Origin of the sequence: Streptomyces sp. NPDC086554, assembly GCF_040686095.1 — a bacterium.
In the GTDB taxonomy this organism is placed as follows: Bacteria; Actinomycetota; Actinomycetes; order Streptomycetales; family Streptomycetaceae; genus Streptomyces.
The window spans coordinates 1-83,508 of the sequence record NZ_JBFBJK010000034.1 but is presented as its reverse complement, the minus strand read 5'-3'; the positions used below and the strand labels follow the sequence as shown (position 1 = coordinate 83,508).

Genomic DNA, 83,508 nt, shown 5'->3' with positions numbered 1-83,508 from the left:
CCGCCTTGCAGCTGCACGCACCAGGGCCCGCTCGGCCCTGCTGAATCGGCACCCGGCGCGAAGACCGGCCTGACCCATCGGACAGGCCCTAGAGCCGGGGCCGCGGCGGACGGGTTGACCCTGACCCTGCGTCAGGGTTGGAGCCTGGTCGCATGACGAACAACAGCACTTCCTCCGTTCGGCTCGCCCCGCCGGTCGGAGGATTCCAGGAGATCGAAGGCCGCCGCATTTTCGTGCACCGGTCGGGCAGCGGCGGACCGGCCGTCGTGTTCCTGCCGGGCGCCGGCGCGGTGGGCCTGGACTATTTCGGTGTCCAGCAGGCGGTTTCGCAGTTCACCACCGCCGTTGTGTACGACCGCGGCGGCACGGGCTTCAGCGATCCCCTTCCGCTGCCGCGCCCCGCCACCGCGGTCGCCACGGAACTGCGCGAGCTGCTGCGCGCCCAGAACATCGCCGCCCCCTACGTTCTGGTGCCGCACTCCCTGGGCGGCTTCTACGCACATCGGTTCGCGCAGCTGTACCCGCAGGACGTGGCAGGCCTCGTCTGGTTGGACGCCTTCCACCGCGACTGGGACGACTTCATGCCTCCCGCGGCGTCTCTGTCCGCGGTCGAGCGGATGGGGCCTGGTCGGGAGCAGTTGGAACAGATGCGCCCGGCCCTGCGCGAGATGTACGCCGCGTTGCACGCGGACGATCCGGAGCACCTGCGGGAGGCGCTGGTCGATGCCAAGGTGAGTGACGCATGGACCGACGTGGGCATCGCCGAGCGCAGCAAGCTGGCCGAACTCGCCACCGAACTGCGGGCCGGGCCGGACATTCCCGACGTCCCGGTGGTCGCTCTCACCGTGGTCGGCACCGACCCCGGCCAGAAGGCGCTGACGTCGGAGCGGACGCTGCAAGAGATGCATGACGGCCGTACGAGAATGGACGCGGCCCTGGTGAGCGGGGTCTCGCACGGGGAACAACGCATCCTCTCCGACACCGCCCACCACCGACTCTGCTTCGACCGGCCCGATGCCGTGGCCCAGGCGATCCGCGACGTCATCGACCGGGCGGCTCACCTCTAGAATCGGCCCGATCACCTTTCACGTAGACCCGAGGAGGACGGTGCTCACGATCAGCCGGCTCGCGGCGACCGCCGGAGTGACCGTGCGCACCGTTCGCCACTACCACCACGTCGGCCTGCTGCCCGAGCCCGAGCGCGACGCCTCCGGCTACCGCCGGTACAGCGCGCAGGCGGCGGTGGACCTCATCCGGATCAGGACCCTCGCCGATGCGGGCGTGCCACTGGCCCGTATCGACGCGCTGCTCCACGCGCAGCCACCCGAATTCGCCGCAGCCGTCACCGACATCGACGCGGAACTGCGGCGCAAGATCGACCAGCTCACCGAGTACCGCCACCGGATCGCCCAACTGGACAGCGGCGAGAGGCTTGTCCTGCCCCCAGAGGTGGTCGCCGTCCTGGACCGGATGCGTGGTCTCGGGGTCAGCGAACAGAGGGTGCTGCTCGAGCGTGACGCGTGGATCCTGATGCAGGCACTGGACCCGCACGTCATGCCGCAGCGGGTACGGGACAAGAACGCGGCCTTCGACGACCCCGAGACGACGCGCCTCTATCTCGCCTGCGATCAATCAGTCGACTGGGATCCGTACGATCCACGCCTGGACCGGCTCATCGACGACCTGGACGCCTGGGAGATCAAACAGGAACGGGACGGCAGCCGGCCGGGGTACCTGAAGCTGGTCTCTTCCCGGATCTCCGAGGCGTCACCGGCATGGCAGCGCATCGTCGACGCGCTCGACCACCGCGCCGAGCAGCGCCGAACCGCCGGGCACGACAGCTGAAACCGGCAGTTCAGGACGGCAGGAATCCGGCCCTGAAGTGAGTGAACAGTGTGGTGTACGACGTCGCGTCGCCGTCCGCGAGACGGCCTGCCGCCCAGAGGTAGAAGTCGTCCGACTCCGCGTCGATCCAGTCGTACGTCGGGTCGAAGGGGCCCGAGTCCGGTGCGGGGTAGGGGAGTTCGAGGGCCGTGCCCTGGGCGTCCTCGACCGTGAAGAGGCGGGTGCCGTGCGCCTGGGTCGACTGATGGACCGTCACTGTGGCGCAGTCCCAGCGGTGTTGCCCGTGCTGCAGCCACAGGGTCTCCGTGTCGGCGTACAGCGCCGTCGCCGCGTCGGCGCCCACGTGGACGAATCCGTGGCAACGGCCGGACGCGGGGGAGAGGAGCCCCGTTCGGGGGTTCAGCTCCCACGTCCGGCCGTGGTGGTCGTAGTCCCGCAGGATCATGGAGGTCAGCCGCGCGGCGGGATGCCGAGTTCCTGGTCGACAGCGGCGCTGGAGCGGGTGGCCGCCTCGATCACCTTGGCCCAGCTGCCGTACTTGGCGTACTGCTGGTCGGCCGTCGGACCGAGCGGGTTGCCGTACTTCTCCATGTTCCGCTGCTCCAGGGCCTGTACCGCCTCGGGGGTCATCCCGGCGCGGGTGATGTCCTTGGCCTGGTTGCGCATGTCGACCAGGACGCGGGCGATCTCCTCGTCGCAGCGGCCCTCCTCGTGCATGTGGTCCGCCACGGACTCCATGGTGTCCAGGAGCTGGTGGTAGCGGAGCCGGGTCTCGCGGGCCCGCTCGCGCTCCTCCGGGCTCATCTGCCGGATGAGGCAGACCGCGGGGTCCTTCCTTGTGCACGGCTCGTCCGCGGTGGCAGGCGGGGCGAGCAGTGTGCTGACGGACGCCGCCTGCGGTACTCGGACGTCCGCGTGGGCGTGCGCCGGTGCGAGCAGGGCGGTGCTCAGCGTGGTCAGCAGGGGGAGGAGGAAGAGGGCGACGAGTCGGGGGAGGGCGGCACGGACGGGGGAAGCGGCCATGGGGCGGGCACGCACGTACGAACTCTCCTTCGCCTGGCGGCAGGGCAGTCGGGGCGAAGGGGGCGTTACGGCGAGACGGCGTCGCCGGGCGGCCGTCGCTGCCGCGCGTCCGGGTGATGGGGATGGCGTTCACCGTGACGTACTACGCCGCACGTCAGAGGCCATCGGGGGAACGTCAGGCGTCGGCCGGCCGCAGGCTCAACGCGTGCAGGGCCAGCTGCATCTCGAACTGCGCGGCCGGATCGTGCAGCCGGTCGCCGAACACCTCGTCCAGCTGCCGCAGTCGATAGCGGACCGTCTGCGGGTGGACGGCGAGCTGGGTCGCGACCTCGCTCGCGTTGTGTCCGCACCGGAGCCAGCACAGCAGCGTCTCCGCGAGGCGTTCGCGTTGCGGCGAGCGCACTTCCTGCAGGGGAAGCAGATGCCGCTGGGCCAGCGCGTCGATCAACGCCTCGTCGCGGAAGAGCAGCAGCGTCGCCAGATGGTCCGCGCAGTGCAGCAGGCCCGAGCGGGGCAGGATGCCGCGCCGGGAGAGCTCCAGGGCGTCGAGTGCCCAGCGCAGCGAGCGCGCCCCTTCGTGCAGCGCCACCGTGGGACCGACCACCGCGCGCAGCCCCTGCAGCGCGGCCGCGATCGTGCGGGCACGGCCGGGTCCTTCCGGGTCGGGTAAGACGAGACAGCCGCGCTGCTCGGAGAAGCGGGCGAGGAACTCCGGCGGCACGATGGGCCGCATGGTCTCCGACGTGAGGGCGTGGTCGATGACGACGACGGCCACCTCACGCGGGATGGGCCACTGCGCGGTCTGCGCGAGATCGGCGATGGCCTCGGCGGACGCCGGCGGATCGGCGGTGAGCAGATCGATGAGCCGGGCGCGGCGCTGCTGCAGTTCACCGGCCGCGTGCAGCCGGGCCTCGGTGTAGCCCGCGGTCGTCGCCGCGGCCATCTCGTCCAGGTGCAGGAAGAGCGCCTCGCCGAAGGCGGCGAGCACATGCCGGGGCAACAGGTCCGCGTCGACAAGGGCGTTGACCCTGCGCCACGTCACCCGCGCGCCGAGCCGCAGCGCCGACTGGAACGAGTCGAGGCTGCGCCCCTCGTCCGCCTCGCCCCTGCCGATGCTCTGATAGGTGGCCTTCACCGACTCCCAGTCGGTGTCAGGGTGGGCCATGCGGGCGAGAAATCCCTGCAGGGCCTGCTCCACACCGCGGTTCACGACGTGCATGTAGGTGTCGTCCGTCGGCCGGGCGTACTCCGCTATCTCCGTACGTATGGCCTGCACCACCTCCGCGGTGATGTCGTCCAGATATGGCCGCACATGATCGTGCAGCCCCGAGGGGAAGGCACTGAACGCGGCGTGCGACTTCTCCGCGGGGGCGCTCGGCGGTGCCGGAGTGCCGCCCGAGGCCATGCCCGCGGGCGGCATCGATCCGTTGACCATGAAGTGCTCCCTCTGCGCGCGGGGGACAAAGGTTCGGTGAAGATACCGCCGAAGGTGCGCGGCCGCCCGTCGGTGTTGAACAGACATGGTGCTGCCTCTGGCCACTCGGGTGACAAGAGGCCACGCTGGTGAACTCGGTCACGGCGGCGGGTAGTTGCCGAACTGGGATTGCCTTCGAAGCGGTCGCCGAGCCAGGCGAAGGCGTTTCGTCCTTGGCAGTTGATCGAGCGTCAGGTGCGCTCCGGGGCAGGTCTTTCATCGGGCGGTGATGCGCGCGGCTTAGCCCCCGGCCCAGGAGCGGGCCGGGGCAGCAACCGGGCGATCCGGCGATCGGATGGCTGCGTACCGGCGACATCGCCGTACGCGGGTCGGATGGCTATGTAACGGTCCTCGGCCCGGCGGAGGCACCCGGCTCGGAGGGCGCACCTGGCCCGGGGGACGCGCCCGGCCCGGGGGGCGCACTCGGCCCGGGGGAGGCGCCCGGCTCGGGGGATGTGCCCGGCTTGGAGGGTGCACGCCGCCCGGGGGACGTGCCCGGCTCGGAGGACGTGCCCGGCCCGGGGGATGTGCCCGGCTTGGAGGGTGCACGCGGCCCGGGGGAGGCGCCCGGCTCAGAGGACGTGCCTGGCCCGGGGGATGTGCCCGGCCCGGCGGGCGTGCCCGGCCCGGGGGACGCGCCCGGCTCGGAGGACGTACCCGGCCCGGCGGACGCGCCCGGCCCGGCGGGCGCACTCGGCCCGGCGGGCGCGCCCGGCTCGGGGGGCGCGCCTGGCTTGGGGGAGCGCCAGGCTCACACCCCGTCCAGGAACGCCCCCGTCCGTGACGCGCTCACGCGCGTGAGCTCCTTCGGGGTGCCCTCGGCCACGATTTCGCCGCCTGTCGCGCCGCCCTCGGGGCCCAGGTCGACGACCCAGTCGGCGGCGCGGATGACGTCGAGGTTGTGCTCGATGGTGATGACGCTGTTGCCGGAGTCGACGAGGCGTTGCAGCACGCCGAGCAGCCGTGCCGTGTCGGCGGCGTGCAGGCCGGTGCTCGGCTCGTCCAGGAGATACAGCGTGCGGCCGGTGGCGCGGCGGCCCAACTCCTTGGCGAGCTTGACGCGTTGGGCCTCGCCGCCGGACAGAGTGGTCGCGGGCTGCCCGAGCTGAAGATAGCCGAGGCCCACGTCGGACAGCCGCTGCAGCCGCGTGGCCGCGCCGGGCACGGCCTCGAAGACGGAGAGCGCCTCGTCGACGGTCATGTCAAGCACCTGCGCGATGTCATGACCGCCGTACCGCGCACCGAGCACCTCGGCCCGGAAGCGGCGGCCTCGGCAGGCAGGGCAGCGCACCTCCACGTCGGGCAGGAAGTGCATCTGCACCGTGAGCACCCCCGCACCCGCACAGCGCTCGCAGCGGCCCCCCGCCACATTGAACGAGAAGTGCCCGGCAGTCAGCCCCCGTTGCCGTGCGTCGGCGCTCGCGGCGAACGCCTCGCGGATCGGCGTGAACGCGTCCGAGTACGTCGCCGCGTTCGACCGCGGCACCCGACTGATCGCCTGCTGGTCGATGGTGACGACCTTGTCGATGTGCTCCCAGCCGTCGATCCCGTCGTGCGCGCCCGGCGCCTCGCTCGCACCGTGGAAACGCTGGCGCGCCGCACGGCCCAGGATGTCGAGCACCAGCGACGACTTGCCCGATCCCGAAGGGCCGCTCACCGCGATCAGCCGTCCCAGCGGGAGTCGCGCGGTGACGTTCCTGAGGTTGTGCGCTCGCGCCCCGCGGATCACCAACTCCTTGCCGGTGACCGGCCGGCGGTCCGCGGGCAGCGGCATCGCCAGGCGCCCCGACAGATAGTCGCCGGTGACTGATCCGGGGGTCGCCGCCACCTCCTGCGGCGACCCCGCGGCGACGATGCGCCCGCCGTCGCGGCCCGCGCCGGGCCCGACGTCGATGACATGGTCGGCCGCCCGCAGCACATCCAGATCGTGCTCGACGACCAGGACCGTGTTGCCCAGATCGCGCAGCCGGCGCAGGACGCCGACCAGCCGTGCGGTGTCCGCGGGATGCAACCCGATCGTCGGCTCGTCCAGGGCGTACAGCACCCCGGTGAGCCCGGAACCGAGCAGGGAGGAAAGGCGCAGGCGCTGGGCCTCGCCCGCGGAGAGGCTGGGGGTGGCGCGCTCCAGGGTCAGATAGCCGACGCCGACGTCGATCAGCCGCCGCACACGTTCCCGCAGATCGTCCACGATGGGCTCGGTGACCCGCCACCCCTCGTCGTCGGTGACGTGGCCGCGCAGTTCACCGATCCACTCGGCGAGCTCGTCGAGCGGCAGCCGCGCGGCCTCGACGATGGTGAGACCGGCGACGGTGACCCGTCGGCTCTCCGGGCGGAGCCGGGCGCCTTCGCAGTCCGGGCAGACGTCGTTGACGAGAAACTTCTCCGCCTTCTCGCGGTAGGCGGCGTCATCGATGCGTTCGGCGTACCGGCGCAGCACGGTCGTCACCACGCCCTCGAAACGTCCGCGTGCCACGGTGGCCGGTGGCTCGACGCCCGGGAAGTGGCCGCGGAACGCGTCGCTTTCGACGCCATGGAGCAGCAAGTCGCGTTGTACGTCGTCCAGTTCGCGTACGGGTGTGTCCGCGTCGAAGGTGAAGCCGTAGTGCTCACCGGCGGCCCGCAGGACCGGGACATTGCGCGTGGTCAGCACGGGCAGCCACCCGAGCACGGCCCCCGAGGCGACGCTCAGCCCGTCGTCGACGAGGCGCCGCACATTGGCCTGGAACACGGTGCCGATGCCGGTGCAGGTGGCACACGCGCCGGCGGGCTTGTTGAAGGAGAAGGTGCCCATCACCATGCCGGGGACGGCCGCCCCGCAGTGCGGGCACGGCAGCGCAGGGATTTCACCGTCACCGTCGGCGGACTCGCCCGTGGGTGGCTCGTCGCCCCGGAGCTCGTCGCCGTCGACGTGATAGGCGGGCGGGACGCCCTGCCCGCACGCCGGGCAGGGGCGGTGGCCGATGCGCGCCCACAGCAGACGCAGATAGGTGAAGACCTCGGTGACCGTGCCGACCGTCGACCGAGGGCTGCGGTTGGTCAGATGCTGGTCGACGCTGATCGACGGGGAGAGTCCGGCGATCGAGTCGACCGCCGGCTTGCTGACGAACGTGGTGACCAGGCCGAGCGACTCCAGGTACTGCCGCTGGCCCTCCCGGTGCAGGGTGTCGAACGCGATCGTGGACTTGCCGGAGCCGGAGAGCCCGGTCAGGACGACAAGCTTGTTCTTGGGGACGGCGAGCGACACGTTCTTGAGGTTGTGCAGGCGTGCGCCCTTGATACGGATCGAGTCGGCATGGGCAGTGCTGGCATCCATGCCTTCAAGTGTTCCATTGAAGTCCTAGTTGAGACTTTCTCGGATAGACCACCTGTACGGGCGAGAATCCATGCCGCTAACCTTCAACTCGGGGATGTGTCCACGTCGCGCGAAGGTCGTGCGGGAAGGAAGAGGGAGAGGCCAATCGATGAGCCGACCGGGAACGGCACTGCGCCCCGTCGACCTGGCGCGGGCGGCCGGAGTCTCCACCCAGCAGATCCGCAACTACGCCGACGCGGGCATCCTGCCGCCCACCCCGCGCACGCCCGCCGGATACCGCAGGTTCGACACGCGCCACCGCCGCGCCCTGCTCACCTACCGCGCGCTCGTGCCGGGCTACGGCCTGTACACCGCCCAGGCGATCATGCGGGCCGTGCACGCCGACGACCTCCCCCTGGCCCTCACCCTCGTCGACGCGGGCCATGTCGAACTGCACGAGCAGCGCCGCTCCCTCCAGGCGGCGGGCGAGGCGCTGGAAGCCGTCGCGAAGGAGACCCCCGACGACACACCGCAGGCCTCCGACGCACCGCGCCTGCGGATCGGCGAGGTCGCCGCCCGCCTGGGCGTGCGCACTTCGGCGCTGCGGGTGTGGGAAGCCGCGGGCCTGCTGCACCCGCAACGCGAACCGGGCACCCACTACCGCTGGTTCGGCCCCACCGACGTACGCGACGCCCGCATCGTCAGCATCCTCCGACAGGGCCACTACCCCCTGCCCCAGATCCAGTCCGTCCTCGACGGGCTGCGCGAGACGGGCAGTCCCGACGCCCTGCGCGCGGCCATCGCGCAACGCCTCGCGGCCCTGACCGCGCGGGGGACCGCCATGCTCGCGGCATCGGGCCGCCTGCACGCCTACGTCACCGCCGAACCCGAACCCGAACCCGATCACGATCAGGCATGATCGGGCGATGGACGTGACCACAGGCACCGAGATGATCGACATTCCGGCGGGACGGGTGACACTCTCCGACCGCCGGACGCGGCGCAGTTGGCCGGTCGACGTCGCGTCCTGTCGCATCGCGGCGTACCCGGTCACCCAGGCGCTGTACGCGCGGATCACCGGCCTCCGGCCCAGCGCCGCCGACGGGGACCGGCTGCCGGTCGAAGGGGTCTCCTGGTGGGACGCGGTCCGGTTCTGCAACGCGCTGTCCCAACACGACGGATTCGCACCCGCCTACCGCATCGACATCGACACCGACGGCGACGGCGAAGGCATCGAGTGGGACGCGTCGGCCGACGGCTACCGGCTGCCGACCGAGGCCGAGTGGGAGCACGCCTGCCGCGCCGGTACCGCAGGACCGCACTACGGGCCGCTCGACGAGATCGCCTGGTACCGCGGCAACTCGGACGAACGGATCCACGACGTGGGCGGCCTGCGGCCCAACCCATGGGGCCTGCACGACATGCTCGGCAATGTCTGGGACTGGTGCTGGGACGTCTACGACCCGGAGGTCTACGGCACCTACCGGGTGCTGCGCGGCGGAGGCTGGTTCGACGAGCACTGGAGCTGCCGGGCCTCCGCTCGGCGGCGCAGCCACCCCAGTTACCGGGTCGACGACGTGGGCTTCCGCCTCGCGCGTTCCCTGGGGCGCTGACCGCCGCGGCCGCACCTCAGCGGTGCGCGTCGAGCACCTGGCGCAGGGTCTTCGCAAAGGGCTCCGGTGCGCCCTGCTGGCCGAACTCGCCGCCCAGGAAGCCTCCGTGGTGGCTGGGGAACACCGCGAGCTCGCTGCCGAGACCCGCGGCGATCCGAGCCGCGGCACGGGCGGCGAACTCGCCGTCGGACTCCTGACCCGCCGCGATGACGATCTTCGTAGGCGCTCCGCGCAGAGCGGTGAAGTCGGGCTCGAAGCCGGTGCAGCCGATGATGTTCTGGCCGAGCAGCGGGTCGTCGCGCGAACCGTCGTCCTCGACTGGAAGGCCGAAGTCGGCGGGCGATGGCGTGGGTTCGTCCGCCCAGTTGTCCGGGAACGGCCCCTTCCGGCTCGTCACCGCGATGAACTTCGCCATCGCGGGACCGATCCCTTCGCGGAGGTAAGTGGCGTGGATGTCCGCGCAGACGGCGAGCGCCGCTTCCCGGTCCGGGAGCACCTGCGCCGAAGGCGGCTCGTGCGCGACCAGGGTGTGCACAAGATCTCCGTGCCGCTCGACCAGAGCCAGCGCGTTGACGGCACCGCCACTGCTCGCGAACACGTCCACGGCCCCCACGCCGAGCGCCTCTATCACCCGACGGAGATCGTCGGCATGCTCATCGGGCCGCGTCTGCGTCGCACCGTCGGTGCGCGGGCTGCGGCCCGTTCCCCGCGGGTCGTACGTGACGACGGTCCGGTCGGTGAAGTGCGAAGCCAGTGTGGCGAACCCGGTGGCGTCCATGGGCGAGCCGATCAGAAACAGAACACGGTCCCCCGTCGCGTCGCCGCCGATCACGCCGCCATGGATGTCGTAGGTAAGACCGTCCGGCCCGCCGGAAATCATCGCTCAGGCGCCGCCCCCGGCGAACGCGCCCTTGGCGGCGAAGGTCAGATCGGCGAAACGTTCGCCGATGCGGCGGTGGGTGGCCGCGTCCGGGTGGAGTGCGTCGGGCAGCGGCAGTTCGGCGTAGTCCGCAGCGCCGTAGAGGTCGCGGCCGTCGAGGTGGTGGATGTTCGGGTCATCGGCCGCCCGCTGTGCCACGATCCGCGCCAGCTCGTCCCGGATGACGGTCAGGGTCAGCTTTCCGCTCGCGGTCTCCGCCGGATCGCCCGTGGCCATGAACCGCAGTTGCCCGGTGCTCATCGCGCTGAAGTCCGGTGCGCAGGGGCCGGGTGTGTCCTCGTGGATGGGGCACAGGATGGCGGAGACGACAAGGAGCGGGGTGGTGGGGTGGCCCTCGCGGATGGTGTCGAGGAAGCCGTGGACCGCGGGCGTGAAGGCGCGCAGCCGCATCAGATCGGCGTTGACCACGTTGATGCCGATCTTGACGCTGATCAGGTCGGCTGGGGTGTCCCGCAGGGTGCGGGCGGTGAACGGGTCGAGCAGCGCGCTGCCGCCGAACCCCAGGTTGATCAGTTCGACACCGCCGAGCGAGGCGGCCAGTGCGGGCCATGTGGTGGTGGGGCTCGCGGCGTCGGAGCCGTGGCTGATCGAACTGCCGTGGTGCAGCCACACCCGGCGGCCCGGGTCCGTCGCGGGCTCGACGGGGGCATCCGTGCGCAGGGCGACGAGTTCGGTGGTCTCGTTGTGCGGCAGCCAGATCTCGACGTCCTTCATGCCGTCGCGCAGATCGGCGAAGGGCAGGGTGCCGGTCGCGCCGGGCTGCAACTCGGCGGTCCCCGCGGCCATGTCGATGGTCAGTGTGTTGCCGCCCGCCACACTGGCCTGACGGGCAATACGGCCGTCGACGAGCAGGTCGTACACGCCGTCCGGGCGGGGCGGCGCCCCCACGTAGACCCGCTTGGTGGGCAGGACTTCCAGCTCGACGGAGGTGGCGCGGGTACGGAACACCAGGCGTACGCCCGACGGCTGGGCCTCGGCCATGGCGAGCTGTCCGTCGGCGTACTGGGCGCGGGCCCAGGCGGGCAGCCGGTGCGGCAGTACGCCGTGCTCGGTGTGCTCCACATCGAGGGCGCCGCGCAGGAGTTCCGCGCTGATGGGCGTGGTGATCCGGTCCTGGGGGGTGTTCATGGCCTCAACCTGTTGATCAATGGGTCTGGGGTACGGAGGTCTGGGGTACGGGGCTTCCCGGCGCCGGCCAGTTCCGCAGCAGGGCGTCGAGGGCGTCGAGGATCCGGGGCCAGGTCTCCTCCGCGTCGGGGGTGCTGTGGCTGAACCCTCCGGCGAGCTCCAGGCTGACGTAGCCGTGGAAGACGCTGCCGAGGAGGCGGACCGCGTGCGTCTGGTCCGGTTCCGTCAGGTCGTAGCCGCGCAGGATCGCCCGCGTCATCTGCGAGTGCCTGCCTCCCGCGCTGGCGGCCGCCGCCTCCGGGGTGAGCCTCATCTGGCCGGCGGCATAGCGGCCGGGGTGTTCCCGGGCATAGTCGCGATAGACGTTCGCCAGGGCGGTCAACGCGTCCTTGCCGGCCCGTCCGGCCAGCGCGGCGGCGCCCCGGTCGGCGAGTTCCTCAAGGGCGAGCAGGGCGATCCGGGTCTTGAGGTCCTGGGAGTTCTTCACATGCGAGTACAGACTCGCGACCTTCACATCGAATTGTCTGGCGAGCGCCGAGACGGTCACCTGGTCGAACCCGACCTCGTCGGCCAGCTCCGCACCCGCCCGGGTGAGACGTTCCGTGGTCAGCCCTACGCGCACCATGACCTGCCCCTCTCTTGCCACAATAGATTATGCAGCTGCCTAATACCTTTAGGCAAATCTGCTCGTCTATTCGGCGAAGAGGGGCGGTCAGGTCGTCAGCGCACCGTCACATGGACGACGGGCGATACGGCGCCCCCGCCGACGATCCGCAGGGCGATGTGCCCCTTGGGGCCGAGCTTGACGCGCATGCCGTACGTCCCGTTGGGCTGAATGTTCACCGACACGGGCAGCGACACCCACCGCTCGCCCTGCTTCTCCTGCAGGGTGACGCGGGTCCCCGGCGCCATGTCCTGGCTGACGCCGTTGATGCGGAACAGCTGCCAGGCGCGCACACCGGCCACGCCGGCCTTCGCCGTCAGGGCCGGACGCGGGGCGGCGGCCTCGGCTGCCGATGTCTGCGGCGCCGTGTCGGACGGCGGCGGGTCACCCGCGGTGGCGGCCACCGCCGGGCCCGTCAGGACGGCCACCGCCGCGAGTCCCGCCAACGACGCGTACTTCAACCGATTCACGGTCAACTTCCTGTTCCCATCTCTCTGGTGCGATCCACTGATCTCTGGTGATCCCGTGGTGTGAGGTTGACGGCGAGACCGAACCCCTGGTCCCGGACTCCCACTATCTGTAGACCGCACGAAGGCGAATCAATCAGGGCAATCCATCACTTTCCCGGGATTTGACCCAGGCCGCTCGGTCGCGTCGGACCGTGCTCGATCTCGGAGATCAGCTGCTGGACCGGGACCGCGCCGAGCGGTCCGGCGACGGCGGTGACGCCCGCCAGCGCCTTGTGCGCGCGGCGCCAGGCGCGGCTGCGGCGGCCACGGAGATGCTCGACGAGGGCATGGGCGTACTGCGTCAGGGAGCGTGTCCACACGTCGTGCCGGGTCTGCGTACCGGCCGACGCGCGGCGGACGCTGCGCAACGCGTCGGACGGGCGGACCCGCGCCTGGGCCACGGCAAGCTCGGCCCAGCTGACCGCGGCCGGTGGACCGTGCTGCGTATAGGCGGGGATGGTGCGGGCGGCCTCCCGAAGGTGCTCGATGGCCCGTTCGGTGTCGCCGTTGCGCAGCGCAAGCATGCCGTGGGCGTGGGCGACACGGCCGACGGTGGCGTCGTCTCCCGCGAGGACGGCCACCCGCCAGGCCTGGCCGAGGAGTTCCTCCGCCTCCGGGCCGCCGGTACAGGCCGACAGCCACCCGGCGAGCCACAGCGCCTGCCCGCAGACGAGGGTGTCGGCACGGCCGAGGGGCAGCAGATGCCGCAGATGCTCCCGCCCTGCGGCGGCGTGACCGCATACCGCCCACCAGAACCACAGGTCCACGGCCATGCCCAGGGCGACCGCGCTCTGGTCGGCGGTGTACGGGCCCCGGGCGAGCGCGATGCGCAGGTTCGGCTCCTCGTCGCGGATCAGCAGGGTCGCCTGCTCGTGCCGTCCGGTGCTCCACAGGTGGTGGGCGGTCTGGGCGATGCCGCTGTACCAGTTCAGGTGCCGGGTGATCGCCGCGGCCGACTCGCCCACGGACTGCAGGCGTTCGGCGCCGAAGCCGCGGGCTGCCGCAGGCAGCCGGTAGCGGGGCTGCAGCACCCCGCCGGGATCGCGCACCGGCTCGAGCACCGACGCCAGGACGAGGCGCGCCAGACAGGAGGCCACCCGCGCCGGGGGCAGCCCGCCGCCCGCGCACACGAACACGGCGGCGTCCTCGTCGAACTCGCCCGCGAACACACTCAGCCGCGCCCATACGGAGCGCTCGGCCTGCCCGCACAACGCGTAACTCGCGCCGACGGCCGCCCGCAGCGACCGGTGCCGCCGTAACGGAGCCTCCGGGATGCCGAGCCAGCCTTGCGCGGGCTGCAGCATGCGGGCCAACTGGGCGGGTGAATGGTGCACGGTCTGCGCCGCGGCCAGTTCGACGGCCAGCGGCACACCCTCCAGCCGCGTACAGATGTCGCTCACGGCGCGCAGCTCGGCCTCTTCGCCCGCCGTTCCCCGGACATCACGCGATCGCTGCATGAACAGCCGTACCGCGGGCCCTGGTTCCTCCTCCGAGCCCGGCACGCCGACCGGGAGCGGGCCGAGGCGCAGCACCAACTCATCACCCAGGCCCAGCGGTTGGCGCCCGGCGGCGAGGACCCGCACTCCCGGCGCGCACAGCATCAGGGACTGCACCAGGCGTACGCACTCGTCGCGTACCGGATCGAAGTCGTCGAGGACGACAAGGACCCGGCGGGAGCGAAGACGCGTGAACAGCTCACGTTCCCCGGCGTCATCACCTCGCCCGTCACCCTTCACCTCCTGCTGGCCCTGCCCGCCCCCGAGTTCGGGTCCTTCGCCGTCGGCCGTCTCCCCGTCCATCGCCTCGACCACCGCGCGCGCCACGCTCCGTCCCCGCGCGCCGGCCCCGTCCCACCACCGCACGACGACCACCCCGTCGGTCAGCTGGCCGCCCATCGCCGCGGCGGCGTGCGCGGCGAGGCTGCTCTTGCCGACCCCGGGCCCGCCCGCCACCGTCACCAGCCTGCTCTGGGCCAGCAGGCGGCGGAGCCTGGCCAGCTCCTCCGCGCGGCCCACAAGTCCGCCCCCGTGAAGACGCACGCGCCCTGTCCTCCTCGTCACGCCGGACTCGCCCTGCAGAATCGTCACTGCGCCGAGCTCGACGGATCCTCTAACTCCGTGCCCCGATCTGAGTTACGGGCCAACTGTCCGCCCCGGTCAGGCGGATCACCCGTCCCGCGCGTCCTCTTCTGATGTGACCAAGGACATGGCAGCGAAGGACATGGCGAACGACATGGCGAAGGACGTGACCGACAACGAGCCGGAGAAGCCGGCACCGGAGCGGCTGTCCGCCGCTGAGACCTGGCGCGCGCTGTACGGCTACTTCCGCCCGCACCGCGCGGTCGTCGCGCTCGGCGCCCTGTGCACGCTGATCGGCGCCGCGACCGGCCTCGCCCAGCCGCTCGCCGCGAAGGCGCTCGTGGACCGGCTCGGCGGCGACGAGTCGATCGCGGGGATCCTCGTGGTCCTCACCGCCCTAGTGGTCCTCGGCACGGCGATCGAGTCCATCGGCGCGTACGTCCTTGAACGCACCGCCGAATCCGTGGTGCTCGCGGCCCGGCGCACCCTGATCGGGCGGCTGCTGCGGCTGCGCCTGCCCGAGGTGGAGCGGACCCAGCCGGGCGACCTGATGTCCCGGATCACGTCGGACACGACGCTGCTGCGCGCGGTCACCACGCAGTCCGTGGTGTCCGCGGTCGCGGGCGGACTCAGCTTCATCGCCACCATCGTGATGATGGGCCTGATGGACGCCGTGCTGCTCGGCGTCACGCTCGGCGTGATCGTGCTGATCGGCGGCGCGATGACGCTGGTGATGCCCAAGATCGCGCGGTCGACGGAGCGCGCCCAGGAAGCGGTCGGCACCATCTCGACCGCACTGGAGCGGGCGTTCGGCGCGTTCCGCACGCTCAAGGCCTCGGGCGCCGAGCAGCGGGAGACCGAGGTGGTGCAGGCGGCCGCGGAGGATGCCTGGCGGCACGGGGTGCGATCGGCGAAGTGGCAGGCGGTGGCGTGGAGTTCGGTCGGACTCGCGGTGCAGGTGTCGTTCCTCGCGGTGCTCGGCATCGGCGGCGCGCGGGTCGCGTCCGGAGCGATCTCGATCTCGACGCTCGTGGCCTTCCTGCTCTTCCTCTTCTATCTGATCGACCCCGTCTCCCGGCTTGTCGAGGGCGCCACGCAGTACCAGGTCGGCTCGGCGGCCATCGCCCGCATCGTGCGGGCCGAGCGCCTGGAGACCGAGGACGTCACCGGGCCCGTCGACGGGCCCGGCCAGGACGGCCCTGCCTCGGTCGCCTTCGAGGACGTGACCTTCCGCTACCGGGACGGCCTTCCGTACGTCCATCACGGCGTCAGCTTCGAGATACCAGGCCCCGGCATGACCGCGTTCGTCGGTCCTTCGGGCGCGGGCAAGACCACCGTGTTCGGCCTCATCGAGCGGTTCTACGAGGCGACCGGCGGCCGCGTCCTGGTCGACGGCCGCGATGTACGGGAGTGGCCGCTGGCCGAACTGCGTGCCGCCATCGGATACGTGGAGCAGGACGCGCCCGTCCTCGCGGGCACCCTGCGCGAGAACCTGCTCTTCGGGGCGCCCGAGGCGACCGCGACCGAGATCGAGGACGCTCTCGTACGCGCACGCCTCGACACCCTGGTGGAGCGGCTGCCTGACGGCCTGGACACCCTGGTCGGCCACCGCGGCTCACAGCTCTCGGGCGGCGAACGCCAGCGGGTGGCGATCGCCCGGGCGATGCTGCGCAAGCCGCGCCTGCTGCTCCTGGACGAGGCGACCTCGCAGCTCGACGCCGTCAACGAGCTGGCGCTGCGGGATGTCGTGGCCGAGGTGGCGCGGGAGGTGACGGTCCTCGTGGTGGCGCACCGGCTCTCCACGGTGACGCTGGCCGACCGCATCGTGGTGATGGACGCCGGGATGGTGCGTGCGTCAGGCACCCACGCGGACTTGGTGGCGGCCGATCCGCTGTACGGCGAGCTGGCGGCGACCCAGTTCCTGGCGGCGTCGGCGTGAACGGCCCTCGCCCGGCTGCCGGTTGGGGCACGCGAGTGCTGGATCCGAAGGTGATGTCCGGGATTGGATGGCAGGCATGACCAACGTACGCAGAAGAGCGGAAATGTTCGTCGAGGCCGAGCGGGACGGGCGGCTGAGCGCCCGCACCACCGGGGACGAGCGAGAGATGCTCGCAGACTTTCTGGCCGCGCAGCGCACGACGCTGGAGATGAAGTGCGCAGGGCTGCAGGCCGAGTTGTCCCGGCGGTCGGTCGCGCCGTCCACGCTGTCGCTGCTCGGCATCGTCCGGCATCTGGCCGAGGTGGAGCGCCGCTGGTTCCGGTGCGTCCTCGCGGGCGAGGACGCACCGCCGCTGTTCGTCTCGGAAGCCCGCCCCGACCACGACTTCGAGGGCGCGCTGCCCGACCCCGCGGTGATCGCGGAGGCTTGGGAGGCCTGGCGTGCGGAGGTCGAGTTCGCCGACCGCTTCGTCGCTGGTGCGCCCGATCTGGACATCGAGGGGGAGGACGGCTGGAAGGGGAAGGTGTCGCTGCGCTGGGTGCTGATCCACATGGTGGAGGAGTACGCGCGGCACAACGGCCACGCCGATCTGCTGCGGGAGCGGATCGACGGGGCGATCGGCGTGTGAGCGTGTGAGCGTGCGCGGGACGCTCAAGGAGCCGCTCCCGGCGTGACGTCGAGGACGGCCTTGCCGGAGATCCGCCGGTCGAGCAGGGCCTGCGCGGCATGTGAGACACCCTCCCAGGGGCTGCGCAGGGCGACCTCCGGGGAGAGCCGGCCCGCCGCGGTGAACGCGAGCAGCGTGGCGAGGTCGGGCCCCACCTCGTGGACGTCTCCGAACGTACTCATGGTCTTCGGAGCGCCGATGTGGAGGAGCGAGTAGGGGGCGAACACGGCGGGCTCGTCGGAGGCCCAGCCGATGTTCTGCACGGCTCCGCCGGAGGCGAGGAGCTCCCAGGCGGCGGCGAGTTGGGGTCCGCCCACGGTGTCGAGGACGAGATCGACGGGGGCGTCGATCCCCTCCAGGCCGACCACCACCTCGTGGGCGCCGAGTTCGGCGAGTCCCTTGCCGCGCTCCGGCGAGCCGACGGAGGCGACGACGTGCGCGCCGCCCAGCGCGGCCAGCTGCACGGCGTAGCGGCCCACGCCGCCTGCCGCCCCGGTGATCAGCACCCGGTGGCCCAGGATGGGCCGGGAGCGCAGCGTCCGCAGGGCCGTGATGCCCGCCATCGGCAGCGCCGCGGCGTCGGCGAGGCTTACCCCGGCGGGCACTTCGGCCACCGCGCCGGTGGCCACGGCCATGCGCTGCGCCCACGCCCCGGGGCCGAAGGCGGCGACGCGGCTGCCGACGCCGGGACCGGTGCCGTCGGCCGCGGCACGCACGACGATCCCGGCGGCGTCGTAGCCGTGCACGGTCCCGGGCGGCCGCTGCCCGGCGAAGGCGACTTCGCCGCGGTTGAGGGAGATGTGCCGTACGTCGAGCACCAACTGGCCTGCGTCAGGCCGGGGTTCGGGGGCCCCGCCCAGGCGCAGGGAGCCGGGGGCGGCGGGGTCGACGACGAGCGCGCGCATGGCCATTCAGTACTCCTCGGGGCAGGGCAGGACGGCATCCACCCATGCGGACTGTCGGTCCGCTTGGGTCGGGGGTAATCTATCCGGACCAACAGCCCGCTTTCAATGAGGAGTTGACGTCATGGCCGACGACCGGCGCGCCGCGGGCGGCGACCGCGGCCACCGCACGGAGCGTGCCGACGCGGCCCGCAACCGCAACGCGGTCCTGCGCGCCACCGAACGCCTCCTGGCCGAGGGTGACGGGGCGCCCGTCTCGCTGGACCGGGTAGCGGCCCTGGCCGGCGTCGGGAAGGGCACGGTCTTCCGCCGCTTCGGCAGTCGCGCCGGGCTGCTCCAGGCACTCCTCGAAGAACGCTCGCGCGAGCTGCGCCATGCCGTATCCCACGGACCCCCGCCGCTGGGTCCTGGCGCACCTGCCGGGCGGCGTCTGCACGCCTTCCTCGACGGCCTGGGTGCGATCGCCGAGACCAACGCCATCCTGTTCTCCGCCCATGAACAGGCATGCGCCGATGACAAGTACACCGACCCCAGCTTCCGCTTCTGGCATCAGCACATCGGCTCCCTGCTCGCCGCCGAACGCCCCGACCTGGATGCCGATTTCCTCGCCCACGGCCTGCTGGCCCTCTTCGACGGAGCACTGATCCGCCACGTGACCCCACCCGACGACCCGCGCTACTTCACCCGCTCCGTACAGCAGATGGCGACGGCCCTGCTCGCCCGCCCGGCAGGACGCCCGTGACCGCGCTCGACGACGCCCGAACCCGCTGTGGCTCCTGGAGAACCTGGCACGGGACCTCGATCTGCGCCCCGGGATGCGGGTGCTCGACCTCGGCTCGGGCAAGGGGGCGACATCGGTTTTCCTGGCCCGCGAGTACGGCGTACAGGTCGTCGCGGCCGACTGGTGGATCGGCGCCGATGAGGCCGGGGCCGTCTTCGCCGATGCCGGTGTCGGCGACCGGGTGGAGGCCGTGCACGCGGAGGCGCACGCCCTGCCGTTCGCCGAGGAGAGCTTCGATGCGGTCGTGAGCGTCGACGCCTTCGAGTACTTCGGAACGGCCGACAGCTACCTGCCCTACCTGCTGCGCTTCCTGCGTCCCGGCGGCCAGTTGGGCATGGCGACTCCCGCGATGACCCGGGAGGTCCGCGAACTCGGCGCGATACCGCCGCACAACAAGCGACTCGTCACCGTCACCTCCGCGCGACTCCAGCAAGGCGGCTGGCAGGACTGGCTCCTGTGGACCCGCGCCTGCGCCGAGCACCTGCCCGACGGAGAGTCAGCCAACGGGCCCGTGATCGACATGCTCACGGCCGACGGCGGGGAGTTCCTCACCTTCGCGCTGGTGACCGCGCGCAAGAACGGGCGCGGCCTGGGGGAGGGTTCGGTCCAGGTGAGCGACGGCTGACTTCGCCAGGGCGCGGACCGCCGGGTGCCAGGGGCGGGCGTGCGGCCCGGTCAGTACGAGACGGCGCGAGACATGGGGCCGCAGCGGCAGCAGGACCAGATCGGCGGGGATCAGCGAGCGGGAGACCTCGGACAGGACGGTCACGCCGAGCCCGGCCTGCACCATGCTGATCAGCGTGGCCAGGTCCCGCACCCGGTGCGCGGGGGCGAAGTCGAGCCCCGCAAGCTCGTGGATCGTACGGATACGGACTTCGCAGCCGTTGGGGGAGATGAGGAACGGATCGTCCTCCAGATCGCGGATGTCGACGGCCGGTTCGCCGGCCAGCGGATGGTCGCGCGGCAGCAGGGCGCGGTAGCCGTCAGTGGCGAGCGGGATACCGGTGCCGGGTGGTGGGTCGATGACGATGCCGGCATCGGCCGCGCCGCTCTCCAGCCAGGCCGCCACTTCGGCGCTGTCTCCCTCGAAGGCCCGCACGGTGAGCTGCGGCAGGTCCTGGCGCCAGTGCCGCAGCAGGCCGGGAACAAGACCCTGGCAGACGGTCGGTGTGGCGGCGAGCCGCACGGTGCCGGTCAGGGTCCGCGAGGCATCGGCCGCGATCCGTTCCACCGACCGGGCCGCCGACAGCGCGCCACGTGCGTGCGGCAGGACCCGCTCCCCGAGCGCGGTGGCCCGCACGGGCGTGGCGCGGACAAGGAGCGGGGCGGCCAACTCGCGTTCCAGGGAAGCGACGGCGTGCGACACCGCGGACTGGCTCATGCCCAGCTCGTCGGCGGCCGCGCTGAAGCCGCCCGCGTCGACGACGGCGATAAGCGCCCTCAGTTGGGGGATGTTCACGGTCATGCGTGCGCCTCATATGCCTATGACACCTATGCGTTGGATCCATGGTGCCAGGCCCACGAGGCTTGCTCCGCGCCGCCGAAACCGGCGGAACGCCGAGCACTCGCAAGGAGAGTCATGCCGTACTTCCGGGTCACCGTCACCGATCCCGACCTGCCCGCCGACGTCCAGAGCGCCATCGCCGAAGGGCTGACCCGCCTTGCCGTCACCGTCCTGGGCAAGTCGAGCGCGCGGACCGTCGTCCACGTCAACCTGGTCCCGGGCGCCGCCTACTTCATCGATGGCAAGCCCCTGGTCGGCGTACGCGACGCGCACGTGGAGGCCAGCATCACCGCGGGCACGAACAGCGGCGCGCAGAAGGCCGCCTTCATCGCCGAGGCCGGTGAATTCCTGTCGGAGCTGCTCGGCCCGCTGCCCCGGGCCGGGGTCGCCCTGCACGAACTGCACCCGGAGAGCTACGGCTACGACGGAGTGACCCAGTTCGACTTCTACCGCCGGGGCAGGGGCGCGCCCGCCGCGATCTGAGCGGCTTCAGGCCGTGAGGCGCGCCAGCGTTTCCTGGAAGGAGACGGCCTGCTCGGGCGGCCGGTTGTGGGGGAGCTTGGCGAGCAGGACGGCCATGCCGCACGTGTTCGTGACGCCGGAGAAGACAAGACCGGCGGCCACGGCTCCGGACAGCCAGTGCGCGGGCGGCCAGGCGAGGCCCGCCAGGAAGCCGAGCAGGACCAGTGATCCTGCGGCCAGCCTGACCTGCCGGTCCATCGGCCAGGTGGTGCGGGCCCCGCCAGGACGCTCCACCGGGTGGCCGTCCGCGGCCCAGGCACCGGTCCCGCCCGCCAGGGTGGCCGCTTCGACGCCGAGGTCGGCGAGCCGGGCGCAGCCCTTGGCGGAGCGGGCGCCGGAGGCGCAGACGACGAGCAGGGGCGTACGCACCGCCGCGGCCCGCAGGGCGTCCGCGGCCTCGTCGAGGCGGTCGAGCGGGATGTTGTGGGCGCCGGGCAGATGGCCGCCCGCGTACTCGCCGGGGGTGCGGACGTCGACGACGGTGAACTCGCCGAAACGCGCCGTGGCCTGGCCTGGCGTGAGGGTGCTGGGGTTGCTCACGGAACAATGCCTTTCGATGATTGGTTCCCCCTTCCAGGTAGGATACCCGTGGGGGTATGCGGAGGAGGACGTGTGGAACTCGACATGAGCGCCGACGAGCTGAAGTCGGCGCTGAACCGGCTGCGGCGGGCCCAGGGCCAGCTCGCTGGAGTGATCAGGATGATCGAGGAGGGCCGGGACTGCGAGGACGTCGTCACGCAGCTGGCCGCTGTCTCCCGGGCCCTGGACCGGGCCGGGTTCTCGATCATCGCGACGGGGCTGCAGCAGTGCATGACCAGCGAGGATCCCGAGGTGCGGGACTCCGCGCAGATGCGGGCCCGGCTTGAGAAGCTCTTCCTGTCGCTGGCCTGAGGCCCGCCGTCCCTGCCCGGCACAGGGGCAGTTCCCTGTGGCCCGTCACAGCAGGACGCCGATCCCCATCGCCGCGGCGACCACGAGCAACAGGCTGCCGAAGACGCGCTGCAGCGTGCCGGGGGAGACCTTCGTGCTCAACCGCCTGCCGTCCCAGGCGCCCAGGACCGCCGTCGCGATGAACGGCATGATCAGCGCCCAGTCCAGCGTGACGGCGGTGGTCGCCCTGGCGGCGAGGGCCACCAGGGCGTTGGCGATGATGACCAGCAGGCTGGTGCCCACGGCCGCACTCATCGGTACGGCGAGCGCGGCCACCAGGGCGGGCACGGCGAGGAAACCACCGCCGACCCCGAGGAACCCGGTCACCGCCCCGAGTCCGGCGCCCGCTCCCGCCGCACGGGGCACCGACACCGTCACGCCCTCCGCCGGCGTCCCTCGGCGCAGCATGCGCAGCGCGGCGAGCACCGCGAGGCCGGCGAAAGCCAGGGTGAGCGCGGTGGCGGGGATGCGCGCGGACAGAACTCCTGCCGCGGCGGCGGGCAGCAGCCCGGCCGCGGCGAACACCAGACCGGCCCGCCAGCGCACCGCTCCCGCCCGGGCATGGGCCACCAGCGCGGCGAGCGAGGTGACGATCACGATGACCAGGCTGGCGGTGGTGGCCTCGGCCGGGCTGAAGCCAAGCAGGTAGATCAGGGCCGGGACGGTCAGGATGCTGCCGCCCGCCCCGAGCGTTCCCAGGGCCAGACCGACCAGAGCCCCGGCGATCAGGGCGAGTATCGGGGCGGTCATATGACGGTGCCCGCAGCCCCGCGCGCGTCCTGACCGCCGGGCCCGCGCCCGGCCTCGTAACTGCGGGGTCCGCGCCCGACTTCGTACACCTCATGGGCATGGAGCGGCGTCCTCGTACATGTCCGCGTCGGGCGCTGCGCCCGCGCGGAAGGAGCGCGGCCGGGGCCGCGTGGGGAGATGGGCATGGTCGTGTTCCTCGGTAGCTCCTCATGTGCCGGGTCGCCGCCCGGCACACAAGGTTGTGCGGTCAGTTCCGGGCGGGCGTGACGAGGGTGAGGCCGGCGTCGGCGGCGGCCGCGTAGCCGTCGTCGACGGCCACCACCGCACGCCCGGCCGCGTCCAGGACGGAGGCGGCGATCGCGGCGCGCATGCCACCGGCGCAGTGCACCCACCGGGCCCCGGTGAGGCGGGTAAGCTCCCGACCTCCGGTCACGTAGTCGTTGTGCACATGCGTCTCGGCGACCACCCGGTCGATGTCGCGCGGCGGGTCCACCACGACCACCGACCGGGCCCCGCCCGCCAGATAGCTCCGGTTGCCCAGACCCTCGGTCTCCAGGACATCGGCAAAGAACACGGCACACTCCCTCGTCACACTTTTTACCCCCCGGGGTATCTCTCCTTCACGGTAACAGAAATACCCAGGGGGGTATTTTCGGCCAGGTCGTGTGCGCCGCACGCCACCCCTGTGACTCCCGCCCGGCCCCGACCCTTCGTATGTGAACTCCCTTGACTTCGCGCGCACTTCAACGCCGAGACTCCACCTCGACGCCCGGCGCGAGGGACGCGACGGGCACGGGAGGGGAACCCGCATGAAGTACCGCACCATCGGCAGCAACCCGGCGACCCGGCGCGAGGTCAGCGTCCTGAGCCTGGGTGCGATGCTGTTCGGCACGGCCACGGACGAGAAGACGGCGTTCGCGATCCTCGACCGATATGTCGAGGCGGGCGGCACGTTCATCGACACGTCCGACAACTACGCGTTCTGGTTCACGGGCAGCCGCGGCGGCGAGAGCGAGAACGTGCTCGGCAACTGGCGGCTCAGCCGCGGCGTCGGCGAGGAGATCGTCATCGCGACGAAGCTGGGCGCGAGCCCGCTCGCGCCCGGCACCGGCTACGTCGACAACCCCGAGGGGCTCTCCGCGGCCGCGATCCGGGCCGCCGTGGCGGGCAGCAAGCGGCGGCTCGGCGTCGACAAGCTCGATGTCCTGTACGCGCACATCGAGGACCCCGAGGTCGAACTGGCCGAAACGGTCGGGGAGTTCGGGGCCCTGGTGAACGAGGGCTCGGTCGGCCTGCTCGGCGTCTCCAACCACTGGGCCTGGAAGGTGGAACGGGCGCGCGCCATCGCGAAGGCGGCGGGGCTGCCCGCGTACGAGCTCCTCCAGTACCAGCACAGCTATCTGCGCCACCGCACCGACCTGCCGAGCCCGCTGTCGCCGGACGGTGACCTCGGCACGGCCGACGGCAACCTCCTCAGCCTGCTCCGCGCCGAGCGGGACGAGCTGACCCTGGTCGCGTACTCACCGCTCCTCGGCGGCGCCTACGTCCGCGACGACAAGCCCCTGGGAGCGGGTCACGACCACGGCAGCGCGGCGGCACGGCCCGCGGCGCTGCGCGAGGTGGCGAAGGACGCCGGGGCGACCGTCAACCAGGTCGTCCTCGCCTGGCTCATCGGCGCCGAGGTCCCGGTGATCCCTCTGGTCGGAGCGTCGTCGGTGGCGCAGCTCGACGAGAGCCTGGCTGCGGTGGACCTGGAGCTGACGCCGCAGCAGCGGGAGCGGCTGGATACGGCGCGCTGGAGCGGCGGTTGAGCCGGGGCGGCGTGAGCAGGGTCAGTGCGGCCGCGACGGCGGTGGCGGCGAAGGCCGTGGGGAGGCCCTGGTGATCGGCGAGTTGGCCGAGCAGGGCCGGGCCGGTGATGGTGCCGAGGCCGAGCGCGAGGACGGCGGCCGTGAAGCCGGGCGTTGGGCGGTCGGGAAAGACGCGGTAGCTCCACACGGCGAGGAGCCCGGAACCCGCCATGAAGCAGGACCCGTAGAGGAAGGCGGACAGGAGGGCCGCGGGCAGGGAGACGCCGGAGAAGTGCGTCGCGGTCAGCAGGGCCGCGGCCGCGGCGAGGCCCGCGAACAGGCCGCGGTGCACGCGGCGCAGTCCGAAGCGGGCGATGGCGGGCCCAGTCAGGACGCCGAGCGTGCCCGCCAGGCCGATCAGCGTCCAGAACAGAGGCGCGGTCGCCGCGGAGCTCGTGCCCACATGGTCGGAGACCGCCTCGGCGGCGAAGGCCCAGTAGACGGCGCCGACAAGACCGTAGGAGAAGGCGGTCGTGTAGAGGGGGAGTGCTGGGCGTCGGGCGAGCCAGCCGAGGCCCGGCCGCGCGGATGGCTGCCCCGCGGCGGCGTCGGCCCGGTCCGTCGCTGGGTGCGGGCGGCCGCCGTCGGGCAGGATGCGGGCGTTGGCGAGTGTGGCCAGGAGTGCCGCGGCGGCGAAGGCGAGCCAGATGTGGCGCCAGCGCCCGCCCTGGGCGGCCAGTGTCAGCGGTCCCGCCAGGGCCACGGCGAAGGCGGTGCCGGTGGCGATCGCCCCCATGGCCCGTTCGCGCTGGTCCGGGGCGAGGGTGCGGTCCACCGCGTCGGAGTACGGGGCCCACACCCACCCCGGGCTCGTCCCGGCCAGGACAAGACCGGCGGTCAGCGTGAGCGGCCCGTTGGCGCAGGCCACCAGCGCCATTCCGCCTGCCGCCGACAGACCGCCCGCGACGACCAAGGGGCGCGGCCCAAGCCGGGTGACCAGGGCGCCGACAAGCAGCAGGGCGGCGATGTAGCCGAGGTAACTGGCGCTGGCGATGAGTCCGACCAGGGAGAGGGGCAGGTCGAAGGCGCGCCGGAATTCCGGCAGGAAAAGACCGTAGCCGTAGCGGGCGAAGCCGAAGGTGACACCGACCGCGGCCATACCGGCCAGGCTGACCCGCCACTGCACGGGCATCCGCCCCGCCCGTTGCTCCTGCTTCATGACCTGCCGCCTCCCTGGCTGTCTGTGCTCGCAGTGATCAGCCTGCGGCGCGGCCCTCGCCCCAACCAGTGGCGTGAACGTCATGGTCCACTAGATTTACGACATGGCATCCGACCGGCAGGCACGCACCTCCCACCTCGCACACACCTCTCGCCCCGCACGCCCCTCCGCCCCTGCACTCCGCGTGGCCGTCGCCCTCCTCTCGCCGTCCTCCCTCTTCGAACTGGCCGTGCCCTGCGCGGTGTTCGGCCAGGACCGGGGAGAGATCCCGTCCCCGGGATACGACTTGGCGTTGTGCCAGACCGTGCCGGGCCCGCACCACGCCGCAGGCGGGCTGCGCCTCGAGAGCTCCCACGGCCTGGAGACCATGGCCGAGGCGGATCTGGTGATCGTCCCCGCGTGTGTGATGGGGGAGTACGAGCCACCGGCCCCGCTCCTCGACGCGCTGCGGGCGGCGCACGCGGGCGGGGCGCGCGTGGCATCGCTGTGCTCGGGGGTGTTCGTCCTGGCGGCAGCCGGTCTCCTGGAGGGCCGCGAGGTGGCCACCCACTGGATGTACGCCGACGAACTGCGCCGCCGTCACCCGGAGGTGAAGGTCAACGACCGGGCCCTGTACATCGACGACGGCGACATCCTGACCAGCGCGGGCACCGCCGCCGCGATCGACCTGTGCCTGCACATCGTGCGCCGTGACCACGGCGCGGCGGTCGCGGCGGAGGTGGGCCGGCGGATGGTGGTGGCCCCGCACCGCGAGGGCGGCCAGGCGCAGTACGCCCGCCCCAGGACCGCCGCCGCGACTCCGCCCGCTCCGGGTGCGGGACTCGCCCCGGTCCTGGACTGGGCGCTCGCCCGGCTGCACGAGCCCCTTGCCATCGCCGATCTCGCGGGCCGAGCGGGCATGAGCGTACGCACCTTCGAACGCCACTTCGCCCGCGAGGTGGGCACCACTCCGTTGCGGTGGCTCAACCAGCAGCGCGTCACCTACGCCCGCACCCTGCTCGAGACCACCGACCTGCCGGTCGACACCGTCGCCGAACGCAGCGGCCTCGGTACGGGGGACGGCCTGCGGCAGCACTTCCATCGTCTGATGGGCACAACCCCGGCCGCCTACCGGCGCACCTACCGGGGCACCCCCGGCTGACGGGCGTTCCGGCGCTCCTCTCCGCGGGCCGGGCCGCTCACCGCGTCGGTGATCGGGGCGACGGCCGTGTCGGCGGCCCGCACCCAGCGCGGCCCTTGCGGCCCGTACACGGCACGGGGCTCCGGGAACGCCGTGAGCAGGAGGAGGTGGACGATCGCCGCCACGGCCGCGCCCAGCGGCAGGCTGATGTCGGCGCCGTCCGTGAGGTCGCCGCCCGGCCCGACGAACTGGCCGGGGATGTTGGTGAACAGCACCCCGGTCACCGCGCCGGTCCACCAGGCCGACATGCCCCGCCAGTTCCAGCCACGCGTGAACCAGTAGCGCCCTCCGCGCTGGCGGCGGGTGAAGACCTGGAGCGCCTCGGGGTCGTACCAGCCGCGCCGGGTGACATAGCCGAGCATCATGACGATCATCCACGGCACCGTGCAGGTGATGATCATCGTGGCGAAGGTGGAGATCGCCTGGACGAGGTTGAAGCCGAATCGTCCTACGAAGATGAACGCGATGGACAGTACGCCGATCAGGACGGTGGCGCGGACCCGGCTGAGCCGCGGGAAGACCGAGGAGAAGTCGAGGCCGGTGCCGTACAGCGCGGTCGTCCCGGTCGACATGCCGCCGATCAGCGCGATCAGGCAGACCGGCAGGAAGTACCAGCCGGGCGCGATCGCCAGCAGCCCGCCGACGAAATTGGGGGCGGCCGGGTCCAGATACTTCGGGGCCCGCTCGGCGATGATCGCCGCGGTCGCCAGGCCGAAGCCGAACGGCAGCACCGTGGCGAGCTGTGAGAGGAACGCCGCGCCCATCACCTTGCGGCGCGGCGTCTCGGCCGGGATGTAGCGGGCCCAGTCGCCCAGGAAAGCTCCGAAGGAGACCGGGTTGGACAGCACGATCAGCGCGGCGCCGATGAAGGAGGGCCAGTACAGGTCCTGGGTGGCACGGTCGGCGTCCGGGGTGAAGATCCCGGCGTACGAAGGATCGAAGTCACCGGCGAAGGCGAAGAGGCCCAGGACGAACAGCAGGGTTGCGGCGATGACGGCGACCTTGTTGACGAGCAGCATGAAGCGGAACCCGTGGACGCACACGGCGAGCACAAGCACGGCGAAGACGGCGTACGCGCAGCCGTACGCGAGGTCGCTCTCCGGCACGCCGAGCAGCCGGTGCGCCCCGCCGATGAGCGCGTCGCCCGAACTCCACACCGACAGCGAGAAGAACGCCACGGCGGTGAGCAGGGAGAGGAAGGACCCGACGATCCTGCCGTGCACCCCCAGATGCGCCGACGAGGAGACGGCGTTGTTCGTGCCGTTGCGCGGCCCGAAGACCGCCATCGGGGCGAGCAGCAGGGCGCCGGTGAGCAGCCCGAGCAGCATCGCCGCCAGCCCCTGCCAGAAGGAGAGCCCGAACAGGATCGGGAACGCGCCGAGCACACACGTGGCGAAGGTGTTCGCGCCACCGAACGCAAGCCGGAACAGATCGAGCGGCCCGGCGCTGCGATCCGCGTCCGGGATGCGCTCGACCCCATGCGTCTCGACCTCGGTGACGGACGGCGGCGAATCCTTGGACACAGGCAGCTCCCTGGATGGCGGCAACACGGCGCGCGAGGTGCGGTGTTGGAATTCCAGGGAACGTAGACGCCGCAGGCCACACCGCACCAGTGCCGGATTCGCACTGCCCGGAGCGGCGCGACGGACGATTCGCACACTCACCGAGCGGGGTCATCGACCCGCGAAGCCGCCGCGCGGGCACGGCGCCGGGATCACCCGGCAGCAGCAGCGAGTTCGCGGACCACGCTCATGTCGTCGAAGGGCAGGAGCAGTTCACCGACGATCTGGTGGGGCTCGCTGCCCTTGCCCGCGACCAGGACGACATCGCCGGGACGCGCGGCGGACAGCGCGCACGCGATCGCCGCGCGGCGGTCGGCCACGCGGTGGAACGGCGTCGCGGTGGACATCAGGCCGGGGACGATCTGGTCCAGGATGCGCTCCGGGTCCTCGTCGCGCGGATTGTCCGTGGTGAGGACGCACAGGTCGGAGTGGCGGCCGGCGATCTCTCCCATCAGGGCACGTTTCGTGGTGTCACGGTCGCCGCCGCAGCCGAAGACGGTGATCACCGCCCCGGTGGCGAAACCGCGGATCGTGGCGAGGACCTTCTCCAACGAGTCGGGGGAGTGCGCGTAGTCGACGATCACACACACGCCCCGCGCGGTGGTGAAGCGCTCCAGCCGGCCCGGAGTCGGCGGCATCCGGTCCAAGGCCGCGACAAGCGCCGGGAGTTCATGCCCGAGAAGATGGCACACCGCGAGGGCGGCAAGCGCGTTGGACACCGAGAAACGGCCCGGGACCGGGATCGCGGCCGGATACTTGCGGCCGTCGTGATGGAGCGTGAAGCGGCTGCCCACCGCATCCACGACCAGATCGCTCGCCCGGTAGTCGGCCGGCGCGTCCAGGCCGTAGGTGGTCACCGCGCGCGGCATCAGGGCCAGGATCTCGGCACTGACGGGGTCGTCGGCGTTGACCACCGCACGGTCGCACAGCCCGCCGAACAGGCGCAGCTTGGCGTCCTTGTAGTGCGCCATGGTCCCGTGGTCGTCCAGGTGATCCTGGGTGAGATTGGTGAACACGCCGATGTCGACGGGCACATGGTCGAGGCGGCTCTGCACCAGACCCATGGACGTCGCCTCAAGGACCACGCTGCCCGTGTCCCGGTCACGCATGTGCCCGAGGAGGTAGTGGAGGTCCGGCGACTCCGGGGTGCTCAGCACCGACCGCGGCATCGGGATCCGCTCCTGACCGATCCGGCTGCCCGAGGTGCCGATCACCCCCACCTTCGCGCCCTCCGCGAGACGAAGAGCCGACTCGACCATGTACGAGACCGAGGTCTTGCCGTTCGTACCGGTGATCGCCACGACATCCATCGCACGCCCGGGCTCCCCGTAATAGCGGGAGGCGACGAGCGAGGCCGCGACCCGCGTGTCGGCCACCCGCACCACGCACGCCTGCCCGGCCGCCCAGCCCTCCGGCACCCCGCCCTCCGGCACCCCGCCCTCCGGCGCCCCGCCGTCCTCGACGAGAACCGCCACCGCTCCCCGCTCCAGGGCCCGCGTGATGCCCCCGGGCCCGCCCTCCTCGTGCCCGGGAACGGCGATGTACAGCGAGCCGGACCTGACCTGCCCGGCGTCGAAGGTCATTCCCTCGGTGACCGGCACTCCCGGGTCACCGTGCAGAACGTCGTGGTCGTGCCCATGGAGCAGTGCGCTGAGATTCATATGTGTCCCCTCGAAGGCGGCCGGCGGCACGCCGCGCAGGCCCGGCCGGACGGGCGAGGGCAAGGGCGACGGTGAACCGGAATCCGCGGTGTGACGCGTTGGGCGAGCGGGCCCCGCAGGGGGATATCTGCGTGCGGGCCGAGGGCCGGGACGGCCGAGGATCGCTACCTGTGTGCCGCACGGCCGGCCGGTCGCGTCGGACGGGATCCGGGCCGTGGAGGGCTGACCACAGGTGGCCGGGCGGAGCAGGGGCCTGCCCGACACCGCTTCAGTGTACGTCCGCCACGACTCGCCGCCGCCGCGTCGGAAACCCGCTGGTTCCGGGGCTCCCGACCTTCCTACGATCACGACCGGTTCATCCGCCGATGCCGCACATCACACCCCTGCCGTGCAGGGAAAGGACCGCAGTGACACAGACCGAGGACACCGTTCACCTGCTCCGCGAGACGTTCGGCGCGGACCTCGTAGGCGTCTATCTGTACGGCTCTGCCCGGCTCGGCGGATTGCGCCCGTACAGCGACGTCGATGTGTTCGCCGTCGTGGAGCGGCCGCTCTCGGCCCGGCAGCGGCGGCGGCTCGTCGAAGGGCTCCTTGACGTCTCCTCGTGGCCGCCGCGGGGCGAGACCGTGCGGCCCGTCGAGCTGACCGTCGTCGTGCGGCGCGAGGTCGGCCCGTGGAGGTACCCGCCGCGGTGCGAGTTCCAGTACGGGGAGTGGCTGCGCGAGGAGTACGAGCGCGGGCGGCTGCCGTCGCCGGTGCCGAGCCCCGATCTCGCACCCCTGATCACGATGGTGCTGATGGCCGCCACGCCCTTGGCCGGACCGCCGCCGGGTGAGGTGCTTGCCCCCGTCCCGCGTGCGGACCTCACGCGCGCGATGCTCGCCGGCGTACCGGACCTGCTCGCGGACATCGCGAACCTCGCGGACCTCGCGGCCGACACCCGCAACGTCGTCCTCACGCTGGCCCGGATCTGGCTGACCCTGGCGACCGGGACCATCACGTCCAAGGACGCCGCGGCGGACTGGGCCCTCGCCCGGCTCCCGGAGGAACACCGGCCCGTGCTCGCCCACGCACGCGCCGTGTACGTCACGGGGGAGAGGGAGCGCTGGGCGAACTACAGCCGCTGGTGGGCCCCTGGGCCGCATACATCACCGAAGTGATCGAGGAACTGGCCGCGGCGGGCAGCGAATGACATGCCTGGTAGTACATGTCTCTCAACTGCCGTTGTCCGCAGCCCTCTTGACGTGAATCCGTCACTCGGTATGGTCTAGTTCAACGGCGGCAGGGGTCATTCCGGATAGCCGCAGCTCCGGTGTGCCGGTGCGCTCCTGGCCGCTCAACCCCCACCCCACGGCAGACGGCCGTGCCCCCGGCATGCCCCGGTCCGCCCGATGAGTGATCGCTCATGCGTCCCCGTGTACTCGCCGCCACGCTGACCGCGACGGCGTCCGCCGCCGCCCTCACCCTGCTGACCATCGCCCCCAACGCCTCCGCGGAGAAGTCGGACGCGAAGGAGCGGGCCGCCGCCGAATTCATCGTCAGCGAGGCCCAGTTCAACCAGATGTTCCCGAACCGGAACTCCTTCTACACCTACAGCGGCCTCACGGACGCGCTCAGCGCCTATCCCGAGTTCACCGGGACCGGCAGCGACACCGTACGCAAGCAGGAGGCCGCGGCCTTCCTGGCGAACGTCAGTCACGAGACGGGCGGATGACAACGAGCCGACCGCTACGGGTTCGGCCACGGGCCCGGAGGAAACGACGCCATGAGGACGGCGACCGGCGATCTTCCGGACCACGCATCGCGCCATGCCAGTCACCGCGCAGAGCGCAAAGGCCGGACAACTGGAACAGTCCGCCCAGGAGCCGCCCGCGAGCGAAGTTCGTCGCGATCTCGACCCTCGAACATGACGCCGTGATAGGGGAGTTCGAAACGACGTGGCCCCCAGGCCCGGGGACCCGGTATCTTCCCCTCTCCGACCAGCCGTAATTCGAAAATTCGAACGGCAGCCGCCAACCCCCGGAGAGCGACCCCCTCATGACCACCCGGCAAGCAACGACGACCCTGTGGCGCCCGACGGGCCCCAAGGAGCTGGACCTGGTCCGCGAGCTGAACTGGCGCGCCTGGCCGCCCCGCCTGCCCGAGCAGCCGATCTTCTACCCGGTCCTCAACGAGGACTACGCGATCAGGATCGCGCGGGACTGGAACGTGAAGCACGACGGAGCCGGTTTCGTCACCCGCTTCGAGGTCGACACGGACTTCGTCAGCCGTTACCCCGTCCAGCGGGCCGGCGGCCGCACGATCCTCGAACTGTGGGTGCCGGCCGAAGAGCTCGACGACTTCAACGCCCATATCGTCGGCGAGATCCAGCTGATCCACGAGTTCCACTGAGGCCACCGACGTGACCTTGCTCGACGTCCTCGTCGACTTCGCCCGCACCGGCATCGGAATTCACCTGTGGCCCGGCTCGACCGCGAAACTCCCGCCGCTGGTCCTGCCGGACTCCGAGGCGTACGAGGCCACGACTCTGCGGGAGGAGCTGACCGCGGCGCTCGACGCCGCCGACTGCCGCCACGAGGCTGACAGCGCCCTCACGTTCGGGCGCCAGTCGAGCCTCGTCTTGCCCGAAGGCGAGCCACCTACGCCGGGTGCTCCTGGCCCTGGGCGTTCGGGCACCTCACCGCGAGGGCCGCGATGTCGTCGTCGAGCCTTCCGCCGCTGTAGTGAAGCAGGTCCCGGTGAAGCCGGTCGAGCAGCTCGCGGGGCTGCTCCGGGCCCTGCCGCCGCATCCAGTCCGGCAGCGGGAAGAACTCGCCGGTGCGGTCCCGGGTCTCCGATACGCCGTCGGTGTAGAGCAGCAGCTGGTCGCCTTGGGCGAAGGCCACGGTGTCGACGCAGTAGTAGTCACCAATGAGTGCTGCGAGGTTGAGAGGCGCCGAGGGGGTGGTGGGCTCCAGGACGCGGATCTTCCCGCGATGCGCAAGCAGTGGTGGAGGGTGCCCGCAGTTGAGAAGTCTGACGTGGCCGCCGCCGTGCGGGATCTCGGCGATGAGCGCGGTGGCAAAGTGCTCCGGCAGATCCGGGGCGAGAAACGCAGCGCTATGGCGGGCGATGCTGGTCTCCAGACGATGGACGATGCCCCTCAGGTCGGGCTCGTCGTACGCGGCCTCCCTGAAGCAACTGATCACCGCCGAGGCCGCCCCCACCGCGGACAGGCCCTTGCCCCGAACGTCGCCGATGAGCAGCCGGACCCCGTAGCGTGTGTCGGCCGCCTCATAGAAGTCGCCGCCGATCCGGGCCTGCTCTTGGGCCGCCAGATACAGCGACTCGATCTCGACGTCCTCGAAGCGGCGCGGCAGGGGGCGCAGCAGCACCTTCTGGGCTGCGTCGGCGACGAGCCGGACCTGGAAGAGTATTTCCTCCCGCTGGAGACGGACATGGCTTGCGTATGCGGCCGCCAGGGTGACTGCGACGATCGCGGCTGCCGTGTATTGCGTCCCCAGATCGGCGTAGAAGAAGCTGAGGCTGATCATGACCAACAGGCAGAACGCCCCCAGCAGGATCGTGGGAAGCACGGGCCACATGGCGGCGGCGAGGGCGGGGGCGGCGGGCAGAAGGCGACTGACGGCAATCTGCCTAGGTGTGGAGAACGCCAGGCCGGCGATGAGGACGGTAAGGATCACCGGTGACAGATGGGCAGCGTCCCACCTGTCGCCGTAGGGCGGACGACGGCGTCGCAGCCATCCGAACGTGATCACGAAATGCATCATATCGGTCGAAGTGGGCATTTATCCCTGCTGGGGTATGTACTCATGCGCGGCGATCGGCCGTCCAAGGTCCAGCCGGGTGGGGATCACTCCTCGGGCGGGCCCTGGCCGCTCCGGATCGCCAGTGTTAGAAAGGTTGCATGGCGAGTCTTTTCGCCCGTTTTCGTCGCCTATTGCTCAGGCCACTTGTCAGCAAGAGTCCGCGAAGCGTAGCCGGGCAGGTGTTCGTGCTCCAGGTGGCCGTCGTAGTGCTGCTCGTGGCCTGCGCCGTCATTGCCCTCGTCCTGCAGTCCGAGCGGGACACCAACGAGGAGGCCAAGCGCCGTTCCGTAGCCGTGGCGCAGACCTTCGCGCACTCTCCCGGTGTCCTGGCGGCACTGCGGAGCCCCGACCCGACCAAGATTCTCCAGCCGCTCACCGAGGTGGGGCGCAAGGCCGCCGGCGTCGACTTCATCGTGGTCATGGACACCAAGGGCATCCGCTACACCCACCCCCTGCCGGACCGCATCGGCAAGCGGTTCGTGGGCACCATCGGACCGTCGCTGGCAGGGAAGGTCTACACGGAAAGCGTCCACGGCCCGCTCGGCCGCGAGGTGCAGGCCATCGTCCCCGTCGAGAACGCCGACAGCAAGGTGGTGGCCCTCGTCTCCGCCGGGCTGAAGGTCAAGAATGTGACCAATCAGGTGGACCGGCAACTACCGATCATCTTGGGCGCCGGGGCCGGGGCGCTCGCGGTGGCCACCGGCGGGACGGCGCTGGTGGGCAGGCGGCTGCGACGGCAGACCCACAGCTTGGCCCCGGACGAGATGACCCGGATGTACGAGCATCACGACGCGGTACTGCATTCCGTGCGCGAAGGGGTGCTCATCGTCGCCGGCAACGGACGGCTGCTGCTGGCGAACGACGAGGCCAAACGGCTCCTTGAGCTGCCCCCGGACGTCGAGGGGCGACTCGTGTCGGAACTGTCGAGCCTCGACCCCGAGACAGTGGGTCTGCTCGTCTCCGGACGCGAGGTCACCGACGAGGTGCACTTCGCCGGAGAGCGGCTCCTTGCGGTCAACCAGCGGCCGACGGATCGCGGCGGAGGCCCCAAGGGAACGGTGGTGACGCTGCGCGACTCCACCGAGCTGCAGGCCGTGACCGGCAAGGCCGAGATCGCACGGGAACGGCTCAAGCTGCTGTACGACGCCGGACTCGGCATCGGCACCACCCTGGACGTGCGTGGCACCGCCGAGGAGCTGGCACAGGTCGCCGTCCCTCGCTTCGCCGACTTCGTCACCGTGGACCTGGCCGACGCCGTGCTGCAGGGCGAGGAGCCGGCCCCCGCCACACCGACCATGCGACGCACGGCCGTGTGCGGCATCCGGGACGACCATCCGCTCTATGAGAAGGGTCGGCTGATCGACTTTCTGCCCTCCACGCCCCAGGCGCGCGGCTACGGCAGCGGTCACTCCGAGCTGGTGGCCGACCTGTCGACCGCCACGGGCTGGCACGCACAGGACCCGGAGCGCACCAAGGAGATCATTGACTACGGCATCCGTTCCCTCATCGCCGCCCCGATCCAGGCCCGCGGCGTCGTCCTTGGCATGGCCAACTTCTGGCGCTCCGAGCAGCGCGAGCCCTTCGACGAGGAGGAACTGTCTCTGGCGGAGGAACTGGTGGCCCGTGCCGCGGTCGGCATCGACAACGCCCGCCGCTACACCCGCGAACACGCCGTGGCGGTCACCCTCCAGCGCAGCCTGCTGCCGCGGGCCCTGCCCGAGCAGAGCGCCCTCGACGTCGGCTACCGCTACCTCCCCGCCCAGTCGGGCGTGAGCGGAGACTGGTTCGATGTGATTCCCCTGCCGGGGAGCCGGGTGGCGCTGGTCGTCGGCGATGTGGTCGGCCACGGCCTCCACGCAGCCGCCACGATGGGGCGGCTGCGGACCGCGGTGCACAACTTCTCCACACTCGATCTGCCGCCCGACGAGCTGCTGAGCCACTTGGACGACCTGGTCGGCCGCATCGACCAGGACGAGGTGGGGACTGACAGTGCCGCGGGCGTCGTGGGGGCCACCTGCCTGTACGCGATCTACGACCCCGTGACGCGCCGCTGTGTCATGGCGCGTGCGGGGCACCTGGCGCCCGCACTCGTCCACCCCGACGGCACCGTCACCTTTGCGGACCTGCCGACCGGGCCTCCTCTCGGCCTCGGCGGCATGCCGTTCCGGACCGCCGAGCTGGAGCTCGCGGAGGGCGCCCAGCTCGTCCTCTACACCGACGGCCTCATCGAGGACCGCAGGCGCGACCTGGACGTGGGAATGGAACTGCTGCGTGATGCGCTGGCGGGCCACCCTGACCGGCCGCCCGAGGAGAGCTGCCAGGCCGTGCTGGCCGAGCTGCTGCCCGGGCGTCCCCAGGACGACGTCGCCCTGCTCATCGCCCGCACCCGGGGACTGCCGTCCGACCGGATCGCCGACTGGGATGTGCCGCTCGACCCGGCCGCCGTCGCGGGGATGCGCGACGCCGTGTCCCAAAAGCTCGACGAGTGGGGCCTGTCCGAGCTCGGCTTCAGCATGGAACTCGTCCTGAGTGAGCTCATCACCAACGCCATCCGCTATGGCTCCGAGCCGATCCACGTACGGCTGATCCACGACCGTACGCTGATCTGCGAGGTGGCCGACGGCAGCAGCACCTCACCGCATCTGCGGTACGCCGCGACGACGGACGAGGGAGGCCGGGGCCTGTTTCTGGTGTCCCAGATAGCCGAGCGCTGGGGGACCCGGTACACCCCCCAGGGCAAGGTGATCTGGGCCGAACAGACACTGCCGGGGGCCACGGCACATGGACAGTGAACGCGATCCTGTACCAGAACGAAGGTGATCCGACGCGGCCCATGGACTGGAAGACGCCCAACTTGCGGCAGGTTGGGCCGAACTCCATCGCACAGCCGAGCAGGCGCCGTGAGCGATCAGGCCGAGTTCGGCCATCAGCCGGGCGCCTGTGCCCGTACTGCCGGGTTCCGTTACCGGCAGCATCTCGTCGTCGTTCACGGCAACCTGCTGTTGCTCTCCGCAGAGGATTCACCTGGCCGTGGCCGACCTGATGGCCTGCCGCCTCATCGGCCGGGGCGTGAGTTCGTCTTCCTGGCACGGCGCCCGGAGAACGGCGCGAGCCGACCGCCGCGTGCCTGAACATCGCTACCGTGCAGGCGTGATCGGTTCCACGCTGCCTCTCCTCTTCCTCGACGTCGACGGCCCGCTCATTCCCTTCGGAGCGACCCGGCAACAGCTTCCCGACGGATACCCGACGTACGACAGCGGATTCGCGCCCGCGATGGCGGACGCGAACCCGCTGATCACCAGGATCGATCCGGCGCACGGCCGCCGCCTGCGGGCGCTGCCCTGCGAACTGGTGTGGGCCACGACATGGATGTCCGACGCCAACGACTGCGTCGCACCCTGGCTCGGCCTGCCCGAACTCCCCGTGGTGAGCTGGCCGGAGCCGTCCGACGATGACGAGGCGGGTGGGCTCCACTGGAAGACCCGCGCCTTGGTTGGCCGGGCGGCCGGGCGGCCCTTCGCCTGGGTGGACGACGAGATCACGGACGCCGACCGCGCGTGGGTGGAGGCGCACCACCCGCGGCCCGCCCTGCTGCATCGTGTCGATGCCCGAATCGGCCTCACCGACGCGGACTTCACTGTCCTCGACAAGTGGCTTCGCCTGCACGGAGGTTGAGGGGGTCCGTCACAGCGGCAGCGGGCGTTCCTGCACCACGTGCTTCATGACGAGCGTGGAGCTGAGCCGCATCACTCCGGGCAGGGTGGCCAGCTTCTCGTCGTACAGCCGCTGGAAGGCGGGCAGGTCGGGGCTGACGATGCGCAGCAGGAAGTCGGGGTCGCCGAAGAGCCGCTGGGCCTGCACCACGTAGGGGATGTCCGCGACGGCCGCCTCGAAGTCGGCGACGGTGTCCCGGTCCTCCTGGCGCATGGTGACGAAGACGAGCGCCTCGAACGTCAGACCCACCTGCTGGGTGTTGAGGATCGCGCGGTAGCCGCGGATGGCGCCGCTGCGCTCCAGCTCGCGCAGCCTGCGGTGGCAGGGCGAGAGGCTGAGCCGTACGCGGGCGGCGAGCTCGGTGACGGTCAACCGGCCGTCGTCCTGGAGCTCGGCAAGAATCTTCCGGTCCACATCATCCATGGGGGAGATTCTTCCACGACATACCGCCCTGGCGATCATACTTGGAAACATCTTTGGTCAAATCGGAACTAATCTTCTCTGTGCACCGCGACTCGATCGCACATCAATCGCGCTCATAGGAGAAGTGTTTCCGTGGCCATCAGCACCATCACCGCCTTCTGGGCGGTGTCCGTCCTCCTCATCCTGGTCCCGGGCGCGGACTGGGCGTACGCCATCACGGCCGGCCTGCGCGGAGGCTCGGTGGTGCCGGCCGTGAGCGGTCTGGTGCTCGGTTACGTGGCGTTGACCGCCGTGGTCGCGGGCGGGGTGGCCGCCGCGGTGGCGAGCAGCCCCGGCGTGCTCACGGCGCTGACCGTGACCGGCGCCGCGTACCTGATATGGCTGGGCGCCTCGGCCCTGGCCCGGCCCGGAACACCCGGTGAGGCGACGGACGCATCGGGGGTCCCGGAGGGCGCCACCGGCGGCGCGTCCCGGGCTGCCGGGATTCTCAAGGGGGCGGGCATCAGCGGTTTGAACCCCAAGGCCCTGCTGCTCTTCCTCGCGATACTCCCGCAGTTCACCACCCCTGCCGCAGACTGGCCGCTGGCCGCCCAGCTCGGCGCGCTCGGCATGGTGCACACACTCAGCTGCGCGGTGGTCTACCTCGGCGTGGGCGTCCTGGCCCGCACCGTCCTGCGGGCCCGTCCCGCCGCAGCCCGTGCCGTCACCCGCGCCTCGGGCGCGGCCATGATCCTGATCGGCGTGCTCTTGATGGCCGAACGCCTGGCCGCATAAGGGCCGAGCCCGCTGCCTTACGGTGCTGCCATGGCAGACATCTACGAAGTCGCGGTCGCTCTGGACCTGGGAGGCGACCTCTCCGAGGGGGAGATCGCGGAGCTCCAGTGGCACCTCGGGGCGGGGCCGGAGCCGGGGAGGCTGGGCATCGTGCGCGAATTCCCGGTCGTGGTGGTGAACGACTTCGGTGAGCCCGTCGTGGAGAACGAGCCGGCGCCCCTCCTGGCCGGCCGCGGTGCGGCATGGAAGGTCGGCGGCGTGCTCACCTCCGAGCTGGTCCGGCAGGCGGACGGGTGGGCCCTGACCGCCCGGCAGGAGGTCCACCCGGACGACTGGGACCGGCTCGGTGAACTGCTGGGCTGGCTTGCGGTCAGGGCGAGTGACCGCCACCAGCGGGCCGACGGCTCCGTCCATGTCGGATCGATCCGGTTCTACGAAGCGGACAAGGCCGAGCCGCTCACGGTTCGGGGCGGCAGAACCGCCTGGCCGGAAGGCATCTGACCCCGGCCGACGGGCCGCTCCGGCCCCCATCGCCGCCACAGCGAAGGGGCGTAACGTAATAAACGGGGCGCAAAGGCCATGCCGTTCTGAGGAGGGACCATGACACTGGACCCCGTGCGGCAGGAAGAATTCGCCGGCCTGATGGTCGACGTGCTCAACAAGGGGGTGCTTGCCCTCCTTGTCAGCACCGGTCACCAGGCCGGCCTTTTCGACACGATGAGTACGCTGCCGCCCTCCACCAGTGACGACATAGCCAAGGCGGCGCAGCTCGACGAACGTTACGTACGCGAGTGGCTCGGCGGCATGGTTCTGGGTGGTGTCGTGGAGTACGAGCCGGACGGCGAGACGTACCTGCTGCCGCCCGAGCATGCCGCGTCGCTCACCACGGCCGCAGGACCCGACAACATCGCCGGGATGACGCCCTACATCGGGCTGATGGGCGAGGTGGAGCAGCAGGTCCTCAAGGCCTTCCGCGAGGGCGGCGGAGTCCCGTACTCGGCCTACCCCCGCTTCCAGGAACTCCAGGCGCAGGAGACGGCCCGTGTGTACGACGCGGCCCTCGTCGACACGGTCATCCCGCTCGTCCCCGGCCTCACCGAACAGCTGAGCAAGGGCATCGATGCCCTGGACGTGGGCACCGGCCAGGGGCACGCCCCGCTCGTCCTGGCCAAGGCGTTCCCGCGCAGCCTCTTCCACGGCCTCGACCAGTCCGAGGAAGGCATCGCGGCCGCCCGCGAGGAGGCCGAACGCCTTTCCCTGGACAACGTCCACTACACGGTCGGCGACGCGACACAGATCACGGGACGCTACGACCTGGTGACCGCCTTCGACGTCATCCACGACCTGGCCCGGCCTCAGGAGACCCTGAACGCCATCGCCGCCTCGCTCCGCGACAGCGGCACGTTCCTGATGTGCGACATCGCCGCGTCCAGCAAGCTGGAGGAGAACCTCGACCACCCCTTCGGGCCCGCCCTCTTCGGCTTCTCGGTCTTCTACTGCATGACCACGTCGCTGAGCACCGGCGGCGCGGGACTCGGCACCATGTGGGGCGAGCAGACCGCACGGCGGATGCTCGCGGAGGCCGGCTTCACCGACGTACAGATCAAGTCGATCGAAGGTGACCCGCTCAACGCCTACTACGTGGCGCGGACCGTCGCCGCCTGACCGGTCGGGTCCCGCTAGCGGCTCGCCTGCGTGATGCCGTCGGCGAGTTGGCCGGTCACGCGGAGGATGCCCTGCCCGAGCTCGGTGGGGGCGATGAGGATGCCGAGCACGAGGACGATGACGACGGTGAGCCGTTCGTCGTTGCGGCTTCTGGCCTCGGTGCGGCGCCGGAGTCGTACGACGACGATGATCGCCAGAAGCACCGCCACGTTGATGGTCAGCACCGCGTCCCCCCTCACCCGCGCGGCAGCCACGCTCGGGGGTGCCTGCCGTCCCGCGGCCCGTCGTCCTCCTGCCGTGCTTCCTGTGTAGGTCACAACGTGCTGCGGCACGGGCCGTTCGGGAGCGGATGACGCTAAAACGCCCCTGTCCGACCCGAATGGTTGGTTCCCGGTGGGAGTGATGGAATTCCTGTTGAGCGGAGTCCCGTTGAGGAATCCGTTGAAGGGAACTCCGGTGAAGGAAGAAGGGACGGCAAGCATGCCGAACAGCGCTCTCCTGGTGATGGACGTCCAACGGGACATCGTCGCCATGGCCGACGACGGCTCCGGATATCTGACCCGCCTGCGGCGGGCGATCGACGGTGCCCGCGCGGCGGACATACCCGTGATCTACGTGGTCATCGCGCTGCGGCGAGGCACGCCCGACGTCAGCCCGCACAACCGCGCGGTCACCTCCGCCGTGCAGGCCGGTCTGTTCACCGAGGGCGACCCCGGCACCGGCATCCACGACGACGTCGCGCCGCGGCAGGGCGACATCGTGGTCACCAAGCGGCGGGGAAGTGCGTTCTCGGGCAGCGACCTCGACCTGGTGCTCAGGACACGTGGCATCGACAGCCTCGTCCTCACGGGCATCGCCACCAGCGCCGTGGTGCTGTACACCCTGTGCCAGGCCAATGACCTGGACTTCGGTCTCACGGTGCTGCACGACGCCTGCCTCGACCTCGACCCCGAGGCGCACAGTTTCCTCACCGAGAAGCTGTTCCCGCAGTGGGCGGACGTCGTCGCCGTGGAGGACTGGGTGAAAGCCGTCGCGGCGGATCAGCCGCGCAGCAGGGCGAGTTGATGCCGGACGGCGGTGGTGATCCGGCGCTCGTCGTCCGTGGCGAGGAGGTCGAGCAGAGCGCCCCGGAGCACCGCAAGGGCCAGGGTGCGGCGGGCGGCACCCTCTTCGGTGTCGCGCTCGGAGGGCGGTTGGCAGGCGGCCAGGACATCGAGCCAGTCCGTCACGGTCGTACGGGCGAACCCGGCCCACGCCCCGTCGGGTTCCACGAGGGAGCGGGCATACGCCTCGGCCCACAGCCGCAGCAGCGGACGGTGCTCGTCGGCGGCGAGCCACCTCCACACCTCGTCGACCGCCGGAACAAGCCCGATGGGCCGGTCGGCCGCCCTTACGCGGTCCAGGAGCGCCAATTCGTCGGTGCGGGCCCGCTCGAGGAGCGCCCGCACCAGCCCGTCCTTGTTGCCGAACAGGAACATCAACACCCGAGTGCTGGAGCCGATGGCCTCGGCCAGCGGCCGCAGCGACAGGTCGGCCAGGCGTGACACGAGTGTGTCAGTAGCTGTTGGTGATCGACTGGAATGGGAGAGGGAGCGATGTCGCGCCGAGGCCCTCAGCGGCACATCGTCGTGCGCCGCGCCGACCGTCCAGGAGACCTGGGCTGGGTGGTGATGGCCCACGGCGAGATCTACGACCAGCAGTTCGGCTGGAACACCGACTTCGAAGTTCTGGTGGCCAAGATCGTCGCCGACTACGGAACCAAGCACGACCCGGCCACGGAGGCGGCCTGGATCGCCGAGGTCGACGGTGAGCGCGCGGGCTGCGTCTTCCTGGTCGCAGGCGACCAACCGGGCGTGGCCAAGCTCCGCATCCTGCTCGTCACTCCGGCCGCGCGGGGCCTCGGCCTCGGCGCCCGTCTCGTCGAGGAATGCCTGGCCTTCGCCCGCGAGGCGGGCTACCGGCAGGTGACGCTGTGGACCAACGACGTGCTGGTGTCGGCGCGCAAGATCTACGAGCACTTCGGCTTCACCCTCACCGACCAGGCGCCCCACCACAGCTTCGGCCACGACCTCGTCGGCCAGAACTGGTCCTTGGATCTGCAGGACGACCCGGCGGGAGAGCCCCGCTGAACCGCCGACGGGCTCATGTCAGTCCTTGAGCGAGTGCCCCGTACCGCTGAGCGCCTCGCCGAGGACGCGAACCGCCTTCGGGCCGACCCCGTGCATCGCCAGGAGTTCCCCGGAGCTCAGCTCGGCGACCTGGGCGAGCGTCGTGATGCCGACGGCGCTGAGCGCCCTCGTGGCGGGACCTCCGATGGCCCTGGGCAGATCACCGACCTCGCCCGCGTTCGCGCCGTCCCCGGCGGTAGTCTGCGCCGCGAGCCGCTTCGGCGCCCGCGCGATCCAGGCGCGACGTACCCAGTGGTTGAGCTGCTGACCGTTGATGTCCCCGAGCGGGATGCGTACGCCGACTGCCGTCGCGCCGCGCGTCAGCCGCTCCGCGGTCGGGTGCGCCGCAAGGACCTCGTCCGACTCCGCGGCGGGGACGTGGAGTTGGACGAAGTTGTCCTTGTCTGCCGCGGCGAAGCGCTTGTCGCGCACGGCGAACGAGATCACGCCGGGGCGAACGCCCTGCTCGACGGTCTCGGGGAGGGACAGCGCGGCCTTGCGCAGCTGGGCGAGAGTCGTCATGAACCCACCTTGGCACGCCGGCGGAGGCGAAGGGCGGCCGAGCCGACCGCTACAGCGGAACGCGCGCGACCAGGGCGGCGAGCAGCGCACAGGCCGCTGCCGCCATCCAGAAGCGCGGGGCGCGGAAGTCGTCGAGGGCCGTGCGCGGGGTGCCGGCCTTGCGGAGGGCCTTCTCCACGAGCGGGGCGATGCCCACCGCCACGTACACCCTGAGCGCCGTCTCCACCAGGGGCAGGCCGCCGTCGGGCGGCAGCAGAAGGAAGGCGAGGGCGAACCCGGCGGTGACGGCCGACTCCAGCATCCAGCCGCGGCCGCGCCGCACGACCAGCAGGGCCTGGATGGCAAGGAGCAGGAGGAATGCGGCCTGGAACACGATCACGGAAACGTCCTTGCTGCCGGAAGCGGCACTGTTGTCGTAGGCAGACAAGATCCCCGATCACCGATCGCCTTGTCACCGGCAGCAGGGAAACCTCCATGGGATTCAGAGGTTCTCTTGAGCTGCTTCGGGGTGCCGAACAGGCCAGGGGCGGCGACGAGTTCGCGTACGTAGTCTTCGCATGGCTGACCGCCACAGCGAGGCGCTGACGCCCCGCTGTGTGAAGCGTCAGTCCTGAGCGTCAGTCCTGGTGGACGATGTTTCGGCCGGGGCCGCCGGAGAGGGTGTCCCGGCCGGGGCCGCCGTACAGCTCGTCGTCGCTGCCGCCCTGCGCGATGCTGCCGTCGGTGGCGTGGAGCGTGTCGTCGCCATCACCGCCGCCCACCACCCCTGCCACTCCCACGGAGAGGTTGTCGTCGCCCGCACCTCCGCGGACGGAGTTGCCGTCGACGCCGCCGGTGTGGGTCGCGGTGTCCTTGCCGTCGCCCAGGTCGGCCGAGGCGAAGTAGTACGTCTGGTCGGTGGTGTTGTCGTAGGCGACCGTGTCGTCGCCGTCGCGGAGGGCCAGCTTCAGCGTGGCGTACGGGTCCTGGCTCTCCAGGGTGGCGACCGTGCAGGAGACCTTGGTGTCGTCCGCGCCGTCGGGGTGGGAGCAGCCGTCGCCCGCGCTGACCGGAACGTCGTCGTCGATCACGTAGGTGATCTCTTCGGAGCCGCCGGACTTCGACGCGGTGACGGTCACCTTGTTGGTCTGGCCGGAGGCGGCCGTGTAGAGGATCGCGTGATCGCTCGCGCTGAACGCGGCGGTCGCCGACGGTGTATCGGCACCGGCGGTGCCGGCCAGGAAGAGCGGAGCGGCCAGCCCCGTACCGAGAGCCAGCGTCACCGCCGACGCGGTACGTAAAATCAGGCCATTCACCGCGGCTTCAGATGCGGGCGGAAGGAACGCCTGCTGACCAGCGATGTTCGACCGCTCACCCGCCGCGCGACCATTCCCCCTTCAGTGGTCAGCGCCCAGCCGGCGCTCGCGACCACGGGATCCGGGTCGGCGGACCAGGCCTGGCGCAGCTCTTCGGCGTGCGGGCTCTTCTTCACCACGTAGTTCACGAGCCAGTCGTGCACCTTGGGTGTGCGCGCCTCGCGCATCATGGCGTCCAACTCGTCACGCCCGAACGCCTTCGGGCGGCAGATCAGCAGCGCGAGCAGTCTCGCCGCGGTGTCGCCCGTCTCCCAGAGCAGGCACGCGAGTTCCTGCTGCGTCTTCAGCCGCTTCGCGAGCGCGCGCAGCTTGCTGAGGTTCACACCGTGATCGTCACGGCCACCTCAGCCTCCTGTCTGTATCGCGTGCGAGTTTGCGTGCGAGATTCGATTCAGCCTATGAGGGAAGCCGGCGTCCGACGGTCAGCCCGCGGTGCGCTCCACGGGGATCCACAGCTCAGCGTCCGCCTGTGCCCCGTCCTGCGAAAGGCGGGTGCGCAGGATCTCGGGTCCCGGCCTGCTCTCGTACGGATTGGACGGGAACCACTGCGTGAACACGTCCCGCCACAGGTACTGGAGTGCGTGCGGGAACGGGCCGGAGTTCTCGAAGACCGCCCAGGTCCCCGCCGGGACGGTGAGCGCGTCCAGGTCCTCCGGTGCGGCGGTCGAGGTCACCACCGCGTGGTAGTAGTCGAGTTCGGTTCCCTCCGCCCGGCTCGGGTCGAGGTTGTCGCTGACTCCGACGATGCCCTCCGGCTGCTGATCGGAGAGCGCGGTGATGCGCTGCATCGTGTCCGCGTCGATGCCGCGGATGAAGTCCGCGATCGCCGGATTCATCCCCTCGTGGACCAGCGGGACCCTGACCTTCTTGCCGACGACCTGGAACTGGTCCTTCTCCACGACCCGGTATCGCATGCTGCCGCTCCCCTCGACGATGAGACGGAAGGACATCCGAGGCTGAGCATGCAGAGCGGCACCGTCCCGCCGGGCCTCACCCGGCCCCACACCGTGTACGGCACGGAACGCACGCGCGAACGCTTCCCCCGAGCCGTAGCCGTAGCGCACCGCGATGTCCAGCAGCGTCCGCTCCCCGGCGAGCACCTCCGCGCCCGCGATGGTCAGCCGCCTGCGCCGGATGTACTCCGACAGCGAGATCCCCGCCAGTGCGGAGAACATCCGGCGGAAGTGGTACTCCGACGTCATCGCGATCCGCGCGAGATCGGTCACCTCGATCCGCTGATCGAGATGCGACTCGATGTGATCCAGCGCCTCGTTCAGCCGCTCAAGCACTTCGGGCTCCTTCCCTTTACGTCCCTCACGTCAGGAAGGCCGCACTCCCTGAGTACTACACATACATCACGCATCGCACGCATCACTTGCGCAGGAGCCGGGCGTCCGCTCCGGCGTCCTGGAGCAGCTTCACCGTCTTCTGGTGGTCGCGCCCGCCGTCGCCGAGGATGACGGCCTCAAGCAGCGCGGTCCAGCTGAGGTTGTTGACGTGGTCGATGTCCACATCGATGTCCGGGTTGGTGGTGACCTCCCGGATGTAGGCGACGTGGCCGTGCTCCCCGGCCGGGATGAGGGAGGTGCCGCCGTACCGGTTGAGGATCGTGTAGTCGGGGTCGGCCCCGGCATCGACGAGCAGCCGGGCGGCCTCGACGTGATCGCCGGTGGCGGCCAGGAGGAGCGGCGTACGGCGGCTGCTGTCACGGGTCTCCAGATCGGCACCCCGCTCGATGGCGCTGCGCACCGCGTCGGCGTCACCGGATCGCGCGGCGTCGAGCAGGTCCCGGCCGGCGGCGGGGTCGGCGGCCGTCCGCTGCGGCTTCGTGGCGGGGGAGGGCGGGTCGGACCGGGTGGCCGACGGCTTGCGCTCGGCGGCGGCGTTGCCGTCGGCCGCGGGACTGCCGCAGGCGGTCGCGAGCAGGCCCAGGCCGAGGAGGGGTACGAGCAGGAGGGCTGCGGGGCGTCATGTGCGGGCGGGCCGGTGTGCGTGCGCTGGGCCCGCACTGTCCATGCTCGGGCGGGCCGGGGGCCTGAGCGGTCGCTGAACCGGACGGAGCTGCGGGGGCGTTGGGTCGACCCCTGTGTCGGCCGTTCGGTTGATGCGGGGTGTGCGTGTCTGTGGTGGTGCGTTGAGCGTGGTGTGCATACGTCGTGCCGGTCGCGGCGGGACGCTGCATAGGGTTGCGGGCATGACCGGGACACGGGGGCGGTGGGCCGAGTCGGATCCGGACAGCGGCGTCGAAGATGCGACGGTGCTGGTTCTGGAGTGGCTCGGGGAGCAGGGCGGTTGCCGAGTGCATGGACAGGGCGCTGCTTCGGCTGCGTGAGGCCGGGCTGGTTGTTCCTTTCTGAGCTTGTGCGGGGTGGCCGTTGTCAGTGGGTGATGCCTGGCAGCTGTCGCGGTCTCGCTAGGGTTCGGTCGTATGACCGATCGCGTACTGGAGCTTCTGCGCAGCCGCCCCGACCTGGCCGAACTGGCCGCGTTCCCCTTCAACTTCGACGTGAGCCGGGCGTACCACGTCGAGGACGTACACCTGGCGTCAGGTGCGCCGCTGGAGCCGATCGCGGGCGACGACACCGGCGGCACGTACTTCCTGTGCGCGGATCAGGCGGTGCTCCACGCGTCCTCCGAGGGCGACGCCGTACTGATCGCCGACAGTGTCGGGGAGGCGCTCGAGATGCTCGTCCGGTTGCCCGAGTGGTGCGAAGGCCTCACCGCCGAGCTGGACGAGGAGGGCCTGCGGGCCCAGGTGCGTGCGGGGGACGATGAAGCGCGCGAGGAGTTCGCGCCTGAACTGGACGCGCAGCGGGCGGCGTTGGTCAGCGGTCTCGGCCTGCCGGACCGGCCGCTGGTCGAGCTCTTCGCCCTGACGGATTCGGCCGCCGGGCGCACCGAACCGGACCATGTCCTGCTCAACTCCCGTGACCTGTGCGCGTATCGGCTGCACGATTCCTACCGGCAGTGCCTGCGCGACGTCGTCCTCGGCCCGGGACGGGAGACCTTGGAGCGGATGCGCTCCGGCGACCTCGGCGCGCGGGAGGAGGCGGCCGCGGATCCGGTGCTCCGGGCTGGGGTGCTGCGGGCGGCGCAGTTCGACCGCCGGGACGGCGACCTGCCGTTGCTGCGCTTCTTGCTGGAGCGCGAGGATGCCGAGCGGAGCGAGTGGTTCGAGGAGCGGCGTCTTGCCGCGGTGCTGGTGGCGTCGTACGGGCAGGACCAGGATGTTCCGCTGCTGCGGTCGGCCACTTCGGGGCAGGTCACCGACGGCGCCGGTGCCGTGGAGTGGGCCCGCGCAGAGGAGGCGAAGCGGCACGGGCGGGATGCGGATGCGGAGGCGGAGAGCGAGTTCACCTGGATCGAGCTGGCTCACCGGCAGGGGCGCACCGAGCACGCCCGAGCGGCGCTCATCCGCCTCCTGGACGACACGGGCCCGCACGCGGACCGGCTCAGGGAACTGAGCCGCGCGCTGGAGCGCATCGGCGACCACGCACAGGCGGCCCGCGCCCAGTTCAACCTCCTCTCGCTCCAGGACACGGCACGGGACCGGGCCTCGGAGGCGTACATCCTGGCCCGCCTGGAGCGCGGCAAGGGCGACCTCGTGGCGGCGGGGCGAGCCCTGGAGCGGGCGCGGTCGGCGGTCGGCGTCGGCGGCGCCGCTCTGGACAGCACGGTGGCGGAGTGGCACCGCCGAGGGCTCGGCAGGCTGATCACGGAACAGCACCTGGAGCTGACGCTGGCCGCGGTCGAGGCGGGCGATGCGGACCTCGCGCGGGCGACGATGGCGCATGGAAAGCTCCTGCTCAACACGGTCGGCAAGCAGTCGGCGAAGGCGTTGAGCGGCCTCTCGACACGGGCGAAGTGGGCGGTGGCCGGGCTGGGCAGGCCCGGCGCCTGACGCCCTCCCCCTCGCGGTCGTCCCCATCCGGGCGCGACGCTGACCAAAGAGACAGAACGTTTCCATGCCCAGCTTCGAGATCACACCGACAGGTACGGTCCGCCTTCGGTGAGGCCCCTCCAGGGTCTGCGGCCCCCGCAGACCCAACCGCATCGGTGTTACGTCCTGCGCCATCGAGTCCGTCCACGGCCGCGAACTGACCAGGCCGACCCCGGCCGCCGCATGTCGGATGTCCGCATGTCCGGATGTGACAGGGAATCGTCATTGCGGCCATGGACGGTGGTGGTGAGGATGGGGGCATGCCCACTCCGCACCGTGTCGTCATCGCGGTCTTCCCCGATGTCGACCTCCTCGACGTCACCGGCCCGGCCGAGGTCTTCGCGCTGGCCAACCGGGAGACCGCGGGCCGCTCCGGCTACCAGGTCCGCCTCGCCGGGCCCGCCGGCGGTGAGGTGCGGACTTCCGCGGGTGTGCGCCTCATGGCCGATCTCGCCTTTGACGAGGTCGGCGGCCAGGTCGACACCCTGCTGGTGCCCGGCGCGGTCGACATGACCGAGGACGGCCCCGTCGCCCGCATCGACACCGACGCCGTGGCCTGGGTCAAGGAGACCGCCCCGCACGCCCGGCGCGTTGCGTCGGTGTGCGTCGGCGCGCACGTCCTGGCCGCGGCCGGACTGCTCGACGGGAAGACGGCGACCACCCACTGGTCGACCGCCGCCCAGCTGGCCTCCGACCATCCGGCCGTCACGGTCGACCCGGACCCCATCTTCGTACGCACGGACCGGGGCCGGCTGTGGACAGGGGCCGGGATCAGTGCCTGCCTGGACCTCGCGCTGGCCCTGGTGGCCGAGGACCTCGGCGAGGATGCCGCGCTCGCCGTGGCCCGGCAGCTGGTGATGTACCTCAAGCGGCAGGGCGGCCAGAGCCAGTTCTCCGTCCCGCTCAGCCGCCCCGCCGCCTCCCGGCGTGACATCGACGAACTGCGCCTGTGGATCGCCGATCACCTCGACGCGGACCTGTCCGCGGAGGCCCTGGCGGCCCGGATGTGCCTGAGCGAGCGGCACTTCGCCCGCGTCTTCAAACAGGAGACGGGCACCAGTACGGCCGGCTATGTCGAGGCCGCCCGCGTGGAGGCGGCACGCCGCCTGCTCGAAACCACCGACTGCCCGCTCGACCAGGTCGCCACCGCCGCCGGGCTCGGCTCGGCGGAAACCCTGCACCGGGCGTTCAAACGGCAGCTCGCGACCACGCCGGGGGCCTACCGCCGCCGCTTCCGCACCCAGACCACCTGACCCGTTTCACGTATCCATCCACCATCCGTCTCTCCGCCGCAGGCGGGCCCCCTGTGGCTTCGCCATGCCCTTTCCCCCATGAAAGGTTCCCCATGAGCACGAATCAGCTGAGCACGAACCAGCCCTCGACGACCCTGCGTGACGTGATCGGCCTGGACAACCAGCCGCCCCGGCTGAGCGAATCCGTCCTGATCCTGATCGACTTTCAGAACACCTACCGCAGCGGCGTCATGGCCCTGGACGGCGCCGAGCAGGCCCTCGCGGCGGGCGCCCGTCTGCTGGAGCGGGCACGCGCCGCGGGCACCCCGGTCGTCCACGTCATCAACGACGGTGGCGAGGGCACCCCGTACGACATCCGCGCCCACATCGGGGCCATCAGCGAGGAGGTCGCCCCCGTGCACGGCGAGGCCGTCGTGGTCAAGCAGTTCCCCAACTCCTTCCACCTCACGGAACTGGAGAAGACGCTGACCGAACTGGGCGCCGCGCCGGGCAGCGGCAAGGACCTGATCCTCGGCGGCTTCATGACGCACATGTGCGTCAACTACACGGCCCAGGGCGCCTTCAACCTCGGCTACCGGCCCACCGTCGTCGCCGAGACCACCGCCACGCGCGCCCTCACCACGCCCGACGGCACCGTCCTGCCCGCCGCCGGGCTCCAGGCCGCCGCACTGACCGCGATCACCGACCTGTTCGGCACGGTTGTACGCAACGTCGAGGCTCTCCCGGCCTGAGGAGCTTGAGAAGCTTGAGGGGCCTGAAGGGTCAGAACGATTACAGCTTGCGGGCCAGACCGCCGTGCTCGCCGATGGGCCCCGGCACGGGGGCGGTGCCGTCCGGCCGCCAGAGCGGGACCGAGACGACCCCGGGCTCAAGCAGCTCCAAGCCGTCGAAGAACGCCGTGATCTCGTCGACGGAACGCAGGAAGTAGGGGACGGCGCCGGTTTCGTTGTAGGCGTCCTGGGCCTGCTCGTAATCGGCGTCCGTGCCCCGTGAACCGTCGTTGATGGAGAGGAAACTGCCGGACGGCAGCCCCTCCATCAGACGGGCGACGATGGCGCGCGCCTGGTCGTAATCGGCGACGTGGCCAAGGATGTTGCTGAGGATCAACCCCGTGGGGCGCGAGAGATCCAGCGTCTCCGCGGCCGTCGCCAGGATGCGGTCGGGGTCGGACAGATCGGCGTCGATGTAGGCGGTCGCCCCCTCCGGGGTCGAGGTGAGCAGGGCGCGGGCGTGCGCGAGCACCATCGGGTCGTGGTCGACGTAGACGATCCGCGTCTCGGGGGCGAGCCGCTGGGCGACCTCGTGGGTGTTGTCCCCGGTCGGCAGACCCGTACCGATGTCGAGGAACTGCCGGATGCCCGCATCGTCGACCAGGTACGTGATGGTGCGGCGCAGGAAGGCACGGCTGCTGCGGGCGACGGTGACGATGCCGGGGAAGACGGCGCTGTACGCGTCACCTGCCGCCTCGTCGACGGCGTAGTTGTCCTTCCCGCCCAGCCAGTAGTTCCAGATACGCGCCGAGTGCGGCACAGAGGTGTCGATCTGCTGCTGCGCCGCAGACCCGGGCGTCGTCGCAGGGTCGGTCATGGGTACCGTCCGTCTTTCCACCGAGGCGTGAACTGTTTCCACGGCACAACCTACGTCCCAACGATCAGTACGCGTACACCAGTTCACCCTTCGGGTGTGTGCTGCGGGTGTTGGGCGAGCGCCGTGGCGGCGGCGTCGAGGATGCCCCCGAACGTGCGCGTGATGATCGGCCGGGCGAGGCGCCGGGTGAGCAGCGGGCCGAGCAGCGGGACGCCGATCTCGGCGCGGGTGCTCCAGCGCACCAGGGTGCCGCCGTCGACCTCCGCGAACGTCATACGGCCGATCTCGTGCCGGGCCGGCGGCAGGCTGCGCTCGACGACGTACTCGGTGGCGTACGGCGGGTCGTAGCGGGTGATGCGCTCCCGGAACCAGCCGATCAGCCAGAGGTGACTGCGCACCGCGCCGACGCCGTAGGGCGCGCTCTCGCCGCGCCGCGTCAGGCGGCAGCGCACCACCAGGGGCGAACGGGTGTAGTTGGTGGTCGTGGTGAGCCAGGCGAACACCTTCTCGACCGGGGCGGCGATGACGCGTTCGACGGTCATGGTTTCCATGGTCAGAGTCCTCCTCTGTCGAGTGGGCGCACCGCGTCGGCGCGGCGCAGCTTGTCCGGGTTGCGCATGCCGTAGAGGCCGGTGATCCGTCCGTCGTGGATCTCGAACGCGACCAGCCAGTCGAGTGCGTCGCCGGTGAGGAACCGGGCCGCGGGCATGCCGTTGTAGGTGGCGGGCTCGACACGGGTCGTCGAGCCGGTGGTGCGGATCACGCCGAGGACGAAGCGGGCGACGTCGTCGCGGCCGGTGATCGGACGACGGGCGGCGACCACCTTCCCGCCGCCGTCGGAGATCTGCACGACATCGGGCGCCAGCAGGTCCATCAGATCCTGGATCCGGCCGGTCGACGCCGCGAGCAGGAACCGCTGGACGATCTGCCGGGTGGCGTCGGAGTCGGGCTCGAAGCGGCGGCGCCGCGCGTGGACGTGCCGACGTGCGCGGTGGGCGATCTGACGGACGGTTACCTCGGCCTTGCCGATCGACGCGGCGATCTCGCCGTGGGTGTAGCCGAACACGTCGTGCAGCACGAACACCGCGCGCTCGGTCGGGTTGAGTGTCTCCAGGACGAGCAGCATGGCCATCGACACCGACTCGGCCAGGATCGCGTCCTCGCTCACCTCGGGTACGGTGCGGATCGGCTCGGGCAGCCATGGGCCGACGTACTCCTCGCGCCGGGCCTTGACCGCGCGCAGGTGGTTGAGGCCCTGCCGGGTCACCAGGCGGACCAGGTAGGCGCGCGGATGCTCGACCGTCGCCGGATCGACCGCGCTCCACCGCAAGTAGCTCTCCTGCAGCACGTCCTCGGCGTCGGCGGCGCTGCCCAGCATCTCGTAGGCGATGGTGAACAGCAGCGGACGATGCTCGGTGAAGGCGTCCTCAGCCATGGCCCGCCCCCACGGCAAGCACTTGTCGGTACCTCGACATCACACCCGGCTCCTCTCGTCGGACGCCCCTCTCGTCGGACGCCCACCTCCTCGGACGCCCATCGAGACACTCCGGACCGGCGAACCGTGACAGTCCGCCGCGGTGATTCACTTCACATCCGGTCGGGGCGGCCCGTCAGCGCTGCTGCGGGAGGCCCAACATCCGTACCAGCTGGGCGAGTTCCTCCTGGAAGAGCTTGTCAGGGCTTGCGGTCTGGGTGCGCAGATGGCCGTAGACCTCCAGCGACACCAGGCCGTGCAGATGACCCCAGACGCGGAGCGCGAGGGCGACGGCCGCAGGCGGCAGCTCCGGGAAGGCCGGGCGCACCTTGTCGAGCAGCCCCGCGTCGAAGTCCGACCATGCGAACTCGCTGTCCTCGTAGAGGTGTTCGGCGTGCGGCCAGGCTGCGGCCGCCAGGGCGGTGAGCCCGGTGCAGACGCGGCGCGCGGCGTCCGGGGCGGCGCCGCCTTCGGGGGAGTGGTAGCCGGGAACGGGATCTCCGTAGATGAGCCGGAAGCCCTGCGGATTGGCCAGGGCCCAGTCCCGGAAGGTGCAGGACCAAGCGTGGATGCGGGCGGCCGGGCTCTTGGCGGAGGTGGCCTCCCAGGAGCTGTCCACGGCGTCCGCGAGGGCCGTGTACACGTCGTTGATGAGCACGGTGATCAGGTCGTCCCGGGTGGCGAAATACCCGTAGATGGCGTTCGCGGTCATGCCCATCTCACGGGCGATGGCCCGCAAAGTGATGGCGTCGGGGCCGCCCGATGCCATCAGCGCCAAGGCCACGTCCTTGATTTCGGCGGTCGTCTCGGCCCGTAGCCGCTCGCGCCTGCCCCTGCTGCCTGTAACTGCCACGCGGCCAATCTACAGCGTCAATTTTATGCATGCCGTGCGAAAACTGCACGCCGTATAGTTTCCGCACGGCGTCACCAAGAGGAGGCGTCGTACCTTCGCATGCACAGGGGAGAGCCATGCACATCGGAGTCATCGGAGCGACGGGAACCATCGGCAGCCGGGTCGTCACCGAAGCGCTGAGCCGGGGGCACCACGTCAAGGCGTTCAGCCGCGACGCCTCGTCGGCCGCGGGCAAGGAACAGCGGGAGAACATCACTTGGTCCAGCCTCGACGTCCTGGACCCCGCGGCCGTCGCCGCCGCCCTGCCCGGCCTCGACGTCCTGATCAGCGGATTCCAGCCCGGCAACGCCGCCCACGACATCACGGACACCGTGCGGCGCTCGATCGCCGACCCCACCGTCTACGCCGCCGCGGCGCGCGCCCTGCTGAAGGCGCTGGAGAGCCACCCCCGGACCCGGCTGATCGTCATCGGCGGCGCGGGCAGCCTGGAGGTGGAACCAGGAGTGGTGCGAGCCGACTCCGACGAACTGCTGCACGCGACCCTGGACCAGGTCGGCCTGCCCCGCGCCTATGCGGCGGCCGTGCGCGGCCATCGGGACGCCCTGAACGTCCTGCGCACGTCGAACCGCCTGTGGACCTACTTCAGCCCCGCCGAGGACATCGCCCCCGGCGAACGCACGGGCCGCTTCCGCACCGGCGGTGACCAGCCCGTTCTGGACGCCGAAGGCCGCAGCCGCATCTCGGCCGAGGACGCCGCCGTCGCCCTCGTCGACGAGGCGGAACTGCCCCGCTTCGTGCAGCGCCGCTTCACCATCGGGTACTGAAGTCGCGCCGAGGGCGCTTCATGCCTGAGCGATGAGTTCGGGCGGCGGATCGGGTCTGCCCTGGTATGACGCGCATCATCGCTGACATCTCGGTCTCCCTCGACGGCTTCGTCACCGGGCCCGACCCCGGCCCGGAAAGCGGACTGGGCACGGGCGGCGAGGCCCTGCACACCTGGGCGTTCTCCGACGACCCGGACGACCGCCGGGTCCTGCGCGAGGCGACCGCCCGCTCGGGAGCCGTCATCCTCGGCCGCCACCTCTTCGACGTGGTCGACGGGCCGCACGGCTGGGACGACAAGGTCGGCTACGGCGCGGCCGAGGTGGGCAAGCCCGCGTTCGTCGTCGTGACGAGCTCGCGTCCGGAGTCGGTGCGGCTCACCGGCCTCGACTGGACGTTCGTCACCACCGGTCTGCCCGACGCCGTCACGGCCGCGCGCGAACACGCCGAGGCGGCGTCGTCGGCCGGCGGCAAGGACCTCGACGTCGTCCTCATGGGCGGCGGAGCCACGGTCCGTTCGGCGCTCGACGCCGGGCTTGTCGACGTGCTGACGCTGCACCTCGCGCCCGTCGTGCTGGGTGCGGGGACACCACTGTTCACCGGCGGAGCGCCGCGCACGCTGGTGCAGCGGAGCGTGACCCCCACATCGACCGCGACGCACCTGACCTACGACGTCCTCTGACGACGCGAGCGCACCGTCGGCCCGGTTCAAGCCTTCTTCGTCTCCAGCACGTTCACCTTCTCCAAGGAACGGTGCCGGTGATGCGCCTCCGCGATCGCCGCCAGTGAGGGGCGATCCAGCGCGCGATAGGCCATCACGAGGAGTTCGCCCGCGAGCTCCTCGCGGGCCGGGTCGCCGCCCGATGCCCAGTGCAGGTCGCGGCCGAGGAGGAGGGCCTCCGTCGGATCGCCCGCCGAGCAACGGCTGCGGGCTTCCTCCACGTTCGCCTGCAGCGCCTCGGCGTCGTCGAAGAGGGCGTACATGTACGTCGCGAACTTGTACTCGTCGGCCCCGTTGTGGGCAGGGCGGTCCAGCACGGATTCCCCCGATGCGAGTGCGCCCGCGCCGTCCAGCGTCGTGACCCGGTCGGAGTCCACGGGCGGGATGGCCCAGTCGTACGCCCTGGAGTAGACGAGGCCGACCTCGGTCCTGTCGCCGGTCTCGAAGGCGGTCAGGGCATCGCGCAGCAGGGCAAGGCGGGAGCGCCGTGCGGCCACTTCCTCGTCCTGCACGTCGTCGTCGAGGTCGCGCCAGACGAGTTCGAGGATCGCGCGCACCGCCTCCAGCGGGGTGCACGAACGTGTGTTGATGCCGCCGCCGTCGTTGTTGTAGTACGACGCGACGCCGCTGCAGGTGCGGCCGTCGTCGAACCACAGCCCGTGGTGCAGACCGTCGGAGCCGCCGTGCAGGAAGGTCAGGAACTCGGGCGGGTCACGGTAGTAGCGACCGTGCACGCGTACGTCGATGCCGTCGCGCGGCCGCAGACCAGGGTCTGCGAACAGGTCCATGATGCCGACGGGGCTCACGTCCAGGTCCGCGAGCGCCTGTTCCTCCACGGGGCCGAGCGAGCCCAGGAACGTCCAGAACCGGAAGACCGACTCGGGCAGTTCGAACCCCCACTCCCGCAGGAAGCGCTCTTCGACGGCGGCCCGGCCCGCCGCACTCTCCGTCTGCTCCGCCATCCCAAGCCCTCCCAGGTCGAGGCGCACGCACGCCCACCGGCACACAAGAAGCCCGAGGCTATCGAACCGTCGACACGGCCGACACGGCGCTCACCCTCGACCAGCCCGGATGCCACGGCCGTCGGTCGCGCCGTGGAATCATCGTCCGTCCGTCCGACAGGGGCGCATGACAGTGAAGGCGGTGCCGGGCATGACGGCAGGTTGGGAGTGGGACGAGACGCTGTTCTCGGGAACGGCCGCCTACTACCAACGCGGTCGGCTGCCTTACGCCCCCGGCCTTGCGGACGAACTCGCCGAGGTTCTGCACCTGGACGGGCGCGGACGCCTCATCGACGTGGGCTGCGGACCGGGAACCGTCGCCCTGACCCTGGCGCACCTGTTTGCCGAGGTCGTCGGCGTCGACCCGGACCGCGGGATGATCGCCGAGGCCGGGCGCGTGGCCACCGAGCGCGGAGTGGCAGGGAAGGCGCGGTGGGTGCGGGCCCGGGCCGAGGAACTGCCCGCGGGGCTCGGCACGTTCACCGTCGCGACCTTCGCCCAGTCCTTCCACTGGATGGACCGTGACCTGGTGGCGTCGACCATCAGGGACCTGCTCGAGCCCGGTGGAGTCCTCGTACACATCTCGGACGAGAAGTCGGAGCCCCGGGCCACCGAGGGCCTCCCGTATCCGGCGGTCCCCTATGCGGCGATGGACGAGCTGGTCGGACGCTACCTGGGACCGGTCCGCAGGGCCGGCCGCGGCGTGCTGCCCCAGGGGACACCCGGCGGTGAGGCGCTGATGTTCGCCCGCGCGGGATTCACCGGACCCCGGCGTCATGTGGTGCCCGGCGGCCAGGCGTTGGAGCGCACGGTCGACGACGCGGTCGCGGGGGTGTTCTCGATGTCGTTCTCGGCCCCGCACCTGTTCGGCGTGGACCGCGACGCCTTCGAGGCGGACCTGCGCCGCCTGCTCCTGGACACCTCCCCGTCCGGCCGCTTCTCAGAGCGCCAGCCGAGCACCGAGGTCTTTGTGTGGGCGAAAGGCCCCGCCGAGCTGTGATCAAGCGGTGGTGCGGTACGACCCGGCGGCAGCCGTCGTTCTCCCAACTCGTAGGGTCGGAGGGGTGAACCACGACGACGCCCTCGCCGCACCAGCAACTCCCGATCCCGCCTTGCCGATGCTGACCGTCGCGCAAGCCGTACGCCTGCGGGCCCTGGCCGCCCCGTACTGCGAGGACGGTCGCAGCTATTCCTTGCACAACCTGGCGCAGCAGTGCCGCCATGCGCCGGAGGACCGCTGGCCGGCCTTGGTGGAGGCGCACTTCGCCGCCTTGCGGGAAGGGAGCCGGGGTGGCGAGAGCGCCGAGGAACTGCTGCGCGGCGTGCATGCGCGGCTGCTGCCCACGGATTCGATCGGCCCCGAGCTTGCCGGTGCCCTGCGCTACGCACGCGTGGTGGCCGATGGGCTCGTCTTCGCCTACGGCCTCGACATGCCGACCAGCGTCCGGATCCTGACCGACGCCGACGTGGAGCGCGCCGGTCTTGAGGAACTGGGCCGTGCGGCGTACGCGAACGTCATGCGCGTACCCGTCGAACACGAGGAAGTCCCGGTCGAGGGAGGGGCGTTGCTGCACTCCGTGTACGGCGACTCCCCGTTCATCGCGAGCAAGGCGCTGTTCCTGTCCGAAGCGGCCCGGCAGATCACCGGCGAGGCACTGCCCGACGCCGGGGCCCTGGTCGTCATGCCGCAGCGGAATCTCCTTGCGTACCACCCGATCGCCGACGGCTCCGTTGTCGACGCCGTCAACGGCCTTGCCGCGTACGCCTTCGGGGCCCACGAGGACGGACCGGGCGCGCTGTCCCCGCGGGTCTACTGGTGGCACAAGGGCGCGCTGACGTCGCTCACGGTCATAGACCCCGACACCCGTACCTTCTCGTTGCGGCCGCCGCCGGAACTGCTCAGCCTGATGAAGGGCCTGGTCCGCCTCGACGGCGCCGGACGGCTCGCCACGAGCACCACCGCCGAGGCGCCCGACACAGCTCAACTCACCCGCACCACAACCGAGTCGATAACCCGGCTCACCCAGGAGCCGGCCGGACTGGGTGACGCCTTCGCCTCGGCTCTCACACTCGCCCACAGCCATTGCGCCGCCGACCCCCAACTGGCGCACATCGACACCTGGGACGCCTGGGCCACCGCCGTACAGCTCGGCTCCGCGCTGTTCACCGGCGCGCAGGCGCAGAAATGCCGACTGGGCGAGGACATCGAACCGCAGCTGCCCGCCATCGCCGCCGAGCCCCCCGCGGACGCTCGCGCCTGGCTCGACGCCTTCTACCTCGCCCTCGCGTGCCGCCGACAGGACCGGGCCGACCGGCTGTGCCAGGTGCCGCTTGAGGCGCTGCGGCAGGACGACTCCGTGGACGCCTACGTGCTGCACTGGATCGACACGCTGCAGACCTACTGGTCCCAGCAACCCATGGACGACGTCGTACAGAAACTCCTGGCCACCATGGAAACGTCCATGCCCGAGACCGTGACCCACGCGCCGATGGACTTCGTGAACCAGATCGACTACCAGCCCATCGCCCTCTTCCACCGCCTGATCGCCCGCGACCACGACACCTTCAACGAGACCCTCGCCGAAGCCGTCGCACACCACGGCGCGTACTGGGGCGACTCGGCGGCGCCCCGGGCCCAGGTGGCGCTCGGCCCGCTCGCGATGGCGAGCCTGGCCTACGACTACGGGTTCCCCGTCCCTCTGAAGCAGCCGCACCTGCCCACGTACCTGCTCAACCGCGAGCGGATCGAGGAGCTTCCCGGCTGAAGGCCAGGAGCAGCGCGGCGGTCCGTGCCGGTTCCTCCAGGATGGGCGTGTGTCCGGCACCGGGCAGCAACTCGACTGTCGCTCCCGGTACGACGCGGTAGTCGGCCGCGGACGAGGGCCGCCACCTGCGGTCCTGCTGGCCGAAGATCACATGCAGTGGCTTGCCGAGTGCCAGCAGCCGATCCGGGAGCGCCTGCTGGGAACTGCCGGATCCGCTCGTCGGTCGGTGGCCATTGCGCGGGGTCGATCGGGGCGGACTCCGGTGCGATGAAGGCGTCCATGCTGGGGCCGGTGTTGATGAGTACGAGCGCGGTCACCAGCCCCGGGCGTTGCTCGGCGAGAGCGGTGGCGGCGTAGCCACCGCTGGAATGGCCGACGACGACGGCGTGCTCGACGCCGAGCCGATCAAGCGCCGTGCCGAGCCTGCGCCCCTGCTCGGGGATCTCGTAGCTCCGGCCGACCGGTTCGGCCGAACGACCGTGCCCCGCCCGGCCCGAAACCGATCGTGCCGGGCGTCTGCTCGACTCCCGACGGAGCACAGGTGGGCGCCGCGTTCAACGCGGGCGCCAGCAGCGCCGACTACGCGGCCCGCTTCGGGGCGCTCCATCTCGTGACGGAGGTGCCCTACTGGTCCGACGGCCGCGTCGCGACCAGACCGAAAGCGGCCGCACCCACCAGGAGATCGCCACCGCCGGGGCGGCGGCGCGGCGCGAGCTGATCGCGACACCCGGCGCGGCCCTGGACGCCGTCTCGGACGATCTCACCGTGCACTCGCCGTTCCGCCGCTCGACCGAGACCACACTGGATACGTTCCGCACGCTCACCGAACAGGTGGAAGCGCTGGGCGGCCTGGATGACCGGCCCCCGCCGTCCACGAGCAACATCGCCTGCTCACCGAGCGATTCGACCTCTGTTCACGGAAGCCGAGGCCGACTCCCCGGGCCCGGCGATCGAGCTGCGCAGGCTGGTCTCGGTACAACTGGGCGCCATTCTGGTGGCTGCCGCTTCTCGCTCGGATTCTGTTGCCGGTTAGGGGCGAGGCAGGGGGCGGATGCGCGGTTGCGTCACGTCCCTGGTGCCGGGGCGGCGTCCCCTCGCTCCCGAGGGCTGATCCACAGCGCCTCGGCCAGCGCGCACAGTTCGCCCTCGGCCGTCGCGAGCGCCACTCCCACGGTGACCTTCCGGCCCTCGGCGGCGATGGGCCAGGCATAGGACACATGGCGCTCGCCCGCTCGCACCGGCCGCAGCTGTGTCCCGGTGAGCGCGGCCGTCACCGAGCCCGGCCTCATCAGCCCGAGCCTGATGCCCGCCCAGCCGCCGGGGCAGTCGAGGGTCGACCAGACCATTTCCGGCGCCAACGTACCGTCATCGAGAGCGAGTTCGGCATCGGGGACCCAGGCTGCGGCGAGCAGCTCGCGCCCGGGGACAAGGGACGAAAAGACCCGTACACCGCGCCCCGCAGGCACCGGGCTGCAGCCGAAACAGTCGGGAATCGGCGGCGGGAACTTGCGGATGTACCCGAGATAGTCCTCGGTGGCCGCCCGCGCCTGCTCCCAGGTCGGCATCTTCGGCGGATCGAGCAGCAGCTCGGCGGGCGCGCACGCCACCAGGGTGCCGTTCTCGGCGTCGCCGAGCAGGCAGCCGCCGTCCGGGGCCTGCGTAACCTGCAGCGGAGTATCGGGACGCACCGCGCCACGGAAGTCGACGCGTACCGTCTTGGCCTCCGCGCGGGCGGCAAGCAGCCCGGCGACATAGCCGCCGAAGGCCACCCCCGGGTAGCCCGTCGCATGGGTGGGGACGCTCAGAATCGGGCTCGCTGTCATGGTCGTCCACCCCATCACACCACCGCTCGACAGGCGAGGCAGGGAGAGGAACAGTGATGGAGATCGCGGCCTCACGACCCCCACTCGCTGAACCGCCTTGATGTCAGGCTCACTTGAGGTGCGTACGTCAACGCACGAGCGGTGTCGCCGGCGTGCTCACACCGTCCCGCGGCCGACCGGTGCCGTACTCGTACGCACGATCAGCTTCGGTTCGACGGACGCCGGTTCGTGCTCGGCGTCGGGGTTCTCGATCAGCCGCAGCAGATGGCCGAAGGCCAACGCGCCCATCTCGGCGAAGGGTTGGGCGACGGTGGTCAGGGACGGCGAGCAGTACTCGGCCAGGTCGATGTTGTCGACGCCGACCACGGAGATGTCCTGCGGAACGCGCCGGTCCAGTTCATGCAGGGCGCGGATCACTCCGAAGGCCATCTCGTCGCTGGCGGCGAACACCGCCGTCACGTCGGGGATACGGCCCAGGATGAGGCCGTTGCGGTAGCCGGACGAGGGGGACCAGTCGCCCTCCAGGACGGGTGGGGCCGTGCGGCCCTCCGCCTCCAGGGTCTCCCGCCAGCCCTTCAGGCGGCTCGCCGCGTCCAGCCATTCGCCGGGGCCCGCGACATGCCAGACCGTCTCGTGTCCGAGGTCGAGCAGATGGCGCGTGGCGAGGCGGGCGGCCTGGACCTGGTCCACTGCGACGACCTCGGAGGCCGCCGTGCGCGAGCCGTCGACGGTCACCGTGGGCAGGGAGTCCGTCAACTGCTCGATGCGGGGGCTCACATGGATGAGCGGGATGGCGAGGATGATCCCCTCGACGCGCTGGTCCGCGAGCCGGGACAGCGCCGCCTCGACCGCCGAGGTGTCCAGTGAGGCGGTGGAGGCGGTGGAGACCGAGTAACCGGCCTCGTACGCGGCGCTCTCGATACCGAAGGTCAGCGTAAGCCGGGAGTAGAACGTGGTCTGCAGCGTGACCACGCCGATCGTCCGGCTGCGCCCGGAGGACAGGATCCGGGCGGCGCTGTTCTTGCGGTACCCAAGCCGTTCCACGGCGGCGAGCACCTTGGCCCGCGTCTCCTCCCGGACGTTGGGATGGTCGGAGAGGGCGCGCGAGACCGTCTGCGCGGAGACTCCCGCGACCCGGGCCACGTCGGCCATGCCGGGCGGCCGTCCGCCGCCCTCGCCACCGTTCACTGCATCCATGCGTCCACTGTCTCCACGCGTCCTCACTTTGTTCCGTACGTAGCTCCGTACGTCGTTCCGTGTGCCGGATGATACCGGCCTCATCGCCGTCTCACCGGCCCGAGAGCGCAAGGGGAAAGACCTATTGGCATCGATAACATTCTCTGCCATAGTTCCGGCCATCGGTGCGCCGAATGAGGCCTCATGCGGCCCATGGTGCATCGATCCCACAGCAGGCCCCGCCCTCGGTGTCCGGGTCTGATCCCTGCCCACGAACACAAGGAGGGGCCGTGCAGAGGACCCGTATGCGCGTAGCGGGCATCGCCGCAGCCGTCACTCTCACGCTGGTGCTCGGCGGATGCTCGTCGTCCGGTTCGGATTCCGCCGGCGGCGGTGACGGGACCGGGACGCTGAAGTTCTGGGGCTGGTCGCCGGGGTACGCCGACGCGGTCAAGGCGTTCAACACATCGCACCCCGACATCAAGGTCGAGTACCAGGAAGTGCAGCCCGGCGCCAAGGGCGGCTACCAGAAGATGCTCAACGCGGTGCAGGCGGGCAACGCGCCCTGCCTGGCCCAGGTCGGCTACGAGACGCTGCCGAGCTTCGCCGCGCAGGGCGCCCTGAGTGACGTATCGAAGTACGCGAACGGCGACAAGGACGACTTCCATCAGGCGGCCTGGCGTTCGGTCTCCCTGGGGGACGCGGTGTACGGGGCGCCCGTCGACACCGGCCCGATGGCCCTCTTCTACAACAAGAAGGTCTACGACGAGCTGGACCTGAAGCCGCCGAAGACCTGGGACGAGTACAGGACCCAGGCCAAGAAGATCCACGCATCCGACCCCGAGCGCTACATCTCCTCGCCCTATCTGAACTACGACTACGCGGGTCTGTCCTGGCAGGCGGGCGCCAGCTGGTTCGGCATCGACGGCGACGCCTGGAAGGTGGGCCTCGCATCGAAGGCCAATGAGAAGGTCGCCGGATACTGGCAGGGCCTGGCCGACGACGGCCTGATCAGCAAGGCCCCCATGTACGACCAGTCCTGGTACACCGGAATTGGCAACGGTAACATCGCGTCCGTCGTGGGCGCCGTCTGGCAGGCCGGCGTCATCAAGGGCGGCGCCAAGGACGGCTCCGGCGACTGGGCCGTTGCGCCGATGCCGCAGTGGCAGGCGGGCGACACCGCGGTCGGCAACGCGGGCGGCTCGGCGACCGCGGTCCTCAAGGGCTGCGAGTCCACCGAGGCCGCGTGGACCTTCGCCCACTGGCTGAGCACCGACCGCAAGGCGTACGGCGGTCTCGTCGACAAGGCATCGCTCTACCCGGCCGCGCCCGCCCTCCTCGACCTGCCCCAACTCAAGGCCAAGGACCCCTACTTCGGCGGCCAGAAGATCTACGACGTCTTCGCGGCCGCGGCACCCAAGGTCAAATCCGACTGGACGTGGGGCCCCGTCATGACCAAGACCTCCGCGGACCTGGACGACGCGCTGGGCAAGGCCTGGGCCGGCAAGGGCACCTTCAAGGACGCCCTGCGCACCACCCAGGACAAGACGGTCGGCGAACTGAAGAACCAGGGCCTGAAGGTGACCGAGTAGGGCGGACGCCCCGTCGCTCCCGATGCACTCGTTGCTCCCGATCCACCCGGGACGGCCGGCCGCTGGGACCGGCCGCCCCGCCAGGCGTCGAACCGGAAGAGAGCTCGTGACCACAACACTCAGCGCGGCCGAACCTGCCGCACCACCGCGGCAGGACGCCCCGCCGCCCAGGCGCCGCGGCCGGGAGACGGCACTCACCAAGCGCACCCTGCTGCTGTTCGGCGGGCCGTTCGTGGCCCTGTTCGCGGCGATGTACATCGCGCCCATCGCCTACGCGACGGTGAGCAGCCTGTACGTCGTCAAGCGCTCGGGCCTCGGACTGACCGCGCCGACCAAGGAGTTCGACCCGCTGCACAACTTCGCGCAGGCCTTCGGGGACCACGACTTCCTCGCCGCGCTTGGCCGGGTGGGCCTGTTCGCCGTCGTCCAAGTCCCCTTGATGCTGGGCCTCGCCCTCGGCCTCGCCCTGCTCATCGACGCCAAGTCGGCCCGCGGCAAAGGGTTCTTCCGTCTCGCGTCGTTCCTGCCCTACGCGATCCCGGGCGTCAGTGCCGCCCTGGTGTGGTCGTTCATGTACTCCGCCGAATCCAGCCCGATCAACAACCTCGTCGAGCCGCTCGGCATCCAGATCCCGTTCTTCTCCAGCGGCTCGGTCCTGTGGTCGGTGGCGAACATCGTCACGTGGAGCTGGACCGGCTACAACATGATCATTATCTACAGTGCGCTGCAGCTGATCCCCGGTGAGGTCCTGGAGGCCGCGAAGATGGACGGCGCGTCCGCCCTGCGGATCGCCTGGAACATCAAGATCCCGGCCGTCCGCAGCTCACTGGTGCTCACCGCGGTCTTCTCGATCATCGGCTCCGCACAGCTCTACAACGAACCGACGGTGCTCCAGCCCATCTCCGGCGGCTCCGTCTCCTCCACGTTCACACCGATCATGTCCGCGCAGTCGGCGGTGGCGGCAGGCAACTACCACTACGCCGCCGCCCAGTCGGTGATCCTCGCCGTCGCCGTCGGCGTGCTGTCCTTCGTCTTCTTCAAGCTGACCAACCGGGGTGACAAGGCATGAGCACCACCGTGACGCGACCCGCCGCCCCGTCCGGGGCGCGCCGCACCGCCACGACGGCGCCGCGCCGGGAGACCACGGCGGCAGGCCGCGGCGTCGTCCTGACCCTGCTGCTGATCTCCACCGCGTACTTCCTCTTCCCGCTGTGGTGGCTCCTGGTCTCGGTGACCAAGCCCTTCGGCCGCCAATTCAGCGGCAGCGGACTCTGGTTCGACGGCTTCGGCCTCTTCGACAACCTCAGCCGGCTGACCGCGCAGAGCGACGGCATCTTCTGGCGCTGGATGCTCAACAGCGTCCTGTACTGCGGGATCGGCGCACTGGGCGCCACCCTGCTGTCGGCGATGGCCGGCTACCTCCTTGCCAAGTACGAATTCCGGGGCAAGGGCGCGCTGTTCGGGGCGGTCCTCGCGGCCGTACTGGTCCCGAAGATCCTCTTCACGCTGCCGCTGTACCTGATGTTCTCCGAGGTCGGCCTGATCAACAATCCCCTCGCCGTGCTGCTGCCCAGCATCGTCAGCCCGTTCGGCGTCTATCTGGCACGGGTCTTCGCCGCCCAGGCGGTGCCTGCCGAGGTGATCGAGGCCGGACGCCTCGACGGCGCGGGGGAGTTCCGCATCTTCCGGACGATCGCGTTGCCGATGATGCTGCCGGCGCTGGTGACGATCTTCCTGTTCCAGTTCGTGGAGATCTGGAACAACTACCTGCTGCCCGCGATGGTGTTGGGGGACGACCGCCTGCAGCCGGTCACCGTGGGTCTTGTCGGGTGGAACGCCGCTCATGGAGTGGCGGTTCCGGCGTCGTTGGTCGTGGTGGGTTCGCTGGTGTCGGTGGTCCCGCTGATCGTGGCGTTCCTGGCGCTGCAGCGGTTCTGGCGTGCGGGGATGACGGCGGGCGCGGTCAAGTGACGTGGGCGGCTCTCCGCTTCCGGGGATAGCGTGCTCCGATGACATGGCGAGAACCGACACATCGGACCGTGGACGGGCAGACGATCGACGGGGCCTGGTGCCACGTCTGGCGGCGCAGAGCGTGGGATGACGGGCACTTCCTCGACGATCTGATCGTTTTCGCGGACGGCGCGGTCAAGTGCGAGGAGTGGACCGACCTGCCCGGCCAGGAGAAGCTCCTGGCATCGGGCGACATCGCGATCACGGAGCCGGGAGCGCCAACGGCTCCTGCCCCACCGTCGAAGTGGCGTGCCCGATACGGCGAACCACTGACCCCGCAGGGATTCCTCCTCGAAGTCGCCGACAAGGTCGAAGAGTTGAGCGGGCGGCCCACGGCCGGGCAGCGCTGCCGGGAGGCGATCCGGCGTTTCCAGCAGGACCCCGGCGAGCCCAACCGCACCGCACTGCGAGAGGCCTACCTCGCGGTTCCACCGCACCTGCGTGTCTTCGTACTCGGCGACATGGACCACCAGGACCGCCCGCTGCGGATTCTGCTCACCGAGGTGGGGGAGGCCGTCGACGGGGACGGCCCGGTGGCGACACCGGACATGCACCAGCAGGCCCTGGACTACTTCCATCAGGTGGACCAGGCGGTCGAACGGGCGCAGGAACAGCGCGCGATGCGGTACGCCGACGATCCGGCCGAGGCGGGCCGGGCCGCCCTCACTTCGCTGGAAACGGTCTATCCGCAGGGCTGGCCGGACGCGCTCGGCCCGTTCGTCCTGCGCAACGAGTACCCGGCGCCGGTGGTGTTCGCCGGGGAAACCTACCCTTCCGTGAGCCACGGCTACTGGGCCCTGTCGGCGGCCGACCCCCTCGACCACGACCGGATACGGGACGCGCCGAGCGTTCGGGACGCGCACGAGATGGGCGGCCGGGTGGAGCGGAGAGCGGACTGGCCCAGGATGCGGCCGGCGGTGATGGACGGCTTGCTGGACGCGAAGTTCACTCAGCACCCCGAGCTCGCCGAGATCCTCCTCGCCACCGGGGACAGCGTGATCAGCTACACCGGCCTGTCGGACTCCCCGTACTGGAGGGACGCCGCTGACGGCCGCGGACGCAACTGGGTGGGCCGCCTACTGGAGTTGACCCGCGCCCGTCTCGTCGCCCGACGGGCGTTTCCGTATCGACGACAGCCACACCCGAACGAAACGGCAAGCTAGGGGCGCTGCTTCAACCGGTCGACGATCGCCCAGTCCACCACGTGTGACAGCTGGATGTACGTCTTGTCGCCGGACGCCGAAGTCCGCTCGTCCCGGAAGCCCAGGAATTCATAGGATTCCGGATCGAAGATGAGGTACTTGCCCTTCGCGAACGGACTCTTGGGGTATGAGATCCCCACCCCGGTGCGCCCGGCAGAGTCCTTCACCCCCGGAATCGCTGTGACCCCGGGCACCAGGGCCAGCGCCTCGTACGCGGCTGGACGCAGCCCCTGGGGCAGCACCGGCCACTTGAGGAGCTCGCCGAGCATGAAGTAGGCGTCGTACCAGTCGTGTTTGGTGAAGTCGCTGATCGGCTTGCTGGACGTTCCTACGCCGATGATTTTCGGGATGAGCTTCTTCGGGTCGGTCGGCAGCTTCTTCAGCTTGCTCCACTCCCGAGGCGGCCACACGCCCTCGCCCTTCTCCAAGGGCTTCTCCCAGATCACCCGGCCGAGCTCCATGGTCAAGGAGCGCTTGGAGCCGTCCACTGAGTCCCAGTTCACGTCCTCGTATGTCTTGACCGCGCCGGTCTTGCGCTCCGTCTCCTTGATGACCCGCTTCGAGTAGATGAACTGGTCGTCGCGCGGCGCCACAGTCTTCTCGTGCCTACCCGTCCGCACTGCTGCCCCGTTAAGTACCGTTGCGGCGCTGACGTTGCCCATCCGCGGGGTCTCGTCGGCGCCGCCCTCGGTGATCAGTACCGCCGTTCCCGTCACCGCCACAGCGGCCACGGCGGCTGTCGCGAGGCGGAGCGCGTGGCGGCGGCTGGGGGCGGCGTCGGTGTGCCGCTCCGCGCGCGCCATCGTGTTCAGGAGTCGGTGGCGGGCCTTCGCTCGGGCCGGTTCGGTGAGCGGGGCCGCGTCCGCGTCCCAGTCCCGCAGGAGTTCGAGTTCGTCAGTCATGGTCGGATACCTCTCGCAGTGTCGTCGGATCGGATCCGCCCAACGCTTCGCGTAGCTTGCTGCGAGCCCGGTGCAGCCGTGATCTGACCGTGCCGATGGGGACACCGAGGGCCTGGGCCACCTCCTCGTAGCCGAGACCGCCCCACGCCACCAGCAACACCACGTCCCGGTGCCGCGCGGGCAGTGCAGCCAGTGCCGCTGCCAGCTCGCGGCCTACGGCCTGTGCCCCCACCCGGGCCGCAGCACGGTCGGCCAGCGGCTCCTCGTGATCGGCCGGAGCCGGGATGCGGGCCAGGGCCTTGAAGCGGCGCGCCTCAGCCCTCCGGTGTCGGCCGACCAGATTGGTCGCTATGCCGAACAGCCAGGGCCGGGCGCCATCGCCCGTGGCCCGCGAGGGGTCGTAACGGTGCCGCTGCTGGAAAGCAGTGGTGAAGGTCTCCGCCATGAGGTCGTCGGCCGGCTCGCCGCCGAGCCTACGAGCCAGATAACGATGGACCGCTTCCGCGTATCGGTCGAAGAGCACGGCGAATGCCTCGGGCTCGTCCCGGGACCGCGCAATCACCGAGGCATCACTCTCCGCCCCCGTGCGGACGCCTGGCTCGACGGTCATCGGGGCTCCTCTCGTTCAAGGGAACATGCTTCGAAGGCTTGGGCTTTCACCTCTCCTTCGCCGCTCGCCCCCGGCGAGTTCCCTCGGGCCCCCTGGCTCCTGGAGCCTGTATCGAAAGCAGATCTCGAGCGCCGGAAGTCAGGGCTGGCTGAGGATCCCCAGGAGCCGGGTGACTTCCGTGGCGACGGCGTCGCGGGCGGGGCCGAGGTACTTGCGGGGGTCGGCGAGGTCCGGCGCCGCGGCGAGGCGTGCACGCACCGTACTGGTGAACAGCTTGTTCAGATGGGTGGATATGTTCACCTTCGTCATGCCGGCCGCGATGGCCTTGGCCAGGTCGGTGTCGCTGACACCGGATGAGCCGTGCAGGACCAGGGGGACGGCGAGGGCGGTGCGGAGCCGCTGGATGAGGGCGAAGTCGAGGGCGGCGTCGCGGGTGTGCATGGCGTGCGAGCTGCCGACGGCGACGGCGAGCGCGTCGACGGCGGTGGCGTCGGTGAACGCACGGGCCTCGTCGGGGTCGGTGCGGACACCGGGGGCATGGGCGCCGTCCTTGCCGCCGATCTCCCCGAGCTCCGCCTCGACCCAGACGTCGGCGCGGTGGCAGTACTCCGTGATGGAGCGGGTGGCGGCCACGTTCTCCTCGTACGGCAGCGTCGAGGCGTCGAACATGACGGAGGTGAAGCCGAGTTCGACGGCTTCACGGACCAGGTCGGCCGATTCGGCGTGGTCGAGGTGGACGGCTACGGGGACGTGCGCGGCGCGGGCGATCGCGAGGGTCGCCAGGGCGAGCGGGGCCAGGGCGCCGTGGTAGCGGGCGGTGTTCTCGCTGATCTGGAGGATGACGGGCCGTTGTGCGGCTTCCGCGCCGGCGACGATGGCTTCGGCGTGCTCGATCTGGACGACGTTGAAGGCGCCGACGCCCGAGCGCTGTTGGCCGGCGGCGTGGGTGATGGTGCCGGTGGGGGAGAGGGGCATGGGGCTTCTCCAGAGGAGTGGCTGCTGAACGCGTGTGGGGCGTAAGGGACTTGGCCGGGGGGAGGGTGCGGGCGTTGTACTGCGAGGGTGAGGCGTCGGGTCGCCCCAAGCACGAGCGCCCAACGCCTCGCTGCCTCGCGGCCTCACCACGAACGCGGCGCCGGTTCAGGGCGGACAGACGGGTGGCCGCGCCACCGCGATCAGGCCTGACCGTCGGCCAGGATCACGGAGCGGGTCAGGTTGCGGGGTCGGTCCGGGTCGTATCCGCGGTCCTGCGCGATGAGGACCGCAAGTCGCTGTACGAGGATCAGGTCGGCCAGCGGATCGAGTCCGCCCGCAGCCTCGGAACCGGCGACGAAGGCGCCGCCGACCTTGGCGACGTCGTCGGCCAGGCCCTGCGGAGCGGTTCCGAACAGCCACGCCACGCGGTTCGGTCCGGTGATGCTGATCGGCCCGTGCCGGTACTCCATCGCCGGATACGCCTCGGTCCAGGCGCCCGCCGCCTCACGCATCTTGAGCCCGGCCTCCAGCGCGAGCCCGTAGGACCAGCCGGTGCCGAGGAAGGTGAACTGCTCGGCGCCACGCACGTCGTCGCCGATCGGGGCGTCGACGGCGCGCTGCGCGTCCTCGATCGCACCGGCCATCGGACGCACCCCGTCCGGCAGGGCGCCCTCCGCCTCCAGATGCGCGCGGAGCAGGGCGAGGACCGAGGTGGCGAAGCGCGTCTGGACCACCGACTCCTCGTCGGCGAAGTCCAGGACGGCGACGCTGTCGGCCAGGTCCATGACGGCGGTGGCGGGATCGGCGGTGATCGCCGACGTCGCAATGGTGCCCTTGAGGCGGGCGAGCAGGTCCAGGACCTCCGTCGTGGTCCCGGACCGCGTGATGGCAAGGACCCGGTCGTAGTCACGCCCGGTCGGGAACTCGGACGCGGCGAAGGCGTCCGTCTCGCCGTGCCCGCCGGTCTCCCGCAGCTGCGCGTACGCGATGGCCATGAACCACGAGGTGCCACAGCCCACCACGGCCACGCGCTCACCGCGCCGGGGCAGGGCGGTGGAGAGCGAGTCGGCGGAAGCGGCGGCCCGGCGCCAGGTGTCCGGCTGGGAAGCGATCTCCAGGGAGGTGCGGCAGGTGTGCGGGGCGGCCATGGCGAGTGCTCCTTGGTGAGGGGACAGACGGGCGACGACGAGACGTCTCCTGCGCCTGGCACGCTGTCGTATCGACATGCATGATGTCAATAGTTGCTTGCTGGAGCACTGAAACGTGCAGAATCGAGCATAGTGAGTGTGCGAACTGTTCATGTTGAGGTTCCGTGCCTACGATCAGTGACAGGGCCGGTGGATCAGACAGGCCGGTGGATCAGACGGAGCGGGCAGGAGTCCCAGAACAATGTCCAAACGCGACCGCTGGAGCGCGCTGCTTGAACTGCTGGCCGCCGAGGGGCGGTTGGAGGTCGAGGAGGCCGCGGGCGCCCTCGACGTCTCCAGCGCCACCATCCGCAGGGACCTCGACGAACTGGCCGAGCAGCAGATGCTGGTCCGCACACGCGGCGGCGCGGTCGCCCACGGCGTCTCCTACGAACTGCCGCTGCGCTACAAGATGTCCCGGCGCGCGCCCGAGAAGCAGCGCATCGCCGCGGCGGCCGCCGACCTCATCGGCGACGGCGAGGTGGTGGGCCTCAACGGCGGTACGACCACCACCGAGGTCGCCCGGGTGCTCGCGCTACGGGTCGGCGGCAGCCGGCGGGACGGCGCCGAAGCGGGAGCCCCCGTCGCCTCCTCGCCCGCGCTGACCGTCGTCACCAACGCCCTCAACATCGCCGCCGAACTCGCCGTCCGCCCCCAGGTCAAGATCGTGTCCACCGGCGGCGTCGCCCGCCCGCAGTCCTACGAACTCGTCGGGCCGCTGACCGGTGGCGTACTGAAAGAGGTCGTGCTCGACGCCGCCGTTCTCGGAGTCGACGGGATCGACCCGCAGCTCGGCATCATGGCGCACCACGAGGACGAGGCCGGCGTCAGCAGGCTCTTCACCGAGCGGGCCAACCGCGTCATCGTCGTGACCGACTCGTCCAAGCTGGGCAAGCGCGCCTTCGCCAGAATCTGCGACCTCGACCGGGTGGACACCCTGGTCACCGACGTCAACATCTCCCCGGAATCGTCCGCACGCCTCACGGAGGCCGGCGTGAAGGTGATCGCGGTGTGACGTGAAGGAGTTGAGGCCGGGTGGCGCCCCTCTGCTGCCGGGGCGCCGCAGGTCCGGGCCGGGGCGAGGATGCTCGCGAGACGTCGCGATCCACAGAAGGCAGCGTCCATGGAGCAGGTCCCTCAGCGGATCGGACGGCCTGGGGAACGGGCCGCCGCCTCCGTACGTCCCGGTGAGCGGGCGCTTCGAGTCGACGTACTCCACCGGCGCATCGCCCCCGCATTGGCCCTGCGAGGCTTCTACCAGTCCCAGCCCGGCGCGGACCTGGACGTGGTCACGCTCTCGGACGCGAACGCGACCACGGCGATCGAGGCCGTGCCGGCAGGCGAGATCGACGCGACTTTCCGAGCCGTAGCCGCGGGCGACCTGCCCGAGGGCGTCAGCGCCGAGCGCGTCCTGGACGACCCGCTGCAACTGCTCGTCGGACCGGGCCACCCGCTCGCCTCCGCCAAGTCTTTGACCCCGGCGGACCTGACAGGGCACCGGATCTGGATCCCGGGCATCAAGCAGGGCACCGAGTGGGCGGCGTACTACGACGAGCTCACCGAGACCTTCGACCTGCGGATCGACGCGGTCGGTCCCGACGACCCACGACCTGCGGCGGATCCCGGTAGAAGGACCGACACCGGTCTACCCCCACTCATTCCTGCACCGAACGGCCAACCCGCACCCGGCCGGTGCTGGCCTCGGGAGGGAGCTGCCGACCCCCGGCTCAACGGGAGCCGGGGTCCGCTGCCCGCTGCCTCTGTCAGACGCGTTCCAGGACCACCACCGGGATTTCCCGGTCGGTCTTGCGCTGGTAATCGTCATAGGCGGGCCAAGTGGCGGCCATGGTCCGCCACATGTCCGGCTTCTCGTCCGGGCTCGCGGTACGCGCACGGGCGGTGTAGCTGTCCCCCTTCACCTGCACCTGGACCTCAGGGTTGGCTTCGAGGTTGCGGTACCACAGGGGCGGCGCGTCGGCTCCGCCGTTGGAGGCCACCACGAGCACCGCATCGCCGTAAGGCTGGTAGATCAGCGGAGTGCTGCGCTGCCGACCGCTCTTGCGGCCGATGGTGGTGAGGATCAGTACCGTGGTGCCCTGCCAATCGTGGCCTTCCACGCCATCGGTCGCTACGTAACGCTCGACGTGCTCTTTGCCGAACAGCATCTGCCGGTCTCCTTCGTGCCCGCACGCGGTCGTGCGTGTTCTCGGTGTGCTGACTCAGATCTCATACTCACCCCGAGGCTTCCCGCTGGAGTGGTGCCGCACCCGATCGTCCCGGACCCGTCCTAGGATCCGGGCGTGGCAGACATTTCGGATGAATTGATCAGGCTGGAACGCTGGGCCGAGGAAGAGCGCGCGAAGCTCGCGGGCCTTGAGGGTGAGGAGTACGCGGTGCAGAAGCGCCGGTGGCGTGAGGCGTCGACGATGGTGCAGGCAGCCATCGCGCACCATGCAAAGGCGACCGGGCAGGACAGCTCCGAGGTCGGCGATGCGGTGCGGCAGGCCGTCCGGCGTGCGAAGGAGGACCCTGCCGAGTAGCTGCAGAGCAGCTGGCGTCGAAGTCGTGAAGGCAGTGGTCGACCGGCGCGTCAGTCCTCCGCGCCGAACACCTCGCTTCCCAGCGCCGCGAGGACGCGGGCAGTGATGCGATCCACGTCGCCACGCTCGGCCTCCACAGGCCGGTCAGCGAGGGCATGGGCGCTGGCGAGGCGGCGTCGGCCCCCGGCTCGAAGTCGACCTCGCGGTGCCAGGCGAGCGTCTTGCGCAGGTGCTTTTCCAGTTCCTGGGCCAGGCGGAGTCCGTGTTCATGCAGGTGTCGGGCGCTCCGAGGCACTGTTCGTCTTCAGCGGCTCCCAGGACGCCTTCGCCACGCACCGGGAGGAGCTGGCGGGGCGCGTTGGCAGGCTTCTGCCACTCCGTCGCGCTGGTGGGCGCGGCGGGCGTCGACCCCACCGCCTTCGACGACGAGCGGCATCGCGAGTGTCGTGGAAGCGATCTCGAACCAGCCGGCAGCCGCCTGGCATGCTGATCCGAGGTGCCGGGCCCGACGTGCGGGCAAGGCCACGGGACGGGGAGGATCGCGTTGATCGTCTGGGTGAACGGTGCGTTCGGCAGCGGAAAGAGCACGCTGGTCGAGGAGTTGGGCCCGCGCTGGCCCGAAGCCCTGGTCTATGACCCGGAGATGGTCGGCTTTGTGCTGCGGGAAATCGTGGAGGTACCGACCGGTGACTTCCAGGATCTTCGGCTGTGGCGGCGGCAGGTTGCCGACCTGGCGGTGGGCCTGGTCGAGGAGTACCAGCGTCCGGTCCTGGTTCCCATGACCCTGGTCAACCCCGGCTACGTAGGCGAGATCTTCAGCGCGCTGAAGGACGCCGGCATCGACGTCCACCACTTCTTCCTCAAGGTCTCCCGCGAGGTCCTGGAGAAACGGATCGACGGGCGGACCTTCTTCCCTGACGATCCTGAGAGGGAGGAGCGGGTCCGGCGTTGGGGCAAGGACAGGATCGATGCGTGCATGGCCGCGGCGGACACGCTGCCCGGCGGCACGGTGTTCCTGGACGGCGAGTTGACCCCCCAGGAGTTGGCCGAGCAGGTGCTGGCGAGGGTCGGCCTCAGCCCAAGCGTGAATCACGCCGGGCCCATCGGATCCGGCCTGCAAGGTCGGCGCACATGACAGCAGAGTCACCGGCGCGGACTCGACTCGGCGGACGGCATGCGGACGTTCTTCGAGCTGCTGCGGACCCACGTGCAGGCCAAGGAGTTCGACCTCCGCCAGATCATCGCCGAGGGCGACGATGTGGTGCTCATCGGGCGCATGGTCTCCGAGGTCAAGAAGACGGGCCGCGACATCGACACCGCGTTCGCCCTGCACACCACGGTCCGGGACGGGCGGATCACCCGCTACCACCTCTACGAGGACACCTACGCCGTCGCCAGGGCCTGCTTCGACGACTGACGGTCTCCGGCGGGCTCGCTCAGACTCGCCTTCCGTCACCGCAAAGCCCCACGCCCGCGCTGTTCTGCTGATGGCTAAGCTCGGCCCGGCCGGGCTCGACGATCACTACCGTCCCGTCTCATGACGACGATGACGACGATTACGACGCACACGGTCGAATACCCGGCCGACGGTCTGACGATGATCGGGCACCTCGCGCTCCCCGCCGGTGTCGACCGCCGGCCCGCAGTCCTGATCGGGCCCGAGGGGCCGGGCCTGAACGACTTCCAGCGCCGCCGGGCCGACGCCCTCGCCGAACTGGGGTACGTGGCCCTGGCCTTCGACATCAACGGCGGGCGCTGGTTCACCGACCCACAGGAGATGCTGGCGCACGTGACCCCGCTGCTCGCCGACCCCGACCGGATGCGGGGCATCGGCCACGCGGCACTCGACGTGCTGCGCGCCGAACCGCGAACCGACCCCGACCGGATCGCCGCCATCGGCTACGGCACCGGGGGCGCAATCGCGCTGGAACTCGGGCGCGACGGCGTCGACTTGCAGGTGATCGGGACGGTCAACGCACTGACCACGGGCCGACCGGGCGAGGCGGCGCGCATCCGTTGCCCCGTGTGGGCCGGGGTCGGATCGGAGGACCCGATCATGCCGCCCGCGCAACGGGACGCCTTCGCCGCCGAGATGCAGGCCGCGGGCGTCGACTGGCGCCTCATGGTCTACGGCGGAGCCCTGCACGCCTTCCATCACCCGCCGGTCGACCACGAGCAGACCGTGCTCCCCGGCGTCGGCCACCACCCGCAGCATGCGCAACGAGCCTGGCGCGACGTCGTCGACCTGCTCGCCGAGTGTCTGCCCGTGACGGAGTGAGCCAGAGCCTCAGGGCAGCCATCGCCAGAAGGGCAGGCTAGGCCGTGGTGACCCGATCCAGTCGTTCGCGGAGGTCGGCGGCGAACTCCTCGGCCCGCGCCAGTTGCGTACGCAGCTTCTCCGTCTGCTCGGACGCGCTCTGCTCGTAGGCGCGCACGCGCTCCAGCAGGGCCTCCCGCTCGTCGGCCGCCAGTTCCTCGCCGGAGTCGAGGCGGTCGGTGGCGTCCAGCAGGTCGCGCATCTGGTCGAGGGTGAAGCCGAGCGGCTTCATGCGGCGGATGACCATGAGGCGGGCGACGTCGGCCTCGGTGTAGAGGCGGAAGCCGCCCTGGGAGCGGGCGGACGGGATGACCAGGCCGGTCTCCTCGTAGTGCCGGATGGTGCGCAGCGAAAGCTCGGTCCGCGTGGCGACCTCGCCGATCTGCATGTGCTCGCCGCTCACGCGGACACCCTTCTCTCCTGTCGCCAAGGCCACAGGCGGCCGGCGTCGATCTCTACCGTAACGTTAGGTTAGAGTACGTGTTCGCCGGGGGCGGCTCCAAGCTGTCCCCGCGTCACGGTGCGGGATGGATCGACTCCCTCACCGTCAGCCGTGTCGGGGCCGATGATGCCCCCGGCGAAGCCCGATGCCTGCAGGAGAGAGCGTGCGCATGCCTCAGACGCCCAGCGCCGCCGCCTGCCCGCCGTGAACCTTCGCCCCTGAAGCAGCCGCGCGCACTCCCGCTCGCGCCCGCTGCCGCCTTCTGACTTCAGCCCGCACCCGTACGTGGGCTTCGCAGATGGCCACCCCGGCCATCCGGCGCCTTCCGCACGCCCCCGACGACGGCCGGGTGTGCCCGAGCACGACAGGTACTCGTCTTGTCCACGTCCGCACTGTCCCCGGCCGCGCGCCTGCGCGGTCTGCGCCCCGACTGGCTGAACGACCCGAAGGTCTGGCGCACCGAGATCCTGGCCGGCCTCGTCGTCGCCCTCGCGCTGATCCCCGAGGCGATCTCGTTCTCGATCATCGCCGGGGTCGACCCCGCGATCGGCCTGTTCGCGTCCTTCACCATGGCCGTCACCATCTCCATCGTCGGCGGTCGCCGCGCGATGATCTCGGCGGCGACCGGCGCCGTCGCCCTGGTCATCGCCCCGCTCAACCGCGAACACGGCCTGGGCTACCTGGTCGCAGCGGTCATCCTGGCCGGCGTCTTCCAGATCGTCCTCGGATTGCTCGGCGTCGCCAAGCTGATGCGGTTCCTGCCCCGCTCGGTGATGGTCGGCTTCGTCAACTCCCTCGCCATCCTCGTCTTCGTGGCCCAGGTCCCGGAGATGCATGACGTGCCCTGGCCCGTCTACCCGCTGCTCGCCGGCGGCCTCGCGCTCATGGTGTTCTTCCCGAAGGTCACCAAGGTGATCCCGGCGCCGCTCGTCTCCATCGTCGTCCTCACCGTGATCACGGTCGCCGCGGGCATCGCGGTGCCGACGGTCGGCGACAAGGGCGAGCTGCCGTCGTCTCTCCCGGTGCCGGGCCTGCCCGATGTGCCCTTCACCCTGGACACCCTGACCACGATCGCGCCGTACGCCCTCGCCATGGCGCTGGTCGGTCTGATGGAGTCCCTGATGACGGCCAAGCTGGTCGACGACATCACCGACACCCACTCCTCGAAGACCCGCGAGTCCATCGGCCAGGGCATCGCCAACATCGTCACCGGCTTCTTCGGCGGCATGGGCGGCTGCGCCATGATCGGCCAGACGATGATCAACGTAAAGGTGTCCGGCGCCCGCACCCGCCTGTCCACCTTCCTGGCGGGGGCGTTCCTGATGGTGCTGTGCATCGTCTTCGGCCCGGTCGTCTCCGACATCCCCATGGCCGCCCTCGTCGCCGTGATGGTGATGGTGTGCTTCGCGACCTTCGACTGGCACTCCATCGCCCCCAAGACCCTCAAGCGGATGCCCGCGGGGGAGATCGCCGTCATGGTCATCACGGTCGTCTGCGTGGTCGCCACCGGCAACCTCGCCATCGGCGTCGTCGTCGGCTCCGTCACCGCCATGGTCATCTTCGCCAAGCGCGTCGCCCACCTCGCCAACGTCACCGCGGTCACGGACCCGGACGGCGGCACCGTGGTCTACTCCGTGACCGGCGAGCTCTTCTTCGCCTCCTCCAACGACCTCGTCGGCCAGTTCAACTACGCCACCGACCCCGACAAGGTCGTCATCGACCTCACGGCGGCCCACATCTGGGACGCCTCGTCCGTGTCCGCACTGGACGCCATCGAGGCGAAGTACGCCCAGCGCGGCAAGCAGGTCGAGATCATCGGCCTGAACAGCCCGAGCGCCCAGATCCACGAAAAGCTCAGCGGCGAACTCACGGGCAGCCACTGACGAATCGGCCCTCGTGCTTGTAGGTCGCTAGTGGCGAGGGCATTGCCATCGGCCGGCTCGGGGGCCATCTAGCCTGGCTTGGACCCAGGTACGGGTGCCTCCGTCCTGCGGACCCGCAAGTTCCGCAACGTCGCGCAGGGCCGTCAGAAGGTCGTGGGCATGGTGGGCCCTGGTCACTACCTGCGCATCGCCCCGACGAGCGGTTCACGTCCGGCCTGGGGCGGACGCCGGCTGATTCGACGGGCCGACTCGGGATGGGGCCCTCCTCGACTTGATAGGCAAGTGAGCATTTGCCTATCCTGGGGTCGTGGCCGACGACCTCTTCAAAGCCTTGGCCGACCCCACCCGCCGCATCATCCTCGACGAGCTCACGGAGGAGTCCGGGCAGACACTGTTCGAGATCTGCTCGCGGCTGAGCATGAAGCATCAGCTGGGCATCTCGCGCCAGGGAGTCTCCCAGCACCTTGCCGTGCTGGAAGCTGCCGGGCTCGTCGAGACGAGGCGGGAGGGCCGCTACAAGTTCCACGACCTGCATACGGCCCCGCTGCGGCAGATCGCCGAGCGATGGCCCGTGCCCGAAACCTCCGGACCGCAGGAGAGCACCCCATGAAGATCCACCTGACCAGCGTCTTTGTCGACGACCAGGCCACGGCCCTGAGCTTCTACACCGACATCCTCGGCTTCGTGAAGAAGCACGACGTTCCGGTGGGCGAGAAGGACCGGTGGCTGACCGTCGTGTCGCCCGACGAGCCCGGCGGCACCGAACTCCTCCTGGAGCCCGCAGGACACCCGGCCGTCAAGACGTACCGCGACGCGCTCGTCCAGGACGGCATCCCGCTCGCACAGTTCGCCGTCGACGACGTACAGGCGGAGTACGAGCGCATGCAGGGCCTCGGCGTCCGCTTCACCCAGGAGCCCCTGGAGATGGGCCCCGTCACCACCGCAGTCTTCGACGACACCTGCGGCAACCTGATCCAGATCGCGACGCAGCCGCAGTAGGCGCGCCCGGCTTCGGGCGGGGCTCGGCCACGGCTCAGTCGGTAGCCGGGCCGTAGTGCGCGGCGATGTCCTTGGCGGAGGCCCACCGGCTGTACGTCGGATCCTGCGGCCAACCGTCGGGCGAGTCCTGCCACTCCTCCTGCCGCCCGTACGGCAACACGTCGATCAGCGGGAAGGTGTGGCTGAGTTGCTCGGTGCCACGGCCGTTGGTGTGCCAGGTGCGATAGACCGTGTCGCCGTCGCGCAGAAACACATTGACGGCGAATCCTCCGCCGGGCGGTGCGCCGACATCGGTACCGAACGGGCTGTTCGCGGTGGAATACCAGGTCATCTGGTTCCCGACCCGCCGCTTATAGGCGAGTGCCTCGTCGATCGGGCCCTGGGTGACGATGACGAACCGGGCATCGTAATTGTCCAGGAATTCCAACCGGGTGAACTGCGAGGTGAACCCCGTACAGCCCGGGCACTGCCATTGCTCGCCGGGAAACCACATGTGGTTGTAGACGATCAGCTGCCGCTTGCCTTCGAAGATGTCCACCAGCCGAATCGGTCCGTCTTCGCCCTCAAGGGTGTAGTCGGGCATCCTGACCATCGGCAGACGGCGGCGCTGGGCGGCGATCGCGTCGAGTTCCCGGGTCGCGGCTTTCTCCCGGGCGCGCACGGCGTCGAGCTCATGCTGCCAGGTGTCGGCGTCGACGACGGGAGGTAGTGCGTTGGCGCTCATGGTCCCTCACTGATCCTGTGTGCAGCTTTCGGTGTGTGGGTGTAGACCTCGTCCGGTCGTCGAACTCATCGGTGGCTGGTCATTTCCACCGGGGCAATCCGGACCGCCAGTTTCCGTGATCCCGGTGGCCACATCTGGGAGATCGCCGCGTTGGAGGCGCATCTGCGCTCGCCCGAGTACCTGGAACCTGGCGGTGTGATCACCACGGCACCGTGGAGTTCCTGTGCGGGTCGAGCGAAGCCGGATCGGGGGCTTGGAGTGCTGCCGTTGGTGTGAGGCATGATGCTGGCATGAATGATCATCGGGGGCAGTACCAACAACATGCTCAGCAACAAGCACCGTATGGCGGCCAGGCACCACAAGCGCCGCATCCCTACGCGCAGCAAGCGCCCTACGGGCAACCCGCGCCTTACGGGCAACCCACACCCTACGGAGAGCCCGCGGCGTACGGAACGCCGAACTCCGCAGCCTGGACGCCTGCTTCAGGGCAGACACCGTCGAGCCGGCTGCCGACCCTGGCAGGGGAAGCACGCCGATACCTCGCAGTGACCGTCGACCTGATAGTCGCCCTGTACGGCGCGGTGGCAATCGCCGACCTGGTCCCGGAGACCAGCCCATGGTGGACCTTGTACGCCCTGATACCGGTGGTGTCCTTCACCAACCAGTGCGTCCTGACGGTGCTGTTCCGCGGCAGTGTCGGCAAGCTGCTCTTCGGCATCCGCGTGATGCGCGCAGCTGACGCCGGCCGCCCCGGCCCGATCCGCGCCCTGAACCGCTGGCTCGCCGGCCTGTGCTGGCTGCCGCTGCAGCCCTGGTACTGGCTCCGGGAGAACTTCGGCGGCAGCACGGAGTACTCGGTGAAGAAGAGCTGGACCGGCGAGCTCTACGACACGGACATCGCCGGACTCCGCTCCGTACGCCGTAAGGACCTCGCCGCCTGGCAGCGGGGTCACTGAGCTGGACCGGCCCGGGCTGCACACCCGGGCCGCACAGCAAGACTCGACGGCCCGCCGCCCTCCCGGGCAGCGGGCCGTGTCGGCCCTGAATAAGGCTGAAAGCCACTCAACCGCCCTGTGGGCGGGCAACCTTCGCGCACACCGTCCGGGTCCCTCCCGTCGATCGTCATCAACGAGAGGGACGGCACATGACAAACCGTACGATGAGAGTCGGTTTGGCGGCCACGGTGGCGGCAGCAGCCATGACTGCCGCGTCGTTCACAGCGCCCGCCGTAGCGGACCCCGCTAACGCGCCCGCCCCCGCCGGCGACCAGGCGAGAGACCGCCACCGGTCGACCCAGCAGGCCATGGACGCCGCCGTCAAGGACGGCGTGCCCGGAGTGACCGGCCAGGCGATCGACAAGTACGGGACCTGGAACGGCACTTCGGGCGTCGGAAACCTGAAGACCCAGCAGCCGCGCGGCGCCAAGGACCGCTACCGCGTCGCCAGCACCATCAAGACCTTCGTGTCGACCGTGCTGCTCCAGCTGGAAGCGGAGGGGCAGATCCGCGGCGGGCGAGATGATCTCCGACTCGGCGGATCTGAACCGCTTCTTCACGGCGCTGATGCGCGGCCAACTGCTGCCGAAGAAGCAGCTGGACGAGATGACGACAACGGTCCCGATGGACGAGGGAAACCCAGACCTCCGTTACGGTCTCGGCCTCCGGCAGTCCAAGGCGAGCTGCGGCAAGGAAATCTGGGCACACGGCGGCAGCTTCCACGGCACGGTCGCGGTCGGGGTGACGACCCGCGACGGCAGCCACGCACTGGCGGTCAACTTCCGGCCGGGCGAAGTAGCGGGTGGCCTGCAGGTTGACCGGTGAGACGGCCTCGCCGGTGGACAGTATGGGCAGCATTTCCAGGAAGTCTCGGGCAGTCGGCCCGACCGGGATGGGGCGGCTGTCGGGAGTGTGCGCCGCCAGTTCGGCGACGCGTCCCGCTACCTCTCGAAGCTACGGGACTCACCCCGCCAGCTCCGCGAGCCACGGATGCCCGGGGTGGATGAGCTCGAGCCACCCGCGGAGGGCATCCCGCCGTGCCCGGCCCAGCAGCGGCAGCACCCCCTCGAAGTCCGCCTGATCCTTGGGCCGTTGTGCCTTCGCCTTGAACAGCAGCACCAACTCCGGTACCAGGTACGGCACCCCGTCCTGCGTTCGCTCGGTGATCGCGCCGTACGGCAGGCGCAGCTTCTCGTCCCTTCGGCAGATCCACGTCCCGCCCTCGTGCGGCTCACGGAAGACGTCGAACAGGAACTGACCGCTCGCCGGATCGCGCAGCCAAGTCTGGTGCGTGGCCGCCAGCACGTCCGCTCCCGCCTCTGGCCAGACCCGCCCCGAACCGACCGCGTCAAACACGTACTCGGGAAAGCGGTTCTGGATCTCCGGGAACCCCGCCGCGGGCACGGCGATTTCCAGATCCCCGTGCGGCCGCGACTGTTCCCCGCGGAACAGGTCCAGCGCCCACCCCGCCGCGACGCACCAGGACGTACCGACCCCGTCCAAGCGCTCCGCGACTTGTTCCGGACGCCAGGCGTCCACCCAACGGGCCTCCAATTCGTCCGCGGTGAGCACAGTGCCGCCGGGCGGCAGGGATTCGGGCATCGGCCCAACCTACTAGAGGCTCAAGCCGGCTGAGCCCGGCGTGACCGGTGGCTGGTGTGAACGGCGACGGCGCCCACCGACGCCGTAGTGATGAGGGCAATGGCAAACCATTGGAGTGTCGAGAGCCGTTCGCCGAGAAGCAGCAGGCCCGCAAGACCGGCCGCGACGGGCTCCAGACTTTGCAGGACACCAACGACCCCGGCGGGCAGCCGGCGAAGCGCCGTCAGTTCCAGGGAGTAGGGGAGCGCTGCGGACAACAGGGCCACCAGCAGTGCGAGTGCCAGAGCTTGGGGCTGCACGAGCCGGGTGGTACCGCTCTGCGCCACGGCGAAGGGCAGCGTCAGGAACGCCGCCCAGAGCACGGCCAGCGCGAGAGGTTCTCCCCCTGACATCCGTGCGCCGGCTCTCTGACTGAGCAGCAGATACGCGCCCATGGAGACGGCTGCTGCCACGGCGAAGGCCAGACCGGTCATGGACAGCGGGTCCGAAGAGGAGGATCCGGGAAGCATGAAGCATGCGATCCCCGCCGCCGCGAGCAGACCCCACATCGCGTCGCGTGGGCGGCGAGAGGTCACCAGGGACACGGCCAGGGGACCCGTCAGCTGAATCGTCATCGCAACGCCCAGGGGCATGCGCTCCATGGCCAGGTAGACGAGGTTCATGCCCGCGATCGCCGTCCCGAAGGCGAGAATCAGCAGGCGGCTCTCCCGGTCTGCGGGCAGACGGCGTGTACGGCGCGTACGGCTCGGACGCCACACCATCAGCAGGAGTAGGGCAGCGAGCGACAGCCGCAGTCCGACGGCCCCCATGGGACCTCCGACGACGCCGATCAGCTGCTTGCCGAGCGCTTGGCCGGTCTGGACGCTGACCACGCTGCCCAGTACGAGGGCCGGTGCCGGGAAAGAAGGACGGTGTCGGCGAGCTCCGGGGGCGACCTGCCACCTGGCGAGCCGACGCTCAGGTCCGGAGCGTGCCCTGCTCACACCCACGCCTCTCCGTGCCGAAGGCCACGCCCCACGTCGTATCCCGGGCGGCCTGGTCGAGCCCCGCGACGACCAACCGTGACGCGGCCGGCCGGAAGGGCTCGTGCCACACCCGCAGGAGACCGCACACACAACGCGCGTACACGACGGTTCCGTCGGAGACGGAATGACGGGAGACGACGTTTTCGGACCGCTCCGCAGGCCAGCCGCACGCGGGGCACGCTCGTTCGCTTGTTTCAGGATGCTCATGCTCGTGCTCAGCCATGGCCCCATCTTTCGCGGCCGCGAACATGCACGTCCATCGCAAAAAGCGGCATGAAATCGTGTTGCATTACTGCATGGTTGATCTCGGTCTCCTGCAGACGTTCCGCGTACTTCAAGCGCAGGGCACGGTGACAGCGGCGGCCCAGGCGTTGCATCTCTCGCCGTCCGCCGTCTCTCAGCAGCTGAGGCAGCTGTCGCGCCAGGTCGGGACGGAACTCCTCGAACCGGAGGGGCGGCGCCTGCGCCTGACTGCCGCGGGGCACGTGCTGCTCGGTCACGCGGACACCCTGTGCGCCCAGTGGGAGGAGGCGCGCGCCGAACTGGCCCGGCACGGCGCCGAGTCGCATCGAACGCTGCGCCTCGCCGGTTGTGGAACGTCTTGATATTCCCCAGGGCTGGGGTCACGTAATTCCCCAGCCCCTCGCGTGATCGGGCTCTATTTGGTCAGGACTTGCCGGGCTTG

At 70.6% G+C, this 83,508-nt stretch carries 80 protein-coding genes and 11 pseudogenes; 47 read left to right on the top strand and 44 right to left on the bottom strand.

Features of this window, described 5'->3' with window-relative positions:
• The first annotated feature begins 152 nt into the window (after positions 1-152).
• Entirely contained in the window at positions 153-1,067 is a 915-nt protein-coding gene (locus AB0O76_RS38615; RefSeq protein WP_365501465.1) for an alpha/beta hydrolase, read from the top strand.
• A 40-nt stretch (positions 1,068-1,107) separates the two neighbouring features.
• Complete coding sequence (locus AB0O76_RS38610; RefSeq protein ID WP_365501463.1) at positions 1,108-1,845, top strand: MerR family transcriptional regulator; 738 nt, start codon at positions 1,108-1,110, stop codon at positions 1,843-1,845.
• 10 nt (positions 1,846-1,855) lie between these two features.
• On the opposite strand, the gene AB0O76_RS38605 is transcribed toward AB0O76_RS38610, so the two are convergent.
• The 4 genes from AB0O76_RS38605 to uvrA form a co-directional block, all read right to left on the bottom strand.
• Positions 1,856-2,290 (bottom strand): hypothetical protein, encoded by a 435-nt coding sequence (locus AB0O76_RS38605; protein WP_365501461.1) that lies wholly within the window; start codon positions 2,288-2,290, stop codon positions 1,856-1,858.
• 5 nt (positions 2,291-2,295) lie between these two features.
• Positions 2,296-2,883, bottom strand: coding sequence for a hypothetical protein (locus tag AB0O76_RS38600; protein WP_365501459.1), 588 nt, complete (start codon positions 2,881-2,883; stop codon positions 2,296-2,298).
• Between the two features lie 160 nt (positions 2,884-3,043).
• The gene (locus AB0O76_RS38595) at positions 3,044-4,303 is read right to left on the bottom strand and encodes a helix-turn-helix domain-containing protein (protein ID WP_365501457.1); all 1,260 of its coding nucleotides are present in this window, start codon (positions 4,301-4,303) and stop codon (positions 3,044-3,046) included.
• A 790-nt stretch (positions 4,304-5,093) separates the two neighbouring features.
• Complete coding sequence (gene uvrA / locus AB0O76_RS38590; RefSeq protein WP_365501455.1) at positions 5,094-7,655, bottom strand: excinuclease ABC subunit UvrA; 2,562 nt, start codon at positions 7,653-7,655, stop codon at positions 5,094-5,096.
• Between the two features lie 148 nt (positions 7,656-7,803).
• Here uvrA and AB0O76_RS38585 point away from each other — a divergent pair, with 148 nt between their 5' ends.
• Complete coding sequence (locus tag AB0O76_RS38585) at positions 7,804-8,553, top strand: TioE family transcriptional regulator (RefSeq protein WP_365501453.1); 750 nt, start codon at positions 7,804-7,806, stop codon at positions 8,551-8,553.
• Positions 8,554-8,560: 7 nt separating this feature from the next.
• Complete coding sequence (locus tag AB0O76_RS38580) at positions 8,561-9,247, top strand: SUMF1/EgtB/PvdO family nonheme iron enzyme (protein WP_365501451.1); 687 nt, start codon at positions 8,561-8,563, stop codon at positions 9,245-9,247.
• A 16-nt stretch (positions 9,248-9,263) separates the two neighbouring features.
• Here AB0O76_RS38580 and AB0O76_RS38575 read toward each other — a convergent pair whose 3' ends face one another.
• From AB0O76_RS38575 to AB0O76_RS38555, 5 genes are all read right to left on the bottom strand, one after another.
• Positions 9,264-10,127 carry an alpha/beta hydrolase gene (locus AB0O76_RS38575; protein ID WP_365501449.1) on the bottom strand — a complete coding sequence of 288 codons (864 nt, stop codon included), beginning with the start codon at positions 10,125-10,127 and terminating at the stop codon, positions 9,264-9,266.
• Between the two features lie 3 nt (positions 10,128-10,130).
• Complete coding sequence (locus AB0O76_RS38570) at positions 10,131-11,315, bottom strand: GDSL-type esterase/lipase family protein (RefSeq protein ID WP_365501447.1); 1,185 nt, start codon at positions 11,313-11,315, stop codon at positions 10,131-10,133.
• 16 nt (positions 11,316-11,331) lie between these two features.
• Complete coding sequence (locus AB0O76_RS38565) at positions 11,332-11,940, bottom strand: WHG domain-containing protein (RefSeq protein ID WP_365501445.1); 609 nt, start codon at positions 11,938-11,940, stop codon at positions 11,332-11,334.
• A gap of 95 nt (positions 11,941-12,035) precedes the next feature.
• Complete coding sequence (locus AB0O76_RS38560) at positions 12,036-12,449, bottom strand: hypothetical protein (RefSeq protein WP_365501443.1); 414 nt, start codon at positions 12,447-12,449, stop codon at positions 12,036-12,038.
• Between the two features lie 146 nt (positions 12,450-12,595).
• A complete protein-coding gene (locus tag AB0O76_RS38555) occupies positions 12,596-14,527 on the bottom strand; it encodes an AAA family ATPase (RefSeq protein WP_365501441.1) in 1,932 nt (643 codons plus the stop codon).
• A 193-nt stretch (positions 14,528-14,720) separates the two neighbouring features.
• Here AB0O76_RS38555 and AB0O76_RS38550 point away from each other — a divergent pair, with 193 nt between their 5' ends.
• Entirely contained in the window at positions 14,721-16,505 is a 1,785-nt protein-coding gene (locus AB0O76_RS38550; protein WP_365501471.1) for an ABC transporter ATP-binding protein, read from the top strand.
• Positions 16,506-16,581: 76 nt separating this feature from the next.
• Entirely contained in the window at positions 16,582-17,133 is a 552-nt protein-coding gene (locus tag AB0O76_RS38545) for a DinB family protein (RefSeq protein WP_365501470.1), read from the top strand.
• A 23-nt stretch (positions 17,134-17,156) separates the two neighbouring features.
• On the opposite strand, the gene AB0O76_RS38540 is transcribed toward AB0O76_RS38545, so the two are convergent.
• Positions 17,157-18,077 carry a zinc-binding dehydrogenase gene (locus AB0O76_RS38540; protein WP_365501468.1) on the bottom strand — a complete coding sequence of 307 codons (921 nt, stop codon included), beginning with the start codon at positions 18,075-18,077 and terminating at the stop codon, positions 17,157-17,159.
• Positions 18,078-18,198: 121 nt separating this feature from the next.
• Between AB0O76_RS38540 and AB0O76_RS38535 the strand changes: the two genes are divergently transcribed.
• Together AB0O76_RS38535 and AB0O76_RS38530 are read left to right on the top strand one after the other, a co-directional pair.
• A complete protein-coding gene (locus AB0O76_RS38535) occupies positions 18,199-18,816 on the top strand; it encodes a TetR/AcrR family transcriptional regulator (protein WP_365501439.1) in 618 nt (205 codons plus the stop codon).
• 25 nt (positions 18,817-18,841) lie between these two features.
• Positions 18,842-19,213 (top strand): annotated as a pseudogene (locus AB0O76_RS38530) (methyltransferase domain-containing protein); the annotation flags it as partial.
• A 138-nt stretch (positions 19,214-19,351) separates the two neighbouring features.
• On the opposite strand, the gene AB0O76_RS38525 reads toward AB0O76_RS38530, so the two are convergent.
• Positions 19,352-20,320, bottom strand: a complete 969-nt coding sequence (locus AB0O76_RS38525; RefSeq protein ID WP_365501437.1) for a LysR substrate-binding domain-containing protein — start codon at positions 20,318-20,320, stop codon at positions 19,352-19,354.
• A 114-nt stretch (positions 20,321-20,434) separates the two neighbouring features.
• On the opposite strand from AB0O76_RS38525, the gene AB0O76_RS38520 reads away from it, so the two are divergent.
• Positions 20,435-20,842 carry a hypothetical protein gene (locus AB0O76_RS38520; RefSeq protein WP_365501435.1) on the top strand — a complete coding sequence of 136 codons (408 nt, stop codon included), beginning with the start codon at positions 20,435-20,437 and terminating at the stop codon, positions 20,840-20,842.
• 6 nt (positions 20,843-20,848) lie between these two features.
• Here the strand turns inward: AB0O76_RS38520 and AB0O76_RS38515 are convergent, their stop codons facing one another.
• Positions 20,849-21,421, bottom strand: a complete 573-nt coding sequence (locus AB0O76_RS38515; RefSeq protein ID WP_365501433.1) for a rhodanese-like domain-containing protein — start codon at positions 21,419-21,421, stop codon at positions 20,849-20,851.
• Between the two features lie 72 nt (positions 21,422-21,493).
• Between AB0O76_RS38515 and AB0O76_RS38510 the strand changes: the two genes are divergently transcribed.
• A complete protein-coding gene (locus AB0O76_RS38510; RefSeq protein WP_102930309.1) occupies positions 21,494-21,772 on the top strand; it encodes a metal-sensitive transcriptional regulator in 279 nt (92 codons plus the stop codon).
• 45 nt (positions 21,773-21,817) lie between these two features.
• Here AB0O76_RS38510 and AB0O76_RS38505 read toward each other — a convergent pair whose 3' ends face one another.
• On the bottom strand, positions 21,818-22,561 hold the full coding sequence (locus AB0O76_RS38505; RefSeq protein ID WP_365501430.1) for a sulfite exporter TauE/SafE family protein: 744 nt from the start codon (positions 22,559-22,561) through the stop codon (positions 21,818-21,820).
• Positions 22,562-22,934: 373 nt separating this feature from the next.
• Positions 22,935-23,135 (bottom strand): annotated as a pseudogene (locus tag AB0O76_RS38500) (MBL fold metallo-hydrolase); the annotation flags it as partial.
• A gap of 235 nt (positions 23,136-23,370) precedes the next feature.
• Between AB0O76_RS38500 and AB0O76_RS38495 the strand changes: the two are divergent.
• Positions 23,371-24,372, top strand: a complete 1,002-nt coding sequence (locus AB0O76_RS38495; RefSeq protein WP_365501428.1) for an aldo/keto reductase — start codon at positions 23,371-23,373, stop codon at positions 24,370-24,372.
• Positions 24,373-24,403: 31 nt separating this feature from the next.
• On the opposite strand, the pseudogene AB0O76_RS38490 reads toward AB0O76_RS38495, so the two are convergent.
• A pseudogene (locus AB0O76_RS38490) lies at positions 24,404-25,510 on the bottom strand (MFS transporter); the annotation flags it as partial.
• Between the two features lie 163 nt (positions 25,511-25,673).
• On the opposite strand from AB0O76_RS38490, the gene AB0O76_RS38485 reads away from it, so the two are divergent.
• The gene (locus tag AB0O76_RS38485) at positions 25,674-26,711 is read left to right on the top strand and encodes a helix-turn-helix domain-containing protein (RefSeq protein WP_365501426.1); all 1,038 of its coding nucleotides are present in this window, start codon (positions 25,674-25,676) and stop codon (positions 26,709-26,711) included.
• On the opposite strand, the gene AB0O76_RS38480 is transcribed toward AB0O76_RS38485, so the two are convergent.
• Together AB0O76_RS38480 and AB0O76_RS38475 are read right to left on the bottom strand one after the other, a co-directional pair.
• Positions 26,690-28,273, bottom strand: a complete 1,584-nt coding sequence (locus AB0O76_RS38480; RefSeq protein WP_365501424.1) for a cytosine permease — start codon at positions 28,271-28,273, stop codon at positions 26,690-26,692. The two genes, AB0O76_RS38485 and AB0O76_RS38480, sit on opposite strands and share 22 nt — an antisense overlap.
• A 191-nt stretch (positions 28,274-28,464) precedes the next feature.
• Positions 28,465-29,973, bottom strand: a complete 1,509-nt coding sequence (locus AB0O76_RS38475) for a UDP-N-acetylmuramoyl-L-alanyl-D-glutamate--2,6-diaminopimelate ligase (protein WP_365501422.1) — start codon at positions 29,971-29,973, stop codon at positions 28,465-28,467.
• Between the two features lie 407 nt (positions 29,974-30,380).
• Here AB0O76_RS38475 and AB0O76_RS38470 point away from each other — a divergent pair, with 407 nt between their 5' ends.
• The 3 genes and pseudogenes from AB0O76_RS38470 to AB0O76_RS38460 all read left to right on the top strand — a co-directional run bounded on the left by AB0O76_RS38470 (position 30,381) and on the right by AB0O76_RS38460 (position 32,364).
• Positions 30,381-31,133 (top strand): aminoglycoside adenylyltransferase family protein, encoded by a 753-nt coding sequence (locus AB0O76_RS38470; protein WP_365501420.1) that lies wholly within the window; start codon positions 30,381-30,383, stop codon positions 31,131-31,133.
• Between the two features lie 245 nt (positions 31,134-31,378).
• Positions 31,379-31,684 (top strand): annotated as a pseudogene (locus tag AB0O76_RS38465) (chitinase); the annotation flags it as partial.
• A gap of 326 nt (positions 31,685-32,010) precedes the next feature.
• Positions 32,011-32,364, top strand: a complete 354-nt coding sequence (locus tag AB0O76_RS38460) for a hypothetical protein (RefSeq protein WP_365501418.1) — start codon at positions 32,011-32,013, stop codon at positions 32,362-32,364.
• 248 nt (positions 32,365-32,612) lie between these two features.
• Here the strand turns inward: AB0O76_RS38460 and AB0O76_RS38455 are convergent, their stop codons facing one another.
• Complete coding sequence (locus tag AB0O76_RS38455) at positions 32,613-33,740, bottom strand: PP2C family protein-serine/threonine phosphatase (RefSeq protein ID WP_365501467.1); 1,128 nt, start codon at positions 33,738-33,740, stop codon at positions 32,613-32,615.
• A 140-nt stretch (positions 33,741-33,880) separates the two neighbouring features.
• Here AB0O76_RS38455 and AB0O76_RS38450 point away from each other — a divergent pair, with 140 nt between their 5' ends.
• Positions 33,881-36,574, top strand: coding sequence for a SpoIIE family protein phosphatase (locus AB0O76_RS38450; RefSeq protein ID WP_365501416.1), 2,694 nt, complete (start codon positions 33,881-33,883; stop codon positions 36,572-36,574).
• Positions 36,575-36,932: 358 nt separating this feature from the next.
• On the top strand, positions 36,933-37,457 hold the full coding sequence (locus tag AB0O76_RS38445) for an HAD domain-containing protein (protein ID WP_365501414.1): 525 nt from the start codon (positions 36,933-36,935) through the stop codon (positions 37,455-37,457).
• A gap of 9 nt (positions 37,458-37,466) precedes the next feature.
• On the opposite strand, the gene AB0O76_RS38440 is transcribed toward AB0O76_RS38445, so the two are convergent.
• Positions 37,467-37,919, bottom strand: a complete 453-nt coding sequence (locus AB0O76_RS38440; protein WP_365501412.1) for an Lrp/AsnC family transcriptional regulator — start codon at positions 37,917-37,919, stop codon at positions 37,467-37,469.
• A 132-nt stretch (positions 37,920-38,051) separates the two neighbouring features.
• On the opposite strand from AB0O76_RS38440, the gene AB0O76_RS38435 reads away from it, so the two are divergent.
• The 3 genes from AB0O76_RS38435 (at position 38,052) to AB0O76_RS38425 (ending at position 40,358) form a co-directional block, all read left to right on the top strand.
• The gene (locus tag AB0O76_RS38435) at positions 38,052-38,693 is read left to right on the top strand and encodes a LysE family transporter (protein ID WP_365501410.1); all 642 of its coding nucleotides are present in this window, start codon (positions 38,052-38,054) and stop codon (positions 38,691-38,693) included.
• A gap of 30 nt (positions 38,694-38,723) precedes the next feature.
• A complete protein-coding gene (locus AB0O76_RS38430; protein WP_365501408.1) occupies positions 38,724-39,194 on the top strand; it encodes a hypothetical protein in 471 nt (156 codons plus the stop codon).
• 99 nt (positions 39,195-39,293) lie between these two features.
• The gene (locus tag AB0O76_RS38425; protein WP_365501406.1) at positions 39,294-40,358 is read left to right on the top strand and encodes a class I SAM-dependent methyltransferase; all 1,065 of its coding nucleotides are present in this window, start codon (positions 39,294-39,296) and stop codon (positions 40,356-40,358) included.
• Positions 40,359-40,372: 14 nt separating this feature from the next.
• On the opposite strand, the gene AB0O76_RS38420 is transcribed toward AB0O76_RS38425, so the two are convergent.
• Positions 40,373-40,582: a hypothetical protein gene (locus AB0O76_RS38420; protein ID WP_365501404.1), complete on the bottom strand. Its 210-nt coding sequence runs from the start codon at positions 40,580-40,582 to the stop codon at positions 40,373-40,375.
• Between the two features lie 256 nt (positions 40,583-40,838).
• Here AB0O76_RS38420 and AB0O76_RS38415 point away from each other — a divergent pair, with 256 nt between their 5' ends.
• Positions 40,839-41,423: a cysteine hydrolase gene (locus AB0O76_RS38415; protein ID WP_365501402.1), complete on the top strand. Its 585-nt coding sequence runs from the start codon at positions 40,839-40,841 to the stop codon at positions 41,421-41,423.
• Here the strand turns inward: AB0O76_RS38415 and AB0O76_RS38410 are convergent.
• On the bottom strand, positions 41,399-41,905 hold the full coding sequence (locus AB0O76_RS38410; protein ID WP_365501400.1) for a TetR/AcrR family transcriptional regulator: 507 nt from the start codon (positions 41,903-41,905) through the stop codon (positions 41,399-41,401). The genes AB0O76_RS38415 and AB0O76_RS38410 overlap by 25 nt on opposite strands.
• A 48-nt stretch (positions 41,906-41,953) precedes the next feature.
• Here AB0O76_RS38410 and AB0O76_RS38405 point away from each other — a divergent pair, with 48 nt between their 5' ends.
• The gene (locus AB0O76_RS38405; RefSeq protein ID WP_365501398.1) at positions 41,954-42,487 is read left to right on the top strand and encodes a GNAT family N-acetyltransferase; all 534 of its coding nucleotides are present in this window, start codon (positions 41,954-41,956) and stop codon (positions 42,485-42,487) included.
• 18 nt (positions 42,488-42,505) lie between these two features.
• Here AB0O76_RS38405 and AB0O76_RS38400 read toward each other — a convergent pair whose 3' ends face one another.
• The 6 genes and pseudogenes from AB0O76_RS38400 to AB0O76_RS38375 all read right to left on the bottom strand — a co-directional run.
• Positions 42,506-43,048, bottom strand: coding sequence for a hypothetical protein (locus AB0O76_RS38400; protein ID WP_365501396.1), 543 nt, complete (start codon positions 43,046-43,048; stop codon positions 42,506-42,508).
• Between the two features lie 49 nt (positions 43,049-43,097).
• Positions 43,098-43,427, bottom strand: coding sequence for a hypothetical protein (locus AB0O76_RS38395; RefSeq protein WP_365501394.1), 330 nt, complete (start codon positions 43,425-43,427; stop codon positions 43,098-43,100).
• Positions 43,428-43,665: 238 nt separating this feature from the next.
• Positions 43,666-44,310, bottom strand: coding sequence for a calcium-binding protein (locus AB0O76_RS38390; protein WP_365501392.1), 645 nt, complete (start codon positions 44,308-44,310; stop codon positions 43,666-43,668).
• A gap of 113 nt (positions 44,311-44,423) precedes the next feature.
• A pseudogene (locus tag AB0O76_RS38385) lies at positions 44,424-44,738 on the bottom strand (DNA alkylation repair protein); the annotation flags it as partial.
• Positions 44,739-44,825: 87 nt separating this feature from the next.
• Positions 44,826-45,692 carry an AraC family transcriptional regulator gene (locus tag AB0O76_RS38380; protein ID WP_365501390.1) on the bottom strand — a complete coding sequence of 289 codons (867 nt, stop codon included), beginning with the start codon at positions 45,690-45,692 and terminating at the stop codon, positions 44,826-44,828.
• A gap of 106 nt (positions 45,693-45,798) precedes the next feature.
• Positions 45,799-46,188: pseudogene (locus AB0O76_RS38375) on the bottom strand (ankyrin repeat domain-containing protein); the annotation flags it as partial.
• 643 nt (positions 46,189-46,831) lie between these two features.
• Here AB0O76_RS38375 and AB0O76_RS38370 point away from each other — a divergent pair.
• The 3 genes from AB0O76_RS38370 (at position 46,832) to AB0O76_RS38360 (ending at position 50,327) form a co-directional block, all read left to right on the top strand.
• On the top strand, positions 46,832-48,304 hold the full coding sequence (locus tag AB0O76_RS38370; RefSeq protein ID WP_365501388.1) for a hypothetical protein: 1,473 nt from the start codon (positions 46,832-46,834) through the stop codon (positions 48,302-48,304).
• A 299-nt stretch (positions 48,305-48,603) separates the two neighbouring features.
• Entirely contained in the window at positions 48,604-49,596 is a 993-nt protein-coding gene (locus AB0O76_RS38365; RefSeq protein ID WP_365501386.1) for a GlxA family transcriptional regulator, read from the top strand.
• Between the two features lie 92 nt (positions 49,597-49,688).
• Positions 49,689-50,327, top strand: a complete 639-nt coding sequence (locus AB0O76_RS38360) for a cysteine hydrolase family protein (RefSeq protein WP_365501384.1) — start codon at positions 49,689-49,691, stop codon at positions 50,325-50,327.
• A 40-nt stretch (positions 50,328-50,367) separates the two neighbouring features.
• Here AB0O76_RS38360 and AB0O76_RS38355 read toward each other — a convergent pair whose 3' ends face one another.
• The 4 genes from AB0O76_RS38355 to AB0O76_RS38340 all read right to left on the bottom strand — a co-directional run bounded on the left by AB0O76_RS38355 (position 50,368) and on the right by AB0O76_RS38340 (position 53,510).
• A complete protein-coding gene (locus AB0O76_RS38355; RefSeq protein ID WP_365501382.1) occupies positions 50,368-51,183 on the bottom strand; it encodes an SAM-dependent methyltransferase in 816 nt (271 codons plus the stop codon).
• 83 nt (positions 51,184-51,266) lie between these two features.
• Positions 51,267-51,734, bottom strand: a complete 468-nt coding sequence (locus tag AB0O76_RS38350) for an SRPBCC family protein (RefSeq protein WP_365501380.1) — start codon at positions 51,732-51,734, stop codon at positions 51,267-51,269.
• Positions 51,735-51,736: 2 nt separating this feature from the next.
• Positions 51,737-52,618, bottom strand: a complete 882-nt coding sequence (locus AB0O76_RS38345) for an RNA polymerase sigma-70 factor (RefSeq protein ID WP_365501378.1) — start codon at positions 52,616-52,618, stop codon at positions 51,737-51,739.
• Between the two features lie 175 nt (positions 52,619-52,793).
• Entirely contained in the window at positions 52,794-53,510 is a 717-nt protein-coding gene (locus AB0O76_RS38340; RefSeq protein ID WP_365501376.1) for a TetR/AcrR family transcriptional regulator, read from the bottom strand.
• 116 nt (positions 53,511-53,626) lie between these two features.
• On the opposite strand from AB0O76_RS38340, the gene AB0O76_RS38335 reads away from it, so the two are divergent.
• Positions 53,627-54,334 (top strand): NAD(P)H-binding protein, encoded by a 708-nt coding sequence (locus AB0O76_RS38335; protein ID WP_365501374.1) that lies wholly within the window; start codon positions 53,627-53,629, stop codon positions 54,332-54,334.
• 65 nt (positions 54,335-54,399) lie between these two features.
• Positions 54,400-55,014 (top strand): dihydrofolate reductase family protein, encoded by a 615-nt coding sequence (locus AB0O76_RS38330; protein WP_365501372.1) that lies wholly within the window; start codon positions 54,400-54,402, stop codon positions 55,012-55,014.
• 26 nt (positions 55,015-55,040) lie between these two features.
• Here the strand turns inward: AB0O76_RS38330 and AB0O76_RS38325 are convergent, their stop codons facing one another.
• Entirely contained in the window at positions 55,041-56,015 is a 975-nt protein-coding gene (locus tag AB0O76_RS38325) for a hypothetical protein (protein ID WP_365501370.1), read from the bottom strand.
• A 190-nt stretch (positions 56,016-56,205) separates the two neighbouring features.
• On the opposite strand from AB0O76_RS38325, the gene AB0O76_RS38320 reads away from it, so the two are divergent.
• Positions 56,206-57,054 (top strand): class I SAM-dependent methyltransferase, encoded by an 849-nt coding sequence (locus AB0O76_RS38320; protein ID WP_365501368.1) that lies wholly within the window; start codon positions 56,206-56,208, stop codon positions 57,052-57,054.
• 64 nt (positions 57,055-57,118) lie between these two features.
• Entirely contained in the window at positions 57,119-58,819 is a 1,701-nt protein-coding gene (locus tag AB0O76_RS38315; protein WP_365501366.1) for an immunity 49 family protein, read from the top strand.
• Here the strand turns inward: AB0O76_RS38315 and AB0O76_RS38310 are convergent.
• A pseudogene (locus AB0O76_RS38310) lies at positions 58,785-59,304 on the bottom strand (alpha/beta fold hydrolase); the annotation flags it as partial. The gene AB0O76_RS38315 and the pseudogene AB0O76_RS38310 overlap by 35 nt on opposite strands.
• A 56-nt stretch (positions 59,305-59,360) precedes the next feature.
• Between AB0O76_RS38310 and AB0O76_RS38305 the strand changes: the two are divergent.
• Entirely contained in the window at positions 59,361-59,537 is a 177-nt protein-coding gene (locus AB0O76_RS38305; protein ID WP_365501364.1) for a hypothetical protein, read from the top strand.
• Between the two features lie 346 nt (positions 59,538-59,883).
• Here AB0O76_RS38305 and AB0O76_RS38300 read toward each other — a convergent pair whose 3' ends face one another.
• A complete protein-coding gene (locus tag AB0O76_RS38300) occupies positions 59,884-60,642 on the bottom strand; it encodes a hotdog fold domain-containing protein (protein ID WP_365501362.1) in 759 nt (252 codons plus the stop codon).
• A gap of 156 nt (positions 60,643-60,798) precedes the next feature.
• Positions 60,799-61,839: a LacI family DNA-binding transcriptional regulator gene (locus AB0O76_RS38295; protein ID WP_365501360.1), complete on the bottom strand. Its 1,041-nt coding sequence runs from the start codon at positions 61,837-61,839 to the stop codon at positions 60,799-60,801.
• Positions 61,840-62,108: 269 nt separating this feature from the next.
• On the opposite strand from AB0O76_RS38295, the gene AB0O76_RS38290 reads away from it, so the two are divergent.
• The 4 genes from AB0O76_RS38290 to AB0O76_RS38275 all read left to right on the top strand — a co-directional run bounded on the left by AB0O76_RS38290 (position 62,109) and on the right by AB0O76_RS38275 (position 66,583).
• On the top strand, positions 62,109-63,410 hold the full coding sequence (locus tag AB0O76_RS38290; protein ID WP_365501358.1) for a sugar ABC transporter substrate-binding protein: 1,302 nt from the start codon (positions 62,109-62,111) through the stop codon (positions 63,408-63,410).
• A 106-nt stretch (positions 63,411-63,516) separates the two neighbouring features.
• Complete coding sequence (locus AB0O76_RS38285) at positions 63,517-64,479, top strand: sugar ABC transporter permease (RefSeq protein ID WP_365501356.1); 963 nt, start codon at positions 63,517-63,519, stop codon at positions 64,477-64,479.
• Positions 64,476-65,381 (top strand): carbohydrate ABC transporter permease, encoded by a 906-nt coding sequence (locus tag AB0O76_RS38280; RefSeq protein WP_365501354.1) that lies wholly within the window; start codon positions 64,476-64,478, stop codon positions 65,379-65,381. The genes AB0O76_RS38285 and AB0O76_RS38280 overlap by 4 nt, the downstream gene beginning before the upstream one ends.
• A 38-nt stretch (positions 65,382-65,419) precedes the next feature.
• Entirely contained in the window at positions 65,420-66,583 is a 1,164-nt protein-coding gene (locus AB0O76_RS38275; protein WP_365501352.1) for an NADAR family protein, read from the top strand.
• Here AB0O76_RS38275 and AB0O76_RS38270 read toward each other — a convergent pair.
• The 4 genes from AB0O76_RS38270 to AB0O76_RS38255 all read right to left on the bottom strand — a co-directional run bounded on the left by AB0O76_RS38270 (position 66,580) and on the right by AB0O76_RS38255 (position 70,257).
• A complete protein-coding gene (locus AB0O76_RS38270; RefSeq protein ID WP_365501350.1) occupies positions 66,580-67,524 on the bottom strand; it encodes a CU044_5270 family protein in 945 nt (314 codons plus the stop codon). The genes AB0O76_RS38275 and AB0O76_RS38270 overlap by 4 nt on opposite strands.
• On the bottom strand, positions 67,517-68,134 hold the full coding sequence (locus AB0O76_RS38265; protein ID WP_365501348.1) for an RNA polymerase sigma factor: 618 nt from the start codon (positions 68,132-68,134) through the stop codon (positions 67,517-67,519). Before AB0O76_RS38265 ends, AB0O76_RS38270 begins: the two co-directional genes overlap by 8 nt.
• Positions 68,135-68,272: 138 nt before the next feature.
• Positions 68,273-69,109 carry a class II fructose-bisphosphate aldolase gene (locus AB0O76_RS38260; RefSeq protein WP_365501347.1) on the bottom strand — a complete coding sequence of 279 codons (837 nt, stop codon included), beginning with the start codon at positions 69,107-69,109 and terminating at the stop codon, positions 68,273-68,275.
• 200 nt (positions 69,110-69,309) lie between these two features.
• Complete coding sequence (locus AB0O76_RS38255) at positions 69,310-70,257, bottom strand: sugar isomerase (protein ID WP_365501345.1); 948 nt, start codon at positions 70,255-70,257, stop codon at positions 69,310-69,312.
• Positions 70,258-70,498: 241 nt separating this feature from the next.
• Here AB0O76_RS38255 and AB0O76_RS38250 point away from each other — a divergent pair, with 241 nt between their 5' ends.
• Positions 70,499-71,311, top strand: a complete 813-nt coding sequence (locus tag AB0O76_RS38250; protein WP_365501343.1) for a DeoR/GlpR family DNA-binding transcription regulator — start codon at positions 70,499-70,501, stop codon at positions 71,309-71,311.
• Between the two features lie 144 nt (positions 71,312-71,455).
• Positions 71,456-71,984: pseudogene (locus AB0O76_RS38245) on the top strand (LysR substrate-binding domain-containing protein); the annotation flags it as partial.
• A gap of 75 nt (positions 71,985-72,059) precedes the next feature.
• Here AB0O76_RS38245 and AB0O76_RS38240 read toward each other — a convergent pair.
• Complete coding sequence (locus AB0O76_RS38240; RefSeq protein ID WP_365501341.1) at positions 72,060-72,461, bottom strand: nitroreductase family deazaflavin-dependent oxidoreductase; 402 nt, start codon at positions 72,459-72,461, stop codon at positions 72,060-72,062.
• 135 nt (positions 72,462-72,596) lie between these two features.
• On the opposite strand from AB0O76_RS38240, the gene AB0O76_RS38235 reads away from it, so the two are divergent.
• From AB0O76_RS38235 to AB0O76_RS38220, 4 genes and pseudogenes are all read left to right on the top strand, one after another.
• The gene (locus AB0O76_RS38235; RefSeq protein WP_365501339.1) at positions 72,597-72,836 is read left to right on the top strand and encodes a hypothetical protein; all 240 of its coding nucleotides are present in this window, start codon (positions 72,597-72,599) and stop codon (positions 72,834-72,836) included.
• A 544-nt stretch (positions 72,837-73,380) separates the two neighbouring features.
• Complete coding sequence (locus AB0O76_RS38230; RefSeq protein WP_365501337.1) at positions 73,381-73,971, top strand: AAA family ATPase; 591 nt, start codon at positions 73,381-73,383, stop codon at positions 73,969-73,971.
• Between the two features lie 36 nt (positions 73,972-74,007).
• Positions 74,008-74,253, top strand: a pseudogene (locus AB0O76_RS38225) (nuclear transport factor 2 family protein); the annotation flags it as partial.
• A gap of 129 nt (positions 74,254-74,382) precedes the next feature.
• The gene (locus AB0O76_RS38220; RefSeq protein WP_365501466.1) at positions 74,383-75,114 is read left to right on the top strand and encodes a dienelactone hydrolase family protein; all 732 of its coding nucleotides are present in this window, start codon (positions 74,383-74,385) and stop codon (positions 75,112-75,114) included.
• A gap of 37 nt (positions 75,115-75,151) precedes the next feature.
• Here AB0O76_RS38220 and AB0O76_RS38215 read toward each other — a convergent pair whose 3' ends face one another.
• Complete coding sequence (locus AB0O76_RS38215; RefSeq protein WP_365501335.1) at positions 75,152-75,556, bottom strand: MerR family transcriptional regulator; 405 nt, start codon at positions 75,554-75,556, stop codon at positions 75,152-75,154.
• 416 nt (positions 75,557-75,972) lie between these two features.
• Here AB0O76_RS38215 and AB0O76_RS38210 point away from each other — a divergent pair, with 416 nt between their 5' ends.
• The 3 genes from AB0O76_RS38210 (at position 75,973) to AB0O76_RS38200 (ending at position 78,477) form a co-directional block, all read left to right on the top strand.
• Positions 75,973-77,478 carry a SulP family inorganic anion transporter gene (locus tag AB0O76_RS38210; protein ID WP_365501333.1) on the top strand — a complete coding sequence of 502 codons (1,506 nt, stop codon included), beginning with the start codon at positions 75,973-75,975 and terminating at the stop codon, positions 77,476-77,478.
• Positions 77,479-77,785: 307 nt separating this feature from the next.
• Positions 77,786-78,088, top strand: a complete 303-nt coding sequence (locus tag AB0O76_RS38205; protein WP_365501331.1) for a metalloregulator ArsR/SmtB family transcription factor — start codon at positions 77,786-77,788, stop codon at positions 78,086-78,088.
• Entirely contained in the window at positions 78,085-78,477 is a 393-nt protein-coding gene (locus AB0O76_RS38200) for a VOC family protein (RefSeq protein WP_365501329.1), read from the top strand. Before AB0O76_RS38205 ends, AB0O76_RS38200 begins: the two co-directional genes overlap by 4 nt.
• 34 nt (positions 78,478-78,511) lie before the next feature.
• On the opposite strand, the gene AB0O76_RS38195 is transcribed toward AB0O76_RS38200, so the two are convergent.
• Entirely contained in the window at positions 78,512-79,201 is a 690-nt protein-coding gene (locus tag AB0O76_RS38195) for a DUF899 family protein (RefSeq protein WP_365501327.1), read from the bottom strand.
• A 290-nt stretch (positions 79,202-79,491) separates the two neighbouring features.
• On the opposite strand from AB0O76_RS38195, the gene AB0O76_RS38190 reads away from it, so the two are divergent.
• The 3 genes and pseudogenes from AB0O76_RS38190 to AB0O76_RS38180 all read left to right on the top strand — a co-directional run bounded on the left by AB0O76_RS38190 (position 79,492) and on the right by AB0O76_RS38180 (position 81,021).
• Entirely contained in the window at positions 79,492-80,157 is a 666-nt protein-coding gene (locus tag AB0O76_RS38190) for an RDD family protein (RefSeq protein ID WP_365501325.1), read from the top strand.
• Positions 80,158-80,345: 188 nt separating this feature from the next.
• A pseudogene (locus tag AB0O76_RS38185) lies at positions 80,346-80,645 on the top strand (peptidase); the annotation flags it as partial.
• Between the two features lie 73 nt (positions 80,646-80,718).
• Complete coding sequence (locus tag AB0O76_RS38180; protein ID WP_365501323.1) at positions 80,719-81,021, top strand: serine hydrolase; 303 nt, start codon at positions 80,719-80,721, stop codon at positions 81,019-81,021.
• Between the two features lie 138 nt (positions 81,022-81,159).
• Here AB0O76_RS38180 and AB0O76_RS38175 read toward each other — a convergent pair whose 3' ends face one another.
• Together AB0O76_RS38175 and AB0O76_RS38170 are read right to left on the bottom strand one after the other, a co-directional pair.
• Positions 81,160-81,798 (bottom strand): hypothetical protein, encoded by a 639-nt coding sequence (locus AB0O76_RS38175; RefSeq protein ID WP_365501321.1) that lies wholly within the window; start codon positions 81,796-81,798, stop codon positions 81,160-81,162.
• Positions 81,799-81,818: 20 nt separating this feature from the next.
• Positions 81,819-82,670, bottom strand: coding sequence for an EamA family transporter (locus tag AB0O76_RS38170; protein WP_365501319.1), 852 nt, complete (start codon positions 82,668-82,670; stop codon positions 81,819-81,821).
• 449 nt (positions 82,671-83,119) lie between these two features.
• Here AB0O76_RS38170 and AB0O76_RS38165 point away from each other — a divergent pair.
• A pseudogene (locus AB0O76_RS38165) lies at positions 83,120-83,374 on the top strand (LysR family transcriptional regulator); the annotation flags it as partial.
• Between the last annotated feature and the right edge of the window lie 134 nt (positions 83,375-83,508).

Bases quoted from the DNA above. Each gene is read 5' to 3' on its own strand.
- AB0O76_RS38570 (WP_365501447.1), bottom strand. From the start codon at position 11,315: ATGAACACCCCCCAGGACCGGATCACCACGCCCATCAGCGCGGAACTC.
- AB0O76_RS38450 (WP_365501416.1), top strand. From the start codon at position 33,881: ATGGCGAGTCTTTTCGCCCGTTTTCGTCGCCTATTGCTCAGGCCACTT.
- AB0O76_RS38255 (WP_365501345.1), bottom strand. From the start codon at position 70,257: ATGGCCGCCCCGCACACCTGCCGCACCTCCCTGGAGATCGCTTCCCAG.
- AB0O76_RS38320 (WP_365501368.1), top strand. From the start codon at position 56,206: ATGACGGCAGGTTGGGAGTGGGACGAGACGCTGTTCTCGGGAACGGCC.
- AB0O76_RS38525 (WP_365501437.1), bottom strand. From the start codon at position 20,320: ATGACCGTGAACATCCCCCAACTGAGGGCGCTTATCGCCGTCGTCGAC.
- AB0O76_RS38535 (WP_365501439.1), top strand. From the start codon at position 18,199: ATGGCCGACGACCGGCGCGCCGCGGGCGGCGACCGCGGCCACCGCACG.
- AB0O76_RS38615 (WP_365501465.1), top strand. From the start codon at position 153: ATGACGAACAACAGCACTTCCTCCGTTCGGCTCGCCCCGCCGGTCGGA.
- AB0O76_RS38605 (WP_365501461.1), bottom strand. From the start codon at position 2,290: ATGATCCTGCGGGACTACGACCACCACGGCCGGACGTGGGAGCTGAAC.
- AB0O76_RS38345 (WP_365501378.1), bottom strand. From the start codon at position 52,618: ATGGCTGAGGACGCCTTCACCGAGCATCGTCCGCTGCTGTTCACCATC.
- AB0O76_RS38330 (WP_365501372.1), top strand. From the start codon at position 54,400: ATGACGCGCATCATCGCTGACATCTCGGTCTCCCTCGACGGCTTCGTC.
- AB0O76_RS38400 (WP_365501396.1), bottom strand. From the start codon at position 43,048: ATGACGACTCTCGCCCAGCTGCGCAAGGCCGCGCTGTCCCTCCCCGAG.
- AB0O76_RS38575 (WP_365501449.1), bottom strand. From the start codon at position 10,127: ATGATTTCCGGCGGGCCGGACGGTCTTACCTACGACATCCATGGCGGC.
- AB0O76_RS38275 (WP_365501352.1), top strand. From the start codon at position 65,420: ATGACATGGCGAGAACCGACACATCGGACCGTGGACGGGCAGACGATC.
- AB0O76_RS38280 (WP_365501354.1), top strand. From the start codon at position 64,476: ATGAGCACCACCGTGACGCGACCCGCCGCCCCGTCCGGGGCGCGCCGC.
- AB0O76_RS38335 (WP_365501374.1), top strand. From the start codon at position 53,627: ATGCACATCGGAGTCATCGGAGCGACGGGAACCATCGGCAGCCGGGTC.
- AB0O76_RS38180 (WP_365501323.1), top strand. From the start codon at position 80,719: ATGATCTCCGACTCGGCGGATCTGAACCGCTTCTTCACGGCGCTGATG.
- AB0O76_RS38545 (WP_365501470.1), top strand. From the start codon at position 16,582: ATGACCAACGTACGCAGAAGAGCGGAAATGTTCGTCGAGGCCGAGCGG.
- AB0O76_RS38370 (WP_365501388.1), top strand. From the start codon at position 46,832: ATGACCGATCGCGTACTGGAGCTTCTGCGCAGCCGCCCCGACCTGGCC.
- AB0O76_RS38440 (WP_365501412.1), bottom strand. From the start codon at position 37,919: ATGGATGATGTGGACCGGAAGATTCTTGCCGAGCTCCAGGACGACGGC.
- AB0O76_RS38355 (WP_365501382.1), bottom strand. From the start codon at position 51,183: ATGACCGACCCTGCGACGACGCCCGGGTCTGCGGCGCAGCAGCAGATC.
- AB0O76_RS38260 (WP_365501347.1), bottom strand. From the start codon at position 69,109: ATGCCCCTCTCCCCCACCGGCACCATCACCCACGCCGCCGGCCAACAG.
- AB0O76_RS38325 (WP_365501370.1), bottom strand. From the start codon at position 56,015: ATGGCGGAGCAGACGGAGAGTGCGGCGGGCCGGGCCGCCGTCGAAGAG.
- AB0O76_RS38175 (WP_365501321.1), bottom strand. From the start codon at position 81,798: ATGCCCGAATCCCTGCCGCCCGGCGGCACTGTGCTCACCGCGGACGAA.
- AB0O76_RS38580 (WP_365501451.1), top strand. From the start codon at position 8,561: ATGGACGTGACCACAGGCACCGAGATGATCGACATTCCGGCGGGACGG.
- AB0O76_RS38425 (WP_365501406.1), top strand. From the start codon at position 39,294: ATGACACTGGACCCCGTGCGGCAGGAAGAATTCGCCGGCCTGATGGTC.
- AB0O76_RS38540 (WP_365501468.1), bottom strand. From the start codon at position 18,077: ATGCGCGCGCTCGTCGTCGACCCCGCCGCCCCCGGCTCCCTGCGCCTG.
- AB0O76_RS38190 (WP_365501325.1), top strand. From the start codon at position 79,492: ATGAATGATCATCGGGGGCAGTACCAACAACATGCTCAGCAACAAGCA.
- AB0O76_RS38265 (WP_365501348.1), bottom strand. From the start codon at position 68,134: ATGACCGTCGAGCCAGGCGTCCGCACGGGGGCGGAGAGTGATGCCTCG.
- AB0O76_RS38220 (WP_365501466.1), top strand. From the start codon at position 74,383: ATGACGACGATTACGACGCACACGGTCGAATACCCGGCCGACGGTCTG.
- AB0O76_RS38405 (WP_365501398.1), top strand. From the start codon at position 41,954: ATGTCGCGCCGAGGCCCTCAGCGGCACATCGTCGTGCGCCGCGCCGAC.
- AB0O76_RS38415 (WP_365501402.1), top strand. From the start codon at position 40,839: ATGCCGAACAGCGCTCTCCTGGTGATGGACGTCCAACGGGACATCGTC.
- AB0O76_RS38295 (WP_365501360.1), bottom strand. From the start codon at position 61,839: ATGGATGCAGTGAACGGTGGCGAGGGCGGCGGACGGCCGCCCGGCATG.
- AB0O76_RS38475 (WP_365501422.1), bottom strand. From the start codon at position 29,973: ATGAATCTCAGCGCACTGCTCCATGGGCACGACCACGACGTTCTGCAC.
- AB0O76_RS38485 (WP_365501426.1), top strand. From the start codon at position 25,674: ATGGCATCCGACCGGCAGGCACGCACCTCCCACCTCGCACACACCTCT.
- AB0O76_RS38195 (WP_365501327.1), bottom strand. From the start codon at position 79,201: ATGAGCGCCAACGCACTACCTCCCGTCGTCGACGCCGACACCTGGCAG.
- AB0O76_RS38430 (WP_365501408.1), top strand. From the start codon at position 38,724: ATGGCAGACATCTACGAAGTCGCGGTCGCTCTGGACCTGGGAGGCGAC.
- AB0O76_RS38565 (WP_365501445.1), bottom strand. From the start codon at position 11,940: ATGGTGCGCGTAGGGCTGACCACGGAACGTCTCACCCGGGCGGGTGCG.
- AB0O76_RS38365 (WP_365501386.1), top strand. From the start codon at position 48,604: ATGCCCACTCCGCACCGTGTCGTCATCGCGGTCTTCCCCGATGTCGAC.
- AB0O76_RS38495 (WP_365501428.1), top strand. From the start codon at position 23,371: ATGAAGTACCGCACCATCGGCAGCAACCCGGCGACCCGGCGCGAGGTC.
- AB0O76_RS38595 (WP_365501457.1), bottom strand. From the start codon at position 4,303: ATGGTCAACGGATCGATGCCGCCCGCGGGCATGGCCTCGGGCGGCACT.
- AB0O76_RS38350 (WP_365501380.1), bottom strand. From the start codon at position 51,734: ATGGAAACCATGACCGTCGAACGCGTCATCGCCGCCCCGGTCGAGAAG.
- AB0O76_RS38300 (WP_365501362.1), bottom strand. From the start codon at position 60,642: ATGACAGCGAGCCCGATTCTGAGCGTCCCCACCCATGCGACGGGCTAC.
- AB0O76_RS38455 (WP_365501467.1), bottom strand. From the start codon at position 33,740: ATGCATTTCGTGATCACGTTCGGATGGCTGCGACGCCGTCGTCCGCCC.
- AB0O76_RS38550 (WP_365501471.1), top strand. From the start codon at position 14,721: ATGGCGAAGGACGTGACCGACAACGAGCCGGAGAAGCCGGCACCGGAG.
- AB0O76_RS38240 (WP_365501341.1), bottom strand. From the start codon at position 72,461: ATGCTGTTCGGCAAAGAGCACGTCGAGCGTTACGTAGCGACCGATGGC.
- AB0O76_RS38505 (WP_365501430.1), bottom strand. From the start codon at position 22,561: ATGACCGCCCCGATACTCGCCCTGATCGCCGGGGCTCTGGTCGGTCTG.
- AB0O76_RS38270 (WP_365501350.1), bottom strand. From the start codon at position 67,524: ATGACTGACGAACTCGAACTCCTGCGGGACTGGGACGCGGACGCGGCC.
- AB0O76_RS38200 (WP_365501329.1), top strand. From the start codon at position 78,085: ATGAAGATCCACCTGACCAGCGTCTTTGTCGACGACCAGGCCACGGCC.
- AB0O76_RS38585 (WP_365501453.1), top strand. From the start codon at position 7,804: ATGAGCCGACCGGGAACGGCACTGCGCCCCGTCGACCTGGCGCGGGCG.
- AB0O76_RS38250 (WP_365501343.1), top strand. From the start codon at position 70,499: ATGTCCAAACGCGACCGCTGGAGCGCGCTGCTTGAACTGCTGGCCGCC.
- AB0O76_RS38360 (WP_365501384.1), top strand. From the start codon at position 49,689: ATGAGCACGAATCAGCTGAGCACGAACCAGCCCTCGACGACCCTGCGT.
- AB0O76_RS38460 (WP_365501418.1), top strand. From the start codon at position 32,011: ATGACCACCCGGCAAGCAACGACGACCCTGTGGCGCCCGACGGGCCCC.
- AB0O76_RS38520 (WP_365501435.1), top strand. From the start codon at position 20,435: ATGCCGTACTTCCGGGTCACCGTCACCGATCCCGACCTGCCCGCCGAC.
- uvrA (WP_365501455.1), bottom strand. From the start codon at position 7,655: ATGGATGCCAGCACTGCCCATGCCGACTCGATCCGTATCAAGGGCGCA.